111 protein-coding genes and 6 tRNA genes (2 of these 117 running past the window's edge) are annotated in these 111,305 nt (G+C 67.0%); 31 read left to right on the top strand and 86 right to left on the bottom strand.

Annotated features, from left to right (window positions below; genetic code table 11):
• A protein-coding gene (gene cls, locus HWX07_RS19150) for a cardiolipin synthase (RefSeq protein ID WP_175877342.1) crosses the window boundary here: on the top strand, positions 1-133 show its end. The gene continues 1,307 nt to the left of window position 1, outside the view; 133 of the gene's 1,440 nt are visible here — the last part of the coding sequence; its start codon lies beyond the left edge, outside the window; its stop codon occupies positions 131-133.
• Between the two features lie 54 nt (positions 134-187).
• Here the strand turns inward: cls and HWX07_RS19145 are convergent, their stop codons facing one another.
• Positions 188-667, bottom strand: coding sequence for a glutathione peroxidase (locus HWX07_RS19145; protein WP_011549528.1), 480 nt, complete (start codon positions 665-667; stop codon positions 188-190).
• 135 nt (positions 668-802) lie between these two features.
• Here HWX07_RS19145 and HWX07_RS19140 point away from each other — a divergent pair, with 135 nt between their 5' ends.
• Entirely contained in the window at positions 803-2,734 is a 1,932-nt protein-coding gene (locus HWX07_RS19140; protein WP_175877341.1) for an ATP-binding cassette domain-containing protein, read from the top strand.
• A 193-nt stretch (positions 2,735-2,927) separates the two neighbouring features.
• Here HWX07_RS19140 and HWX07_RS19135 read toward each other — a convergent pair whose 3' ends face one another.
• From HWX07_RS19135 to alr, 3 genes are all read right to left on the bottom strand, one after another.
• Positions 2,928-3,194 carry a DUF2866 domain-containing protein gene (locus tag HWX07_RS19135; RefSeq protein WP_006488228.1) on the bottom strand — a complete coding sequence of 89 codons (267 nt, stop codon included), beginning with the start codon at positions 3,192-3,194 and terminating at the stop codon, positions 2,928-2,930.
• 155 nt (positions 3,195-3,349) lie between these two features.
• The gene (gene radA, locus HWX07_RS19130) at positions 3,350-4,726 is read right to left on the bottom strand and encodes a DNA repair protein RadA (RefSeq protein ID WP_011694314.1); all 1,377 of its coding nucleotides are present in this window, start codon (positions 4,724-4,726) and stop codon (positions 3,350-3,352) included.
• Between the two features lie 11 nt (positions 4,727-4,737).
• On the bottom strand, positions 4,738-5,808 hold the full coding sequence (gene alr / locus HWX07_RS19125; RefSeq protein WP_175877340.1) for an alanine racemase: 1,071 nt from the start codon (positions 5,806-5,808) through the stop codon (positions 4,738-4,740).
• Between the two features lie 218 nt (positions 5,809-6,026).
• Between alr and lplT the strand changes: the two genes are divergently transcribed.
• Entirely contained in the window at positions 6,027-7,334 is a 1,308-nt protein-coding gene (lplT, locus tag HWX07_RS19120) for a lysophospholipid transporter LplT (protein ID WP_175877339.1), read from the top strand.
• Positions 7,335-7,392: 58 nt separating this feature from the next.
• Positions 7,393-8,202, top strand: coding sequence for a bifunctional hydroxymethylpyrimidine kinase/phosphomethylpyrimidine kinase (thiD, locus tag HWX07_RS19115; RefSeq protein WP_175877338.1), 810 nt, complete (start codon positions 7,393-7,395; stop codon positions 8,200-8,202).
• Between the two features lie 18 nt (positions 8,203-8,220).
• On the opposite strand, the gene HWX07_RS19110 is transcribed toward thiD, so the two are convergent.
• Genes HWX07_RS19110 through tsaB form a run of 4 tightly spaced genes read right to left on the bottom strand, consistent with a single transcriptional unit; the run spans position 8,221 to position 11,474 of the window.
• A complete protein-coding gene (locus HWX07_RS19110; RefSeq protein WP_175877337.1) occupies positions 8,221-9,186 on the bottom strand; it encodes a DUF1853 family protein in 966 nt (321 codons plus the stop codon).
• Positions 9,183-10,223, bottom strand: coding sequence for a uracil-DNA glycosylase (locus HWX07_RS19105; RefSeq protein ID WP_175877336.1), 1,041 nt, complete (start codon positions 10,221-10,223; stop codon positions 9,183-9,185). Before HWX07_RS19105 ends, HWX07_RS19110 begins: the two co-directional genes overlap by 4 nt.
• Complete coding sequence (rimI, locus tag HWX07_RS19100) at positions 10,210-10,710, bottom strand: ribosomal protein S18-alanine N-acetyltransferase (protein ID WP_006478464.1); 501 nt, start codon at positions 10,708-10,710, stop codon at positions 10,210-10,212. Before rimI ends, HWX07_RS19105 begins: the two co-directional genes overlap by 14 nt.
• Complete coding sequence (gene tsaB, locus HWX07_RS19095) at positions 10,707-11,474, bottom strand: tRNA (adenosine(37)-N6)-threonylcarbamoyltransferase complex dimerization subunit type 1 TsaB (protein ID WP_175877335.1); 768 nt, start codon at positions 11,472-11,474, stop codon at positions 10,707-10,709. Before tsaB ends, rimI begins: the two co-directional genes overlap by 4 nt.
• Before the next feature lie 146 nt (positions 11,475-11,620).
• Here tsaB and HWX07_RS19090 point away from each other — a divergent pair, with 146 nt between their 5' ends.
• The 3 genes from HWX07_RS19090 (at position 11,621) to aceA (ending at position 15,489) form a co-directional block, all read left to right on the top strand.
• Positions 11,621-11,890 carry an acyl-CoA-binding protein gene (locus HWX07_RS19090; RefSeq protein ID WP_006478462.1) on the top strand — a complete coding sequence of 90 codons (270 nt, stop codon included), beginning with the start codon at positions 11,621-11,623 and terminating at the stop codon, positions 11,888-11,890.
• Between the two features lie 356 nt (positions 11,891-12,246).
• Positions 12,247-13,791 carry a DEAD/DEAH box helicase gene (locus HWX07_RS19085; protein ID WP_175877334.1) on the top strand — a complete coding sequence of 515 codons (1,545 nt, stop codon included), beginning with the start codon at positions 12,247-12,249 and terminating at the stop codon, positions 13,789-13,791.
• A gap of 390 nt (positions 13,792-14,181) precedes the next feature.
• Positions 14,182-15,489, top strand: a complete 1,308-nt coding sequence (gene aceA, locus HWX07_RS19080; RefSeq protein ID WP_175877333.1) for an isocitrate lyase — start codon at positions 14,182-14,184, stop codon at positions 15,487-15,489.
• Between the two features lie 211 nt (positions 15,490-15,700).
• On the opposite strand, the gene HWX07_RS19075 is transcribed toward aceA, so the two are convergent.
• The gene (locus tag HWX07_RS19075; protein ID WP_175877464.1) at positions 15,701-16,135 is read right to left on the bottom strand and encodes a universal stress protein; all 435 of its coding nucleotides are present in this window, start codon (positions 16,133-16,135) and stop codon (positions 15,701-15,703) included.
• Positions 16,136-16,294: 159 nt separating this feature from the next.
• A complete protein-coding gene (locus tag HWX07_RS19070; protein ID WP_059464231.1) occupies positions 16,295-17,200 on the bottom strand; it encodes a LysR family transcriptional regulator in 906 nt (301 codons plus the stop codon).
• A gap of 157 nt (positions 17,201-17,357) precedes the next feature.
• On the opposite strand from HWX07_RS19070, the gene HWX07_RS19065 reads away from it, so the two are divergent.
• Positions 17,358-18,125: a haloacid dehalogenase type II gene (locus HWX07_RS19065; protein ID WP_175877332.1), complete on the top strand. Its 768-nt coding sequence runs from the start codon at positions 17,358-17,360 to the stop codon at positions 18,123-18,125.
• 65 nt (positions 18,126-18,190) lie between these two features.
• Complete coding sequence (gene aceB / locus HWX07_RS19060; RefSeq protein WP_175877331.1) at positions 18,191-19,783, top strand: malate synthase A; 1,593 nt, start codon at positions 18,191-18,193, stop codon at positions 19,781-19,783.
• A 149-nt stretch (positions 19,784-19,932) separates the two neighbouring features.
• Here aceB and HWX07_RS19055 read toward each other — a convergent pair whose 3' ends face one another.
• The gene (locus HWX07_RS19055) at positions 19,933-20,346 is read right to left on the bottom strand and encodes a gamma-glutamylcyclotransferase family protein (RefSeq protein ID WP_175877330.1); all 414 of its coding nucleotides are present in this window, start codon (positions 20,344-20,346) and stop codon (positions 19,933-19,935) included.
• 266 nt (positions 20,347-20,612) lie between these two features.
• On the opposite strand from HWX07_RS19055, the gene HWX07_RS19050 reads away from it, so the two are divergent.
• Positions 20,613-21,497 carry a helix-turn-helix transcriptional regulator gene (locus HWX07_RS19050; protein ID WP_175877329.1) on the top strand — a complete coding sequence of 295 codons (885 nt, stop codon included), beginning with the start codon at positions 20,613-20,615 and terminating at the stop codon, positions 21,495-21,497.
• Positions 21,498-21,522: 25 nt separating this feature from the next.
• Here HWX07_RS19050 and HWX07_RS19045 read toward each other — a convergent pair whose 3' ends face one another.
• From HWX07_RS19045 to gltX, 7 genes are all read right to left on the bottom strand, one after another.
• Positions 21,523-21,987, bottom strand: coding sequence for a GNAT family N-acetyltransferase (locus HWX07_RS19045; protein ID WP_011549510.1), 465 nt, complete (start codon positions 21,985-21,987; stop codon positions 21,523-21,525).
• A gap of 370 nt (positions 21,988-22,357) precedes the next feature.
• Positions 22,358-22,434: transfer RNA gene (locus HWX07_RS19040), tRNA-Asp, on the bottom strand.
• 73 nt (positions 22,435-22,507) lie between these two features.
• Positions 22,508-22,583, bottom strand: a tRNA-Glu gene (locus HWX07_RS19035).
• Positions 22,584-22,646: 63 nt separating this feature from the next.
• Positions 22,647-22,723 (bottom strand) — tRNA-Asp (locus HWX07_RS19030).
• A 78-nt stretch (positions 22,724-22,801) separates the two neighbouring features.
• Positions 22,802-22,877, bottom strand: a tRNA-Glu gene (locus HWX07_RS19025).
• A 136-nt stretch (positions 22,878-23,013) separates the two neighbouring features.
• Positions 23,014-23,089, bottom strand: a tRNA-Ala gene (locus HWX07_RS19020).
• Between the two features lie 129 nt (positions 23,090-23,218).
• Positions 23,219-24,628 (bottom strand): glutamate--tRNA ligase, encoded by a 1,410-nt coding sequence (gene gltX, locus HWX07_RS19015; RefSeq protein WP_175877328.1) that lies wholly within the window; start codon positions 24,626-24,628, stop codon positions 23,219-23,221.
• Between the two features lie 279 nt (positions 24,629-24,907).
• Here gltX and HWX07_RS19010 point away from each other — a divergent pair, with 279 nt between their 5' ends.
• Positions 24,908-25,825 (top strand): patatin-like phospholipase family protein, encoded by a 918-nt coding sequence (locus HWX07_RS19010; protein ID WP_175877327.1) that lies wholly within the window; start codon positions 24,908-24,910, stop codon positions 25,823-25,825.
• Positions 25,826-25,979: 154 nt separating this feature from the next.
• Here the strand turns inward: HWX07_RS19010 and HWX07_RS19005 are convergent, their stop codons facing one another.
• From HWX07_RS19005 to HWX07_RS18965, 9 genes are all read right to left on the bottom strand, one after another.
• Positions 25,980-26,654, bottom strand: a complete 675-nt coding sequence (locus tag HWX07_RS19005; protein WP_175877326.1) for a C40 family peptidase — start codon at positions 26,652-26,654, stop codon at positions 25,980-25,982.
• Positions 26,655-26,782: 128 nt separating this feature from the next.
• The gene (locus HWX07_RS19000) at positions 26,783-28,405 is read right to left on the bottom strand and encodes a dipeptide ABC transporter ATP-binding protein (protein WP_175877325.1); all 1,623 of its coding nucleotides are present in this window, start codon (positions 28,403-28,405) and stop codon (positions 26,783-26,785) included.
• Positions 28,402-29,499, bottom strand: coding sequence for an ABC transporter permease (locus tag HWX07_RS18995; RefSeq protein WP_011549505.1), 1,098 nt, complete (start codon positions 29,497-29,499; stop codon positions 28,402-28,404). The genes HWX07_RS19000 and HWX07_RS18995 overlap by 4 nt, the downstream gene beginning before the upstream one ends.
• A gap of 48 nt (positions 29,500-29,547) precedes the next feature.
• Positions 29,548-30,591: an ABC transporter permease subunit gene (locus tag HWX07_RS18990; RefSeq protein ID WP_175877324.1), complete on the bottom strand. Its 1,044-nt coding sequence runs from the start codon at positions 30,589-30,591 to the stop codon at positions 29,548-29,550.
• A 52-nt stretch (positions 30,592-30,643) separates the two neighbouring features.
• The gene (locus HWX07_RS18985) at positions 30,644-32,518 is read right to left on the bottom strand and encodes an extracellular solute-binding protein (protein WP_175877323.1); all 1,875 of its coding nucleotides are present in this window, start codon (positions 32,516-32,518) and stop codon (positions 30,644-30,646) included.
• Between the two features lie 137 nt (positions 32,519-32,655).
• Entirely contained in the window at positions 32,656-33,012 is a 357-nt protein-coding gene (locus tag HWX07_RS18980) for a hypothetical protein (protein ID WP_027808916.1), read from the bottom strand.
• 240 nt (positions 33,013-33,252) lie between these two features.
• On the bottom strand, positions 33,253-33,918 hold the full coding sequence (locus tag HWX07_RS18975) for a winged helix-turn-helix domain-containing protein (RefSeq protein WP_175877322.1): 666 nt from the start codon (positions 33,916-33,918) through the stop codon (positions 33,253-33,255).
• Positions 33,919-33,937: 19 nt separating this feature from the next.
• Positions 33,938-35,329 (bottom strand): HAMP domain-containing sensor histidine kinase, encoded by a 1,392-nt coding sequence (locus HWX07_RS18970; RefSeq protein WP_175877321.1) that lies wholly within the window; start codon positions 35,327-35,329, stop codon positions 33,938-33,940.
• A gap of 11 nt (positions 35,330-35,340) precedes the next feature.
• Entirely contained in the window at positions 35,341-36,015 is a 675-nt protein-coding gene (locus HWX07_RS18965; protein WP_175877320.1) for a response regulator transcription factor, read from the bottom strand.
• 217 nt (positions 36,016-36,232) lie between these two features.
• Here HWX07_RS18965 and HWX07_RS18960 point away from each other — a divergent pair, with 217 nt between their 5' ends.
• Positions 36,233-36,532: a DUF4148 domain-containing protein gene (locus HWX07_RS18960; protein WP_175877319.1), complete on the top strand. Its 300-nt coding sequence runs from the start codon at positions 36,233-36,235 to the stop codon at positions 36,530-36,532.
• A 111-nt stretch (positions 36,533-36,643) separates the two neighbouring features.
• On the opposite strand, the gene cyoD is transcribed toward HWX07_RS18960, so the two are convergent.
• From cyoD to cysS, 12 genes are all read right to left on the bottom strand, one after another.
• On the bottom strand, positions 36,644-36,976 hold the full coding sequence (gene cyoD, locus HWX07_RS18955; RefSeq protein WP_006478441.1) for a cytochrome o ubiquinol oxidase subunit IV: 333 nt from the start codon (positions 36,974-36,976) through the stop codon (positions 36,644-36,646).
• On the bottom strand, positions 36,977-37,585 hold the full coding sequence (gene cyoC, locus HWX07_RS18950) for a cytochrome o ubiquinol oxidase subunit III (RefSeq protein WP_175877318.1): 609 nt from the start codon (positions 37,583-37,585) through the stop codon (positions 36,977-36,979). It abuts the gene before it with no gap.
• Positions 37,585-39,591: a cytochrome o ubiquinol oxidase subunit I gene (gene cyoB, locus HWX07_RS18945; RefSeq protein ID WP_175877317.1), complete on the bottom strand. Its 2,007-nt coding sequence runs from the start codon at positions 39,589-39,591 to the stop codon at positions 37,585-37,587. The genes cyoC and cyoB overlap by 1 nt, the downstream gene beginning before the upstream one ends.
• A 3-nt stretch (positions 39,592-39,594) precedes the next feature.
• A complete protein-coding gene (gene cyoA, locus HWX07_RS18940) occupies positions 39,595-40,482 on the bottom strand; it encodes a ubiquinol oxidase subunit II (protein WP_175877316.1) in 888 nt (295 codons plus the stop codon).
• 275 nt (positions 40,483-40,757) lie between these two features.
• Positions 40,758-42,287, bottom strand: a complete 1,530-nt coding sequence (locus HWX07_RS18935; RefSeq protein ID WP_175877315.1) for an NADH-quinone oxidoreductase subunit M — start codon at positions 42,285-42,287, stop codon at positions 40,758-40,760.
• A gap of 478 nt (positions 42,288-42,765) precedes the next feature.
• Positions 42,766-44,154, bottom strand: coding sequence for a hypothetical protein (locus HWX07_RS18930; RefSeq protein WP_175877314.1), 1,389 nt, complete (start codon positions 44,152-44,154; stop codon positions 42,766-42,768).
• Between the two features lie 206 nt (positions 44,155-44,360).
• Positions 44,361-44,454, bottom strand: a tRNA-Ser gene (locus tag HWX07_RS18925).
• A 110-nt stretch (positions 44,455-44,564) separates the two neighbouring features.
• The gene (locus HWX07_RS18920; RefSeq protein WP_011549493.1) at positions 44,565-45,818 is read right to left on the bottom strand and encodes an aspartate kinase; all 1,254 of its coding nucleotides are present in this window, start codon (positions 45,816-45,818) and stop codon (positions 44,565-44,567) included.
• Positions 45,819-46,160: 342 nt separating this feature from the next.
• Complete coding sequence (tilS, locus tag HWX07_RS18915; RefSeq protein WP_175877313.1) at positions 46,161-47,582, bottom strand: tRNA lysidine(34) synthetase TilS; 1,422 nt, start codon at positions 47,580-47,582, stop codon at positions 46,161-46,163.
• Between the two features lie 46 nt (positions 47,583-47,628).
• The gene (locus tag HWX07_RS18910) at positions 47,629-48,600 is read right to left on the bottom strand and encodes an acetyl-CoA carboxylase carboxyltransferase subunit alpha (RefSeq protein ID WP_006478433.1); all 972 of its coding nucleotides are present in this window, start codon (positions 48,598-48,600) and stop codon (positions 47,629-47,631) included.
• Positions 48,601-48,703: 103 nt separating this feature from the next.
• Positions 48,704-49,531 (bottom strand): DNA-3-methyladenine glycosylase, encoded by an 828-nt coding sequence (locus HWX07_RS18905; RefSeq protein WP_175877312.1) that lies wholly within the window; start codon positions 49,529-49,531, stop codon positions 48,704-48,706.
• Between the two features lie 43 nt (positions 49,532-49,574).
• The gene (gene cysS, locus HWX07_RS18900) at positions 49,575-50,972 is read right to left on the bottom strand and encodes a cysteine--tRNA ligase (RefSeq protein ID WP_175877311.1); all 1,398 of its coding nucleotides are present in this window, start codon (positions 50,970-50,972) and stop codon (positions 49,575-49,577) included.
• 234 nt (positions 50,973-51,206) lie between these two features.
• On the opposite strand from cysS, the gene HWX07_RS18895 reads away from it, so the two are divergent.
• The 4 genes from HWX07_RS18895 (at position 51,207) to HWX07_RS18880 (ending at position 53,951) form a co-directional block, all read left to right on the top strand.
• Positions 51,207-51,929, top strand: a complete 723-nt coding sequence (locus tag HWX07_RS18895) for a tetratricopeptide repeat protein (RefSeq protein WP_175877310.1) — start codon at positions 51,207-51,209, stop codon at positions 51,927-51,929.
• Between the two features lie 39 nt (positions 51,930-51,968).
• Positions 51,969-52,544, top strand: a complete 576-nt coding sequence (locus tag HWX07_RS18890) for a peptidylprolyl isomerase (protein ID WP_006478429.1) — start codon at positions 51,969-51,971, stop codon at positions 52,542-52,544.
• 88 nt (positions 52,545-52,632) lie between these two features.
• The gene (locus HWX07_RS18885) at positions 52,633-53,124 is read left to right on the top strand and encodes a peptidylprolyl isomerase (RefSeq protein ID WP_006478428.1); all 492 of its coding nucleotides are present in this window, start codon (positions 52,633-52,635) and stop codon (positions 53,122-53,124) included.
• Positions 53,125-53,150: 26 nt separating this feature from the next.
• Positions 53,151-53,951: a UDP-2,3-diacylglucosamine diphosphatase gene (locus HWX07_RS18880; protein WP_175877309.1), complete on the top strand. Its 801-nt coding sequence runs from the start codon at positions 53,151-53,153 to the stop codon at positions 53,949-53,951.
• 52 nt (positions 53,952-54,003) lie between these two features.
• Here the strand turns inward: HWX07_RS18880 and cysE are convergent, their stop codons facing one another.
• Both cysE and HWX07_RS18870 read right to left on the bottom strand, forming a co-directional pair.
• Positions 54,004-54,777 carry a serine O-acetyltransferase gene (gene cysE, locus HWX07_RS18875; RefSeq protein ID WP_226210758.1) on the bottom strand — a complete coding sequence of 258 codons (774 nt, stop codon included), beginning with the start codon at positions 54,775-54,777 and terminating at the stop codon, positions 54,004-54,006.
• A gap of 282 nt (positions 54,778-55,059) precedes the next feature.
• A complete protein-coding gene (locus HWX07_RS18870; protein WP_175877307.1) occupies positions 55,060-55,884 on the bottom strand; it encodes an RNA methyltransferase in 825 nt (274 codons plus the stop codon).
• A gap of 281 nt (positions 55,885-56,165) precedes the next feature.
• On the opposite strand from HWX07_RS18870, the gene HWX07_RS18865 reads away from it, so the two are divergent.
• Positions 56,166-56,969 (top strand): inositol monophosphatase family protein, encoded by an 804-nt coding sequence (locus HWX07_RS18865; RefSeq protein WP_011549489.1) that lies wholly within the window; start codon positions 56,166-56,168, stop codon positions 56,967-56,969.
• 306 nt (positions 56,970-57,275) lie between these two features.
• Positions 57,276-58,898 (top strand): NAD(P)/FAD-dependent oxidoreductase, encoded by a 1,623-nt coding sequence (locus HWX07_RS18860; RefSeq protein WP_124701712.1) that lies wholly within the window; start codon positions 57,276-57,278, stop codon positions 58,896-58,898.
• A gap of 227 nt (positions 58,899-59,125) precedes the next feature.
• Here HWX07_RS18860 and HWX07_RS18855 read toward each other — a convergent pair whose 3' ends face one another.
• Positions 59,126-59,452, bottom strand: coding sequence for an EthD family reductase (locus tag HWX07_RS18855; RefSeq protein ID WP_175877306.1), 327 nt, complete (start codon positions 59,450-59,452; stop codon positions 59,126-59,128).
• Between the two features lie 707 nt (positions 59,453-60,159).
• Here HWX07_RS18855 and HWX07_RS18850 point away from each other — a divergent pair.
• From HWX07_RS18850 to HWX07_RS18825, 6 genes are all read left to right on the top strand, one after another.
• Complete coding sequence (locus HWX07_RS18850) at positions 60,160-60,672, top strand: hypothetical protein (protein WP_208457110.1); 513 nt, start codon at positions 60,160-60,162, stop codon at positions 60,670-60,672.
• A 357-nt stretch (positions 60,673-61,029) separates the two neighbouring features.
• Positions 61,030-61,407 (top strand): helix-turn-helix transcriptional regulator, encoded by a 378-nt coding sequence (locus HWX07_RS18845; RefSeq protein WP_105839801.1) that lies wholly within the window; start codon positions 61,030-61,032, stop codon positions 61,405-61,407.
• Between the two features lie 72 nt (positions 61,408-61,479).
• A complete protein-coding gene (locus HWX07_RS18840) occupies positions 61,480-62,175 on the top strand; it encodes an SOS response-associated peptidase (protein WP_175877305.1) in 696 nt (231 codons plus the stop codon).
• Between the two features lie 178 nt (positions 62,176-62,353).
• The gene (locus tag HWX07_RS18835) at positions 62,354-62,875 is read left to right on the top strand and encodes a PAAR domain-containing protein (RefSeq protein ID WP_069745010.1); all 522 of its coding nucleotides are present in this window, start codon (positions 62,354-62,356) and stop codon (positions 62,873-62,875) included.
• Positions 62,872-63,609 carry a VRR-NUC domain-containing protein gene (locus HWX07_RS18830; protein ID WP_105819784.1) on the top strand — a complete coding sequence of 246 codons (738 nt, stop codon included), beginning with the start codon at positions 62,872-62,874 and terminating at the stop codon, positions 63,607-63,609. The genes HWX07_RS18835 and HWX07_RS18830 overlap by 4 nt, the downstream gene beginning before the upstream one ends.
• A gap of 9 nt (positions 63,610-63,618) precedes the next feature.
• The gene (locus tag HWX07_RS18825) at positions 63,619-64,794 is read left to right on the top strand and encodes a DUF3396 domain-containing protein (protein WP_175877304.1); all 1,176 of its coding nucleotides are present in this window, start codon (positions 63,619-63,621) and stop codon (positions 64,792-64,794) included.
• A gap of 153 nt (positions 64,795-64,947) precedes the next feature.
• Here the strand turns inward: HWX07_RS18825 and HWX07_RS18820 are convergent, their stop codons facing one another.
• The 10 genes from HWX07_RS18820 to HWX07_RS18775 all read right to left on the bottom strand — a co-directional run bounded on the left by HWX07_RS18820 (position 64,948) and on the right by HWX07_RS18775 (position 70,345).
• Positions 64,948-65,184, bottom strand: a complete 237-nt coding sequence (locus HWX07_RS18820; protein WP_105819782.1) for a hypothetical protein — start codon at positions 65,182-65,184, stop codon at positions 64,948-64,950.
• Between the two features lie 63 nt (positions 65,185-65,247).
• A complete protein-coding gene (locus HWX07_RS18815; protein ID WP_105839798.1) occupies positions 65,248-65,586 on the bottom strand; it encodes a hypothetical protein in 339 nt (112 codons plus the stop codon).
• 57 nt (positions 65,587-65,643) lie between these two features.
• Positions 65,644-65,973: a hypothetical protein gene (locus HWX07_RS18810; protein ID WP_105839797.1), complete on the bottom strand. Its 330-nt coding sequence runs from the start codon at positions 65,971-65,973 to the stop codon at positions 65,644-65,646.
• A gap of 660 nt (positions 65,974-66,633) precedes the next feature.
• Positions 66,634-66,954 (bottom strand): hypothetical protein, encoded by a 321-nt coding sequence (locus tag HWX07_RS18805; RefSeq protein WP_175877303.1) that lies wholly within the window; start codon positions 66,952-66,954, stop codon positions 66,634-66,636.
• A gap of 76 nt (positions 66,955-67,030) precedes the next feature.
• Positions 67,031-67,483: a hypothetical protein gene (locus HWX07_RS18800; protein ID WP_105839795.1), complete on the bottom strand. Its 453-nt coding sequence runs from the start codon at positions 67,481-67,483 to the stop codon at positions 67,031-67,033.
• Positions 67,484-67,539: 56 nt separating this feature from the next.
• The gene (locus tag HWX07_RS18795; RefSeq protein WP_175877302.1) at positions 67,540-67,719 is read right to left on the bottom strand and encodes a hypothetical protein; all 180 of its coding nucleotides are present in this window, start codon (positions 67,717-67,719) and stop codon (positions 67,540-67,542) included.
• Positions 67,720-67,780: 61 nt separating this feature from the next.
• The gene (locus HWX07_RS18790; RefSeq protein ID WP_146121764.1) at positions 67,781-68,293 is read right to left on the bottom strand and encodes a hypothetical protein; all 513 of its coding nucleotides are present in this window, start codon (positions 68,291-68,293) and stop codon (positions 67,781-67,783) included.
• A 575-nt stretch (positions 68,294-68,868) separates the two neighbouring features.
• Entirely contained in the window at positions 68,869-69,123 is a 255-nt protein-coding gene (locus tag HWX07_RS18785) for a hypothetical protein (protein WP_175877301.1), read from the bottom strand.
• Between the two features lie 55 nt (positions 69,124-69,178).
• Positions 69,179-69,931 (bottom strand): hypothetical protein, encoded by a 753-nt coding sequence (locus HWX07_RS18780; protein WP_069744999.1) that lies wholly within the window; start codon positions 69,929-69,931, stop codon positions 69,179-69,181.
• A gap of 21 nt (positions 69,932-69,952) precedes the next feature.
• Positions 69,953-70,345 carry a hypothetical protein gene (locus tag HWX07_RS18775; RefSeq protein ID WP_069744998.1) on the bottom strand — a complete coding sequence of 131 codons (393 nt, stop codon included), beginning with the start codon at positions 70,343-70,345 and terminating at the stop codon, positions 69,953-69,955.
• Positions 70,346-70,847: 502 nt separating this feature from the next.
• Between HWX07_RS18775 and HWX07_RS18770 the strand changes: the two genes are divergently transcribed.
• A complete protein-coding gene (locus HWX07_RS18770) occupies positions 70,848-71,279 on the top strand; it encodes a hypothetical protein (protein WP_175877300.1) in 432 nt (143 codons plus the stop codon).
• A 57-nt stretch (positions 71,280-71,336) separates the two neighbouring features.
• On the opposite strand, the gene HWX07_RS18765 is transcribed toward HWX07_RS18770, so the two are convergent.
• Positions 71,337-71,858 (bottom strand): hypothetical protein, encoded by a 522-nt coding sequence (locus HWX07_RS18765; RefSeq protein ID WP_175877299.1) that lies wholly within the window; start codon positions 71,856-71,858, stop codon positions 71,337-71,339.
• A 374-nt stretch (positions 71,859-72,232) separates the two neighbouring features.
• Between HWX07_RS18765 and parA the strand changes: the two genes are divergently transcribed.
• Together parA and HWX07_RS18755 are read left to right on the top strand one after the other, a co-directional pair.
• Positions 72,233-72,940 carry a ParA family partition ATPase gene (gene parA / locus HWX07_RS18760; protein ID WP_008647854.1) on the top strand — a complete coding sequence of 236 codons (708 nt, stop codon included), beginning with the start codon at positions 72,233-72,235 and terminating at the stop codon, positions 72,938-72,940.
• The gene (locus HWX07_RS18755; RefSeq protein ID WP_175877124.1) at positions 72,906-73,391 is read left to right on the top strand and encodes a hypothetical protein; all 486 of its coding nucleotides are present in this window, start codon (positions 72,906-72,908) and stop codon (positions 73,389-73,391) included. Before parA ends, HWX07_RS18755 begins: the two co-directional genes overlap by 35 nt.
• A gap of 61 nt (positions 73,392-73,452) precedes the next feature.
• On the opposite strand, the gene mobF is transcribed toward HWX07_RS18755, so the two are convergent.
• The 6 genes from mobF to HWX07_RS18725 all read right to left on the bottom strand — a co-directional run bounded on the left by mobF (position 73,453) and on the right by HWX07_RS18725 (position 83,871).
• Positions 73,453-76,851 carry a MobF family relaxase gene (mobF, locus tag HWX07_RS18750; RefSeq protein WP_175877298.1) on the bottom strand — a complete coding sequence of 1,133 codons (3,399 nt, stop codon included), beginning with the start codon at positions 76,849-76,851 and terminating at the stop codon, positions 73,453-73,455.
• 133 nt (positions 76,852-76,984) lie between these two features.
• Positions 76,985-77,353, bottom strand: a complete 369-nt coding sequence (locus HWX07_RS18745) for a hypothetical protein (RefSeq protein WP_069744993.1) — start codon at positions 77,351-77,353, stop codon at positions 76,985-76,987.
• A gap of 89 nt (positions 77,354-77,442) precedes the next feature.
• A complete protein-coding gene (locus tag HWX07_RS18740) occupies positions 77,443-79,980 on the bottom strand; it encodes a type IV secretion system DNA-binding domain-containing protein (protein WP_069744992.1) in 2,538 nt (845 codons plus the stop codon).
• Positions 79,981-80,238: 258 nt separating this feature from the next.
• Positions 80,239-80,688 carry a hypothetical protein gene (locus tag HWX07_RS18735; RefSeq protein WP_175877297.1) on the bottom strand — a complete coding sequence of 150 codons (450 nt, stop codon included), beginning with the start codon at positions 80,686-80,688 and terminating at the stop codon, positions 80,239-80,241.
• Positions 80,689-80,764: 76 nt separating this feature from the next.
• Positions 80,765-83,359 (bottom strand): TraM recognition domain-containing protein, encoded by a 2,595-nt coding sequence (locus HWX07_RS18730; RefSeq protein ID WP_175877296.1) that lies wholly within the window; start codon positions 83,357-83,359, stop codon positions 80,765-80,767.
• A 26-nt stretch (positions 83,360-83,385) separates the two neighbouring features.
• The gene (locus HWX07_RS18725) at positions 83,386-83,871 is read right to left on the bottom strand and encodes a hypothetical protein (protein ID WP_175877295.1); all 486 of its coding nucleotides are present in this window, start codon (positions 83,869-83,871) and stop codon (positions 83,386-83,388) included.
• 1,893 nt (positions 83,872-85,764) lie between these two features.
• Between HWX07_RS18725 and HWX07_RS18720 the strand changes: the two genes are divergently transcribed.
• The 3 genes from HWX07_RS18720 to HWX07_RS18710 are packed head-to-tail and all read left to right on the top strand — an operon-like array spanning position 85,765 to position 88,267.
• Positions 85,765-85,998, top strand: a complete 234-nt coding sequence (locus tag HWX07_RS18720) for a hypothetical protein (protein ID WP_175877294.1) — start codon at positions 85,765-85,767, stop codon at positions 85,996-85,998.
• A gap of 2 nt (positions 85,999-86,000) precedes the next feature.
• Positions 86,001-87,539 (top strand): HNH endonuclease, encoded by a 1,539-nt coding sequence (locus tag HWX07_RS18715; RefSeq protein ID WP_175877293.1) that lies wholly within the window; start codon positions 86,001-86,003, stop codon positions 87,537-87,539.
• Positions 87,536-88,267: a hypothetical protein gene (locus HWX07_RS18710; RefSeq protein ID WP_175877292.1), complete on the top strand. Its 732-nt coding sequence runs from the start codon at positions 87,536-87,538 to the stop codon at positions 88,265-88,267. Before HWX07_RS18715 ends, HWX07_RS18710 begins: the two co-directional genes overlap by 4 nt.
• 165 nt (positions 88,268-88,432) lie before the next feature.
• Here the strand turns inward: HWX07_RS18710 and HWX07_RS18705 are convergent, their stop codons facing one another.
• The 3 genes from HWX07_RS18705 to HWX07_RS18695 form a co-directional block, all read right to left on the bottom strand.
• Positions 88,433-88,867: a hypothetical protein gene (locus HWX07_RS18705; RefSeq protein ID WP_175877291.1), complete on the bottom strand. Its 435-nt coding sequence runs from the start codon at positions 88,865-88,867 to the stop codon at positions 88,433-88,435.
• A 645-nt stretch (positions 88,868-89,512) separates the two neighbouring features.
• Positions 89,513-90,910, bottom strand: a complete 1,398-nt coding sequence (locus tag HWX07_RS18700) for an ankyrin repeat domain-containing protein (protein WP_175877290.1) — start codon at positions 90,908-90,910, stop codon at positions 89,513-89,515.
• 266 nt (positions 90,911-91,176) lie between these two features.
• Positions 91,177-91,440: a hypothetical protein gene (locus HWX07_RS18695; protein WP_156814726.1), complete on the bottom strand. Its 264-nt coding sequence runs from the start codon at positions 91,438-91,440 to the stop codon at positions 91,177-91,179.
• Between the two features lie 644 nt (positions 91,441-92,084).
• Here HWX07_RS18695 and HWX07_RS18690 point away from each other — a divergent pair.
• Positions 92,085-92,846 (top strand): lecithin retinol acyltransferase family protein, encoded by a 762-nt coding sequence (locus HWX07_RS18690; RefSeq protein WP_175877289.1) that lies wholly within the window; start codon positions 92,085-92,087, stop codon positions 92,844-92,846.
• Between the two features lie 398 nt (positions 92,847-93,244).
• Here HWX07_RS18690 and HWX07_RS18685 read toward each other — a convergent pair whose 3' ends face one another.
• The 24 genes from HWX07_RS18685 to HWX07_RS18570 form a co-directional block, all read right to left on the bottom strand.
• A complete protein-coding gene (locus HWX07_RS18685; RefSeq protein WP_175877288.1) occupies positions 93,245-93,463 on the bottom strand; it encodes a hypothetical protein in 219 nt (72 codons plus the stop codon).
• Between the two features lie 357 nt (positions 93,464-93,820).
• The gene (locus HWX07_RS18680) at positions 93,821-94,642 is read right to left on the bottom strand and encodes a helix-turn-helix domain-containing protein (protein WP_175877287.1); all 822 of its coding nucleotides are present in this window, start codon (positions 94,640-94,642) and stop codon (positions 93,821-93,823) included.
• Positions 94,643-94,737: 95 nt separating this feature from the next.
• Entirely contained in the window at positions 94,738-95,460 is a 723-nt protein-coding gene (locus tag HWX07_RS18675; protein ID WP_175877286.1) for a hypothetical protein, read from the bottom strand.
• A gap of 84 nt (positions 95,461-95,544) precedes the next feature.
• Positions 95,545-95,970, bottom strand: a complete 426-nt coding sequence (locus HWX07_RS18670) for a hypothetical protein (protein ID WP_175877285.1) — start codon at positions 95,968-95,970, stop codon at positions 95,545-95,547.
• Between the two features lie 459 nt (positions 95,971-96,429).
• Positions 96,430-96,693: a hypothetical protein gene (locus tag HWX07_RS18665; protein WP_175877284.1), complete on the bottom strand. Its 264-nt coding sequence runs from the start codon at positions 96,691-96,693 to the stop codon at positions 96,430-96,432.
• 382 nt (positions 96,694-97,075) lie between these two features.
• Positions 97,076-97,843: a helix-turn-helix domain-containing protein gene (locus HWX07_RS18660; protein WP_175877283.1), complete on the bottom strand. Its 768-nt coding sequence runs from the start codon at positions 97,841-97,843 to the stop codon at positions 97,076-97,078.
• Between the two features lie 103 nt (positions 97,844-97,946).
• Complete coding sequence (locus HWX07_RS18655) at positions 97,947-98,741, bottom strand: hypothetical protein (protein ID WP_175877282.1); 795 nt, start codon at positions 98,739-98,741, stop codon at positions 97,947-97,949.
• 99 nt (positions 98,742-98,840) lie between these two features.
• Complete coding sequence (locus HWX07_RS18650; RefSeq protein ID WP_175877281.1) at positions 98,841-99,530, bottom strand: hypothetical protein; 690 nt, start codon at positions 99,528-99,530, stop codon at positions 98,841-98,843.
• A gap of 387 nt (positions 99,531-99,917) precedes the next feature.
• Positions 99,918-100,322, bottom strand: a complete 405-nt coding sequence (locus tag HWX07_RS18645) for a hypothetical protein (RefSeq protein ID WP_175877280.1) — start codon at positions 100,320-100,322, stop codon at positions 99,918-99,920.
• A 92-nt stretch (positions 100,323-100,414) separates the two neighbouring features.
• Positions 100,415-100,633 (bottom strand): hypothetical protein, encoded by a 219-nt coding sequence (locus HWX07_RS18640; protein ID WP_175877279.1) that lies wholly within the window; start codon positions 100,631-100,633, stop codon positions 100,415-100,417.
• 420 nt (positions 100,634-101,053) lie between these two features.
• The gene (locus HWX07_RS18635) at positions 101,054-102,304 is read right to left on the bottom strand and encodes an ankyrin repeat domain-containing protein (RefSeq protein ID WP_175877278.1); all 1,251 of its coding nucleotides are present in this window, start codon (positions 102,302-102,304) and stop codon (positions 101,054-101,056) included.
• 83 nt (positions 102,305-102,387) lie between these two features.
• Complete coding sequence (locus tag HWX07_RS18630; RefSeq protein ID WP_175877277.1) at positions 102,388-102,852, bottom strand: helix-turn-helix domain-containing protein; 465 nt, start codon at positions 102,850-102,852, stop codon at positions 102,388-102,390.
• A gap of 91 nt (positions 102,853-102,943) precedes the next feature.
• Positions 102,944-103,669, bottom strand: a complete 726-nt coding sequence (locus HWX07_RS18625) for a hypothetical protein (RefSeq protein ID WP_175877276.1) — start codon at positions 103,667-103,669, stop codon at positions 102,944-102,946.
• Positions 103,670-104,289: 620 nt separating this feature from the next.
• Positions 104,290-104,940 carry a hypothetical protein gene (locus tag HWX07_RS18620; protein ID WP_175877275.1) on the bottom strand — a complete coding sequence of 217 codons (651 nt, stop codon included), beginning with the start codon at positions 104,938-104,940 and terminating at the stop codon, positions 104,290-104,292.
• Between the two features lie 94 nt (positions 104,941-105,034).
• The gene (locus HWX07_RS18615) at positions 105,035-105,433 is read right to left on the bottom strand and encodes a hypothetical protein (RefSeq protein ID WP_175877274.1); all 399 of its coding nucleotides are present in this window, start codon (positions 105,431-105,433) and stop codon (positions 105,035-105,037) included.
• 510 nt (positions 105,434-105,943) lie between these two features.
• A complete protein-coding gene (locus HWX07_RS18610) occupies positions 105,944-106,174 on the bottom strand; it encodes a hypothetical protein (RefSeq protein ID WP_175877273.1) in 231 nt (76 codons plus the stop codon).
• 65 nt (positions 106,175-106,239) lie between these two features.
• Complete coding sequence (locus HWX07_RS18605; protein WP_175877272.1) at positions 106,240-106,428, bottom strand: hypothetical protein; 189 nt, start codon at positions 106,426-106,428, stop codon at positions 106,240-106,242.
• A 420-nt stretch (positions 106,429-106,848) separates the two neighbouring features.
• On the bottom strand, positions 106,849-108,462 hold the full coding sequence (locus tag HWX07_RS36980; RefSeq protein ID WP_105839685.1) for an ankyrin repeat domain-containing protein: 1,614 nt from the start codon (positions 108,460-108,462) through the stop codon (positions 106,849-106,851).
• 202 nt (positions 108,463-108,664) lie between these two features.
• Entirely contained in the window at positions 108,665-109,483 is an 819-nt protein-coding gene (locus HWX07_RS18595; protein WP_105839686.1) for an ankyrin repeat domain-containing protein, read from the bottom strand.
• Between the two features lie 66 nt (positions 109,484-109,549).
• Positions 109,550-109,786 carry a hypothetical protein gene (locus tag HWX07_RS18590; RefSeq protein WP_105839687.1) on the bottom strand — a complete coding sequence of 79 codons (237 nt, stop codon included), beginning with the start codon at positions 109,784-109,786 and terminating at the stop codon, positions 109,550-109,552.
• A 135-nt stretch (positions 109,787-109,921) separates the two neighbouring features.
• Positions 109,922-110,071, bottom strand: coding sequence for a hypothetical protein (locus tag HWX07_RS18585; protein WP_175877271.1), 150 nt, complete (start codon positions 110,069-110,071; stop codon positions 109,922-109,924).
• A 94-nt stretch (positions 110,072-110,165) separates the two neighbouring features.
• On the bottom strand, positions 110,166-110,486 hold the full coding sequence (locus HWX07_RS18580; protein ID WP_175877270.1) for a hypothetical protein: 321 nt from the start codon (positions 110,484-110,486) through the stop codon (positions 110,166-110,168).
• Between the two features lie 42 nt (positions 110,487-110,528).
• On the bottom strand, positions 110,529-111,068 hold the full coding sequence (locus HWX07_RS18575) for a hypothetical protein (protein WP_175877269.1): 540 nt from the start codon (positions 111,066-111,068) through the stop codon (positions 110,529-110,531).
• A 58-nt stretch (positions 111,069-111,126) separates the two neighbouring features.
• Positions 111,127-111,305, bottom strand: partial view of a hypothetical protein gene (locus tag HWX07_RS18570; protein WP_175877268.1) — the 3' end only. Its footprint extends 397 nt past the window's final position; the window shows 179 of its 576 coding nt (coding positions 398-576); its start codon lies off the right edge, out of view; the stop codon is at positions 111,127-111,129.

Raw genomic sequence — 111,305 nt, 5'->3', positions numbered from 1 at the left:
CGACGAGGTCCAGACGATGCTCGACGCCGACTTCGCGCAGGCGTACGAGGTGGACGCCGACGAATACCGGAAGTCGCCCGCCTGGCGGCGCATCGCGATGCACGTCGCGCGGCTGTTCGCGCCGATCCTGTAACCGCTGCGACGACCGACTCGCCCGCACGATCCGCACCGATGCCGCGCTGCCCCGTCACAGCAGCTTGTCGATGTCTGCGGCGATTTCGTCGGGCTTGGTGGACGGCGCATAGCGCTTGACGATGCGCCCTTCGCGGTCGATCAGGAATTTCGTGAAATTCCACTTGATCGCCTTGAGGCCGAGAATGCCGGGCGCCTCGTCGGTCAGGTAGCGATACAGCGGATGCGCATGGTCGCCCTTCACGTCGATCTTCGCGAACATCGGGAACGTGACGCCGTAGTTGCGCTCGCAGAATGCACCGATCTGCGCGGCGTCGCCCGGCTCCTGCTTGCCGAACTGGTTGCACGGGAAGCCGAGCACGAAGAAGCCGCGCGCCGCGTACTGGTCGTACAGCTTCTGCAGACCCGCGTACTGCGGCGTGAAACCGCACTCGCTCGCGGTATTGACGATCAGCAGCACCTTGCCGCGATACGCGTCGAGCGATACCGGCGCACCGGCGAGCGTCTCCGCGCTGAACGAATACAGGGTGGACATCGGGCACTCCTTTTACGAAACCGATCGACGTGGAGTCTAGGCGAAATTGCGCCGTTGCGGCATCCGCCGAACGGCCGATGCCCGGCGCGACCGGTGCGCGGTCTAGAATAGCGGTTTTGGCCAGTCATTTCCGCCGTGATCCGTTTCAATCAGTTCAGCCTTGCGCGCGGCACCAAGCCGCTGTTCGAGTCGACCTCGTTCGTGCTCAATCCCGGCGAGAAAGCCGGCCTGATCGGCGCGAACGGCGCCGGCAAGTCGACGCTGTTTTCCGTCCTGCGCGGCGAGCTGCATTCCGACGGAGGCGATTTCTCGATGCCGCCGTCGTGGCGGATCGCCCACGTGTCGCAGGAAACGCCCGCGGTCGACCGCTCGGCGCTCGACTACACGCTCGACGGCGATACCGCGCTGCGCGAGATCGAGGCCCGCATCGCCGCCGCGTCGGCCGCGCATGACGGCGCCGCCGAAGCCGACGCGCACGCGGCATTCGCCGATGCCGACGGCTACACCGCGCCGGCCCGCGCCGAAGCGCTGCTGCTCGGCCTGGGCTTCACGCTCGCGCAAACGCGCGAATCCGTCGCGAGCTTCTCCGGCGGCTGGCGCATGCGCCTGAACCTCGCGCAGGCGCTGATGTGCCGCTCCGACCTGCTGCTGCTCGACGAACCGACGAACCACCTCGACCTCGACGCGATCGTCTGGCTCGAGGACTGGCTGCATCGCTACCCCGGCACGCTCGTCGTGATTTCGCACGACCGCGAATTCCTCGATTCGATCTGCAACGTCACGCTGCATCTGGAAAACCGCCAGGTGAAGCGCTACGGCGGCAACTACTCGCAGTTCGAAGTGCTACGCGCGCAGCAACTGGCGCTGCAGCAAAGCGCGTACGAGAAGCAGCAGAAGACGATCGAGCACCTGCAGAGCTTCGTCGACCGCTTCAAGGCCAAGGCGACCAAGGCCAAGCAGGCGCAAAGCCGGATGAAGGCGCTCGAGAAGATGGAGTTGATCGCGCCCGCGCACATCGCGTCGCCGTTCACGTTCGAATTCCGCACGCCTGATGCCGCGCCGAACCCGATGATGGTGATGGAAGACGTCCGCTGCGGCTACCACGCCGACGACGGAACGGACATCCCGATCGTCGAGCGCGTCGCGCTGTCGATCCAGAACGGCCAGCGTATCGGCCTGTTGGGTGCCAATGGCCAGGGCAAGTCGACACTGATCAAGACGCTGGCCGGCACGCTCGCACCGCTGTCGGGGCACGTGCGCGACGGCAAGGGGCTCACGATCGGCTATTTCGCGCAGCACCAGCTCGAAACGCTGCGCGAAGACGATTCGCCGCTCGCGCATCTGGCACGGCTTGCGCCCGACACGCGCGAGCAGGAATTGCGCGACTTCCTCGGCGGCTTCAATTTCTCGGGCGACATGGCGACCAGCCCGGTCGGGCCGTTCTCGGGCGGCGAAAAAGCCCGCCTGGCGCTCGCGCTGATCATCTGGCAGAAGCCGAACCTGCTGCTGCTCGACGAACCGACGAACCACCTCGACCTCGAAACGCGCCACGCGCTGACGATGGCGCTCGCGCAGTTCGAAGGCACGCTGATCCTCGTGTCGCACGATCGTCACCTGCTGCGCGCGACGACCGACCAGTTCATGCTGGTCGCGAAGCACCGGCTGCAGCCGTTCGACGGCGACCTCGACGACTACCGCGACTGGCTGCTGCAGCACGCGGCCGAGCAGCGCGCGGCCGCGAAGGCCGACAGCGCGGCAGCCGCGGGCGCCGATCCGGGCGTCAACCGCAAGGACCAGAAGCGTCAGGCGGCCGAGGAACGCCAGCGGCTGTCGCAGTTGAAGAAGCCGCTGCAGAACCGCATCACGAAGCTCGAAAAGGAAATGGAAGCGCTGCACGCGGAGAAGGCGCGCCTCGACGCGTTCATCGCCGATCCGGCGAGCTACGAAGCGGCGCGCAAGACGGAACTGACCGAAGCGATCCGCAAGCTCGGCGAGGTCACGACCCGGCTCGAGACGGTCGAGGCGGATTGGCTCGCCGTGCAGGAAGAACTCGAGCAGATCGGCTGAACGCGGCCATCGACGCCGAGCGCGTCATCGGCGGCATAGCGCGTGGGGTGTCGACGCCCCGCGAAGCTGCCCGGCCGCATCGGCCCCGGAAACGACGAGGCCGGGCGCGCTGGCCCGGCCTCTTTGCACGGTGTCACGGCTGCGTTCGACGTGGCTGCGTCGGCCGGCCCGTATGCCCCGCCGCACCATCCACTCAGCGGCGCGGCAGCGTGTCGCGCGGCATCTGTTCGTCGTCGCCCATCAAGTGCCGGCGCCCCTTGATCGGCCGGCGGATCGCAGCGGCCACTTCGGCTTCCGTCACGTCCTCGGACACGACCTTGCGCGCCAGCCGCCCTTCTTCGTCGATCCACTCGACGATCCGGCATCCGCCACCCCACGGCTGGCGAATCGGCTCCGACACGCGGCAGCCGCGCAGGTTGTAAAGGCGTCCGCCAGGCGCTTCCCCGTACGATTTCAACATAGGTTCAAGTTCCCTTCGCATTGCGCGGTTCGACAATCCGGCAAAGGATAGGGAAAAGCGATGTCCGGCGGGTTACATCAGCCTACATATTCTTTACAGCGAATTACGCGACAGATCGCCCGGCCCGATACGGCCCGTGCCAGGGGCCGGCCCGCTCATTCAAGATCGCGCACTCGGTCGATCGCCTGCTCGAGCCGCTCGACGGCCATCACGTTCAGCCCTTCGATCGGCTGTTTCGGCGCATTCGCCTTCGGGATCAGCGCGGACGTGAAGCCGAGCTTCGCCGCCTCGCGCAGCCGTTCCTGCCCGCGCGGCGACGGCCGGATCTCGCCCGCCAGCCCCACCTCGCCAAACACGATCAGCCCCTTCGGCAGCGCCTTGTTGCGCATCGACGAGTGAATCGCGAGCAGCACCGCGAGATCGGCGGCCGGCTCGGTGATCTTCACCCCGCCCACCGCATTCAGGAACACGTCCTGGTCGAAGGCCGCGATGCCCGCGTGGCGGTGCAGCACCGCGAGCAGCATCGCGAGCCGGTTCTGCTCGAGGCCGACCGCGAGCCGGCGCGGGTTCGGCACGTGCGCCGTATCGACGAGCGCCTGGATTTCGACGAGCAGCGGGCGCGTGCCTTCCTGCGTGACGAGCACGCACGAACCGGGCACGACCTGCTCGTGCTGCGACAGGAACAGCGCGGACGGATTGGCTACGCCGCGCAGCCCGCGCTCGGTCATCGCGAACACGCCGAGCTCGTTGACCGCGCCGAAACGGTTCTTGAACGCGCGCACGAGCCGGAACGACGAATGCGTGTCGCCTTCGAAGTACAGCACCGTGTCGACGATGTGCTCGAGCACGCGCGGGCCGGCCAGATTGCCCTCCTTCGTCACGTGCCCGACCATGATGATCGCGGTGCCCGACTGTTTCGCGATGCGCGTGAGCTGCGCCGCGCACTCGCGCACCTGCGCGACCGAGCCCGGCGCCGACGTCAGCGCCTCGGAATAGACGGTCTGGATCGAGTCGATGACGGCCACGTCCGGCCGCTCCGAATCGATCGCGGCCTGGATCTTCTCGAGCTGGATCTCGGCGAGCAGCTTCAGTTCGGCCGCCGGCGCGCCGCCGTCGAGCAACGCGAGCCGTTGCGCGCGCAACGCGATCTGCGCGGCCGATTCCTCGCCACTGATATAGAGGGCGCGCCGCTCGTTCGCGATATCCGCGAGCGACTGCAGCAGCAGCGTCGACTTGCCGATGCCCGGATCGCCGCCGATCAGCACGACACCGCCGGGCACCAGCCCGCCGCCCAGCACGCGGTCGAATTCGCCGATGCCGGTGGAGAAGCGCGGGACGTCGGCGGCCTCGATGTCGGCGAGCCGCTGCACCGGCGCCCGCTTCGCGAGCGACTGGAACCGATGGGCGGCCGGCGACTCGGCGACCGATTCGACGAGGGTATTCCAGGCCTGGCACGACGGGCACTGGCCCTGCCACTTCGGGGTCTGTCCGCCGCACTCGCTGCAGACGTAAACGGTTTTCTGTTTGGCCACGCGCGACGCCCTTATTCCGCTCGCACGGGCACGCGGCCGGCAATCGCGCACATCAGCTCGTAGCCGATCGTGCCGCAATGACGCGCGACGTCGTCGATCGGCAGCGCGTTGCCCCACAGCTCGACGCGCGCGCCGACGCCGGCCTGCGGGCACGGCGTCAGGTCGACGGTGATCATGTCCATCGACACGCGGCCGACGATCCGCGTGCGGATGCCGTCGACGATCACCGGCGTGCCTTCCGGCGCCACGCGCGGATAGCCGTCCGCGTAGCCGCACGCGACGACGCCGATCCGCATCGGCGCCTGCGCGGAGAACGTCGAACCATAGCCGATCGCCTGGCCCTTCCCGATCGTCTGCACCGCGATCAGCTCGGACGAGAGCGTCATCGCGGGCTTCAGCCCGGTGTCCGCGATATCGGACGACAGCCCGGACGGCGACGCGCCATACAGCACGATCCCCGGCCGCACCCAGTCGAAGTGCGTATCCGGATGCCACAGCACGGCCGCCGAATTCGCGAGACTGCGTGCGCCGGCGATGTTTTCCGCGCCGCGCTCGAACGTCGCGAGCTGCTCGGCGACGCCGCGCTCGTTGTCCGCGTCCGAAAAATGGGTCATCAACGTGATCTGACCGATGCCGGGGCACGCGCGGGCGCGCTCCCACGCGGCACGGTATTTTTCCGGCACGTAACCGAGCCGGTTCATCCCGCTGTTCATCTTGAGCTGCACGTTGACGGGCTTCGACAGCCGCGCCGTTTCCAGCATCCGCATCTGCTCGTCGTTGTGGACGGTCGTGGTCAGGCTGTAGCGGTCGATCACGTCGATGTCGGTCGAGCGGAAGAAGCCTTCAAGCAGCAGGATCGGGCCGGCCCAGCCGAGCTCGCGCAGCTTCACCGCCTCGTCGAGGTCGAGCAGGCCGAAGCCGTCGGTGCCGCGCAGGCCCGGAAACGCGCGGGCGAGACCGTGGCCGTACGCGTTGGCCTTGACGACCGCCCAAACCTTGGACGGGCCGGCAAAGCGGCGGACGACGGAGAGATTGTTCGCGAGAGCGGCGGTGTGGATGGTGGCGGAGATCGGGCGCGGCATGGGAAATTTACGTAAAGACGCTTGCGAATCATCAGCTTACCGCGCCTTTTGAGCACCGAAGCCGACAATTTGCGGAACGATCGGGGAATCTTGCTAGTCCGAATTCGCGTATTTTGATGTTATAAAGCCGTGCGCACAACCCATTTCGAACGGAATAAGCCGATCGCATACCTGGCGGCCTACGCGGCCCTGCCGCAGCGACGAAAGCATCGCATCAGATGAAAAAAGGTTTTTACACCATCATGGCCGCGCAGTTTTTCTCGTCGCTGGCCGACAATGCGCTTCTCATCGCCGCCATCGCCCTGCTGAAAGACCTCCACGCCCCCAACTGGATGACACCGCTGCTGAAGCTGTTCTTCGTGTTGTCGTATGTGGTGTTGGCGGCGTATGTCGGTGCGTTCGCGGATTCGCGCCCGAAGGGCCGCGTGATGTTCATCACCAACTCGATCAAGGTGGTCGGCTGCCTGGTCATGCTGTTCGGCGCCCACCCGCTGATCGCGTACGGGATCGTCGGCTTCGGCGCGGCGGCCTACTCGCCCGCCAAATACGGGATTCTCACCGAGCTGCTGCCGGCCGACCGGCTGGTCGCCGCGAACGGCTGGATCGAAGGCACGACCGTCAGCTCGATCATCCTCGGCACCGTGCTCGGCGGCGCGCTGATCAGCCCGCACATCGCATCGCACGTGATCGCGCACACGCCTGCCTGGATCGGCACGCCCGCCGAAGCGGCGATGGCGATCATCATGGCGATCTACGTGGTCGCCGCGCTGTTCAACTTGCGCATTCCCGACACGGGCGCCCGCTACCCGAAGCAGGAACGCGGCCCGGTCAAGCTGCTCACCGATTTCGCCGACTGCTTCATGGTGCTCTGGCGCGACAAGCTCGGCCAGATCTCGCTGGCGGTCACGACGCTGTTCTGGGGGGCGGGCGCGACGCTGCAGTTCATCGTGCTGAAGTGGGCCGAGGTGTCGCTCAACATGTCGCTGTCCGAAGGCGCGATCCTGCAGGCCGTGGTCGCGGTCGGCGTCGCGGGGGGCGCGATCGCCGCCGCCGCCCGGATTCCGCTGAAGAAGTCGCTGAGCGTGCTGCCCGTCGGCATCATCATGGGCATCGCGGTAATGCTGATGGCGTTCTACACGCGCGACCTGTTCCCGGCGCACTGGGCCGTGCACATCGGCCATCTGCGCCTGCCGTTCTACCTGATCGTCGCCTACATCTTCCTGATCGGCGTCGGCGCGCTGTCCGGCTACTTCGTCGTGCCGATGAACGCGCTGCTGCAGCATCGCGGCCACGTGCTGCTGTCGGCCGGCCATTCGATCGCGGTGCAGAACTTCAACGAAAACCTGTCGGTGCTCGTGATGCTGTGCCTGTATGCGGTGCTCGTGTGGCTCGACGTGCCGGTCGGCGTCGTGATCGTGCTGTTCGGCACGTTCGTCTGCCTGACGATGTGGCTCGTGATGCGCCGCCACCAGGCGAACCAGCGTCAGTTCGACTCGGTCGCGCTGATCGGCGAATCGCGGCACTGACGCTACACTTGCCGTTTCCGTCCGCCGTCGCCGGTTCTCACACCGGCGCGTTGCCCTCATGACGCACCCGATACCCAACCTCCTGACGATCGCCGGCTCCGATTCGGGCGGCGGCGCAGGCATCCAGGCCGACCTGAAGACGTTTTCCGCGCTCGGCGCGTATGGCGCGAGCGTGATCACCGCGCTGACCGCCCAGAACACACGCGGCGTGACGGGCGTGCATGCACCGGACGCCGCCTTCGTGACCGCGCAGCTCGACGCGGTGTTCGGCGACATCCGCATCGACGCGGTCAAGATCGGGATGCTCGCGAACGCGACGATCGTGCGGGCGGTGGCCGACGCGCTGCGCCGTTACGCGCCGCGCTTCGTCGTGCTCGACACGGTGATGATCTCGAAGAGCTCGCATGCGCTGCTCACGCCCGATGCCGTCGACGCGCTGCGCGACACGCTGCTGCCGCTCGCGACGGTCGTCACGCCGAACCTGCCCGAAGCGGCCGCGCTGCTGAACGATGCGCCCGCCACCACCGAAGACGACATGGTCCGGCAAGGCCAGGCCCTGTTGCAGACGGGCGCGCGCGCGGTCCTGATGAAAGGCGGCCACCTGCCCGACGCGTCCGCGAGCCCCGACTGGCTCGTCGAGGCAACCCGCACCGTGCGGCTCGACGGCGCACGCGTGCCGGTCAGCAACACGCACGGCACCGGCTGTACGCTGTCGTCGGCGATCGCCGCGCTGCTGCCGCAGCAGCCCGACCTCGAAAGCGCGGTACGCGAAGCCAAGACCTACCTGACCGGCGCGATCGCCGCGAGCGGCCACCTCGACGTCGGCCACGGCGTCGGCCCGGTCCATCACTTTCATCGCTGGTGGTGAGCGGCCGCTGACGCGGCGTCAGTGATCCTGCGCCGCGAACGCCTGCGCGCGCGCCGGCCAGTCGTCGGGCACGACGAAACCGCGCGCCGTCTCGCGCCACGTGCCGTCAGCCCCCTTTTCATGGATCGCGATCAGGTCGGGCGTCTGGCGTGCCGCCAGCACGGCCGGCAGCGCCGGTGCGCTCGCCAGCGGCTCGGGCTCGAAACCCGCGCCGGCGACGGCACGCCGCGGCGCCAGCCACGCCAGTCTCGGTAATACGCTCCATGCCGCGTCGTCACGCTGCGCGGCCACCCACGCCGGCCACTGCCCGTGCGTCAGCCAGAAACCGCGCGGATGATCCGGCGCGATTTCGAAGGACACCGGCGGCACCGGCGCGCCGTACGGATGGAACAGCCAGCCCTTGATGAACATCTGCGCGTCGGCCGGGGCGCCGTAGCCGAGCCGGGCAAAGCCGTCGTGTTCGCCGAGCCGCAACTGGTGGTCGAGCAGCCGGCTGCGCTTGCGGTCGAACCGGTCGACGAGATTGGGGCCGACGAAGTCGGCGAGCGATGCGCCGTCGCGGACCGGCGCGCACAGATAGCACTTCACCGCGAGTTCCCAGTGCAGGCGCCGGCCGTCCGGCGTATCGACGAGAAAATCGACTTCGCCGAGCGTGCGGCCGTTGCTGCGCAGCGGCAGATTGGCCGCGACGAGCCGCAACGATGGCCCGTGCGTCAGAAAGTACTCGAGCAGGCATTCGGCGTAGCGGCCGAGCCGGGTGGGCCGAAACCCGTCGAGCGCACGATGCAGCGGCCCGGGCTGCGCATCGAGCGCGGCGAGCCACGCTTCGACGGCCGTTTGGCCCGCCGCATCCGGCCATGGGCGCGCGAGCGGCGCGCCCGGTACCGCGGTGAGCAGGCTCGGGCTGGCGAGCAGCCAGCCCAGATCGCGCACCGCGGCGTCATGCAGCGTATCGACGAACGCGACCGCCGCGCCAGTCGTCATGGCCCGGCCGGGCCGTTCGTGTCGGCGCTTTCCGCACGCTTGAACGTGTCGCGCGCGAGGCACAGGTCGGCCCACGCCTTCGACTTGTCCTGCAGGCTGCGCAACAGGTACGCCGGGTGATAGGTGACGATCACCGGCACGCCCTCGTACGCATGGACGCGGCCGCGCAGCGACGCGATGCTCGCGTCCGTCTTCAGCAGCGTCTGCGCGGCAAAACGGCCGAGCGCGACGATCAGCTTCGGCTTCACGAGCGCGACCTGGCGCTGCAGATACGGCTCGCAGCTCGCGACCTCGTCCGGCTCCGGATTACGGTTGCCGGGCGGCCGGCACTTGATCACGTTCGCGATGTACACGTTGTCGCCGCGCTTGAGCGCGAGCGACTGCAGCATGTTGTCGAGCAGCTTGCCGGCCTGGCCGACGAACGGCTCGCCCTGCTTGTCCTCGTTCTCGCCCGGCGCTTCGCCGATCAGCATCCAGTCCGCTTCGCGATCGCCGACGCCGAACACGGTGTTGGTCCGCTTCTCGCACAGACGGCACAGCGTGCAGTCGGCCACGCGCGCGGCCAGCGCATCCCAGTCGAGCACGGCGACCGGTGTGCCCGCGGGGCGCGATTCGGCGAGCGGCACGGGCACGGATTCGCCCGGCGGCGCCGCGTCGAACCAGGCGAAATCGTCGTCTTCCGCCGGCGGCGCCTCATCCTTCGGCGGCATCGTATCGGTCGATGCGGGCGATGTGATCGATGCAGCCTGCGCGGACGGGCGATCGCCGTCGACTACACCGTGCGCCGGCGCCCGCGACTCGCGAGCCGGCAAACCATCGGCAGCGCCACGCGCGACGGCCGTCGGCCTGTCGCCCTGCGCCGGCGCATGCCCTGCACGCACCGGCCGCTCGGCCGCGACGGCGGAGCCGTCGTCGGGCGCCGCGGTTTGCGCGCCGCCAGGCGCGTCGGCTGCCGCGCCTTCATCCGCGCGCTGCCCGCGCCGCACCCAGATCTGCGCGAGGCCCAGTTCCTCGAGCGCCGCTTCACCCCACGCCATGCGCGTCCCCCTCGTCCTTGTTCAGCGTCAGACGCATCACGATCGCGTCCTCCCGGCTGCGATGCTTCGCCGGATAGTAGTTCTTGCGCCGGCCGATCGTCACGAAGCCGAAGCGCTCGTACAGATGAATCGCGCGCGGATTGGACGGCCGCACTTCGAGCAGCACGCCGTCGAGCCCCTCCGCGCGAGAAATGCGCACCGCCTCGCGCAGCAGCGCGAGGCCGGCGCCCGCATGCTGCGCGGCCGGCGCGACGCACAGGTTCAGCAGATGCATCTCGTCGACCACGGGCATCAGCACGCAATAGCCGACCAGCGACCCCGTCACGTGCCGCAGGCACACGCCCAGATAGCCGTTGCGCAACGAATCCTCGAAGTTGCCGCGGCTCCACGGGAATTCGTACGCGACGTGCTCGATCGCGACGACCTCGTCGAGGTCGGCGTCCGTCATCGGCGCCAGATAGCGGTCGCTCAGCAGGACACCCGTCATCCCTTCGCTCCGCCCGTCTGCGCGGCCCGTGCCGCGATGCGCTCGGCGGTGGTCTGCGCGACCTTGTCGCGCACGTATTCGGGCGCGGCCTGGTCGGCCGGCACCACCCGCCCGGCGCGGAACGCGCGCAGCGCGGCATGCGCGACCGCCAGCGCATGCGGCAGTGCATCGCCGTCGATCACGGCCGCCCGCGCGGCGGCCGGCAACTGCGCGCCGAACGCCGCGGCCGCATTGCCCGCAAGCGTGAACGGCGCATCGGGTACGCCGACTGCGCCCGGCGCGTCGAGCGACGCCGGATGCAGCGTGCGCCAGTCACCGGCGCCGTCGTCCCATTCGAAATCCGCCCAGTAGGCTTCGTCCATCCGCGCGTCGAGCGCGGCGAGCACGCGGGTCGTGCCGGGCGCGCGCAGCCGCGCATGCTCGGCGCACGCGAGCAGCGTGCCGATCGGCACGACCGGCAGCCCGCCCCCGAAAGCGAGGCCCTGGGTGATGCCCGTCGCGGTACGCAGACCCGTGAACGAGCCGGGGCCCGCGCCGAACGCGATCGCGTCGCAGTCGGCGAGCGTCAGCCCGGATTCGGCGAAGAGTTCCTGGATCGCCGGCAGCACGCGCGTGCTCGACACGGCGCCCGTCGGCTCGTGGCGGACCCAGGTTTGCGGGGTGGAAACGGCGTCATCGGCCGGAGCCGAGCGCAGCAGCGCGACCGAGCAGTATTCGGTCGACGTATCGATGGCGAGGAGCACTGTTTGCGTCATGGCCGACATTGTAATGCGCCGCCCCGCTCCCACGGGCGATCGGGCCCGATCTATGCGCGCGTGCGGCGCGGGCGCCGGTTTGGAAGGATCGCTCGACCCCGCGCCACGGCCCGCTTGATAAGATCGGCCGATCTGAAACCCTACGGAGACACACGATGAGCGAACTCACCGCCCAATTTGACCAGGCCCAGATCGACGTCAAGCAACTGACGGAACGGCCGGGCAACCTGACCCTGCTGCGCCTGTACGCGCTCTTCAAGCAGGCGACCGACGGCGATGCGCACGGCGACAAGCCGGGCTTCACCGACATCGTCGGCAAATACAAGTACGACGCATGGGAAGCCCTGAAGGGCACGTCGCAGGATGCGGCGAAGCAGCAGTACATCGAACTCGTCGAATCGCTTAAAAACGGCACGGCGTCCTGACCGAACCGTCCCCGCCGCAATAGGCAATCAAATCAGTGGCGCAGCGCAGCAAATATCTTTATAATGCAGCCTGCGTCACCTCCCGCGCTCGGCTCGAAGCCGTTCCGGCCCGACGCCTCGTAGCGTTAAGCTCCAATCCGGTTTAGAACCTGTCCCCTCCTGCTTCGACCCTTGCGGTCGTCAACTAGGCTGGCGGCCCCGCTCCTGAAGCGCGCCGCACCCAAAACAGCTTCTAATGCCTCATCCGCCGAAGGTTCGGCGGATTGCACCCGTTTCCCGATTTGCTCGCTGAATCCGACGACTTGGGTATGCGCGATTGGCGCCGACGTTTCACCCACTGTGTTTCAAGGATTGTTATGACTTCGAGCATCAACTCCAGCCCGCTCAACGCGATCGCCGACCAGGCGCTCGGTCTCGACGACGCCGCCGCACCGGCCGCGGTCGAACCGGCGTCGGACGAGCCGAGCTTCGCGTCGCTCGGGTTGTCGCCGGAGATCGTCTCCGCGCTGCAGGCCGCCGGCTACGTGAAGCCGACGCCGGTCCAGCAGCGCGCGATTCCGGCCGGCATCGCCGGCCGCGACCTGCTGGTGTCGAGCCCGACCGGTTCGGGCAAGACGGCCGCATTCATGCTGCCCGCGATCGAACGTTTCGCGCAGCTCCAGAAGACGCAGGCGCAGCAACCGCGCGCGCCGCGTGAACCGAACCAGGGCGACCGCCGCGTGCGCCGCCCGCAACCCGTCGCGCGCCCGGGCCTGCTCGTGCTGACCCCGACCCGTGAGCTCGCGATGCAGGTCACGACGGCCGCATCGACGTACGGCAAGCACTTGAAGCGCCTGCGCACGGTCAGCATCCTGGGTGGCGTCGCCTACGGCCAGCAGCTGATGCTGCTCGCGAAGAACCCGGAAATCCTGGTTGCCACGCCGGGCCGCCTGCTCGATCACCTCGAACGCGGCCGTATCGACCTGTCCGAACTGAAGATGCTCGTGCTCGACGAAGCCGACCGCATGCTCGACATGGGCTTCATCGAAGACATCGAAACGATCGTCGCCGCCACGCCGGAATCGCGCCAGACGATGCTGTTCTCGGCCACGCTCGACGGCAAGATCGGTTCGCTGACGGGCCGCCTGCTGAAGGATCCGGAACGCATCGAGATCCAGCAGCGCCTCGAGTCGCGCGCGAACATCGCGCAGACCGTCCATTACGTCGACGACCGCGATCACAAGGATCGCCTGCTCGATCACCTGCTGCGCGACGATGCGCTCGACCAGGCGATCATCTTCACGGCGACCAAGATCGACGCCGACCAGCTCGCCGGCCGTCTCGCCGACGCAGGCTTCGAATCGGCCGCGCTGCACGGCGACCTGCCGCAGGGCGCGCGCAACCGCACGATCCGTGCGCTGCGCGAGCGCCGCGTGCGCGTGCTGGTTGCGACCGACGTCGCGGCACGCGGCATCGACATCCCGGGCATCACGCACGTGTTCAACTACGACCTGCCGAAGTTCGCGGAAGATTACGTGCACCGTATCGGCCGTACCGGCCGCGCGGGCCGTTCGGGCACCGCGGTGAGCCTCGTGCACCACGCCGAGCAAGGCGCGCTCAAGCGCATCGAACGCTTCGTGCGCTCGCCGCTGCCGGTCAACGTGGTCGAAGGTTTCGAGCCGCGCAAGTCGCCCCCGCGTAACGGCGGCACCGGCGGCCGCGGCCGTCCGGGCGGCGGTAACGGCGGTCGTCGTTTCGGCGGCAAGCCGGGCGGCGGTTATGCCGGCAACGGTAACGGCAATGGCAATGGCGGCGGCAACGGCGGCGGCTGGAGCGGCAAGCCGGGCGGCAGCCGTGACGGCGGCCCGCGTCGCGACGGCCAACGCAGCGGCGGTCCGCGCCGAAGCAATTCGGCATCGTAAACACACACGGGCGGCCTTGGCCGCCCTGCGGATCGGCTACACGCCCATCCCAGCCAACCGGCGCATCCGCGCCGGTTTTTTTTCGCCTCACCGCCAATTTCACGATGCGGAAAATTTTTTTGCGTCGTAAAAAATCATGCTGCACGGCACAACCTACACGATTGCGGGATAGGAAAATGCGTTTCTTATCCCGAAATTAAACGACCAAGCTATTGATTCAAAACAACTAAAAAATTCCAAACTTCCAGATCCAGCCCCTGTTTCGCTCCCGCCGATTTGCCTAGACTCTTATACAAGACTTCGCGAAACGGGACGTACCGCTTCCCCGCCTCGCGAACAGCATCATCCCCGTCAGATTCGGCAGGCATACATCGCATCAAGGAGCTCATCATGTCGCGTCAGCAACAGGCACAGGAACTGCAGCAGCAATGGGAAACCGATCCGCGCTGGAAGGGTATCAAGCGCAGCTACTTGGCTGAGGACGTGGTCCGTCTGCGCGGATCGATCCCGATCGAGCACACGCTGGCCAAGCGCGGCGCGGAAAAACTGTGGAGCCTCATCAACAACGAGCCGTTCGTCAACGCACTCGGCGCGCTGACCGGCAACCAGGCGATGCAGCAGGTGAAGGCCGGCCTGAAGGCCATCTACCTGTCCGGCTGGCAAGTCGCCGGCGACGCGAACGTCGCGGGCGAAATGTACCCGGACCAGTCGCTGTATCCGGCCAACTCGGTGCCGCTCGTCGTGAAGCGCATCAACAACACGCTGACGCGCGCCGACCAGATCCAGTGGTCGGAAGGCAAGAACCCGGGCGACGAAGGCTACGTCGACTTCTTCGCGCCGATCGTCGCCGATGCGGAAGCCGGTTTCGGCGGCGTGCTCAACGCGTTCGAGCTGATGAAGGCAATGATCGAGGCCGGCGCATCAGGCGTTCACTTCGAGGACCAGCTCGCATCGGTGAAGAAGTGCGGCCACATGGGCGGCAAGGTGCTCGTGCCGACGCGCGAAGCCGTCGCGAAACTGTCGGCCGCGCGGCTCGCGGCCGACGTGATGGGCACGCCGACCGTGCTGGTGGCCCGCACCGACGCGGAAGCGGCCGACCTGATCACGTCCGACGTCGACGACAACGACAAGCGGTTCCTGACCGGCGAGCGCACGGTGGAAGGCTTCTTCCGCACGAAGCCGGGCCTCGAACAGGCGGTTTCGCGCGGCCTCGCGTACGCACCGTACGCCGACCTGATCTGGTGCGAAACCGGCAAGCCCGATCTCGAGTACGCGAAGAAGTTCGCGGAAGCGATCCACAAGCAGTTCCCGGGCAAGCTGCTGTCGTACAACTGCTCGCCGTCGTTCAACTGGAAGAAGAACCTTGACGACGCGACGATCGCGAAGTTCCAGAAGGAACTCGGCGCGATGGGCTACAAGTTCCAGTTCATCACGCTGGCCGGCTTCCATGCGCTGAACTACTCGATGTTCAACCTCGCGCACGGCTATGCCCGCACGCAGATGAGCGCGTTCGTCGAACTGCAGCAGGCCGAGTTCGCGGCGGCCGACAAGGGCTTCACGGCAGTCAAGCACCAGCGTGAGGTCGGCACCGGCTACTTCGACGCGGTGACGCAGACGGTCGAGCGCGAAGCATCGACGACCGCGCTGCACGGCTCGACCGAGGACGAACAGTTCTTCGACGGCAAGAAGGTCGCGTAACAGGCGCAGGCGTGATGCCGATGGCCGCCGCGTCTCGCGACGCCGCGGCATCGGCCACCGGAATAACAATCAGGGAGGAGACGGCAGGCGCGCGAGTCCCATCGCGCGACCGGCCAAGCGGCCTGCGGGCCGCCAGCAACGATGCGCGCCGGCTTCGTCCGGCGCGCCCTTTTCCTGCGGTGCAGCCCGCCCGGCCACGGCCGGCGCTGCCCTACCGATAGACGATCACCGGAATTTTCGTATGGGTCAGCACGCGCTGCGTCTCGCTGCCGATCAGCAGGCTGCCGAGCCCGCGGCGTCCGTGGGACGCCATGAAGATCACGTCGCACCCGCCGCGTTCGGCCGCCTCGATGATGCCGAGATACGGCGACGGATGCACGCTCGTCCACGTATCGCACGCGACCCCGACCGCCTTCGCGGCCGCCTCCACTTCGTCGAGATGCGCCCGCGCCTCGCGCTCGCTGCGCGCACGGAAATCGGCCGGCGGCTCGATGATCACTTCGGAAAACGGCGAGTACGGATATTGCGGCAGACACGCGTAGGCCGTGACCTGCGCGCCGACTGCACGAGCCAGGTCGATCGCACCGTCGATCGCCTTTTGCGACAGTTCGGAACCGTCGGTTGGAACGAGGATGTGCCGGAACATCGCGCCCTCCTTCGTCAGTCGCACGCCGCGCGCTCCGGCTCCGGCCGAGCCGGCCGCGACACGGCGTGCATGCATCTTCCGATTGTAGTGTGCGAAACCGAGCAAGCCGCCCCGCCAGCGGGTTCGCCCTCATATCGGAAACACGCGGGCGCGCGTCGCCTACTCGCCCCAATAGCCGGGCCGCTCGTACGTGTGCTTCAGGTAATCGAGAAACAGGCGCACGCGCAGCGGCAGATGCCGGCGCTGCGGAAACACCGCGTGAATGCCGATCGGCGGCGCGGCGAACGCGTCGAGCACGCTGACGAGCCGCCCGGCCGCGATGTCGTCGCCCACTTCCCACCACGAGCGCCACGCAAGGCCATGGCCTGCGAGGCACCACTCGTGCAGCACCGCGCCGTCCGAGCATTCCATCGTGCCGTTCACGCGAATCGACACGACCTTGTCGTCCTCCTGGAACGCCCAGCCGCGCTGCTGGTTCGCGTTCGCCGCGAGCGCGAGGCAGTTGTGCCGCGCCAGTTCCGCGAGCGTGGCCGGCGTGCCGCGCCGCGCGAGATACGCGGGCGACGCGACGCACACGCGGCGGTTCTCGCCGAGCTTCAGCGACACCAGCGACGAGTCGGGCAGCTCGCCGAGCCGCACCGCGCAATCGAACCCCTCGTTGACGAGGTCGACCATCCGGTCGGACAGGTCGAGCGTGACCGACACGTCCGGATGCGCGCCGCTGAATTCGGGCACGAGCGGCGCGACGTGGCGTCGGCCGAAGCCGGCCGGCGCGGAAATCCGCAGGTGCCCGCTCGCCTTGACGCCGCCGGCGGACACGCTCGCTTCCGCGTTCTGCATGTCGTTGATGATGCGCTGGCAATCCTCGAGGAACGCCGACCCCTCGAACGTCAGCGTGAGCTTGCGCGTCGTGCGCACCAACAGCTTCACGCCGAGCCGCTCCTCGAGCGCGTCGAGGCGGCGGCCGATGATCGCCGGCGCGACGCCTTCCGCATGCGCAGCCGCCGACAGGCTGCCTTTCGCCGCGACCGCGGCGAACGTTTCGATCTGCTTGAAGCGGTCCATGACTCTCTCGAAAGGACGGCATCGCCGCCTTTCAAATAACTTGAGTCGCTCAGATTAGGCATATGAAAGTAAAAGATCAAGTGATGTTTAGCGTCTTTTTTAGCACCTTAGATCACGAATAGAATCGACCCGACCTCTGAAACTGGAGCGCAAGGCTATGTCGGCCACAACGACACTCTCCTCTCCCGACGCCATCCTCTTCGACGCATTCGGCACGTTGTTCGACGTGCGTGCCGTGCTGGCCGCGGCTGAGCAGATGTTTCCCGGACACGGGGAACGGTTGTCGCAGCTGTGGCGACGCAAGCAGATCGAATACTCGCAGCTGCGCACGCTCGCCGATCCGGCCGGCGCGCACTATCGCCCGTTCCGGGACATCACGCTGGATGCGTTGCGGTTCGCCGCGCGCCGGCTCGGGCTCGCGCTGAACGGCGCGGCCGAGAAACGCTTGATGGACGAATACGCGTGCCTGTCGACCTATCCCGATACGGTGCCCGCGTTGCGCCAGCTGCGTGCGCTGAACCCGCGCCCGCCGCTCGCGATCCTGTCGAACGGCACCCCGCAGATGCTCGACATCGCGATCAAGAGCGCCGGCATGTCCGGCCTGTTCGATCGCGTGCTGTCGGCCGACACCGTGCGCGCGTACAAACCGAGCCCGGCCGCCTATGCGCTCGGCACCGCCGCGTTCGGGGCGAACCCGCGCGACATCGTGTTCGTGTCGTCGAACGCGTGGGACGTCGCCGGCGCCACCTGGTTCGGCTACACGACGTTCTGGCTCAATCGCACGGGCGCGCCCGCCGAGGAGCTCGGCGCACCACCCGACGGCACGGGCACCGGCATGGCCGACCTGCTCGCCTTCCTCGCCACACCCACCCCGGCTCCGTCCGGCAGACCCGCGAACCGCACGCGCCCCGGCCCGGGTGCATGACGCTCGCAGCTGCCGCCTTCCCCCTTCACCGAAACCGCAACTGACCGACCAAGGAGATGAGACTCATGAGCACCCCGATCACGCTGCCGCAAGGCATGACGATCACCGGCGAAATCAAGCCGGGTTACGAAGCGATCCTGACGCCCGACGCGCTGGAACTCGTCGCGGCGCTGCACCGCACGTTCGAATCGCGCCGCCAGGCGCTGCTGCAGGCGCGCGTCGAGCGCACGAAACGCCTCGACGCGGGCGAGCGCCCCGATTTCCTCGCCGAGACGAAGGCGATCCGCGAAGGCGACTGGAAGGTCGCGCCGCTGCCGGCCGACCTGCAATGCCGCCGCGTCGAGATCACGGGCCCCGTCGAGCGCAAGATGATCATCAACGCGCTGAACTCGGGCGCCGATTCGTACATGACGGACTTCGAGGATTCGAACGCGCCGAGCTGGACGAACCAGATCGACGGCCAGATCAATCTGAAGGACGCGGTGCGCCGCACGATCTCGCTCGAGCAGAACGGCAAGTCGTACCGGCTGAACGACAAGGTCGCGACGCTGATCGTGCGTCCGCGCGGCTGGCACCTCGACGAGAAGCACGTGACGGTCGACGGCCAGCGCGTGTCCGGCGGCATCTTCGATTTCGCGCTGTTCCTGTTCCACAACGCCAAGGAACTGATCGCGCGCGGCTCGGGCCCGTACTTCTACCTGCCGAAGATGGAAAGCCATCTCGAGGCGCGCCTGTGGAACGACATCTTCGTCGCCGCGCAGGAAGCGGTCGGCGTGCCGCGCGGCACGATCCGCGCGACGGTGCTGATCGAGACGATCCTCGCCGCGTTCGAGATGGACGAGATCCTGTACGAACTGCGCGAACACAGCTCGGGCCTGAACGCCGGCCGCTGGGACTACATCTTCTCGGCGATCAAGAAGTTCAAGAACGACCGCGACTTCTGCCTGGCCGACCGTTCGAAGATCACGATGACGGTGCCGTTCATGCGGGCGTACGCGCTGCTGCTGCTGAAGACCTGCCACAAGCGCAACGCGCCGGCGATCGGCGGGATGAGCGCGCTGATCCCGATCAAGAATGATCCTGAAGCAAACGACAAGGCGATGGGCGGCGTGCGCTCGGACAAGCAGCGCGACGCGACCGATGGCTACGACGGCGGCTGGGTCGCGCACCCGGGCCTCGTGCCGATCGCGATGGAAGAGTTCGTCAAGGTGCTCGGCGACAAGCCGAACCAGATCGCGAAGCAGCGCGACGACGTGCAGGTCGAAGGCAGGAACCTGCTCGACTTCCAGCCGGAGGCGCCGATCACCGAGGCTGGCCTGCGCAACAACATCAACGTCGGGATCCACTATCTCGGCGCGTGGCTCGACGGCAACGGCTGCGTGCCGATCCACAACCTGATGGAAGATGCGGCGACGGCCGAGATTTCCCGCTCGCAGGTGTGGCAATGGATCCGCTCGCCGAAGGGCGTGCTCGACGACGGCCGCAAGGTCACGGCCGAACTCGTGCGCGAATTCGCGAAGATCGAGCTCGACAACGTGAAGCGCGCGGTCGGCGGCAACACGCAACCGTACGAGCGCGCCGCTGCGATCTTCGAGCAGATGTCGACGTCGGAAGGCTTCACCGAATTCCTGACGCTGCCGCTGTACGAGGAAATCTGACGACCTGTCCGCTGCGATCGTCGGCCGGCTCCACGTCGTGCCGCCGGTCGCGTGCGACGACGGATCAACGGCATGAAAAAGCGCCCCGCGGGGCGCTTTTTCCTTTTGGATTCGACAGCGGCAGATCCAGCCGCCGCCAGTGGGCACGCTCAGGCGGCTTCCTGCTCGCGCCGGTGCTGGACCCAGTCGCCCGATGCGATGCGCGGACGCCCGGCTGCCGCGTGCGCGGCGACCGGATAATACAGGCAGGCGTATTGCCGGCCGCCGAGTTCGACCGTCGCCTCTTCCGGCTTGAACAGCGAGTCGACGCCCGGATAGACGCGCTCGATCTCGTCGAGCACCGGCACGAGTTGCTCGTCGACCTCGTAGACGTCGCCCCAGACGAGCGACTTGCCGGCCGGCCCGGGAATCATGCCCGGATACGTGCCGAAATCGACCAGTTCGCCCGGCAGCGCGGCCGCGCCGAGCAGCGTCGGCGCGGCGATGCCGTGGCGGGCGGCCGCATGGCCGATATCGTTGGCCTGTCCGGCTCTCAAGGTGCCATAGACGAATACGTGGCGCATCGTGGTTCTCCTCTTCGATTCGTGTGTTGCCGTGTTTGCATGCGCTCGGCGCGCGATGGGCGCGACATGGCGCACGCATCGATAGACCCCGATACCGGCCCGATGGTTCGAACTGTCGACGCGCGGCAGCGGGCAGCCGCCCCGGATTCGCCGGCGCCCACACAAAGTTCATTTGAACCCGGCATGATGGCCGGAAAAACCGCCGCATGCGCAAGCGCTGCGCCTTCTAAAATAACGGCATCGCCGCCGCGCTGCCCGAACCGTTCATGAATCCGCCCGCTCCCGCCGACGTATCGACACCGTACGACGTCATCGACATCCCGCCGGAATTCGCGCCGACCGCCGTCCATCCGATGCGCGTGCGCGCGCGGCAGGTCGATGCCGGCCGCCGCATTCCGCTGCACACGCATGCCTGGGCTCAGCTCGCGTACGCGTCGCGCGGCGTGCTGCGCGTCGCGACGACCGGCACGACCTGGATGGTGCCGCCGTCCCGCGCGATCTGGGTGCCGCCGCACGTGACGCACGAGGTCACGATCGTCGAAGAGGCCTATTTGCGCACGCTGTATATCGACGAGTCGATCGTGCCGGGCGGGCTCGATGCATGCCGCGTCGTCGAGGTGACGGGGCTGCTGCGCGAGCTGATCGTCGCACTCGACGCGCGCGATCTGAGCTCCGCGCGGGAACGCCTGCTGTGCGGGCTCGTGCTCGACGAACTGAGTCAGGCCGAGCCGCTACCGCTCGCGGTGCCGATGCCCGACGAGAAACGGCTGCGCCTGCTGTGCGAATCGGTACTCGCGCACCCCGCGCATGCGGAGTCGCTCGAACACTGGGCGAGCGAGGTCGGCGCGAGCACGCGCACGATATCGCGGCTCTTCAAGCAGGAGCTGGGGGTGAGCTTTTCGCAGTGGCGCCAGCAGGCGCTGCTCGCCCGGGCGATCCCGCTGCTGAACCAGGGGCGCCCGCTGTCGCATATCGCGCGCGAACTCGGCTACCAGAGCCAGAGCGCGTTCTCGGCCATGTTCCGCCGCGCATTCGGCGAAAGCCCTCGCGCGTTCATGCTCCGTGGCTACGAACATCGCGGCCCGGAAGGCGGCGTCGCAGACAGCGAAACGCCGGACGACGACGACGGCTTGATCGACGCGGTGCGCTGATGCGCGCTCCGGCGCGCCGGCCCCCTCAGACCGGCCGCACCATGTGGCGAATCGAGCCGAGTTGCGCGAGCCGCGGGCCGGTGACGTGGTAGCCCATGCGCAGGTACAAGCGCGCGGCAGGATTGTCGACGAACACGCGCAACTGCAGTTCGTGCAGCCCGCGCGCACGTGCCCAGCGATGCGACATCTCGAGCATATAAGTGCCGGCGCCCTGCCCGCGATGGCCGGCCGCGATCTGCACGTCGCGGATATGCAGCGAATCGCCCTCCTCGGTCACGCGCAGCACGCCGATGCGCTCGCCGTCGGCCTCGAGGATGAAGTTCTCGGATTCGCGCCAGCTCGCATAGAACAGGTCGCTGCGCCACACGAGCCCATGGCGTTTGTAGTAGCCGCCCATGTTGCCGTGCGTCAGCGCTTCGGCATACGGAAAATCGCCGGGCTCCGCAGGCCGGAGCTGATACAGGAGTCGCAGGTCGGTCGGATCGAGCATCGCGCAGGAGTCGGAAACGCATCCCGTCACGATAGCGCAGTCGCGCGCGGATGCAATCGCGAATTTCTCGTAGGAGCGCGGCGCTCGATGCGGCACGCGGGGTGAGAGGTGAGCGAAAGGCGGGACGAGCGATACCAACGACACAAATGAACAAACCCGCACGAGGCGGGCTTCTTCATTTTCTGGCGGAGCGGACGAGACTCGCCTACCTCCCGCAGGCCGCGGCTGCGCTTGCAAGCGCAGCCCTTCGAGCCCCGCCGAAAGCCGCGCAGGCCACTTCCTCCGCTCCGCAGCCACGTGTCCGCAAGCGGGCACGACGACCGAACGCACAAACAACAATGCCCGCACAAGGCGGGCATTGTTGTTTGTTTGGCGGAGCGGACGGGACTCGAACCCGCGACCCCCGGCGTGACAGGCCGGTATTCTAACCGACTGAACTACCGCTCCAGTCTTGCTGCTTGCCTGGCAGGCGTCGGTTACTTCCTGCCGGCGCGTCGTTTGTTCGAACGACGCCGAAATCTGGCGTCCCCTAGGGGATTCGAACCCCTGTACTCACCGTGAAAGGGTGATGTCCTAGGCCTCTAGACGAAGGGGACAACGTACTGCTTACATCTTTAATACAAAAGCCCGCTCAAAGACGTCTTGAACGGGCTTCGTTCTGGCGGAGCGGACGGGACTCGAACCCGCGACCCCCGGCGTGACAGGCCGGTATTCTAACCGACTGAACTACCGCTCCAGCTTTCTTACCCAACCTGCAAGACGTCGGTTACGTTCCTGCAAGCCTTGCGACACTTCCACGAAACGCCGCTGAATCTGGCGTCCCCTAGGGGATTCGAACCCCTGTACTCACCGTGAAAGGGTGATGTCCTAGGCCTCTAGACGAAGGGGACATAATCTTTTCAGATTTGTCTGACTTTCGCTATTTACTTCCGTCAACAGCGAAGGCCGAAATTCTAACTGCTTTGAATCATTTTGTGAAGCATTTATTACTACCGCTGCTTCGCAAATCAATTCATCTTGTTCTGTTGGTGGAGGTAAGCGGGATCGAACCGCTGACCTCTTGCATGCCATGCAAGCGCTCTCCCAGCTGAGCTATACCCCCTTGCAGAACAGAAATGAGATTATATGGACCGATTCCGAACTTGTAAATACCCTTTTTACGATTCGCACGAATTTTTTTGCGAAGCCGCCGCGTACCTCATGCACGGACAGCTTCGCGCGCGCTCGAACGTCAAGCCAGCGCGGCCTCGATGCGCGACACCACGACGTCGCGACCGAACAGCACGAGCACCGCGTCGATCGACGGCGTATGCGTCGTGCCCGCCACCAGCAGACGCACCGGCATCGCGAGCTGCGGCATCTTGAGCTTGTGCGTGGCGAGCGTCGCCTTCAGCGCCGCGGACACCGCTTCCTTCGTCCAGTCGGCCGCCTTCAGCGCGGCAGCGAGATCGGCCAGCGCCGGGCGCACCGCATCGGTCACGTGCTGCCCGAGCGCGTCGGCGTCGGGCGCCGGCACGCGATAGAACATCGCCGCGCCTTCCGCGATTTCCTTGACCGTCGTCGCACGATCCTTCATCAGGCCGACCACCGCGTCGAGCGCCGGGCCCGTCGCGATCGCCGCGTCGTCGATGCCGAGTGCGTCGAGGAACGGCTTCGCGAGTTCGGCAAGGCGCGCGTTGTCGGCTTCCTTGATGTAATGCGCGTTCAGCCAGCTCAGCTTGCTGTGGTCGTACTGCGCGGGCGACTTGCCGAGATGCTCGAGATCGAACCATTCGACGAACTGCTCGCGCGAGAAGATCTCGGCGTCGCCGTGCGACCAGCCGAGACGCGCCAGATAGTTGACGACGGCTTCCGGCAGGAAGCCCGCGTCGCGGTACGCCATCACGCTCATCGCGCCATGGCGCTTGCTCATCTTCTCGCCCTGCTCGTTCAGCACGGTCGGCAAGTGCGCATAGACGGGCGGCTCGCCGCCGAGTGCGTTCAGGATGTTGATCTGGCGCGGCGTGTTGTTCACGTGGTCGTCGCCGCGGATCACGTGCGTGATGCCCATGTCCATGTCGTCCACCACCACGCAGAAGTTGTAGATCGGCGTGCCGTCCGGGCGCGCGATCACGAGGTCGTCGAGCTCCTCGTTCGAGATCTCGACACGCCCCTTCACCGCGTCGTCCCACACGACCGTGCCCGTCAGCGGATTGCGAAAGCGCAGCACCGGCTTCACGCCCGCAGGCGGCTCCGGCAGCACCTTGCCGGGCTCCGGACGCCACGTGCCGTCGTAGCGCGGCTTCAGGCCGGCTTCGCGCTGGCGTTCGCGCAACGCGTCGAGCTCTTCGGCCGACATGTAGCACGGGTATGCGAGGCCCTTATCGAGCATCTGCGCAAGCACCTCGCGATAGCGGTCCATCCGCTGCATCTGGTAGATCGGGCCTTCGTCGAAATCCAGCCCGAGCCACTGCATCCCCTCGAGGATCGCATCGACCGCTTCCTGCGACGAGCGCTCGACGTCGGTGTCCTCGATGCGCAGCACGAACGTGCCCTTCATCTTGCGGGCGAACGCCCACGGATAAAGCGCGGAGCGAATGTTGCCGAGGTGGATGAAGCCGGTGGGACTCGGCGCGAAGCGGGTACGGACAGGACGGGTCATAAACGGTAACTCGAACGCCTGGGGCGCATGAATGATTCGACGCGGGACGACGACGGCAGCCCGGACAGCAACGGAGCCGGCAACGCCCGGAACGGGAAAGAAGCCGGAATTATACTCGCGCCGGACATCGCGCCAAGCGCACCGCTTGCTTTATGATGTGCGCGCCGCGGCCGCCAGCCGGCGCGGCGCCGGCCGCGCGCAACCCGCTGCGCGGCCGCTCGGAACCTATCGCCGCCGCGGGCCGTGCAGCCCGCCGCCAAGCCGCCGGAGAACCATTCGATGTCGTCCCCTCGCCTGTCGCGCCGTCACTTCACGATCGCGTGCGCGTCCGCCAGCCTCGCCGCCTGTACGTCCCTCGGCGACAAGTCCCGCCCCGGCACGGCACTGCCGCAGGAGAAGCCCGTCAAGATCGGCATCGCGCTCGGCGGCGGCGCCGCGCGCGGGTTCTCGCACATCGGCGTGCTGAAGGCGCTCGAGGCGCGCGGCATTCCGATCGAGATCGTCGCCGGAACGAGCGCGGGCTCGGTGGTCGGCGCGCTCTACGCGTCGGGCATGAACGCGCTGCAGATCAACAAGATCGCCCTCGACATGGACCAGGCATCGATCAGCGACTGGGCGCTGCCGTTTCGCTCGCGAGGCCTGCTGCAAGGCGTCGCGCTGCAGAATTTCCTGAACAAGACGCTCAACAACCGGCCGATCGAGAAGATGGCGAAGCCGCTCGGCATCGTCGCGACGGACCTGCAAAGCGGCCAGCCGATCCTGTTCCAGCAAGGCAACACGGGGCTCGCGGTGCGCGCGTCGTGCAGCGTGCCGTCGGTGTTCGAGCCGGTGAAGATCGGCAATCGCGAATACGTGGACGGCGGGCTGGTGAGCCCGGTGCCGGCGTCGTTCGCGCGCAAGATGGGCGCGAGCTTCGTGATCGCGGTCGACATCTCGGCCCGGCCGGACGGCGCGGCGACCAACAACCCGATCGAGATGCTGCTGCAGACCTTCACGATCATGGGCCAGACGATCAAGACTTACGAGCTCGACAAGTACGCGGACGTCGTGATTCGCCCGAACCTGGCGGCGATGGGCGGCAGCGACTTCAACCAGCGCAACGCGGCGATCCTCGCGGGCGAGGAAGCGGTCGCGCGCATCATGCCGGAACTGCAGCGCAAGCTCGCGGCGGCGCGTGGCGTGACTGCCGCCGCGTAAGCCGCGATGGGGCGGGAGGCCGCGGCACACGCCGCCTCCCGGAGGCCGACGGAACGACCTCCGCTTCGTCGCCACCGTCAGCCCCAAAACAAAAAACCCTGCCGCCTTTCGGTGACAGGGTTTTTTATCGTCCGGCCTGACCGACCGGCAAACGTCAGTTGTTGCCGTTCGCCGAATCGTCGCCGATCGTCGCGCGCACGCGGCGCAGGTCTTCCGGCTTCATCGGCGGGAATTCCGATTCGATCCGGCGCGCGCCGGTAAAACGCTTTTCCCAGTAGCCGCTGTCGAGATCGTCGACGCGGACGGTGCTGCCCGTCGACGGCGAATGCACGAACTTGTTGTCGCCGATATAGATGCCGACGTGCGAGAACGTGCGGCGCATCGTGTTGAAGAACACGAGATCGCCCGGCTTCAGGTTGCTCATGCTCACCTTCTCGCCGACGCGGCTCATTTCTTCCGCGCGACGCGGCAGCGACATGCCGAGCGTGTCCTGGAACACGTAGCGCACGAAGCCGCTGCAGTCGAGGCCCGAATCCGGCGAGTTCCCGCCCCAGCGATACCGCACGCCGATCATGTTCAGCGCGCCGACGACCACGTCGCCGGCCTTGCCCGCCATGCCGGCAAAGAACGACTTCGCGCCACCGCTCGACGGCTGCGCGCTGGTCTGCTGGAGGGAGGAACCCGACCCGATCTGAGTCGAATTGGTGACATTCTGGTTAAAACTGCTGACTTCGTCGGCGAATGCGCCGGGTGCTGCTGCGAACAGGGCGCCGATGAACAGCCCGGCGATGGTGCGCGCGCATGCCTGGGTCAGGGATCGATGCTGCATTGGTCGATGGAATGTGCTTAAAAATCAGCTGATTGGCGGAAAATTTCGGTCGATACTAGCCAGCGCGTAATCGTTTGTCAAAACAAATTAATAAATACAATCGAGATGGTCAGACCATTGGACGCCTATCACGCTTTCCAGACCGCTTTCAACAGCTTTTGTGTGTAAGGATGTGACGGTCGGGTGAAGATGTCGGACACCTCCCCCGACTCGACGACGGCGCCGTCCTGCATCACCGCGACGCGGTGCGCCATCGCGCCGATCACCTCCAGGTCGTGGCTGATGAACACATAGCCGAGGTTGTATTTCTGTTGCAAATTCGCGAGCAGCTTCAGCACCTGCTGCTGGATCGACACGTCGAGCGCCGACGTCGGTTCGTCGAGGATCAGGATGCGCGGCTCCAGCACCAGCGCGCGCGCAATCGCGATCCGCTGGCGCTGCCCGCCCGAAAATTCATGCGGGTAACGGTGCAGCACCGTACGGTCGAGCCCGACTTCGCGCAGCACCGCGAGCGACTTCGCGCGGCGCGCGTCGGGCGTCATGTCCGGGCGATGCAGCTCGAGCCCCTCGCCGACGATCCGCTCGATCGTGTGACGCGGCGAAAGCGAGCTGAATGGATCCTGAAAGACCACCTGCATGTTCGAGCGCAGCGCGGTCTGTTCGCGGCCGCGATAGGTCGACAGCGCACGGCCCTGGAATTCGATCTCGCCGGCGGCCGTCTTCTGCAGCCCGAGCAGCGCCATCGCGAGCGTCGACTTGCCCGATCCCGATTCGCCGACGATGCCGAGCGTCTCGCCCTGCCTCACCGACACCGACACGTCGGCGACGGCCGTCACCGGCACCGTGCCGAACCAGCCCGCGAAGCCCGGCCGCTTGCGCGCGAACTGCACGCTCACGTGGCGCGCATCGAGCACGACGGGCGCGATCGGCATCACGGGCGTGACCGTGCGTTGCGGCCGGCTGTTCAGCAGCCGCTGCGTATACGGATGCTCGGGTGCCGCGAAAATCTGCTCGACCGGCCCGCTCTCGACGAGCCGGCCGTGCTCCATCACCGCCACCCGCTGCGCGAAGTGCCGCACGAGATTCAGGTCGTGCGTGATCAGCAGGATCGCCATTCCGCGCTTTTCCGCTTCGTCGCGCTGCAGCTCGAGCAACAGGTCGACGATCTGCGCGCGGATCGTCACGTCGAGCGCGGTGGTCGGCTCGTCGGCCAGCAGCAGGCGCGGCCGGCACGCGAGCGCCATCGCGATCATCGCGCGCTGACGCTGCCCGCCCGACAACTGGTGCGGGTAGCTGTCGACGCGCCTCTCGGGCTCCGCGATCCCGGTGCGCGCGAGCAACGCGATCGCCCGCTTGCGCGCCTCGACGGCCGAGACGCCGTCGTGCAGCACGATCGTCTCGCCGATCTGCACGCCGATCGTATACAGCGGGTTGAGCGCCGTCATCGGCTCCTGGAAGATCATCGCGATGTCCGAGCCGCGCAGCCCGCGCATCTCGCGTTCGCTCTTGGCCGCCAGATCCTGCCCGGCGAAACAGATCGCGCCACCGACTTCGGCGTCGCGCAGCAACCTCAGAATCGACAGCGCGGTCACGCTCTTGCCGGACCCCGATTCGCCGACGAGCGCGACCCGCTCGCCCCGCCCGATCGCGAGCGTCACGTCGTCCACCGCCACCGTGTCGCCGAAACGGACGTGCAGATGCTCGAGCGACAGCAGCGGTTCGTGCTGCGTCGATACGGTCGACTCGCTCATCGCTGCCCTCCCGCCGCGCGCACCGAATCGGCGATCCGCGTGTCGAGGGCGTTGCGCAGCGCATCGCCCATGAAGGTCAGCAGCAGCAGCGTCGCGACCAGCACGCCGAACGTCGACAGCGAGATCCACCATGCGTCGAGGTTGCCCTTGCCCTGCGCCAGCAGCTCGCCGAGGCTCGGCGTCGGCGGCGGCACGCCCAGCCCGAGGAAATCGAGGCTGGTGAGCGCGAGGATCGAGCCGCTCATCCGGAACGGCAGGAACGTGATCACCGGCGTGAGGCTGTTGGGCAGCACGTGGCGCCAGATGATCTGCCAGTTCGTCAGCCCCATCGCGCGGGCCGCGCGCACGTAATCCTGGGTGCGGTTGCGCAGGAATTCCGCGCGCACGTAGTCGGCGAGGCCGATCCAGCCGAACAGCGACAACAGCACGATCAGCAGCAGGAAGCTCGGCTCGAAGATCGACGCGAAGATGATCAGCAGGTACAACTCCGGCAGCGAGCTCCAGATCTCGATCAGCCGCTGCCCGACGATGTCGATGCGCCCGCCGAAGAAGCCCTGCACCGCGCCCGCGGCGATCCCGAGCAGCGTGCCGATCACGGTCAGGATCAGCCCGAACTCGACCGATACGCGGAACCCGTACACGAGCCGCGCGAGCAGGTCGCGGCCCTGTGCGTCGGTGCCGAGCCAGTTCTCGCGCGACGGCGGCGCCGGGTTCGGCACGTTCGAGAAGTAGTTCAGCGTGTCGTAGTAGTAGCGGTTCGGCGGATAGACCACGAAGTTGCCGGGCGCCTCGAGCCGCTTGCGCACGTACGGATCGAGATAGTCGGCCGGCGTCGGGAAATCGCCGCCGAAGGTCGTCTCCGGGTACGCATGGAACATCGGGAAATAGGTCTGGCCGTCGTAGCGCACCACGAGCGGCTTGTCGTTCGACCACAGCGGCGCCGCGAGACTCGCGGCGAAGGCCACGACGAAGATCACGAAGCTCCAGTAGCCGAGGCGCTGCTGCCTGAAGCGCTGCCACACGCGGCGAGTGGGCGACGGCGACACGCGCGCACGTGCGGCGTCGATACGGGAAGAGGCGACGGCCCGGTTCATCGCGCGCCCCGCCCGCTGGCGCCGGGCATGCGAATGGCTCGTTTCATGTCAGCGCTCCAGGTTGTCGAATTGAATGCGCGGATCGACCCACACATAGCAAAGATCGGAGATCAGCTTGGTCGCGAGCCCGATCAGCGTGAACAGGTACAGCGTGCCGAGCACGACCGGGTAATCGCGCCGCACGACCGACTCGTACGACAGCAGCCCGAGGCCGTCGAGCGAGAACAGCGTCTCGATCAGCAGGCTGCCGGTGAAGAACGCACCGATGAACGCGGCCGGGAAGCCGACGATCAACGGCAGCATCGCATTGCGGAACACGTGCTTCCACAGCACGCGGCGCTCGGAGAGCCCCTTCGCGCGCGCGGTCAGCACGTATTGCCGGCGGATCTGGTCGAGGAACGCGTTCTTCGTGAGCATCGTGACGACCGCGAAGCTGCCGACGACCGACGCTGTGATCGGCAGCGCGATGTGCCACAGGTAGTCGAGCACCTTGCCGACGAGCGACAGCTGCGCGAAGTTGTCCGACGTGAGGCCGCGCAGCGGAAAGAGCTGCCAGAACGAGCCGCCGCCGAACAGCACGAGCAGCAGCACGCCGAGCACGAAGCCCGGAATCGCATAGCCGACCAGCACGACGAGGCTCGTCGCGACGTCGAACGGCGAACCGTTGCGCACGGCCTTCGCGATGCCGAGCGGCACCGAGATCAGGTACGTGAGGAAGAACGTCCACAGCCCGATGCTGATCGACACCGGCAGCTTCTGCACGACCAGCGACCACACGCTCTGGTGGCGGAAATAGCTGTCGCCGAGATCGAAGCGCGCGAAGCGCTTCAGCATCAGCCAGTAGCGCTCGAGCGGCGGCTTGTCGAAACCGTACAGCGCCTTCAGTTGCGCGAGCTGCTGCGCGTCGACGCCGGTGTGTGCGCGCATCCCGAACGGCACTGCGCCCTGCTCCGTCGCGCCCTTGCGCAACTCCTGCACGGCCTGCTCGACGGGGCCGCCCGGCACGAACTGGATCACCGCGAACGTGAGCGTCAGCACGCCGACGAGCGTCGGGATCATCAGCAGCAGGCGTTTGAGGATGTAGCTCCACATAGGGCGTCGACTCGTGATCGGATGGCGGGGTTGGACGGAGGGCCGGCGCGGGTCAGTGATCGGGCTTCGCCCACCAGGTCGACACGACCCAGCCCTCGGCCGAATAGTACAGCGGCAGCGTCTGCGGATAGGCGAGCGTGCGCTTGTACGCGACGCGGTGCGTCGTGCTGTACCACTGCGGGACCGCGTAGTAGCCGTGCATCAGCACGCGGTCGAGCGCATGCGTCGCGTCGAGCAGTTCCTCGCGCGTCTGCGCGGCGCCAAGCGCATGCAGCAACGCGTCGACGGCCGGCGATTTCAATCCGATGAAGTTGTCGGAGCCCGGCTCGTCGGCGAACTTGCTCGCGTAGCGCGAGTATTGCTCGGCGCCCGGCACCTGCACGCCCGGCAGGCGGATCGTCGTCATGTCGTAGTCGAATGCATCGAGGCGCTTTTGCAGCAGCGCGTAATCGGCCGTGCGAAACCGCACGTCGATGCCGAGCTTCGCCAGGTTGCGCTGGTAGGCGGTCACGACGCCTTCCATCGCGCCGCCCGCATCATCGAGGATCTCGAACGCGAACGGCTCGCCCTTCGCGTTGCGCAGCGCGCCGTCGCGATAGGTCCAGCCGGCCTGCGCGAGCAGTGCGCGCGCCTTCAGCAGGTTCGCGCGCAGCGAGCCCGGCGGATTCGTGTCCGGCTGCGTGACCGTCGGGCCGAACACGGCCGGATCGAGCTGCGCGCGCAGCGGCGCCAGCAGCTTCAGCTCGCCTTCGCTTGGCGTACCGGTCGCCTGCAGGTCGGTGTCGGCGAAATAACTGTTGAGGCGCGTGTACGCGCTGTAGAACAACTGGCGGTTCAGCCATTCGAAGTCGAACGCCAGGTCGAGCGCCTGGCGCACGCGCACGTCGCGGAAGAGCGGCCGGCGCAGGTTCATGAAGAAGCCCTGCATGCCGGCGCCGTTATGTTGGCGAAATTCGCGCTTGACGAGCTCGCCGCTGTCGAAACGCTTGCCGACGTCGCGCCGCGTCCAGTTGCGCGCGACGTACTCGACGAGCACATCGTATTCGCCGGCCTTGAACGCTTCGAGCCGCGCGACGCCATCGCCGTACAGCTTGTACACGATCCGCTCGAAGTTGTTGGTGCCGACCCGTACCGGCAGGTCGGCACCCCAGTACGCCGGGTTGCGCCGGTAGGTGATCGTGCGGCCGTTGTCGTAGCGCTCGATCACGTACGGGCCGCTGCCGATCGGCTGCTCGAACGCAAGCTGGTCGAACGGGATGCGCGAGCCGTCCGCGCGCAATCCCCACTTGCGCGAAAACACGGGAACGCCACCGGCGATCAGCGGCAGTTCGCGGTTCGCGCTGCGGAACTCGAAGCGCACGGTCGCCGGATCGACGACCACGGCCTTCGCAATTTCCGCGAAATACGCGCCGAACTGCGGTGCGGCCTGCTTGCTCTTCAACGTGTCGAACGAAAACTTGACGTCGTCGGCCGTGACGCGATCGCCGTTCGAGAAGCGTGCGCGCGGGTTCAGATGGAACGTGACCGAACGGCGGTCCGGGGCAACGTCGATGTCGTCGGCCAGCAGCCCGTAGGCGGACGCCGGTTCGTCGGAGCTGCCGGTCGCGAGGCTCTCGAACAGCATGTCGATGCCGGGCGCGGTGTTGCCGCGCATCGTGAACGGATTGAACTTGTCGAACGACGTCAGTCGGCTCGGATTCGCGAGCACGAGCGTGCCGCCCTTCGGCGCGTCGGGGTTCACGTAGTCGAAATGCTTGAAGCCCGGCGGATACTTCGGCTCGCCGTACTGCGCAATGGCGTAGGCCGCGTGCGCGGCCGGCGCGGCCAGCACCGCTTGCAGCGCCACCACCGCGGCCACGCGGCCGGCGGCCCGCAGCGCGGCAAGGCAGGCACGCGCGGCGGCGGCCCGGGGCGAACCCTTCGTCATAGAGGCCCTGTCGGTCGAATGAGGGTAGTAACGTGGAGCGATTCTACCCATTCAATCCGCCGGGCCAAAAGAAAACCGCCACGCGGGCGGTTTCCTCGCGAGCAGATCGCGCGCGGCGAGCACGCGCGGCCGGTCGATCAGCGCCAGCCGTTGTGGCGGCCGTGATCCCAGTGACCGCGATCGCCGCCCCAGCCACGGCCATGGTGGCGATACCACTCGTCGCGGCCCCAGTAGCGACGGCCGTCCCAGTAGCGGTCGCCGTGCCAGCCGATCACGATCGCCGGCGCCGGGGCGTACACGGGCGCCGGTGCATAGACAGGCGCCGGCTGGTAGACGACCGGCGGAGGCGGCGGCGCATACACGGGCGCGGGCGCGACGTAGACCGGTGCCGGCACGCCGACGTTGATCCCGACATTGACTCCCGCCATTGCTGCGCCCGACACGAGCAAGGCCGTCATACCGGTCAGGAGCGAGGCAACACGCAAAGTCTTCATGGATTCCTCTTCTGGTTGTGTCATGTGTGATTCGACTATAGCGGCAAGCGCCGGCTCCGCATATTTCAAGTTTGTAAGAACTGATGCGCGGCATCGCAACAGGACACGCGCGCTAACGTCTTGTAACAATCGACGCCCGGCTGCCGTCGTCAGGCCGGGCCGGGGCCGGGCCGCGCGGCGTGGCGCTGCGCACGCCGACCGTCGAGATCTTCTTTCAGCCGGCGTCGATATCCGCCCCCGTCACCCGCCCGTGTCGAACCGGAAGCCGAATCGCGCAACCGTTTCGATCCGTGCGGAAAACGCATGCGCGACCAGCTTGCGCCGCAACCGGACGACCAGCGCATTGACCGTTTCGGGTTCGATGTCGGCATCGTCCCACGCATAACGCAGCACGGCGTCGCGCCCGACCGGCCGCCCCGCTTCGCGCAGCAGGCATTCGACCACGCGAAACTCCCGTGCGCTGAGCGCGAGCCGCCGGCCCTGCTCCTCGAGTGCGCGCGTCGCCGTGTCGAGCCGGATCGATTCACGCATCGCGATGACGCCCGCGCGGCGCCACAGCGCGCTCAACCGTTCGTGCAATTCGACGAACGAACACGGGTGAGCCAGGCATACGTCGCAGCCCGCGTTCAGCATCCGCGCGCGCTGGGCGGACGTGGTGCCGGCGACGATCGCGGCAATCGTCGCACCGCCGGCCGACGCGGCGAGCCGCGGCAATTCGTCGAGAATCGCCGCCGCGGCCCCGCCATCGGTCGCGACGATCACGATCGCGTCGAACCGGTCCTGCGTCGCCGCGAACCAGCCATCGCGCCATGCGTCGACGCGCTCGACGCCGTGCATGCTTTCTCGAAACGCCTTGTCGAGCCGCGACGCGTGCGGATTCGGCGGCGCAATCAGCAGGATGCGCATCGCTCGGTCTCCCGCGCCGTCATGCGAGCGAACGCGGCCAGCATTCGACCGTGATCGCCGTACCGGCCGGCTGCGCATCGCCGATCCGCAGCGCGAAACCATGCACGCGCATCACCGCCGACACGATGCTCAATCCGAGCCCCGAACCGTTCACGTGGCGCGTGCGCTCGCCGCGATAGAAGCGTTCGAGCACCGCATTGCGCTCGCCGGGCGGGATGCCCGGCCCGGTGTCCTCGAACCGGACGAGCGGGCCGTGCGGCGTCGTCTGGAGCACGACGCGCACGCGGCCGCCCGGTGGCGTGAACTTGATCGCGTTGTCCGCGAGATTGCTGAACGCCTCGAACAGCAACGCACGATCGCCGTGGATGCCGTCGACCGTGGCCGCCTCGAGCGCGAACGACACGTCGACGTCCTCGGCCAGCGGCTCGTAAAGCTCGCACACGTCGCGCAGCAGGGACGCGACGTCGACCGCGGCAAAACCGCCGCGCCGGCTCAGCGTGCCGATCTCGGAGATGCGCAGCATCGCGCGAAACCGTTCGAGCAGCCGGTCGGTTTCGTCGCGCGCCGAAGCCAGCAGCGCCGCCGACGCGGGATCATGCGCGCAGAACGGCTGGTCGGCGAGCCGCGCGAGCATCGTATGCACGCGTGCGAGCGGCGTGCGCAGGTCGTGCGCGATCCCGTCGCAGGTATGGCGCACCTCGCCCATCAGCCGCTCGACTTCGTCGAGCATGTGGTTCACGAGATGCGCGAGCAGATCGAGTTCGTCGTAGCCGCCGACCGGCAGTCGCTTGCCGAGATCGCCTTCGGCGATCTGTCGCGTGACGCGCCGGATCGCGGCGACGCGGCGCATCTGCCGCATGCCGAGCATGCTGCCGCCCGCGATGCCGGCGATCAGGATCACCACGCCGCCGATCACGAGCCCGCGGATCGCGACGTCGCGGATCTGGATGAAATGCGACAGGTCGCGCGCGACCACCAGCGTCATGCCGTTGTCGCGGCGCTCGGCCATCGCGCGCGCGATCGGCGACGGTTGGCCGTCGAGCAACGCGAGCGTGCGGTTCAGCGTCCGGCCGTGGCGATCGGTCTGCAGCGCGGGCGGCTTAGTGATGTCGCCGGCCACGCGGCGCCCGCTCGCATCGAACAGCCCGTAGAAATTCGTGTGCATGTGCTCGTGCTCGAGCCGCCGGTGGATCGCGAGCGGCAGATCGGCATCCGGAATCGAATCGAAATAGATCAGTTGCCACGCGAGCACTTCGTCGGTGTCGCGCGTCATCGTATGCGTCGCGGCCACGCTGATCACGCCCGCGAGCAGCAGCAGCGACACCGAGAAGATCGCCGCGTACGCGCATAGCCAGCGAAACGTCGTCGTATGCCAGCGGCGCGTGAAGTGCGCCGCGCGGGCTGCGTCCATTCGCGCCTCCGTCAAGCGAGCATGTAGCCCGATCCGCGCACCGTCTGGATCATCGGGTTCGCGCCGGGCGGATCGATCTTCTTGCGCAGCCGCCCCATATGGACGTCGATCAGGTTGGTGCCGGGATCGAAGTGATAGCCCCACACGGCCTCGAACAGCATGGTGCGCGTGATCGTCTGGCCTGCGTTGCGCATCATGAATTCGAGCACGCGGAACTCAGTGGGCAGCAGCGGAATCTCGTCGGCGCCGCGGCGCGCGCAGCGCGAAATGAGGTCGAGCTCGAGCGGGCCGACCTTCAGCAGCGTCTGCTGCGGCACGCCCGATGCCTGCCGGCGGCGCAGCAGCACTTCGATGCGCGCGCTCAGCTCGCAGGAATCGAACGGCTTCGTCAGGTAATCGTCGCCGCCCGCGCGCAGCCCGCGGATGCGCTCGTCGACGTCGCCGAGCGCGCTCAGCATCAGCACCGGCGTGTCGATGCCGACCGTGCGCATCGCGGTCACGATCGCGAGGCCGTCCGCGCCCGGCAGCATCCGGTCGAGCGTGATCGCGTCGTACGATGCGCTCATCGCGCGCATCATCCCGTCGCGGCCGTTATCGGTCCAGTCGACCTCGAACCCGCGTGCGGTCAGTTCGCCGACGATTTCGTTCGCGGTCACCGCGTCGTCCTCGACCGTCAGTACTCGCATGGTTGCCCTCGCAATGAACTTCAACACGGGCGCGCACGATGCGCCCGTCACTATCGTAAGCGCCGCGATCGCCGGGCGGCGCCAGATGAAAATAACTTCATTCGGATCGCAACGGGCGTACGTGAAACATGTTTCATCCGCGCGTCGCCGGCCCCGCGACGGGTGCCGCCTACGCTGACGTCATGCGGCATCGGGCCGCGCAACCAGGAGCTACCGGATGAAACTGTCGACCACCGTCGCCTGCATGCTGCTCGCATGCGCCAGCACCGCCGCGTTGGCGGGGCCGCACCTCAACCCGCAGGAATGCAACGCGTACCCGTTCGTGCACACGGGCAGTGGCGTCTCGCGTGCGGACCTCGTACGTGAGCTGACCGAGCTCGAACAGGTCGGCTACAAGCCGGCGCCCTCGAGTCCCTACTATCCCGACGATATCAATGGCGCGGAAGATCGGCTCGCCGCCGAGTACCGCGCCGACTGCACGCACGCGCTGACGGCCGACGCGGGCACGCACCACTGACCGCACACTGCGACGCAACACACCGGCCGGAAACAACAAAAGGCGGCACGCATGTGCCGCCTTTTCTTCACGAACGCGCAGGGATGCGAATCCGATGCGCCATGCTGCCGCTCAACGCGACATCATGTTCATGCTGACGTTGTGCATCACCCACAGCGTGCCGACGATCACGATCGCGGCGGTCAGCACCGTATAGCTGAACGCCATCACGTTCCAGCGCTGGCCCGACGAGCCGTTCATGTGCAGGAAGTACACGAGGTGCACGACGATCTGCACGAAGGCGAGCACGGCCAGCCCGATCAGCGACGCATGCGGCGACAGCACGCCGCCCATCACGAGGCCGAACGACGCGGCCGTGAGCAGCACCGACAGGATGAAACCGGCGACGTAGCCGCCAACACTGCCGTGCCCTTCTTCGAGTTGAGACGAATGCGAATGGGCCATTTAGATCACGCTCGCGAGATAGACAAAGGAAAACACGCAGATCCACACGATGTCGAGGAAGTGCCAGAACAGGCTCAGGCACGTCAGGCGTCGCAGGTCGCGATCGGTCAGGTCGCCGCCGCGCAACACGATCTGCGCGGCCAGCACGATCATCCACAAGAGGCCGGCCGTCACGTGCAGCCCGTGCGTGCCGACCAGCGTGAAGAACGCCGACAGGAACGCACTGCGCTGCGGGCCCGCGCCTTCCGCGATCAGGTGCGAGAACTCGCGCAGTTCCATCGCGAGAAACGCCGCGCCGAGCACGAACGTCACCGCGAGCCATGCGAGCAGCGCGCCGCGTCGCTGCTGGTACGCGGCGAGCATCGCGAAGCCGTACGTGATGCTCGACAGCAGCAGCGCGGCGGTCTCGACCGCGACGCCCGGAATGTCGAACAGCTCTTTCGCCGTCTGCCCGCCCGCGTACTGGTGGCCGAGCACCGCGAACGTCGCGAACAGCGCCGCGAAGATCACGCAGTCGGTCATCAGGTACAACCAGAACCCGAACACCGAATGCGACGGCGGATGGTCGTCGTGCTCGAGCAGGGTTGCGCTCATGGTTTTCTGCAACATCAGTTGGCCTCCAGTTCCACGTCGTCGACGCGCGCGGCCGCGCGCCGCGTCGGCTGCTTGTCTTCGGTCTTGCGCACCGTCGACGCAGGGATGTAATAGCCGTCGTTATCGCGCGAGCTGTAGATCACGAGCGTCGCGATGATCCCGACGAGCCCGCCGATCGCCATCCACCAGATGTGCCACACCAGCGCGAAGCCGAGCACCAGGCTGAAGACCGCGATCACGAAGCCCGCACAGGTATTCGACGGCATGTGGATGTCGCGGAACGTCGCCGGGTTCGGCCGGCCTTCACCGCGTGCCTTCATGTCTGCATACGCGTCGAGCGTGCGCACCTGCGGGATCGCCGCGAAGTTGTAGTCGGCCGGCGGCGACGAGGTCGCCCACTCCAGCGTGCGGCCGCCCCACGGGTCGCCCGTCGTGTCGCGGTACTCGGGCAGATGGCGGTTGCGGATGCTGACCACCAGCTGCAGCAACTGGCACGCGATGCCGATCGCGATCAGCACGGCGCCGAACGCGGCGACCAGCAGCCATGGATGCCAGGCCGGGTTGTCGTAGTGGTTCAGGCGGCGCGTCATGCCCATGAAGCCGAGCACGTAGAGCGGCACGAACGCGACGTAGAAGCCGACCTGCCAGAACCAGAACGCGGCCTTGCCGAGCTTCTCGTTCAGCTTGAAGCCGAACGCCTTCGGGAACCAGTAGTTGAAGCCCGCCAGATAGCCGAACAGCACGCCGCCGATGATCACGTTGTGGAAGTGCGCGATCAGGAACAGGCTGTTGTGCAGCACGAAGTCCGCGCCGGGAATCGCCATCATCACGCCGGTCATGCCGCCGAGCGTGAACGTGACCATGAAGCCGATCGTCCACAGCACGGGCGTCGTGAATTCGATCCGGCCGCGGTACATCGTGAACAGCCAGTTGAACACCTTCACGCCGGTCGGAATCGCGATGATCATCGTCATGATCCCGAAGAACGCATTCACGTTCGCGCCCGAGCCCATCGTGAAGAAGTGATGCAGCCACACGAGGAACGACAGCACCATGATCGCGCAGGTCGCGTACACCATCGTCTTGTAGCCGAACAGCGGCTTCTTCGCGAACGTCGCGATGACTTCCGAGAAGATCCCGAACGCCGGCAGGATCAGGATGTACACCTCCGGGTGGCCCCACGCCCAGATCAGGTTCAGGTACAGCATCGCGTTGCCGCCGGCGTCGTTCGTGAAGAAATGCATGCCGAGGTAACGGTCGAGGCCGAGCAGCGCGAGCGTCGCGGTCAGGATCGGGAACGACGCCATGATCAGCACGTTCGTGCACAGGGCCGTCCACGTGAACACGGGCATTTTCATCAGCGTCATGCCCGGCGCGCGCATCTTGATGATCGTCACGAAGAAGTTCACGCCGGTCAGCAGCGTGCCGACACCCGAGATCTGCAGCGCCCACAGGTAGTAGTCGACCCCTACCCCCGGACTGAACTGCAGTTCCGACAGCGGCGGGTACGCGAGCCAGCCCGTCTGCGCGAATTCGCCGATCACGAGCGACAGGTTGATCAGGATCGCGCTGACCGCCGTCATCCAGAACGACAGCGAGTTGATGAACGGGAACGCGACGTCGCGCGCGCCGATCTGCAGCGGCACGACCAGGTTCATCAGGCCGACCATGAACACCATCGCCATGAAGAAGATCATGATCACGCCGTGCGCCGTGAAGATCTGGTCATAGTGGTGCGGCGGCAGGTAGCCGGGCGCGTTGTACGCGAGCGCGAGCTGCATGCGCATCATGATCGCGTCGGCGAAGCCGCGCAGCAGCATGATCAGCGCGACGATGATGTACATCACGCCGAGTCTCTTGTGGTCGACCGTGGTCAGCCATTCCGTCCACAGCCATTTCCAGCGGCCGGTGATCGTCAGCGCGGCGAGAATGCCCAGCACGACCAGACCCATGAAGGCGCCGGCCCCCATGATGATGGGCTGATCGAACGGGATCGCCGAGAGTGTGAGTTTGCCGAACATGCGTTACCCCTTCGTGCCGCAGGCGGCGTCCTTCAGGTCGAGGACGTGGCCATCGTTGTATTTCGCGATGATGTTGTGGAAGAGCCGCGGATCGACCGACGAGAAATAGCGCACCGGCGCCTTCTCGCTCGGCTGCGCGACGCCGCCGTACATAGTCGCGTCGAGCCGGTCCGGCGATGCCTTCACCTTCTGCACCCACGCATCGAACTGCTCGCGCGGCTCGGCGAGCGTGCGGAACTTCATGTCGGAGAAACCGCGGCCGCTGAAGTTGGCGGACGTGCCCGCGTAGTTGCCGGGCTCGTCGGCGATCAGGTGCAGGCGCGTCTGCATGCCGGCCATCGCATAGACCTGGCCGCCGAGCTGCGGGATGAAGAACGAGTTCATCACCGAATCCGACGTGATGCGGAAGTTCACCGGCGTGCCGACCGGAATCGCGAGCTGGTTCACCGACGCGATGCCGAGCTCCGGATAGATGAACAGCCACTTCCAGTCGAGCGCGACCACTTCGACGTCGATCGGCTTCACCGCCGATTCGAGCGGCTTGTATGGATCGAGCTCGTGCGTGGTCTTCCACGTGAGCACGCCGAGGAACAGGATGATCAGCGTCGGCACCGTCCAGATCACGACCTCGATCGCGGTCGAGTGCGACCAGTTCGGCGCGTAGGCGGCGTTGCGGTTCGACGCGCGGTAACGCCATGCGAACCATAGCGTGAGCAGGATCACCGGCACGACGACGATCAGCATCGCCCAGGTGGACGTCGCGATCAGCGACTTTTCTGCCGCACCCACGCTTCCTTTCGGATTTAGTACATCTAAATTACAACCTGACAGGCTCAGTGCCGCGCCCATGGCCATCAGCGCCGACCAGCCTCTTGAAGCTCTTCTTTTCATCACACAGCCCCGCGGGTCATTGAATCCGTTTGCGTATGCCCGATGCGCATTCGATTCACGAAATTGGCCGAATCATACGTCGCGCGAGTGCGATGAAAAACCGGTGCAGGCGGCAAATCATCATTGCAAAATCTGCCGTGAGTCACATTGTCGCGGGGCAATTTCACGCAGCAGGAAGCGGGCCCGACACTCCCCGTGCCGGGCCTCGATCGATGCGCGCGCAACGATACCTGCCGCGCGTATGCGGCTCGCCTGCGCGGCGCGGTGTGCCGGGATCAGTCGTGCGTCGATGCCATGTACGACGGCAGCGCCGGCGCGGGGCCATCCCCTGCCGGCACCTTCGAATGGCTCGCTTCCTCGATCAGCTTGCCGACGGTCGGATCGATCGCATCGGTGAACGGCTTCGGATCGATGCCGACCGCCAGCACGATCAGCGCGAGCGACGCGAACATCACGATCTCGCGACGATTCAGGTCGGCGAGCTTCGCGATCCGCTGGCTCGCGACCTTGCCGAACACGACGCGCTTGAGCATCCACAGCGTGTACGACGCGCTGAGGATCAGCGTGAGCGCCGCGATCGCACCGATCCAGAAGTTGAAGCGGATCGCGCCCATGATCACCATGAACTCGCCGACGAACCCCGACGTGCCCGGCAGACCGACGTTGGCCATCGCGAACAGCAGCGTGAAGGTCGCGAAACGCGGCATCACGCCCGCCACGCCGCCGTACGCGGCGATCTCGCGCTGCCTGGTGCGATCCACCAGCACGTTCACGCACAACAGCATCGCGCCCGCCACGAAGCCGTACGACACGAGTTGCACGATCGCGCCTTCGACGCCGATCCGGTTGAACAGGAACAGCCCCAGCGTGACGATCCCCATGTGCGCGACCGTCGAATACGCGAGCAGCTTGCCGAGATCGGTCTGCGCGAGCGCGATCAGGCTCGCGTAGACGATCGCGAACAGCGACAGCGCGATCACGGCCGGCGCGAAGAAGTGGCTCGCATCCGGCGTGATCGGCAGCGCGAAGCGCAGGAACCCGTAACCGCCGAGCTTGAGCATCGCGAGCATCAACGCGGCGCCCGTCGGACCGTCCGTGTACACGTCGCTCAGCCACGTGTGGACCGGCCACATCGGCACCTTGACCGCGAACGCCGCGAAGAAGCCGAGGAATACCAGCAACTGTGGCGCGAAGCCGAGCTGCAGCGTGCGCCACACGGCCATGTCGAACGTATGCGACTGCGCGTACAGGTACAGCATCGCCATCAGCAGCAACAGCGAGCCGGCGAACGAGATGAAGAAGAACTTCACGGCCGCATACACGCGTCGCTCGCGCCCCCACGTACCGATCAGCAGGTACAGCGGGATCAGCGTCGCCTCGAAGAAGATGAAGAACAGCAGCCCGTCCTGCGCGACGAACACGCCGACCATCAGCCCCGACAGGATCAGGAACGACGCGTAGTACTGCGCGACGCGCACCGTGACCGACTCCCACGACGCCACCACCACCACGAGCGTCGTGAATGCGGTCAGCACGACGAGCCACAGCGACGCGCCGTCAATGCCGACCCGCCAGCCGGCATTGAATGCCGCCAGCCAGTCGCGTCTTTCGACGAACTGCATCGCCGCCGAATGCGCGTCGAAACCGGCAATCAGCGGGACGACGGCCGCCAGCCCGGCGATGGCGCCGAACAGCGCGATCAGTCGTATCCGGCGGGAATGCTGGTCGGAACCGGCGCGCAGCAGCACCGCGCCGAACAGTATCGGAACCCAGATGGCCAGGCTCAGGAAGGGGAAATCATGCATGTCAACAACGCCTTGAGGAGGTCGCGCCCTGCATCGGGGACAGGCGCGACGAAAGGAACGAAATCAAATCGACAGGTAGATTTCGTGAATCGCCAATGTTGGCAAAATGTAAAGCGGCATCACCGGAAAAGTTGATGCCGCTCAAATGCGATCGGGTTAACCAGCATAAAACGATTGAATATTTTCTGCAGCGCAGCAGAACATCAATTTTTTGAGGCCGCGTAGTCCGCTGATTTTTATGAGTAATTTTTCGTATTGCTCGATGCTGCGTGCGATGGAAATCGACGCAGCGCCGCATTTTTGATGTCAACCGAGCATTTCGGAGGGCCGGAACGACATGCTCAGCGTTCCACAGTGCTGCGGTCGCGTGGCGTCTCCTGCCTTACATAAATACTTTCATTTTTATTTCATTCTATTTCATGCCACGCATCCCGGAGATCGAGTTACTCTTGCGCACCACTTCTCACGCGAGCGGCCGTTAACGCAGGTAACTCAAGCGATCCCATACGCGCATCGTCACCGCACGATAGTGGTCGTGCTGGGCGGGGAAATGGACGAAGCGGCTGTCGCGCGTCGCATAGACCGGCGATGACGCGAGCGTCGTCGCATCGACGATATGGCGCGCGTCGATCATGCCGGACTCAAGCAACTCCACATAGATCGCCTGCTGGTCGCCACCACTCGCATAGACCGACGAACGATCGTCGAACCGCTCGATGCGCGCGCAGATGCGTTCGACCAGCTCGCGCATCGGCCCCACGTTGCGCACGCCAATCATGCACGAGTTGATCGCCCACGCCGTGTGATCGGTCCCGATCACGAAGTCGCGCCCCTCGATCGTGCCATCGATGCGCTGGCGCTGGTCGATCGCGAGGATGTCCGCATCGACCCAGAACACGAACGTGTGATGCGGCAGATGTTCGCGAATCAGATGCAGCTTCGCCCAGTTCGCGTCGATGCCGTCCGGCAGGAAGGCGGGCGCGGCGCGATACGTGTGGTACGCATAGCCATGTCGCGTGCAGTACCGGACGAAATTCTCCTCGTGCAGGTCGCCGTAGCCTGCGATGTGCGACGTATGCAGGCTCACGAACGCGATCGGCGCATGCGGATTCACATGCCGCTCAGCTTCGCGCGGTCGCTGCTGCGCGGCGCACCAGTCGTCCATCGCGCGCGGACAGTCGCCGCGCTGGTACCGTTCGGCATCGTCGACGAGCGCCGTCACGTAGCGGAAGTCGTAATCGGGCACCGGCGCCCAGCAGCCGTTCACGTCTCGCCACTCCGGAGCCTGGTGCGCCACGAGCGGTCGCGCGCCGGCGATCGAATCGATCGAGACGCCGTCGCTCCAGACCGTCTGGGCCGACGCGAAATGGCCGTTTGCAAGTGGTACATCGAACGGCAGCGGTGGAAAGTGCGCTGCCAGCAGCGTCGCCTCGCACCCGTGCTGCCGCTCCGGAAGATGCATCGCCCACTTGCCCAGTTCGAGCACCAGCCGGCGCAACTGCTCGCGTACGTCGGGCACGTTGCGGAAGATCATGCCGCTCGCGGCGGGCAAGGCCGATTTCGACGTCTGCGTCGTGACGATCGCATCGTAACCGTGCGCGACATCCGTCAGCGCGTGCGGATCGAACACGACGGAGAAGGGATCGAGCACGAGCAGCAACGCACCGTGCTCCATCGCAACCAGTTGCGCGATGATCGCGTGGTACTTGTACAGCACCTGCTGGCGCTCGCCATACACGTGCATGCCGTCGACCATTGCATGCCGGTAGCCGTGCAGACGCGCGTAACGTGCGTGGTTGTCGATCAATCCGTCGACAGGTCGATGAGACAGGACGGTCAGAACGGAATGCGGGGTTGCCACGAGCATCACCTCGAGTCGCGCGGAACGATACGCGATATGTAGCGCATGACCGCCCCTCCCGTCGAGCACTCATTGCCCGAGTGCCGTATCGACGATGCGCGCCCGAGGACGAGACTCGACGGCATCGATGCTCGGCGCACGACACCACACGGTGGGCCGGAAAAGAAAAAGCCCCGCAAGTCCGAGAACTTGCGGGGCTTTGTCACCGCTTTTGGCGGAGACGGAGGGATTCGAACCCTCGATCCAGGTTTTGGCCCAGATGCTCCCTTAGCAGGGGAGTGCCTTCGACCTCTCGGCCACGTCTCCCAAACTTTCGCTCGCACCAGGGAGGCAGTGCGACGAGAACGAGATAATATAGGGTTTCGAACCGTGCGTCAATTTCCGTGATGCATTTTCTTCAATGCATCACGAAAAATTCACGACGCCTGGTCGAGTTCGAATACCTTGTGCAGCGCGCGGACGGCCAGCTCCATGTATTTCTCGTCGATCAGTACCGAAATCTTGATTTCGGACGTCGAGATCATCTGGATGTTGATGCCCTCTTCCGACAGCGTGCGGAACATCTTGCTCGCGACGCCCACGTGCGAACGCATGCCGACGCCGACGACCGACACCTTCGACACCTTCGGGTCGCCCTGCACGCGCTCGGCGCTCACATGGCCCTGCACCTGGTTGGTGAGGATGTCCATCGCCTTCTGGTAGTCGCCGCGGCCGACCGTGAACGTGAAGTCGGTCTTGCCTTCGACGCTCTGGTTCTGGATGATCATGTCGACGTCGACGTTCGCATCGGCCACCGGGCCGAGGATCTGATATGCGATGCCCGGCTTGTCGGGCACGCCCATCACCGCAATGCGTGCTTCGTCGCGCTGGAACGCGATGCCGGAAATGACTGCCTTTTCCATGGTCTCGTCTTCTTCAAAAGTAATCAGGGTGCCCGAGCGCATTTCTTCGTCGAGCGCAATCAGCGGATCGGTCAGGCTCGACAGCACACGCGTCTTCACCTGGTATTTGCCGGCGAATTCGACCGAGCGGATCTGCAGGACCTTCGAGCCGAGGCTCGCCATTTCCAGCATCTCCTCGAACGTCACGCGGTCGAGGCGGCGCGCCTCTTCGACGACTCGCGGATCGGTCGTGTAGACGCCGTCGACGTCGGTATAGATCAGGCACTCTTCGGCACCCAGCGCAGCCGCCACCGCCACCGCCGACGTGTCCGAGCCGCCCCGGCCCAGCGTCGTGATGTGGCCGTCCGGATCGACGCCCTGGAAGCCCGTGATGATCACGACCTTGCCTGCGTTCAGATCGTCCTTCACGCGCTCGTCGTCGATCGAGTGAATGCGTGCTTTCGTAAACGCGCTGTCCGTCTTGATCGGCACTTGCCAGCCGGCATAGCTCACGGCCTCGACGCCGATTTCCTGCAGCGCGATCGACAGCAGGCCGACGCTGACCTGCTCGCCGGTCGACGCGATCATGTCGAGCTCACGCGGGCTCGGCTGGCTCGAAATCTCTTTCGCGAGACCGAGCAGACGGTTGGTTTCGCCGGACATCGCCGAAGGCACGACCACCATCTGGTGCCCGGCCTGATGCCATTTTGCGACGCGTTTCGCGACGTTCTTGATGCGCTCGACCGAGCCCATCGAAGTGCCGCCGTATTTGTGTACGATGAGTGCCATTGTCGTTCTGAACTGGAGGAGAAACCGCACGGGCGCGCTGGGCAGGCCGCGTAGCCGTTCGGTCACGCGGCTTGTGGCTGTGGACGGACGACGAGGGGGACGGCTGGGACGCAACACGCAAGCGTGGCGGATTTTGCCCGGAAGGCCGATCAGGCCGCGCAAACCGGGTACGTCACGCGGAAAACCTGCACAAAACGCTCAAAAATCGAGCCGAGCAAACGACCGAGCGTACCCGATAGAAGCCCGCTTGACAAGCCGCGCGCCGTGTCGGCGGCCGTTCCGGCGCTGTTTACCAAATGGTGAAAATGGGCACGCCATCGCGCCGCCGGCAGCCTGCCACCGCTATGCGATCAGCAGGTCGGGACGCCATTCGATCCGGCGCCATGCGGCGTCACCGCGCGCCGCGTCGGCAGGCTCGCCGATGTCGCGATTGACGCCCAGCCGCGGCACGTAGATCAGCCGGTCACCCGCGAACAGCAGCGGCACGTCGCGTTGCCAGGCCGGCACGCCGCGCTCCTGGAACAGGTTCTTCAGCGTCCGGCCCGGCCCGCCCGGCGACGTGCGCATCCGTTCGCCGCCGGCACGGGCGCGCGCCGCCAGCCGTGTACCGCGCAGCAGCGCCTCGGGCACCGCGTCGGCGCTGTCCGCGTCGGCGGGCGCGAACACGAACGTGCCGCGCCATCCCTGCAGATGCCACACTTCCTGCCCATCCCACGCGAGTACCGCCTCCGGCTGCGGCGTCCCCGTGCCGTCGTCGACCGGCTCGCTGCTGTCGCCCGCCTCCCAGTACACGACATCGCGATAGAGCCGCAGGCACTGCCCCGCGTGATCGACACGCAGCGCATGCGCGTCGTGCGCCGCGCGCAGTTGCCGCATCATGTTGGCCAGACGGGCAGCCGACGCGCCCGGCAAACCGAGCCGGCGCATCCAGAAGCGCAGCAGGTTCGCGCCGCGCGTGTCGTCGAATCCGACCAGCGCGTCGCGCGACAGCGCCTGACCGTCATCGCGCGCGGCGACGGCGAAATCGAGCTCGGCCAGATCGTCGAGCAGCCGCTGAGCGGCCGCCGCATGCTGGGCCGCGCGACCGAGCGCATCGCGAAAGCCCGGGAAATGCGCGGCCAGCGCCGGCAGCACGTCGATGCGCAGCGCATTGCGCGCATAGCGCGTATCGCCGTTCGATTCGTCGTCGATCCACGCGAGCGCGTGCTGCTCCGCATAGCGCTCGAGTTGTGCGCGCAACAGTCGCAGCAATGGACGTACACGCTCGATGCTCACGCCGTCGGGGCGATAACGCGGCGCCATCGCCGCGAGCCCCGCGATTCCCGCGCCGCGCAACAGTTGCAGCAACACCGTCTCCGCCTGGTCGTCCGCATGTTGCGCGAGCCACAACACATTCGCGCCATGGCGCTCGCCCATCGCGTCGAGTGCCGCGTAGCGACGCTCGCGCGCGGTCGCCTCGATACCAAGCCCGCTGTCGCGCGGCACGTCGACGCGCATCGATTCGAATGCGACACCGAGCCGCGCCGCTTGCCCTTCGGCATGCGCGACCCATGCGTCGGCGTTCGCGCTCAGGCCGTGATGCACGTGCAGCGCGACGCAGCGCGATGCGCCCGCGACGCGCACGGCCGCATCGAGCAGCACGGTCGAATCGAGGCCGCCGCTGTAGGCGATCGCGATGCGTGCATCGGGGGGGACGCTGGAAAGCGCAACGCCGACCGCGTCGAGTACGACGCGGTCGGCGGAGAATTCGGTGGGCGGGATCACGAGCGAGACGCGCGTGCAGCGGCACGCGCCTTGAATACGCGGCCGGTCATGCGCCGGGCGTGGTTTCCTTGAATTTGCCGTAGGCCATCAGGCGCTCGAAGCGGCGCTCGCGCAGCGCATCGATGCTCATGCCCTGGAACTGGCGCAGCGAATCGGCCAGCGCGCGACGCAGCAACGCGGCCATGCCCTTCGGATCGCGATGCGCGCCGCCAAGCGGCTCGTTGATGATCTTGTCGATCAGGCCGAGCGCCTTCAGGCGGTGCGCGGTCAGGCCCAGCGCTTCCGCGGCTTCCGGCGCCTTCGCGGCGCTCTTCCACAGGATCGACGCGCAGCCTTCCGGCGAGATCACCGAATAGGTCGAGAACTGCAGCATCATCACGGTGTCGGCCACGGCGATCGCCAGCGCACCGCCCGAACCGCCCTCGCCGATCACCGTCGTGATGATCGGCGTCTTCAGCTCGGCCATCACGTACAGGTTGCGGCCGATCGCCTCCGACTGGCCGCGCTCCTCCGCGCCGATGCCCGGGTACGCGCCCGGTGTGTCGACGAACGTGAAGATCGGCAGCCCGAACTTCTCGGCCAGACGCATCAGGCGTTCGGCCTTGCGATAGCCTTCCGGACGCGGCATCCCGAAGTTGCGCGCGGCGCGTTCCTTCGTGTCGCGGCCCTTCTGGTGGCCGATCACCATGCACGGATGGCCGCCGAAGCGCGCGAGACCACCGACGATCGACAGGTCGTCCGCGAACGCGCGGTCGCCATGCAGCTCATGAAAATCGGTAAACAATTCCGCGACGTAATCGAGCGTGTACGGTCGCTGCGGATGCCGCGCGATCTGCGACACCTGCCACGGCGACAGGTTCGCGTAGAGGTCTTTCGTCAGTTGCTGGCTTTTCTTCGACAGCCGCTCGATTTCTTCCGAAATATCGACAGCCGAGTCGTCCTGCACGAATCGCAGCTCTTCGATCTTGGCCTCGAGTTCGGCGATCGGCTGTTCGAAATCCAGAAACGTGGTCTTCATGTGTTCGAATCCTTGGGTCTTGCGGCAGCGCGTATTCTACCCGCGCGGGCGACGCTCAAAACCGACTCTCAACTATTGATGTTTAAAACCCGATAGCCAACGCTCAGGCGTCGGCGTCGGGCGCATCGAGGCTGCGCCACATGTACCAGGTCGCGACAGTGCGCCACGGCTCCCAGTTGGCCGCGACCTCGCGCGCCTCGCTGCGCGTGACGGGTTCGCCGCTGAAGTAATTGACGCTGATCGCACGGATCAGGCCCGGGTCGTCGAGCGGCAGCACGTCCGGCCGCGACAGGTTGAAGATCAGGAACATCTCGGCCGTCCAGCGGCTGATGCCGCGGATCTGCGTGAGTTCCGCGATCACGTCCTCGTCGTCCATCGACGTCCATTTGTCGACGTGCAGCGCCCCGGACACGAAATGCTGCGCGAGATCGAGGATGTATTCCGTCTTGCGCTTCGACAACCCGCATGCGATCAGCTTGTCCGCGCCGAGCCGGATCACCGGTTGCGGCGCGAGTTTCGGGCAGGCGTCCTCGATGCGCGCCCACAGCGACTGGGCGGACGGCACCGAAATCTGCTGGCCGACGACCGAGCGCGCGAGCGTGACGAACGGGTCGCCGCGCTTCACGAGATGCGCGGGACCGAACTTCGGAATCAGCTTCTTCAGGATCCGGTCGCGCTTGACGAGGTCCGCGCACGCCTTGTCCCAATAGGCGGGACGCACGACGACCTCCTCGCCGTCCGCTTCGGACGCACGTGTCTTGCGGGCCACGTCGGCGGCCGGCTGCGCGGCTGCCGGCTGCGCATGACCGTTCAGCGCGCCGTTCGGCACGGCGCGCGTCGCGTCCGCCTTCGCCGCCGGTACGCGCTTGGCTGCCGGACGCGCGGCGACCGGGGTCGCGCGCCTGACCGGCGCTTTTCTGGCCGTTGCCATCTTGCCTCCTACCTGACGGATCGGTCAGTGGAACGCGCTGCGCTCATACGCGACGCCATTCGGTCGATCCGCCCGGTTTGTCTTCAAGTGCGACGCCGGCTTCGAGCAATTCCGCCCGGATCCGGTCCGCTTCGGCATAGTCCTTCGCTTGCTTCGCCGCGACGCGCGCGGCGATCTTCGCTTCGATCTCGTCGGCCGCGGGCCCGCCCGCCTGCGCGGCGCCGGACGCCTGCTGCAGGAACGCGCGCGGTTCGCGGCCCAGCAGGCCGAGCAGGCCCGCCAGTTGTTTCAGTTGCCGTGCGAGCGATGCGTCGCGCGTGCGGTTGACTTCACCCGCCAGCTCGAACAGCGTCGCCACCGCGACCGGCGTGTTGAAATCGTCGTTCATCGCGGCCGCGAAACGCTGCGCGTGCGGCTCGTTCCAGTCGAGCGCGAGCGTGTCGGGCTCGACGTCCTTCAGCGCGGTGTACAGGCGCGTGAGCGACGCGCGCGCATCGTCGAGATGCACGTCGCTGTAATTGAGCGGCGAACGGTAGTGCGTGCGCACGATGAAGAAGCGCACGACTTCCGCGTCGTAACGCTCGAGCACCTCGCGGATCGTGAAGAAGTTGCCGAGCGATTTCGACATCTTCTCGTTGTCGACCTGCACGAAGCCGTTGTGCATCCAGTAATTGACGAACGTCTCGCCGGTCGCGCCTTCGCTCTGCGCGATCTCGTTTTCGTGGTGCGGGAATTGCAGATCCTGCCCGCCGCCATGGATGTCGAAATGATTGCCGAGCAGCGAGCAGCCCATCGCCGAGCACTCGATGTGCCAGCCCGGGCGCCCCATCCCGTACTTCGACGCCCACGACGCGCCTTCCGGCTCGTCCGCCTTCGCGCGCTTCCACAGCACGAAGTCGAGCGGATCCTGCTTCGCGTCGTTCGCGGCGACGCGCTCGCCCGCGCGGAGATCGTCGAGCGACTTGCCCGACAGCTTCCCGTAGTCTGCGAACTTGCGCACCGAGTAATTGACGTCGCCGTCGGCCGCCTGATACGCGTAGCCGTTGGTCTCGAGCGTCTCGATCATGCCGAGCATCTGCGGGATGAACTGCGTCGCGCGCGGCTCGATATCGGGCCGCTGGATGCCGAGCGCGGTTTCATCCTCGTGCATCGCGCCGATGAAGCGGTCGGTCAGCGACTTGATCGTCTCGCCGTTCTCGACCGCGCGGCGGATGATCTTGTCGTCGACGTCGGTGATGTTGCGCACGTACGTGACCCGATAGCCGATCGCACGCAGCCAGCGCTGGACGAGGTCGAACACGACCAGCATGCGCGCGTGGCCCACGTGACAATAGTCGTAGACGGTGATCCCGCATACGTACATCCGCACTTCGCCGGGCTGGCGCGGCACGAAAACTTGCTTGTCACGCGCGAGCGTGTTGTAGATGCGCAGTGATTCCATAGAGATGAACCGTGAGCCGAAGGAAACCGCCCTGGCGAAGCTCGCCCAGCATGTGAAACGGACGGACCATCTGCCGCGGCGCCAGGCCGCGCGTCCTCGATATCACATGGGGCGGTCAGGCTGCAAGCACAGCGGTGACGGCCACGAGAGGCTAAGAAAGACTGTCTGCCGCTCGCCGGAACGCGCAGACGTTTTGTTAGAATGGCTCGGAGTATAACATTCCGATTTACGCCTATGAAACCTCATCGCGGCCGCGCGCCGAGCGCTGCGACCCTCGTTGCGACCACCGTCATGGGCGTCGCGCTGACGCTTTTCGCGGCTCCCGCGGCGCATGCGCAGAAGGCCCCGGCGGTCGCCGACGGCACCCCCGAAATCGACGCGTCGATCGCCGGCAAGCAGTGGCAGCAGGCGCTCGCGCAGCTCGACGCGCGCATCGCGTCGAACCCGCACGACGTGCAGGCGCAGTTCAAGCGCGGCACCGTGCTGGCCCGCCTGAACCGCGACGACGACGCGATCCAGCAGTTCGTCGCGATCACGCAGGCGTACCCCGAACTGCCCGAGCCGTACAACAACCTCGCGGCGCTCTACGCGAAGCACGGCCGCTATGACGAAGCGCGCACCGCGCTCGTCACCGCGACGCAATCGAACCCGGGCTACTCGCTCGCGTACGAGAACCTCGGCGATCTCTACCTGCGCCTCGCGGCCGAATCGTACAAGCGCGCGCAATCGCTCGGCCGCACGAGCGGCGCGACCGCGCAGCGCCTCGCCGATCTGCAGAAGATCGTGTCGCCGTCGAAAGCCGCGCCGAACGCCCGCGCGACGACGCCGGCCACGCGCGACTACACCGACCGCGCCGCCGCGAACGTGAGCACCACCACGCTGCCGATGTCGCCGACGTTCCAGTTCAGCGGTCCGTCGGGCGCACTGGCGGCGCCGTACGTCGCGCCGTCGCACTGAGCGGCGCGGCTTTCCTTCCCTCCCAACCTGAGGATCGCAATGAAACGTCTGTTGCTGGCGCTTGGCGGCGCCGCCCTTCTCGCGACCGCGCCCGCGTTCGCGCAAACGGCCACCGCGCACCCCGTCGTGCAGCTGAAGACCTCGCAGGGCGACATCCGCGTCGAGCTCTATCCGGAGAAGGCGCCGAAATCCGTCGCCAACTTCCTCGATTACGTGAAGGCCGGCCAGTACAACGGCACGATCTTCCATCGCGTGATCAAGGGCTTCATGATCCAGGGCGGCGGCTACAAGACCAATTTCGAGGAAAAGCCGACCCGCGCGCCGATCCCGCTGGAAAGCCGCAATGGTCTGAAGAACCTGACCGGCACGATCGCGATGGCGCGCACGAGCGATCCGAATTCGGCCACCGCGCAGTTCTTCATCAATACGGTCGACAACGGCGGCCTCGACTACCCTAACCCGGACGGCAACGGCTATGCGGTGTTCGGCAAGGTCGTGTCGGGCCTCGACGTCGTGAAGAAGATCGAAGGCGTGGCGACGACCTCGCGCGGCCCGATGCAGGACGTACCGGCGCAACCGGTCGTGATCGAATCGGCGAGCATCGTCTCGAAGTAAGCACCTGCCGGCACGTCCGGCGCCACACGCGGCCGCGTCGCACGACCGGCCGCGTGCCATTTAAACCGCCTCACCGAAGGAATTCATCATGGTTGAACTGCATACGAACCACGGCGTGATCAAGCTCGAACTCGACGCCGCGAAGGCACCGAAGACGGTCGAGAACTTCCTGAACTACGTGAAGAAGGGCCATTACGACGGCACCGTGTTCCATCGCGTGATCAACGGCTTCATGATCCAGGGCGGCGGCTTCGAGCCGGGCCTGAAGCAGAAGCCGACCGACGCGCCGATCGACAACGAAGCGAACAACGGCCTGAAGAACGACAACTACACGGTCGCGATGGCGCGCACGAACGATCCGCACTCGGCGACCGCCCAGTTCTTCATCAACGTGAACGACAACGACTTCCTGAACCACTCGTCGCCGACGCCGCAGGGCTGGGGCTACGCAGTGTTCGGCAAGGTCGTCGAAGGCCAGGACGTGGTCGACAAGATCAAGGGCGTCAAGACGGGCAACGCCGGCTTCCATCAGGACGTGCCGACCGACGACGTCGTGATCGAAAAGGCCGTGGTGGTCTGACGCATAGTCGTTACGGAGGCACTTCGATGTTGCAGGAGAGTCCGCCGCGAAGCGTCTCCGCGGGCGTGCCGGGCGAGCGCGAGTACGCGCAAGCCGCACGCCCGTTCCTGTTTCTCTCCGATCTGCACCTGAGCGAGGCGATTCCGAAGACGGTCGCCGCGTTCGAGCATTTCGTGAAATATACCGCCGACAGCGCCGACTCGGTGTTCATCCTCGGCGACCTATTCGAATACTGGATCGGCGACGATATCCTCGACGACGATCCGTTCGCCGCGCGCATGGCCGCGCTGATGCACACGTTCTCGGAACGCGGCATCGCGCTCTACGTGATGCACGGCAACCGCGATTTCCTGCTCGGCCGGCGCTTCATGAAGGCGGCCGGCGCGATGCTGCTGCCCGACCCGTCGCTGATCATGGCGTTCGGCCAGCGCATCGTGCTCGCGCACGGCGACGCGCAATGCACGGCCGACCGCGGCTATCAGGTGTTCCGGCGCTTCGCGCGCAATCGCATCGCGCAATGGCTGTTTCTCGCCTGGCCGTTCCGCTGGCGCCGCGCGCTCGCGCAGCGCATGCGCTCGAACAGCGAAGCGGGCCGGATGCGCCCGGCTTCGGCGATCTACGACGTCACGCGGGACGGCGTGGCCGCGCTGTTCCGGAAAAGCCGCGCGAGCGTGATCATTCACGGCCACACGCACCGCCCCGCGCGCCACGCGGAACCGGGCGGGATCCGCTGGGTGCTGCCCGACTGGGATCTCGATCACGGCACGCCGCGCGGCGGCTATCTGCGCGTCGACGCGGAAGGCATCCACGCGATGCCGCTCGACTGAGGCAACCGCTGCCGGCGCGCAGACCGGCAGCGATCAGCGCCCGTCGCGTGGGTTACATCTGGCGTTCGACCGTCTTGCCTTCCAGCACCGCCGATAGCCTGCGCAGGTCCAGGCGCGCCGCGTCGGCGCCCTGCAGCGTTTCCAGATGCGTACCGAGCCGCTCGAGCGCCGCGACGATCTCGTCGACGCGGCGGCTTTCCTTCGCCGCGTGATCGATCAGCCCGTGAATCGCGAGCGACATCGGATCGTCGGCGTTCGGCGTGATCCCGTACGCGCAGAATGCCGCGCGCTCGGGCTGCGGCTTCGGCTGCGCCGGCATCACGATGCGCGCCGGGTTGCCGACCGCCGTGCCGCCGGGCGGCACCGGCTTGACGACCACCGCGTTCGACCCGATCTTCGCGCCCGCGCCCACCGTGAAACCGCCGAGCACCTTCGCGCCGGCGCCGACGATCACGCCGGCCTCGAGCGTCGGGTGGCGCTTCGCGCCGCGCGTGAGCGACGTGCCGCCCAGCGTCACGCCCTGATAGATCGTGCAGTCGTCGCCGATGATCGCCGTCTCGCCGATCACGACACCCATGCCGTGATCGATGAACACGCGCCGGCCGATCGTCGCGCCGGGGTGGATCTCGATGCCGGTCAGGAACCGGCCGGCCTGCGACACGAACCGCGCGAGCCAGTAGCGCTTCGCGCGCCAGCATGCGTGCGCGAAACGGTGCAGCACGAGCGCATGCAGCCCCGGATAACAGGTCAGCACTTCCCACGCACTGCGAGCGGCGGGATCCCGCTCGCGAATCGTTGCGACGTCTTCGCGCAGTCTCGTGAACATGATGTGATCTGGGAAAAGGCCGGCGCGCATCGCCGGCAATGCCGGCCGTTATCGCACCGGGTAATTTGCTTATGACGTCCGGCGATTGTAGGGCCAGTCGTGGCCGGCCGCACGCGGCCGCGCGTTCACCCCGCCGTCGGCACGGGTATTCGGCCGGCATGCTTGCCGTGACAGGGCTTCCGGGGACCGTCGATCAGGTGAAAGCCGATCCGGCGCCTACCACCGAGCAACGCATGATCAGCCGACCAAACGATGCATCCGTCGGACTGGAGCGCCGGCCGCTTACGCGTCGCCGCCCGGTTTGCCCGACTTCAGCAGGATGTGCTTCGCGATGCCGCGCAGAATGTTGACCTCCTCGCGCTCGAGGCCCGTGCGTGCGAACAGGCGCCGAAGCCGCGGCATCAACTTCTTCGGATTGCGTGGATCGAGGAAGTCGAGCGCGATCAACGCGTTCTCGAGGTGCACGTACATTCGCTCGATCTCGTCGCTTTGCGCGAGCGTGCCGGCTTCGCCCTGCGGCTGCGCCGACGGCTCGCTCGCCTGCTCGAGAAACGCGACGCGCAACTCGTATGCGAGCACCTGCACGGCCTGCGCGAGATTCAGCGAACTGTAGGCCGGGTTGGCCGGAATGTGCGCGAGCGCGCTGCACTGCTCGACATGCTCGTTCGCGAGACCGGTGCGCTCGTTGCCGAACACGAGCGCGATGTCGCCCGTGCCGACCTGCGCGCTCGCCTGTGTGGCAGCCGCGCGCGGCGCGAGGCGCGGCGGCCCGTATTCGCGCGTGCGCGCGGTCAGCGCGATCGACCAGTGCACGCCGGACAGCGCTTCGCCGAGCGTCGGCACGACATGCGCGGACGCGAGGACGTCGTCCGCGCCGCTGGCCATCGCGATCGCCTCGGGGTCGCTCTGCACGTGCGGCACGCGCGGCGCAACCAGCACGAGGCGCGAGAAACCCATCGTCTTCAGCGCACGGGCGGCCGCCCCGACGTTGCCGGGATGGCTCGGCTCGACGAGCACGAAGCGGGTGGACGTGAAGCCGCCGGACGGCGGCGGGGACGAGGCCGCGCCCGATTCGGACGGCGCGGCGGGGTTCTGCGGAGTTTCCACTACGATACGACTCGGTTCATCAGAATGGCCGTATGGTATCGCCATCGCCCCGGCAAACCCACTCGTCCGGACGGCCAGTGGGGGTTTCCCCGCATGCCGGTCGCCTGAAACCGCCGAAAATCGGGTAAAATCATGCCTTTACGCGTTGCGCCCGGCGCAGCGCGGGTCGTACCCCGCTCTTTGTCAATTCGCGTCTCACCTCGCCCCGGCACGCTTGCGCCGTTCCGGGCGGTTGTCCCACTTCGTGGCGGCCCGTGCCGCCGGCTACAGGATCCAGGCTCATGCATCCCATGCTCAACATTGCTGTCAAGGCTGCGCGCCGCGCCGGACAGATCATCAATCGCGCGTCCCTCGATCTCGACCTGATCGAGATCCGCAAGAAGCAGCAGAACGACTTCGTCACCGAAGTGGACAAGGCCGCCGAAGACGCGATCATCGAGACGCTGAAGACCGCCTACCCCGACCACGCGATCCTCGCGGAGGAATCGGGCGAATCCGAGAACGAATCCGAATTCAAGTGGATCATCGATCCGCTCGACGGCACGACCAACTTCATCCACGGCTTCCCGTACTACTGCGTATCGATCGCGCTCGAGCACAAGGGCGTCGTCACGCAGGCCGTCGTCTACGATCCGAACAAGAACGACCTGTTCACGGCCACCCGCGGCCGCGGCGCGTACCTGAACGATCGCCGCATCCGCGTCGGCCGCCGCGACCGCCTGGCAGATGCACTCGTCGGCACGGGCTTCCCGTTCCGCGAAAAGGACGGCCTCGACGCCTACGCGCGCCTCTTCACCGAAATGACGCAGGCCTGCACGGGCCTGCGCCGCCCGGGCGCGGCGGCACTCGATCTCGCCAACGTCGCGGCCGGCCGCCTCGACGCGTTCTTCGAGCAAGGCATCAACGTGTGGGACATGGCGGCGGGCAGTCTGCTGATCACCGAGGCCGGCGGCCTCGTCGGCAACTACACGGGCGACGCCGATTTCCTGCATCGCCACGAGATCGTCGCCGCGAACCCGAAGATCTACGCGCAAATGATCCCGATCCTGAACCGCTACAGCCGCGTGCATCCGGCAGCGGAGTAAGCCCGGGCCGCGCCCGCGTGGCGCGGCTTTCACGCAAACCGCTCGCGCGGCATCGTCATGATGGCGCACCGATCGCCCGACACGCGGGACAATCTTCCGTGCACACGGGCCGCTTCGTGCGCCTATCCTGAAGTTGCTCGAGTTGCCGTACGGGTCGGCGTACTGCCGCCCGCACCGCTCGTCCCGCAACGACAGCGAAGGGTTTGCGTCCGGCATGCCCGCGCGGCGAACAATGCCGCCGCCGGGGTGCCGGCCCCGCCTGTATCAACACCGCCACGGCGCCGTGGCAATCGCATCCGAGTCCCCATGTTACGGCTAAGCGAAATTAAACTCCCCCTCGACCACCCCGAGAGCGCGCTCGAGGCCGCGATTCGCGCGCGCCTCGCGGAACTCGGCGTGGCGCCAGACGAACTGCTCCGTTACACCGTGTTCCGCCGCGCGCACGACGCGCGCAAGCGTGCCGACATCAAGCTCACGTATATCGTCGATATCGAAGTCAAGGACGAAGCGGCCGCGCTCGAGCGCATCGCGGGCAAGCCGCATTGCGGCGTGACGCCCGACATGGCGTACCACTTCGTCACGAAGGCGCCCGAACACGCCGACTTCCTGCGCCCGGTCGTCATCGGCATGGGGCCGTGCGGGCTGTTCGCGGGGCTGATCCTCGCGCAGATGGGGTTCCGTCCCATCATCCTCGAACGCGGCAAGGCCGTGCGCGAGCGCACCAAGGACACCTTCGGCCTGTGGCGCAAGAGCGTGCTCAATCCCGAATCCAACGTGCAGTTCGGCGAAGGCGGCGCGGGGACGTTTTCCGACGGCAAGCTGTACAGCCAGATCAAGGATCCGCACCACTATGGCCGCAAGGTGCTGGACGAATTCGTCAAGGCCGGCGCGCCCGAGGACATCCTGTACCTGAGCCGCCCGCACATCGGCACGTTCCGCCTCGTCAGCATGGTGGAAAAAATGCGCGCGTCGATCCACGAACTCGGTGGCGAAGTGCGTTTCGAAACCCGCGTCGACGACATCGAAATCGACCAGGGCAAGGTGCGCGCGCTCAAGCTGTCGAACGGCGAAACGCTGCGGTGCGACCGCGTGGTGCTGGCCGTGGGCCATAGCGCGCGCGACACGTTCCAGATGCTGCACGACCGCGGCGTCTATATCGAAGCGAAACCATTCTCGCTCGGTTTCCGCATCGAGCATCCGCAGGGGCTGATCGATCGCAGCCGCTTCGGCAAGTTCGCGGGCCACAAGCAGCTCGGCGCGGCCGACTACAAGGTGGTCCACCACTGCAGCAACGGGCGCGCGGTCTACAGCTTCTGCATGTGCCCGGGCGGCACGGTGGTCGCCGCGACCTCGGAGCCGGGCCGCGTCGTCACCAACGGGATGAGCCAGTATTCCCGCGCGGAGCGCAACGCGAATGCGGGCATCGTCGTCGGCATCACGCCGGACGATTATCCGGGCGGCCCGCTCGCCGGCATCGCGTTCCAGCGCAAATGGGAAGAGCGCGCATTCGAGCTCGGCGGCGGCGACTACCGCGCGCCGGGTCAGCTGGTCGGCGATTTCATCGCGGGCCGGCCGTCGACGTCGCTGGGCTCGGTGGAGCCGTCGTACAAGCCCGGCGTGAATCCGACCGACCTCAGTACCGCACTGCCGGACTACGTGATCGAAGCGATCCGCGAAGCGCTGCCCGAGATCGACAAGAAGATCGCCGGCTTCGCGATGCACGACGCCGTGCTCACCGGCGTGGAGACGCGCACGTCGTCGCCGATCCGGATTCGACGCAAGGACGACTACCAGAGCATGAACGTCGAAGGCCTGTATCCGGCCGGCGAAGGCGCAGGCTATGCGGGCGGCATCTATTCGGCAGCGATCGACGGCATCGAAGTCGCACAAGCGGTGGCGCTCAGTCTGACGTCGGGGCACGCGTCCTGAACTGCGGTGGCGGGTCGGGGCGCGCAGGTTCGTGACCTGAGCGCCGCCGGCCTGCCCCGCCGTGGCTTCATGGACGCTTCACTCACGGCTCGACGCACGGAATTTCGTGCCGCTCTTTCCGCGGCGGCAAGCGTACCCGATCAGGCCGAGCGAGCGCGACCCGCGCCACGATAGCGCGAGCGCTGCGCCATACGCGAACGCGGTGTCCGGCGATATCCGGACCCTGGTTAGCCTTCCGAACGCTCCACGACCACCTCACTGATTTGCAGCACGGGGCGTATATCCGTGTAATTGGCGATGTCGGCCATGATCTCCTGCGCGTGCGGGTCGCGGGCTGCCTGGAAAGCTTCGACGGAAGTGCAGACGAAGTCGCACTTGGCGACGTAAACAGGGTCCGCGCCGGGGGCACCGCCTGCGATACCCTTGTCCACCGTGTAGTACAGGCATGCCGTACCGAGCCGCTGTTTCACCATTGGCATGTGCTTATCGCGGTAGTAAGCATGGTCGAAGCGCGCGCCTGCGGCGTACGGGTACATGACACTGACTTTGATCATCGAGGTTCTCCTGTTGCCGCACGGTAATCGAGGCGCCGTCGCACGCGAGACGACATCGAGGTCGCCGATACAGGCGTGGCCAAGGTTGCTCCCGGAAACGACAAGCGCATTCTGCTGATTGTAAGTGAACCCGTCTTGCCAGTTTGGTGGCGCCGGGCACTCGACGCCGCGGGAGCGGCCCGGTGATCCTGGACGCTTCGTGGGTGGGCAGTCGGGCGAGTACATCCGACAAATCGCAACGACGCGGCATCGCCGCCCATCGGCCAAACGGCGAACTTCGCGCGTGGACGTCGAAGCCACTGGTAAACTCGGGCAACCCAAGCAACAACTTCATGCCTGACCTATGACCACGCTGTCGCCCGAGGCCTTTGCCGGCCACACCCCGATGATGCAGCATTATCAGGGTGTAAAACACTGAACCCTTGTACGACAAGGGTTTCAGCCAGTATGCCCAAGCCAAAAAATCAATCCTGATACTCCGGGCATACTACCAACTGCGGGCTATTGGCGTTGTTTCGACGCGACTGTAAGGTTCGGCGAAACCGACCGCGCCACCGCCGCCCGCGGCCCTACGGAACGGTATGCCCAAGGGGCTGGGCATACTTTAGAGCCGCCAAACGGCTCACCGCGGGGCTTGGGCCGTGTATGCCCAGTATGCCCAGACCGCCGGTTATGATCCCCAGGTTCCCCCTTCCGTCCCTCACTGTATGCCCATCGACAACTGCACCCACACCTTCGACGAGCTGGCTTCGACCGTTCTTCCGGCGTACCTGGAACGGTTGAAGGAGGCCCTGCGGTCGCCCATGCCCGCCAGCACGTTTGTGGGGTTCAAGACCGCCACCCCCGAGGTCTTGGCCAAGGTCCAGCGCACCACCGACTTCCCCGGTTGCTACGTGTTCCTCGACGTGTACCGCCCGGTGTACGTCGGAATCTCGCGCACGGTGGTCAAGCGCCTGCTGCAGCATCTGAACTTCGAGACCCACTCCGCCGCCAGCCTGGTCTACAAAATGGCCAAGGGGGATTTCCCGCACGAAATGAAGCGGGACCAGGCGATGAAGGACGATCAGTTCCGCGAGGTCTTCCTCACCGCCCAAGGCCGCCTGCGGGACATGTCGGTCGCGTTCGTGCAGATCGACAACGACCTTGAGCTGTACCTGTTCGAGGTGATGGCCTCCATGCACCTCGACACCGACACCTGGAACACCTTCCGGACCCACTGACCGGTGGTCAGGGCCTGCCTCGCACACGCTGATGGTTCATCGGTGTCTGCGCATCAAGGCAGGCCCACGTCCTCGTCCTGGCGCTGCACGCCGCCGGCAACCTGTGCCAGGGCACCTTCGCCCCATCGGGTGACCACCTCGCCCGCGTGGACCGGATCCGACCCGTCTGGCCGATTCACCGCCCCACCTCCGCCTGATACGGCCGCCCGTGCCAGGGGACGGGTTTCTGCACCTTTTTTTCGTGCAAATCGCTCCTAAAATGCAAACCGTGTCATCAGTTACAGTTTGAGTCATCTACAAACGCCCTGCCTGACGCCACACTTCACGTCATCCGATGACGTGTTGGGAGATTTTGGTTTGGCTAAGGCGGTCGACGAGCGGAGTACCAAGGAAATGGTCCAGGGGATCGGTCAGCGGCTGGCCGCTGTTCGTCGCGCCCGCGGCTGGACCCAAGCGGTGCTCGCCGACAAGCTCGGTCTGGAAAAGGAGAGCGTCTCGCGACTCGAGGGCGGGAAGGTCGCCATTTCGATCGAACGGCTGGTCATGTTCTGCGACGTCCTCGACGTCCCGATCGAGGAAATCCTGACCTCTGCCTCGGTGCACCCCACCGACGAGGCCCGCACCCTCATCGCCTCGCTGAAAGGGCTGGCCCCGGCCCAGCGCGCGATCGTCCTGAAATCCGCCCACCACCTGGCGGCGCTCCTGAAAAAAGAGACGGACCCCGCGCGGGACTGAGCCCGACCCGCGCATCACCAGCGAGGGCGCGTTACCCTGTCGGCTGAACCGGCGCCCCCAGGAGGTCGTGCGATGTGCGGACGGTACAGCCGAGGTCAGGGCGACCTCTTCTACGTGGTGCCCCTCGCGACGGACGAGAACGATCCACGCCTGCGCGGGCACGCGGACATCTTCCGGCCGAGCTGGAACGTGTCCCCGGGGAGCCAGCAGCCGGTCATCACCCCCGACGGTCCCCGTCTGCAAACGTGGGGCTACCGCCCCGCCTGGGCGGTCGAGCGCAAGCAGAAAATGCTGATCAACGCACGCCTGGACAAGGCGTCCAGTTCCGCCTGGAAGTGGATGTGGAAGGCCCACCGCGTGCTCGTGCCCTGCGACGGCTACTACGAGTGGACCGGCGACCCGGGCCGCAAGCAGCCGTGGTTCATCCAGACGGCGGACGGCCCGCCCACGTATTTCGCCGGTCTGTCCAGCGTGCGCGAAGGTACCCCACCGCCCAGCACGCCGGGCGTGGTCGACGGGTTCGTGATCGTCACCGACGCCGCCTCGGGCCTGCTGGGCGACATCCACGATCGCCGCCCCCTGGTCCTCACGTTGGAGGAGGCGAAGGTGTGGCTCGACCCCGCCACCACCTACGACGAAGCCGTACACCTGGCGAACAACGCCGTGAAGCCCTCGGAAGCGTTCCGCTGGCACAAGGTGACGCCCGGGATGAATCGCAGCGGTGGCGGGAACGACAGTCCGACGTTCAACGACCCGATCGACGATTGACGGACAAAGGCCGGCGCAAGGCCGGCCTTCATCACGCTGCAGCAGCCCTCACGGGCCCGTTCGCGCTGCGGTCCGGACCTTCCCACACCGCCCCGACACCTGTCAACGTTGACAGGCTGGCTCGGGGAAAACCCGCTGTGCTACATTCCTCCGACCAAACGGAAGGGAGGTATGCGGCATGGGTTTTGCGTTCATCCGCGAGGGGGACACCACCTCGCACGGCGGGCGTGTTCTCGCCTGCACGCCCACCAACAAGGTCGACGGGCGGCCCCTCGCCCTGCTCGGCGACAAGGTGTCGTGCCCGAAGTGCGGCGGGATCTACCCGATCGTCGGGGTGAAAAACCTGGGCATGACGTTCGACGGTCGCCCCGTCGCCTCCGAAGGCGACACCACCGCCTGCGGGGCGTCGCTCATCGCCAGCCAGAGCACCGCCACCGCGGATCCGACCAGCGGCCCGGGCGGGTCCATCGGCGGGGGCAAGAGCGTACTGTCGCAGGCCAGCCAGGACGCCACCCAGCGCGGACGCTTCCAGGTGATCGACGACGCCACCCGCCAGCCGCTCGCCGGCCATCCCTACACCGTCACCGCCTCCGACGGTCGGGTCGTCCAAGGTACGACCGACGCCAACGGGTTCACCGACTGGCTCGAAGGGCACCAGGCCTCGTCCCTGTCGTTCCACCAGCCGGGGACCGAGGCATGACCGGGTACGCCCCGGGGTCGGCGCCCGGGGGAATGAGCCCGGAAGGCCAGACCACGCAGGTCGGGGCCAGCGCGTCCCGGCTCTCGCCGAAGGACCGCGAGGTCCTCTGCCGCACGTTCTGCAAGTGCCGGCAGATCGGCGTCGCCACCAAGTCGGGACGGGTCCAGCGCCAGCGGTGCGTCGAGCAGCGCCTGGGCCTGGCGAACGAGGTCTCGAAAATGGAGACGGGCGCCCCGACGGAATACCGCCCGGAGCAGCCGTACGACATGACCACGGACCCGCCGTCCCCGATCATGGACGACAGCGCCCCGCTCGAGCCGCACCCGAGCGTGCGCCAGTGGATCCGGGACGTGTGGCCCAGCAAGGGCAAGGCCTACCAGTCCGGGGACGTGCGCCGTCCGGACGTGGTGATCGTCAACGACCCGACCCAGCCGCCCGTACAATCGAACATCAAGACGGTCGTCGAAATGAAGTTCCCCGGGGACCGGTACGGGCCGGACCAGGAGGCGGACTACGTTGAAATCGCGGGCGGCCATTCGAAGTTCGCCCACCTCGGTGCCACCGAGTGCGGGTGCGGCGACGACGATGGGGAAAAGCAAACGTCCTCGTCGAAGCAACGCGCCCCGCAGTCCGACCTCGACGAGCTGTACGGTGGTGGCAGCAGCGCGCCCGGAGGCCCACCGCTTCCGCCGGTCGCGCCAGGCCCTGCCCCGTTCCCCGCTCCCCTCTGGTAAGTTGACGCCATGACGAACGATCAAATCGAAGCTTGGGCCAAGGATCCGCGCCGCGCGGACACCATGCCCTACGGGCTCTACGAGCCCCCGCACCGCAAGGGGATCACCGGCGCCGCGCTGGTGGTCCGGGGCGTCCTGTATTTCCGCAACGGTTCCAGCCCCGAGGTACGCAAGGCCCTGGTGAACTGCTTCGAGCAGTACAGCGCCATGATCGAGGAGTACCACCACGCCAGCGAAGTGGCCGCCGGCCAGGAACCGTCGAAGACCGGCCCCCTGCGCTGGCTCTACGCGGAAGGTGAGGACCCGACCGCTTACGACCCGTCGGGATTCGAGCGCCTGGCCAAGTCGGTGCCCCCGAACGAGACCCTGGCCGTGGCCATGACCAGCGCGGACCACAAGCTGGCCACCGGGTTCTACGACTTCACAGTGTTCGCACTGAGCGATTGGAAGGCCGAGCGCAAGCGCGGTCTGGACGGGGTCTCCTTCACGGTGCCCCGCGCGTTCCTCGTGCACCGTCCCGCCCGGTTCCAGGCGATGTTCAACGCGTTCGCCCAGGCCCTGCCCACCGTGCACGGTCACGCCGGGTTCGCGGTGAACGTGCCGCCGATGGGTCGCCGCCCCAACGAAGCCAGCGAGTATTTCTACGCGCGACGCTTCGGGCCCGGGATCGACGTGGGCGACCCCATGCGCTCGAACGTCCGCAAGCTCTACACCAGGATCAAAACCGTGGACTGGCTGAACGCGCTCGACGCGGAGCTGGTCCGCGAGGTCGGCGGTGCGTCGTCGCTCGCGCTGCCGCCGGACTGGTTCATCCGCGAGCCCCTGGGCGATGGCGGCCTGATCATCCAGGCGGGTGCCGCACCGGAGACCGGGATCTCGGACGGCCCGGGCAAGCCGGTCCTGCCCCCGGCCGCGTACGTGATCCTGAACCAGGCGTTGCGCCCGATCGTCGCCGACACGATCGACACGTTGCAGGACGGGACGCTCGACAGCACCGCCCCGCTCCTGAGCACCGTGGTGGCCACCGAAGGATGGCTGCGCCGGTTCGACGTGCCCGAGGACCAGATCAACGCCTGGTGGGTCGAGCTGCACAAGACCCCCAAGGTGACGGCCGAGCGCGCCGTGATCGAGGAGCTGACCAACAAGCTCCGCGAGCGGATGGGGCTGCCGGGACGTTCCGCGTAGCGCCCATGGGAAGGGCCAGCGCTTCGCTGGCCCTTCGAGCAACGAACCGGAGGGAGGAGAGTCCCCGGTCCACTGCTGTACGACCAGGCTCTCATGGGCGCAGGTCCTCGTCAAGCCGTGCCCAGGCACGGCTCCGCCGCCCCTCATCCACGCCTACCCGTACCGCCGCTCCAGGTAGCCCACCTGCTCGGGCGTCACGCGCACGACCATCTGCGCCAGTTGCACCTCCAGCCCGCAGCGCCGCAGCCGTCGGGCGATGCGTCGCGCGATCCGCAGCGGGACCAGCCGGCATTTGTGCCCGACGGTGGTGCCGATGGCCTGGCCGGTGCGGTAGTAGCGGACCGAGTACAGGGTCCGGGTCTTGGGGGTGCGGGTCGTCTTGGTGGTCATGGTCGTGGTCCTCGAATGAATCCCGGGGAGCACGCCCCCGGGTGGATGGTTGGGTGCCGGCGATCAGCCCGCCGCCCGGCGTTGACGGTCCAGCGCCTTGGCCGGGCTTTCGAGCAGGTAGTCCCGCGCCAGCTTCGCCATCACCGCACGGGGTTCCGTGTCGGACGCGCCCACGCCGTCCAGGCGGTCGGCGACCTTCTCCCATTGCTCCAACGCGTAGCGGTGCGCGTCGATGATCGACACCGGGTGCAGGCCCGCCATCAGGCCCCAGGCTTGGGTCAATGCTTCACCGGCCGCCGTGCTGAGCGTGCGCGCCGCCTCGTCGCGGCCCGGGTTGTCGTAGAGGTCCCATGCGTCGGCGTTCAGCTCGACGGTGATGCGGGGGAGGAACTGGATGGTCATGGTCGTGGGTCCGTCAGGGGTCAGGATGGACCGGACGCCGCAGCGCCCGGCCGGGCATCAGTTCTTCCAGATGTAGAGGAAAAACGCGTCACGATTCGAGGCGTGCGGGTCGAAGCCGAAGAGGCATTCCAGGCCCGGGGCGACGACCACCGTCATGCCGGTCTCGATGCTGTCTGGGCAGTCGGTGAACCACGCCAGCCCCTGCTCGATGTAAGGGCTTGAAGCAGCCTCGCGCGTCACATACACCGGACCGCCCGTCAGGTCGTAGCGCAGGCAGGTGTCGCGGTCGAGCTTCACCACATCTGCTTTTTGTTGAGCCGGGATCGAAAAGGGAACGTCCTGGGCCAGGACGTTCGTGGTCGCGATGCGTTGCTGGGTGCGGGTCATGTCTGCTCTCCTGTTGAGTGGGTTCTGCTTCCCGTTTTCGCCGTGACGTGGAAAAAGCCCAGCCCGGGACCCGGGGCCAGGCCGTCGCCGGATGCCGCATGCCCGAAGGGAACGGGAGAGGACGACGAGCGCCAGCGGTGCCTTGCCCCGACAGGGGAACGGGCTAGGCTACACGTCGGTCGGGAGGCGAAAAGGGAGCGGTCGCGCAACAGGGGAATGGACCCGCACCCAGCGTGGGAACGCGTCGCGATGCCGTAACGCCGTGGTCATGCGTCCGTGCGGGGTCACGGTGGAAAGCTGGTCGGGGTGGTGGTGCCAAGCCGTGCCCAGGCACGGCGCAACGCCTTGCGACGCGCTCCAGCGCGACGCCTGGCTGGGCATGCCGTCATGCTGGGCGAGCCGAACGAGGACCCGTCCGAGGGTGGTGCCGGACCCGAGGGGAACACCCGGGGCCGGAGGCCCCTGCAGCTCGCTCACGCGCCCTCGCCCAGGGGATGACGTCGTGCCCGCGATCGAGGCCGAAGGCCTGCCGTTCCGTGCCCGGTTCCCCGGGCGGTGTTGACGTTGGCGGGACGCCCCGCGTTCCGCTCCCCCGCTGCCAGGGCCCACCCGCACCGGGACCTGGTAGCGGCCGGTCGCCCGGCCGCCGGATGCTTCGGATCAGGTGGACCAGACCGCGTCCACGTAGAGGCTGGGGTCCAGCAAAGGGCCACCGGCCATCTGCTGGTGCCGCGCCAGCACCGCAAGCTGTGCCGCGGCCGGCTCGTTCTGGTCGAACACCACGAACGTGCCCGTCAGGCCCGCCTCGTGCGCGCTCTGCACCGCCCGCAGATGGTGCTTCTCGGCGATCAGGTCCTCCTCCGGGACGCCCCGCAGGCACGTCAGGTGGAACTGCATCTTGCCCTCGGCGTTCGTCGCGAGCACGTACATCTGGATCGCGTACGTGCCGTCCGGCAGGCGTTTGGCGCTGTTGGTCGTCATCGGTTTCTCCTGGTGGTGGTCGTCCCCGTCAAACCGTAGCGTGCGGGGACGGGCCGTGCCTGGGCACGGCCTGGGGTTAGCTGTTGAGCCACTCGTCGTAGGACTTCACCCGCCAGCCCAGCGACTCGGCGTTCGTTCTGTAGATCTCGTATTCCGCGTCGTTGCTGCCGCGCGACTGGGTCTGCCAGTCGGCCCGGGGCATCAGCCGGGGATCGTCGCCCGTGCGCGCCGCCGCGTCCGTCGTTTCGGACTCGCCGTCCGGCTGGTCCTGCGGCACGTCCCACGCCTCGACGGTGCACTCCTCGATGTTCAGCCCCGCCGGCGACACGCCCGGGTCCAGCAGCTCCTGGATGCACGCCCCGAAGTTCGGCGTGCCGTCCTCCTCGGTCAGTTCTTCGCGCGCCGCCTCCGGGCTCGCGTAGAACACCTGCCCCGTCGGGCCCGGGCGCATCGCGCTGGCGATGGCGGCCTCGAGCAGGGCTTTCGGATCCGTCACCTTGACGGTCATGGTGATGTCGAACGTCTTCATGGTCTTGTCCTGGTTGGGGGACCCGGCAAACCGTAGCGTGCGGGTCCCGGTGTCGTTCAGCCCGCCAGCCGGCGGTCGTAGTCCTGCACGAACGCCCGGTCCGCCAGCGGATCGTTGGTCTTCGTGAACATCAGGCGGTCCATCACCGCCGCCACGTCGGCCGGGAGCCAGCGCAGCGCGTACCGCCCGTTGTCCCGGAGGAGACGCCGTACGGCGCGGTAGGTCGGCTTGTTCATCGCGGGGGTCCTCGTCGGGGTGAATCGGTCCAGCGGGGTGTCGCCACCCCGCCGGGAAGCCTTACGCGCGGTTCATCGCATCGCGTTGGCGGCCGGCCATGACTTCGAGCTGACGTGCCGCCGTGCTGTTCTCGTCGAACACGGTCATGGGCCACTTGTAGCCTTCGTTCGCGGCCTTGCGGGCGGCCTTGCCGTGGTGCTTCTTCGCCGCGATCTCGTCGGCGGTCGTGCCGACCATCGCCGTGAAGAACTCGGGGGTGCCGTCCTGCGTCGTCGCCAGGACGAACACGCGGACCTTGACGTAGCCGTCGGTGGTGCTCGCCTTCGGTGCTGCCGGTGCTGCCGCCGGTTGCGCTTCGGGAGCGCTCGTACCCGGGGTGCCGGTCGTGCCTGCGGTGGCGTCCGCCACGTCGGCGAAGGTCGTGTCTGCTGCCGGTGCTGCTGCGGTGCTGGTCGTCATGGTCTGCTCCTGGGTGTTGACGTTGGAAACTTGCTCTTTGGAAGCCTTGGGGCGCGAGGAACGGCGCGGGGTGGCTTGTGCGTTGGTAGCGGTGGTGTCGGTAAGGTGAGCCATGGTGTTTCTCCTTCTCAGGGTGGGTTGAGTTCGTTTGCTCTTCGGAGCCGCCTTGACGCATAACCAGGACGGCCAGGCCACCAGGGCCAGGGCACGACCGGATGCCGCACGCGCCGCACGACCGGAGGGAGAAAGGGGAACGGGAGAGGACGTGGCAACGCTGCGCAGCACCCTTGCCCTATCGGGTGGACAGGCTGGCCTATGCGTCGGAGAAAGGCGGACCGGGGAGCAACGAACGTTTTCAACACCCCTGAGCCCAGGGATCACCGCGCCACGTTTGACACCACCGCCGACGTGCCCTGGCACGGCGCTGCTGGGCGCTGCATGGCCCAGCGGTTGGTCGTTGACGTTGGTGAAGCACCTGCTGGATGCTTCGCCCCACCGCTCGGAGCGGCCCCCCGCGCTGGACGGTTCGAGCGCCGCCGTTCCGCTTCACCAGGCCGTCCCGGCCGCCCCTGGGTTACGCGGGCTCCGGCGGTTGAGCGTATGCAGCACCGGAGTGGCGTCGATAGCGACCCGTGGCCGAATCGCCTGCCCGCGCCGTTCAGCAGCCCCGCACCGCGGGGCGCCCGTCGTCAGGCCTTCTGCCCGGCCTGCTTCATCGCGTCCAGCTCGGCGAGCATGCGGGCCCGGGCCTCGTTGTTGATCTCGTCCATTCGCTGCGCGATCAGCGCGCTGTCGATCAGCGTGCCCAGCCGCTGGGTGTCGGGGTAGCTCCAGCCGTGGGCCATGCAAAGCACGCCCTTGAGCATCGAAAACTCGTTGTCGTTGCCCCGGAAGCCCTCGATCAGGGCTTGGGTCCGGGTGGTGCGTGCGTTCTTGCGTGCCATCGTGTTCTCCGTTGTTGGTGGGGTGGACCCGTGCCGTGGCACGGATCCGGGTGAATCAGTGGGTCTGCACGTCGCGCGATGCCCAGTGCGCCGCTTCCAGGGTCTCGCGGTGCGCCTCGGTGGCGGCCTCGGTCATCAGCTCGATGGCCACGCCCTCGAGGTACGCGTCGCCGTCGCTTTCGATGCCCCACAACGCGTGCCCGTAGTCGTTCGCCACGAGGCCGTCCAGGTCCTCGTCGTCGCCCAGCAACGTCACGACCACGCCCACCCAGTTCCACTGGTCTGCAGCCCAGCGGCGCAGGTGCTCGAAGTCCAGACGCACCGCCTCGGCGCGCACCTCGCCCTCGGTGAGGGGTTTGCTCGGGTCACGCCCGGGGACCGTCACGGTCTCCGTCGCGCGGCGGTGCTCCTGCATCAACCCGCCGAAACGGTGGGACACGGTCGCCTTGCCAACGGGGCGGCGCACCACGCGGTCCTTCGCCAGCCGGGCGATCAACGCCTGACGCTGCGCCTCGGACAAGCCCCAGCCCTCACGCTTCGCGATCCGGTTGGCCTCGGCCACGTCGTAGAACCGCTTGCTGCCGTGGTCGCTCGAAAGGACCCACTCGCCCGGGCGCTTGTCGCGCGTGGTCCAGTCGCTCACGGGGCCGTGGCCGTCCTCCTCGTCCCACGGGGCGCCCTTGTCGTCGTCGTTCTCGACGTTGACCCGGAAACGGTAGGTGTGGCCGTCGATCGTCAGCTCGCGTACCTCGCCGTCGAAAACCCAGCCACGGGTCGGGGAGATGGCGGAGATGGTGGTGGTCGTCATGGTCGTGGTCCTCGAATGTGGTCAGTGGGTCAGGTGGTAGTCGTAGATCGCCCAGTCGTAGCGGCCGGCCAGTTGCTCGGCGTAGGCCACGGCCAGCTCGTGGGTCGCAAGGTCCGCCACGCACGCCACGCCGCCCTCCACCTCGTGCAGGTAGACGGAGAAAAACTGCGGGTTCTGGTTGTCCACCTCGCAGCAGCTCTTCGCCGGGTCGATCAGGTCGATCTCCTCGCGGACGCCCTGAATCTCGATGGCGTCGAAACGCTCGGGGGTACCGTCGATCACCTCGGTGGCGTAGCACTCGTTCTTGAACGGTTGCGCCGTTGCCGTGACACCTGCTGTTTGGTGAGCCTGGGAGGCGAAGGAACCGTCGCGGTTTGCGCTGTTCGTGCCGGTCTGTGGGTTCGTCGTGGTCATGGCTGTTCGTCCTTTCCGTGGGTTTCTGCTGTCTGGAGCCGCCTGACGTCGAACAAGCCCTGCCGGGACCCGGGGCCAGGCCGTCGCCGGATGCCGCACGCCTGACCGACCATCAGGAGGGAAGGACCGGGAGAGGACGACGAGCGCAGCGGTGCCTTGCCCCACCAGGGGCACGGTGTTGGGCTAGACGTCGGTTCAAGGCGGACCGGGCAGCGACCACGGAAAGGTGTGGACCACGCGCCCACGGGGGAGACCGGCACGGCGCGGCGAGTAACGCCGCGGGACGTTGAGCCGTTCGGGGGTCAGCCGTTCGGGGTAGGGTCTGCCCGTGCTGTGGCACGGATCCAGGCCACCGGGAACCCACCAGGGGCCCGGCTGGTCCCGCCGTGCTGTTGCCGGTGCTTGCGCGTGCCCAAGGGGTGCCACGGCACGTAAGAAGTGCTTGCGTCGCCCCGCGAATCTTGAGAAGCTCGGGCTTTCAGCACCAACGGGATGTCAAGGGATGGCGACGACAACGGAAGCGATGGACCTAGCCGACGAGGGGGCTGTGAAGCGGACCCGTGCACCGCGGGGTCAGCCCATCCCCGTGAAGCGCGTCCACGGCTACATGTGGAAAAAGGACAAGGACACGTTCGCGCACCTGACGGCGCAGAACGGTCTGCAGATGACCGAGACGTTCACCCGGGAGGTCGAGCGGTGGCTGTCCGGGGCGTTCGAGCTGGAAGTGGTCGAGCTGCCGGACTTCAAGACGCCGCGCGACGACTGGCCGGGCCGTCAGCCCAAGCCGAACAACGCCAAGGTGGGCGTGCGGTTCGTGGCGGACCTGCCGGAAAAGGTGTACAAGCGCTTCAAGCTCCAATGCGTGAAGCTCGATTGCAGCATGATCGAGGTCACGTCCGCGCTGATCCAGCGCTGGAACGCCGAGCACCAGTAACGACAAAGCGGGCCGCGGCCCGCTTTGTTCTTGGTGCGCCCTCCTCCCGACGCGCTGTCATGCCGGGACCGCCTCACGCGGTGCCGGTTCCACCAGGGCGTGGGCCAGCAGCCATGCCTCGTCCAGGGGATGCGGAGCCGCGTACGGCTGGAACGACGCGTCCTCCTCGTGGAACGAGCGGATCAGGTCGTCCGCTGCCTCCCGGGCGTTCTCCGCCACCGGGTGCCGGTCGAAGTAGGTGTCCCGATCCTGGGCCAGGCGCTCGGCCATGCCCGGCTTGAACGCGAACCAGCCCGCGTCCACGCCCGCCTGGTCGACGTTGAACAGCACCCGCAGGACCTGTTGCAGGACCCAGGGCGACCCGAACTCCGCCGCCCGATCGCCGAACGACCAGGCCGGCATGTCCCGGTTTCTCGGGTGCAGGGTCAGGAAGTACGACGCGCAGCCGTCGTCCCAGCCGGTGAATCCGTACCGGTCCCACTGGTCGAGGGTCCAGCCGTTCAGGTCTATGAGCCCCTTGTCCGGGGGGAGAACAAACACACGCGACAACGAAAGACGCGACATTTCAAAGACCTCCATCAGGTGGTTTGGGTAGGTGGTTGAGCTGGCCCAGGGGCCTACTGTTTTTCCAGGATTGCACACAAATCCGTTTTTGCAAACGTAACGATGACGGTCTCACCGTCGCGTGGCGTCAAAACCTCGGACACCACCCGATCCCTCCGCCTTCGGCCATCATCGCGTACCCACGGGTTCCCGCTCACGTACACGCGACGCGGACCCGCCGTTTCCGGCAACCCCTTGTCTCTCAAGGGTTCCGGAACATGTTAAGCCGTGCCACGGCACATGTTGACATCATATCCGTACCCGTGGTTACATGCGACTCATCCGTGCCACTGCACGGTTCCGTTTCGGTTAAGCCGTGCCACGGCACACCCAAAAACAAGGACACCCTCATGAAACCGATGACCATCGTTGCATGCAGCACCAAGGGCGGTACGAGCAAGACCACCACGTGCGTGAACCTGCCGGACGCCATCGCCCAGGAGCTGGGCGTGGAGCTGGGCACCGGATTCGACGCGCAGCTTTTCGACCTGGACCCGCAGATGTCCGCGAGCGAATGGCACGAGGCCGCCGGCGACGGTGCCCGTCCGTTCCCGGTGCTGGCCTGCCCGCGCCCCACGCTCGACCAGTTCCTGGCGACCGTGCGCGAGCCGCGCGATCTGCGGGTGTTCGACTGCCCGGGGATCGAGGCCTCGAACCCGGCGACGATCGCCGCCGTGCGTGCCGCCGATTTCGTGCTGCTGCCCATCCAGCCGTCGGCGTTCGACATGTGGGCCAACGCCAAGCTGGTCGACCTGGTGCGCACCCGCATGGACATCACGGACGGGCGCACGAAAGCCGCGTTCCTGATCACCCAAGCGTCGCCGCGCTCGCGCCTGGCCCGCCTGACCCGGGAAGCGTTGCAGGAAACGGGGATCCCGGTGCTGGACACGGTGATGCACGCCCGCAAAAGCTACGTCGAAGCGGCGGCCAACGGCGTCACGGTCTTCCAGCACTCGGACGCGCAGGCCCAGGCCGAAATGCGCGGTGTGGCGCGCGAGGTCCTGGCGATGCTGGCGACGTGCCATGGCACCGACCGCGCCGGCCTGGCCGCGGCGTGAGGGGGTGCTTGTGAAAACGACGCTTTCGTTTCAACGCCCCAGCGCCCGCAAGGCCCAGGACGAGAAGCCGGCCGTGGTGGTGCCCCCGCCCGCGCTGCGCCTGGTCCGCACCCCCGAGGCAGAACGCAAGGGGAACAACGCCGCGGGGAGCACCCGGTTCCACGTGCGCCTGCCGATCGCGCACAAACGGTTCGTCGAAGCCCGGGCCGAGGCGTCGGGGTCCACGCTCACGACGCTGTTCCGTGGGCTGCTGGAGGACTGGCTCGCCGGGACGGTGACCGTCACCGTGCCCTCGGTCGCGCCCACCGAGGACCGGGAACGGTTGAGCCTGGACCTGCCCACGCCGCTGTACCGCCAGGTGAAGGCCAAGGTCAGCGCCGACGGGCACCGCCTCACCGACGTGACCGTGGGGCTGATCGAGCGGCTGATGGCCAGCGCGCGTCGACGCTGACGCGCACCGCCCCTGTACGACAAAGGCCCGGGTAACCGGGCCTTTTGCATGGGGCGGACGATCAGCGGGAACGCCCGTAGTCGTACTCGTAATCGCGCTCCCGGCGCAGGCTGCGTTCCGCTTCCAGCTTGCGCTGCTGCTCCTGCGCCGGCGTCGGCGGGAGCGCGCGGGTCGCCGCCTGCTGCGCCGCCTGCTCCGCTGCGCGCTTCGCCACCGCCTGGGCCTCCGCCTTCTGCCGTGCCTCGTACGCGGCCCGTGCCGCCGCCTTGCGGGCGTTGAGCTGGGTCATGGACGCCACGAACCCGCTCTGCGCCTGCGTTGCCGTCGCCTCGCGCTCGTTCACCGCAGCACGGGCGCGCAGGTCCGCCGCGTGCTGCGGGTCGCCGGCCAGCCGACGGCGCGACGCTTCCTCGCTCTCCGCCGCCTGGGCGATGCCACGGGCCTTCAGCGCCTCGCGTTCCTCGGTTCGGGACGTGGCCAGCTCGGCCTCCAGGTGAGCGGGGATCTTGATCGGTTCGAGACGACGGGACGCCCCGCGCTGCTGCGGGCGGATCTCCTTCGCCTCCTCGCGGGTGATCTGCTTCACGTCCATGGTGGTGACGTTCAGCGCCTGCTCAGTGAGGGCTTGGGCGATCCCGCCGCGGCGGGTGCCGTCCTCGTCGATGGTGCCCAGCAGATCCTCATCGACGCCATACATGCCGTACTCGTCCTTCATCCGGGTCATCGCCACCAGCGCCGACTGGTTGTTGACCATGTGCAAACCGCCCGGACCCACGTAGTGCATGGTCTTCGGAATCGACTGGCCCTGGGATTTGTGAACGGTGCCAGCGTACGCCAGCTCCAGGTCCGGCATGTCCTTGGTGTCGAACGAGACGTACCGGCCGTTCTGCTCAGCGATTTCGCTGACCAGACGAACGGTGATGAGGTGGCTGGCCCCATCGTCGGACTTGCGGAGCTGCGTGATGATCCCGCCCTCGCCGTTCGACACGCCCAGGTCGTCGTGCTTTTCGCTGAACACCACCTTGTCCCCGGTGGCCAGCATCACCTGACGCCACTCGTCGTTGACGATCAGCCGTACGCGATGGTCCTCGCCCAGGAGCCCCCGCTCCTTGAATCCCTGCCGGATGTCTTCATTCACCTGCTGTACCTCACGGTTGGTCCCGCAGATCACCAACGTCTGCGCGTAGTCCCGGTTGAACTCGTTGAACTGGGTGGTGTCGACCCACACCGTGTGCTTCTTCTGGTTCAGGTCGGCGGGGGTGACCTCCACCTCGATCAGGAACCCCTCACCGTTCTCGTTCAGCTCCATGGCCTTCACCACGCCGGTGTCGTTGGCGTGGATGCCCAGGGTCTTGTCCCCCGCCATGAACACCAGCTTGTCGCGCACGGACATGTCCACGTCGCGCAGCTCACCGCCCACCATGAGCTTGACGGTTTCGGGCTCGCCCAGGCCCTCGGTCTTGAAGTAGTCGCGCACCAGCAGGGCCCGCGCCTCGGGCTCGGTCTCCGCCGTGCGGATGTGGCCGTTGGCCAGGTAGCGATCGAAAATCTTCTGGCCGTCGCGCTCGTCGTACAGCATGTTGGCCGTTACCCGGTCGCGCTCCTCGCGCTGCCGGCGGATCTCCTTGAGCGCGTGGTCCTGAATCCGCGCCTGCATGATCCGGAAGCCCGACCCGGCGCCCACCGGCTGCAACTGCAGGTGATCGCCCATGAGCACCAGCTTGGCCCCGGCCTTGTCGCACAAGTCCTGCATTTCCGCGATGCTCTGGGAGGTCTGCATGCCGGCCTCGTCGATGATCAGCATGGTCTTGCTGTCCAGCGGGAGCTTGCCGTTCTTGATCCGGTGCAGGGTCGTGCGGGTCGAGTAGCTCTCCACCCCGCTCTCGCTCTGCAGCTTCTTGGCCGCCTTCCAGGATTCGGACACGCCGATGAGCTTGCCCCCGGCCTCCTCCCACGTGATCTTGGTCGCGATGAAGGACGTGGTCTTGCCCGTGCCCGCGCGGCCCGAGATGATCGCGTTGCCACCGGTGTCCGAGCAGATGTAGCGAACGCTGCCCTCCTGCTCGGCGTTCAGTTTCAGGTGCGGGTTCTTCTGCTGGAACTTGGCCAGGCCGGCGTCGACCTGCTCCTTGGTCAGGCGGATCGACTGCTCGTCCGCACGCGCCGCGGCCTTCTTGATGATCCCAGCCTCCAGGTCCACCATGGCCTGGGAGGCGTACCGCGCCACGCCGGTCTTCGGGTCGTGCTCGAACGCCAGGACGCGCTTCGCGTCGTCCAGGATGGCGTTGGTCTTCTCGAGCACGCCGCGCATGTCCATCCGGCCCACGTATTCGAACGCGACCTGCTTCATCAGCTCGTAGCGGGTGAACAGGGACGACGCCACGTGGACGGTCTTGAGGATCTCGTCGTCCGACTTCGGGGTCATGTCCTGCTGCTTCTCCTGGCCCTTCACCGGCTCCATGTCCTTGTGGCCCAGGTTCGACACGACCTCCGGGTTCTTCAACGCAGCCACGGACTGGTAGGCGTTCGGGTTCCGCTGCCGGCGCTCCTCAAACTCCCGCTTCCAGATTTCCCGCAGCTCCTGGATGGACGGCTCGTCCTTGTCCTTGCGGGTGCGCTCGGCGGCCTGGTCCTCGGTGACCTCGGGATGGGCCTCCATGTACGCCAGGATGTCCATGCGGCGCTTGCTGTGCGCGTTGCGGCTTTCCTCGTCGATCCCCGCCACACGGAAGAATACGTCACCGGTCTCGCGACCTTTCGCGTTGAGCTGGATGTGCTTGTTGACCTGGTAGCCCAGCTCCTGGATCTCGTGCGCGAGCTGGTTGCGGTAGATGGCGCCGGCCGCGTGCTTGATCGCCATCAGGGTGCTGTTCTCGAACGTGGTCACCCGTTCCTTCCCGTCGGGGCCGATCGAGTGCACCATGTTCATGACAATGTAGTGCGAGTGAAGGTTCGGGTCGAGGTCGCGGTTCGAGTAATGCGTGACCTCGGCCGCGATCATGCCGACGTTGCGGACGATCTCATTGCCCTGCGCCCCAACCCGTGCGTACAGCTCGGATTCCACGAACTTGATCATCATCCGTGCTGCGTGCTTGTGCGCCTGGATGATCGCTTCCCGCTCCTCCGGCGTGTTCGTCGGGTCCGCCATCAGCATGGAGACCGTCTTCTCCGCGGTGGCGCACATGTCGAACGCCGCACGACGGCCGCCACGGCCCACGTTCTGCACGCCCTTCGCCCCGTCCGGGAGCTTGCCGTTCAGCAGGTTCAGCAGCACCTCCTCACTCACCTCGCCCTTCAGCCCCAGCGCCTCCGCCCCCTTGCCCATCCAGGTCGTCTGGTTCTCGATCTTCCCCGTCACCTCGTTGACGTAATACCGGGCTTCCTTGGCCAGGAAATAGTTAATGATGTTGTTCCCGTTCTTATCGTGCCCTTTCGGGCTGAGCGCCATCATCGTGACCATGGTCCCCTCCTATATAGTATGTCTGTGCCCTGGCACGGATGGATCGAGCACCCGAGCCGTTGGGTTCGGATCCAGGTTACTGACGAAAATGAGGGCGTCAAGCGCCACCACGGGCGGGCCCGCGCCCACTGGTTCAGTCGGTCTCGGACGCCTCATCCCGGTGTTGCGCAGCGCGTTCGCGAATTTTCCGATCGGCGCGGATCGTGGCCCACGCCTCGGCCACGCGCTTCTTCCGGTCCCGCAACGCCCGAACGTCGCTCTCCAGAAATGCGTAGGTGAAGAATGCGATGACCAGGAGGGCCACGGACACCGGGGCTTGCCACCACCCGTGGCTGAGCCAGGCCATGATCACGCTCCACGCCGCAATGCTGACGATGCGCTGCACGTCGTCGGTATCGACCCCGTACTCCTGGTTCGGGTTGAACTCGACCACAAGGCTCGCCACGCTGAGAAGCAAGACGACGCCCAGAAGGAACAGGTTGATGAGATGCCAGGTGGCCATGGTCGCCTCCGTCGGTGGTTGGGATGTACCCAAACCTAGCGGGTCCCCCAGGCGCGTCAACCCCGCCCCCGGGGATTTTTCGACCCGCCTCAGAGCGAGCGCTCGGGCTCGTTCTCCGGGGCCTGCGTGCGCACCGACACCTGCCGGACGGTGGTGATCTGCTTCTTCGGCGCGACCACCGTCACCGTGCGGACCTCGCCGGTCTGGTTGTCGATCACGTTCTCCACGTTCTTCGCCGGGCCCTGCGCGCCCTCGGCGAGCTTCAAGCCTTCCAGGACCAGGTGCCCACCGGGGATCACCGCCTCCGCCACCTGGCCCGCGACCGCTTCGAGCAGGAGGGAGGCCGACTCGTCCATCTCGCCCGGGTCGTGCCAGTCGCCGCGGCGTTCCTGCTCCCGCTGCAGGTTCGCGGCGTCGACCATGGCGTGCTGGTACTCCTCGCTGTCGCGTTCGACGTCCACCTCCACGGTCTGCACCACCGTCTCCTTCTTCCGCTGCATTTCCAGCTCGTACAGCTCCATCGCGGACAGTGGGCGGTCGGCCAGAGTGGTGGTCGGGGGTTCTGCCACCGCCTCGGGTCCGTGCTTCGCCTCGTCCGCCGGCGCACCGTCCATCAGGCCGAACGATTCGAGCAGGTCCGCACCGCCAGACCCGCCAACGGGCGCGGGCACTTCCGCCGGAACCGGCTGCTTCTCGGTGACCTCGGGCCACCCCGCTTTCGGCGCGTAGTCCGTGAATGGGGCCACCTTCCCGCCGGTGAGCCAGGACGACAGTTTCAGGTCGAGCTTCACCGGAGCGCGGGGCACCACGTCGGACGGGGCGAACGGCCAGAGCAGGTGGTACAGGCCGTCCCCCAGCCGGACGATCGCACGCACGCCCTTGCGCCCCTGGGGGCCCATGCGTCGCTGCGAGGACAGGATGTCCGCCGACATCACGACGGCGTCGGCCTCTTCGTAGACGTCCTCCGTCGCCGGCTGCCCCTTCTTCGCCGCGGTGCCACGGATCAACCTCTGCACCCGCCGCTTCGGGAAGGTGTTGGTGATGTCCGCCGCCTGCGCGGGGTCTGCCGCCAGGCCGTAGATCTTCAACGCGGTGTTGCCCTGGATCCGCTTGAGCCCGTGCTCCCCGTAGATCTCGATCAGGGCACTCTCGGTCTGCGCGGCCAGAATGTGCTTCAGCCCGTAACTGCGGCCCATCTCCAACGCCTTGTAGATGCTCTCGACCTTGCCCATCGCCGCGAACTCGTCGAGGAACACGATCAGGTTGCGGGCCGCCTTACCGCCCTGGCCAGTGCCCAGGTCCATCACCGCGTCGGTGACGAACGCGTGCATCGCCCGGATGTAGCCCTGGGCCATGTCGCTGTACCGCTGGTTGTTCCGCAGGACGATGGTCCGAACACCGTTGTAGCCCGGCTTGTCCATCCCCTTCACGTAGCGCAGCAGGGACACGCGTCGACGCTTCGGTTCGCCCGGCAGCTCGTCGCCCCAGGCCTGACCCATTGCGATGATGGGCTGCGCGAAGTTGCGCATGGTGATTTCAAACGACTTGATGGTGGCCGAGCGCTCGAAGTCTTCGATGATGGCCGCCACCATGGGGTCGTACTTCAATGCCCACTCGTAGATCTGCTTCATCGGGGCCTGCACGCGTTGCGCCAAGTGGCCCCAGTGCCATGCCGGCGGCGCCTCCAGCCCGCGCGCCCGCGCTTCACGCCGCGCCTGACGGTACTCGTGGATCAGGGACAGCACCACCACCCGCAGAACGCCGCGCGCACCGTTCGACCACATCGGGTCCTTCGACTCCGGGATCTGCGCGATGGCGAACGACACGGCGTCCTGGTCGGTGCGCAGGTCATCGCCGATGGCCCAGGCCGCGTCGCCCTTGTTGAACATGCCGATGATCGCGATCTCGCGCGACCGCCCGCCGAGCATCTTGTTCAGTTGCTCGAACACGAACGACAGGTCGCCCTTGACGTCCACCACCAGCAGGTGATGGCGGCCCTCCATCGCTGCCCGGAACAACCAGGTGAGCATCGCCGTCTTACCGGCACCCGCCGAGCCCAGCACCATCATGGATTTGGCCCAGATCGACTCCGATAAGGCGGGCAGTCCCGGGTGAACCGGGAGGAACCCCTCCGCGCCCTCGCCGTTCAACTCATGGACGGCCAGCGTCGCCTTCGCCATGGCATCCTTGCCGCCGTGGTACTCCATGCCGGACAGGTGCTTGGTGTCGCAATGGAGCACCGCCATCTTGTTCACCAGCGCGGCGAACACGCCAGCGGCCGGCAAGGTGGCGAGCAGCATCTTCCCTTTGATGAGCCACCAGTTCAGTTGGTCGAGCGCTGCCTGGTAGGCGGCAACGTCCGCCGCGAACGGGCGACGCTTCCACATGAACGCGTGGGCGGCGGTTTTCAGCCAGTAGACCGCGTGCTCCCCGAGCCCCATGTGGGAGACACCGCCCAGCAGGCCGGTGTGCCCCGCTACCGCCCACTCGAGCGCGACGGTGCCGCTCCAGGTTGCCGCGGCTGCGAGAGCGCCCAGCGTGAACGCGGGACCCAGCAGGCGGTACGGTTGGTCCGATGGCAACCAGCGCGGCACGTGGTTCCAAGCGTAGTGGACTGGCATGGCCATGCGGGCCTCCCCCGTGATCGATCGACCAACCCAGGGTATCGAGCGCGCCGCGTTACGCAAGTTACGCCCGGAGGCGGTGAAACCCCACCCGGTCGGGACCGGGCGATCCCGCTGACGCCCATGGGCCCGGGCCGAGCATCGGTCGCCGGAAACGGGCGTCAGCAGGGTTTTGAAACCGGCCCCCGCGCCGGGATGGGGTTGGGGGTGTCACGTGAGGGAGGTGTGCCCTGGCACGGATTCAGCCGTACCAAGGCGGGATCAGCGGAGTGCGAGGTAGCCGAGGGTCGCCACCAGCACGATCACCCCCATCGGGAGCGCGTAGCACCGCACCAGCAGGTGCGCCCAGCTCTCCTCCGCCTTGCGATCGGACGGTTCGGACACGTCCTGAACGGTCATCGGTTCGTCGTGGCGCCCCACCACGTCGCGCGGCAACGACCAGTAGCGCCACCGGGCCCGCCTGATCCGCACGTGGTCGTCGTGGCCCATCCAGTGCTCCTTGCCCATCGCGACGAACGCCCGGATCCGCACGACCGTCGACCGGGTCCGAATCGCGTTCAGCAGCAACGACGCGGTGGCCTTCCGGTTCCCCTCCGGCAAGGTGCCCAGTTGCACCGCCAGGTTGTGCTCCAGCTCAACCACCGACGGGCTCTCCCCCTCCGTCGGAACCTCGGACAGCCCCTCCTGCTCGCTGCTCTTCCACATGCCCATCGCAACACCTCTTGTACAGGTACGCTCCCGGGTCAAACCGGCAGGACGCGGGAGCGGGCGCCCTGCCGGTGGGTGGTCAGTCGTTGCCGTCGACCGGGTCGTCCAGCTCGGAAATGATCCGCTGAATGTCCTGGTCGTCCCGCGAGCCCACCCCGGCGTACCAGCTCGGCTTCTTCACCTTAGCAGGTGCCAGGGCACGGGGCGATTCCGCCGAAGCGGACGGTGCTGCTGCCGCACGGGCCGCCAGGGGACTGGCCACGGACGGGGTGCCGGGTTCGTCGAACGGATCGGGCTGGACCGCCGGCCGGACGTTCTGCACCGCCCCGACGCGCGGGAGCGGGTCCCAAGGCGGGTCGATCAGTTCCTCGACCGCTGCGGTGGCCGGCCCGCTTTCCGTCGAAGCGTCCGCCTGGTCGTCCGCCACCGGCTTCACCAGCGGCTTGGGTTGCGGTTCCGGCGTGTCGCTGGCGACGCCCTTGGTCAGCGTGATGCCGCCCACTCGGGCGAGCACCACGTCCGCCTCGTTCGACGCCGACCGCAGGTTGTCGAGCAGGTGCGCCACCACCTCGCCGGCGTGGTAGGGCACGTCGCACACGTGGTCGCACGCCCGGTGAATCGCCCAGTCGTCGTTCGCGCTGTGCCCGACGCCCACCACCACGAAGACCCCGCGCTCGCGCAGGGCTTCCAGGGCCGCCACGCTTTCCGGCGCGTTGTAGGTGTCGAACTGCCCGTTCTTCACGTCCCCACCTCCGCGCACGACCGCCACGATGTCGCCCTTGTTCGGGTACAGCGCGTCCAGCCGGTCCAGCGCCTCCGCCAGGTGGCCGCTGGCGTCGATGCCTTCCTTCGCCGCCTTCATCCGGACGGTGTCCGTGATCGTGTGGCCGCCCCGGGTCAACCGCTTCTTGAAGTCCAAGAACCCGTCCGAGTTGATCGCCGCCGTGGTCACGCAGAACACCCGGCCGGTGATTTCGTCCGTCGATTGGGGAACCCGGGTCTCCTCGATCGGCGCAACCGGAGCGGCGCTCGCCGCACGCATCAGCGTCGGCCGGGCCATGATCTCCTGCATGACGGTGTACCGCATGTGCGGGAACCGGGAGGTGCCGATCTCCACCAGGCCCGACCAGGTGTCGCCGCCGTTCATGGACGCGCTGGCGAAGTAGACGAACGCCTCGCGGCCCGTGCGGGTCACCAGGTGCTCGCGCACGGTGGTCGCCGCGCGCCCGGCCAGGGTCTCGACGTAGTGCAGCGTGCGCTCGTCGATCGTCGGCAGGCACACAACGTTGCAGCAGTTCTGGACGAACGCCTCGACCGCGAAGTGGTTCTTGGCCTTGCCGTGCAGCGAGGTGATGCTCTGGGTCAGGACGATGTTGATGTGGCCGTAGCCCCGGGAAATGTCGATCCAGTTGGAGTCGTCCATGCTGGACCCGTCCGCCGTCAGGATCTTCTGGAACTCGTCGTGCAGCTCGCCGGTGAAACGGTCCACGCCGTAGACCAGGCGTTTGCCGTCCACCACCAGGGCGTCCCGGAAGTCCTGTGAGGCGCGGATGACGTCGTGGTATTGCATCCGCAGGATCTCGGCGACGAACAGGGCGGCCTCGCCGTAGGTGTGGGTGGGCATTTCCAGGACGATGAACTGCTGCTGTACGTACACCAGGTCGAACCAGTCGATCCCGGTGGCCACGTCCGCGCAGAAGGCCCGGCGAAGTTTCGGGTTCTCGTAGAACGGACGGGTGATGGTCAGCAGGCTGGCCACGTGCCAGGCGTACTGCTCGAAAATCTTGGCGTCGTCCGTCGTCACCATCGAAACCTTGGTCGGGGGCGCGCTGCCCACCTGCGTGATGATGTCGGTGGTCTTGCCCTTCTTCGCCGACGGGTCCTTGGCGAAGTGCAGCATGGAGAACACGTAGGCCCCGGTCTCCCGGGAGCGCAGCGCCGCCAGCGTGTCCTCCGCCGCGTCCCGCTGCTCCTGCGTGGTGTAGAGCGCCTGGAACCGGTGGGCCAGCTTGTAGCGCGCCACGAACTTCAACGGCTCGTTGAGGTAGTGGAACAGGTCCGCCAGGGTGGGCTCCCGTCGTTCAACGTGGCGGATGAACCGTGCGATCAGCACCGCGTCGGTCACGCCCTCGCTCCCCCAGTAAGCCTCGCCGCCCTTCACCTTCGAGCTGTACAACGTCAGAAAATCCCGCAGCTTCTGATCGGACCAGCCCGCCAGCAGGTTGCACGGCATGGTGTCGCTGGCCGGACCCAGGATCACGGTGCGGTCCAGGCGCCGGCAGACGTTCGCGTAGTCGCCCTTCACCACGTCGGTCACGAGCATCGCCACGCGTGCGTCGTGCAGCCGCTTGAGCAACGGGATGCCCGCGCCCGTGGTCTTGCCCGTCCCGGTTCCGCCCAAGACCGCGACCGAGGTGGTCGCGTCGCGGAACGTCAGGAGGAGTTCGACCGGCGGGGCCTTCCCGTCCGCCGATCCCGGCTTGGTGTACGCCAGGAGCACCTGACCCGCCAGCGGCTTGGTCAGGTCGATCTCGGTGGGAACGACAAAGGGTGCCAGGGCACGGTCTTCCGCCAACGGAGCGGCGGGCTGGACGGGTTGGGGTTCTACTGCCTTCGGGGGCTGGGCTCTGGGAACGCCCAGCATCTTGAGTACCGCCAGTGCGATCGTCTTCACGTGTCTCCTCCGTGATGTCGCTGGGGTTAGGCCTTGGCGGCCAGGGCCTTCTGGATCGCAACCAACGTGTCGTTGATCGCCTTGAACTTCGCGTCGATCTTCTCGATCTCCGCCACGACGGTGTTGGACAGGTTTTCGACTTTGAGCTGCAGCTTGGCCCGAGCGTCCCGTTCGGAACGGCCGGTGTCGCTCAACGCCGCGCGGACGCTTTCCTCGGTCTTCGAGGAAACGGCATCGGACATCAGCGGGACCGCCCCCTCGATCGTGTGGGTCACAACGTCCAGCAGCTCTCCGCGCAACCCTTCGAGTTGGTCGCGACCGTCGAGGTAGCCGAAGAGCAGGTCGCGCAACAGACGGTTTGTGCTGTCGAATCCGGCCGCCTGGCGCTCCTCCTCGACACGTGCGGCCTCCGCGTTGGAGACGTAGATGCCGAGGGTCTTGCCGTTGCGCGTCGCGCTGCGATCGCTCTGGCTGTTTTCAGCGAGGCTTCGGACGGTGCGGGTGCGAGGCATGTTGGGCGCTCCTGTTGGAAGTGGTGATGACCCAACATGGCAGGTCCCAGCCGTTTGTCCAGCGTTTGGCGAAACCAGCCGACGAACGGTCGACTTGCATAAGCACCTTATGCAGATTGAGCCTTGCTGGACGGGGCTTGACGGGGTGCTGTGCGCATTTTGCTTATGCGTTGCATAAGCAGCCGAGCCAAGCCCAGCAAGGCGATGGCGGTGGTTTTGGGGGTAGGTTCTTAAACACCAACGGTGCGAAGGGTGTGTCGTTGCAGGATTTGCGCAGTCTCTCCCCCGAGTACGTCTTCACGTTTTTCCACTCGAGGAGGAGTGACGTCGCAATCCCCGCAACCAGAGTGCTCCGCACGACGCTTCACCGCTTTTCCGCTCTCGCAGTACCACCTCGCTTTCCCCCCCAGCGCACGTCCTCGCCCTACCTGTGCGCTCCGCTGTCCCTGTGCCCGTCCTTTCCTCTCGCACCAGGGACAGCCTCCTTCCCGAGGTGTTCGCCGTTCGGTGTCGCCTTCAGCGTTCGGACCCGCCCCTGCCTCTCGGACGAACGCCCGCCGTTGGGGTGCGCCGTTGCTGTACCGGGGAGCGTTGCTTCGCTGCCCGGTGGGGGTGCCCGTCGCCGTGCGGTACGGAACGCCCCGCGTGACGCCGACGCGGTACGACGGTGGGGGTCCGGTGTTGCCGTGCGCCGTTGCCTGGACGTACCGGTGCGCGCGCAGCGTGCAGCGCGACCCTGCCTCACCGGGTCGTGGCGACGCGTCGCCGGGTCCAGGCGGACGTTACGGTGTTGGGGTTGCTCGCGTCAGCGAGGGGGTCCGCCTTCGCCTGTCCGGGGTTCGGGTGCGTCGCTCCGCGTGTACGTACACCGGACGCTCGCGCCCCGCAGCGCCCCCGGGTCATGCCCCTGTGCCCGGTATGACGCTGGCATTCGCACCAACGCAACGCGTGGTCGGGTCGTGCGGTGAGACCTGGGGTTGGTCGAACCGCGAGCGCGCGCAGCGCACCCGGTCACGCCCCGTTGACCGGTATGACATGTGCATTGGCACGGGTAAGCCTGCACCCCGTCCGCCGCCCGACCCTCGCCTTGCGTCACCCTGTCCAGGCGTGCGCACGCACGACCGGGACGCGCCCTCGGTGCGGTACGACGGTGCGGGTTCCGTGGGTCGCCGTACCCCGGGGAGCCTCGCCGTCGCCTTGGGGTCGAACGTCTGCCCGGTGGTGGTGGTCGAGCGTGCGTGGTCGCGGAGCGGCACCGTCAGCGCGGACATGAGGCGTCAACCCGACCGGTACCCGAGCCCCGCCAGGGGCCGGGAACCGGGAGGAGTTGCGCCGTCCGCGCAGGTGCCGCGAAGCGAACGCACGTCCCCCGCCCGCGCAGCGGTGCCGGTGATGCTGGACCAGGGACGGCGTGGGTCCTGTGCCGTCCCGCTGAGGCAGTCCCGGTCGTGCGTGCGCGGGGTGCCCTCCTTCCCTTCCTTGCGCTCAACCGATCGCGCCCGGCGCGTCGAGCAGCGCCCGCCTGAGCTACCCCTCCACCCCCGATCCCTGGTACGACGCCACGGGCCAACCGCACGTCCGACCGTTCCCCCGGATGGAAGACCTTCACCTGGCCCGAGCCGTCGTGCCCCTGTACCTGTACAGCACCGTCCAACCGATCCGGGGTTCACCTTCCCCCCACGGTCGGAACCTTCAGCCCGCGCGGCGAGCGCGAACGTACGACCGATAGCCCGGCCGGCGAGGCCGGAGCGAAGCTCCAGGTGCCGTCCGGCGAACCCCGTGGAGGGGTGCCAGGGCACGTCCGTAGGACTTGCGCAAATCCTCGGCGCTGCTAGGTTGGGGTCATGCCGACGCCGCAGGCGTTGAGCCTCGACAACGAACCGGAGGAGACCCATGCCGTCGAAAAACCCTGAACGCCGAGCCGCCGTGTACGCCGATTGGGCCAAACGTGCGAAAGCCACCCATAAACGGCGTGGCCTCATGATCCCCCTGGACCTGGACGCGCTGCTGGTGACGTACGCGAAGCTGAACGGCATCAGCGTGCCGGACGCCATCGTCGAGGCATGCGAGCGTGTCCACGGTGCGGCCCTGCGCCGCGCTGCTCCTGTTGAATCCAGCGAGGCGTGACCATGGCGAGCTTGTTCAAGCGTCCCGCCACCCTGACCGCGTTCGACCACGACGACGGGTTCGACGAGCTGTACGACGTCGAGGACGGCCTGGGCCAAGAGGTCGACGTTCCGCCGGTCCAGGTGGTGCCCGGGTCGTTGCAAGACCTCCTGTTCTCCCAGCTTGTTGACGGCGTGCGCGCGTCCATGCGTCACACCGAGCCGTGGATGGTGCGGTACCTCGCGGACCAGCAGGACGGAGTGTGTGCCTATTGCGGCCTTACCCTGTCGGTCACGGGAAAGCGGATCGACGGTGCGCCGCGCGCCATGGCGGACCTGCTGGTGCCGCTGGCCCTGGGCGGGTCCGCGCTGGAGGAGAACCGGGTGCTCTGTTGCGCGGAATGCCAGAACGCCAAGGGCGGCATGGACTGGCTGGGGTTCGGTCGCGCGACCGCCCCGGCCAAACTGCTGGCCCGCCGTCGCGAAGCCCTGCTGGACGCGGCCAACCACGTGCTGCCCCTGTCGGTGAAGGGGAAGGTTGCCGCGATGGACGTGCTGGAGCGGCGTTGGGCCTTCCCTCGGTTCCGTGTCCTGGCCCAGGTGTTCGGGGAGGTCGGGTACTTCGGCTGGGACCTGCGCGGTCTGCCGAACGAGCGGAGCGGTGAGGTCCGGGCCCGCCTGCGATTCCAGTTCGGCGGGCGCGACCTGTCGCAAGGTCGGTTCGCGCTGTACGAGGTGCCCGTCGCCCGGTGGTTCGAGGCGGCCTGGTCGTTGGTGGAGGAAAACGCGGTGCTGGTCCGTCCGTCCATGACCGATCGTGAGCGGGCCGCCTTCCCTCCCTTCAGCCCCTTGCATCTCGACCCCGAGGCCCGGGCCAGCCTGGCGGACGACGGGTGGGCGGAGCACTACGAGCGGTGGCACGTGCTGCTCACGGGCGACCGGTGGGTGCAGGAGGCGCGACGCGTCGCCCGGTGGTCGGTGCAGGCGAAGCCTGGTCAGCGGGTGGCCCAGGCGAAGCAACGCCAGGTGCTGCGCGAGAAGCCGCTTGCCGATGCCCTCGCCCGCCTCGCCGCCAACCTGGACGATCTGCGCACCGGCAAGCGTTCGATGGCCCCGGTCCCTGGCGAGCGTACGGGGCTGGCCCCCGGTGCGGACCTGATGGGTGCCGGTTCGTCGGTCGTCATGGGGTCGCCCGATGGTTCGACCGTCTTGGGTCCCCGCCCGTCGAATCCGGCCCGGGCCCAGCGTCACGACCGGATGGTGGCGCGGCACGCCGCGTTCCGTGATGCCCTGCGTGCGGGGAAGCCTGTGCCCCCGCGCGAGGTCAAACCGGTGGCCCCGGTCGAGGTGGAGCCCCCGCGCGCTCCGTTGCCCCGGGACGTGCAGGACCGCCTGGTGGCGATGCGGGAGCGGTTGACCGCCCGGTTGAGCACGACCACCCCGACGACGAGCACCGCGGCCACGGGCCGGACGGGCGATGCGCGAGCGGGTGGTGCTCCCTGGGGTGCGGTCGAACCGGGTGTGCGTGTTGAGGGTGTTGCCGACCATGGAGGTACTGCATGAGCACGACGAGCACGAAAGCGAAACGCCGTCCGATTCACCTGCTTGAACGGACTCTGGACCCCCACTTCTACATTTTCCGCTGGCTCGATGACCTGGCTGGCCGCCGTCTGCCGCACAACGATGTGTTCGTGCCGGAATGGGTCGAGGACGTGTCGTGGCTCCAGCCGTCGACGTTTCCCGGTGGTGGTTCGAACCGTGGCCCGGGCGATGGGGAACCGGCGGAGCCGTTCCGGGTGGCGTTCTACTTCACGGTGCCCAGCGAGCGTTGGTCCGCCCTGTTGGTCCGGGGTTCCGCCGACGGGATGGACGTGGTGGAAGCGATGGAGGCGGACATCGCCGAGCATGCGGCCGACCCGGAGTACGACCGGCGGACGTTGGCCCGGGAGCGCCTGCAGGTCCGCACCATGCGCAAGCACGGCCTGGTGACGCACGAGGAGCTGCACGCCCAGCGGACCTGCCTGCTCGATGGGACGTTCGCGCAGCGGTCCCAGCTCGGGAAGTACCGGGTGTTCCGGTCGAACCGTGTTGAGGTCGAGGCGTTCGCAGACATGCTCGCCTCGGAGGCGGACTGGCTCATCGTCCCGGTCCTGCCCGCGTTCTCCTGGAAGCGGGACGGGGTGGAGTTCCCGGTGGACGATCCGCGCTACGCGGCCCCCATGGTGCACGCGGTGACCCGAACGCCGTGCCCGTGGCAACCGGTTCAGCAGGAGCGGTGCGTGTTCGTGTGATCAGGGCAGCAGTTCCATGTGAAAAGCGGCGCCATCAGGCGCCGCTTTACCTCCTCCCTCCCCTTTTTCCCTTCGATGTTGTCAGGGCCCCGCCTCCCCCGAGGCCCTGCTCCTCCTGCTGTTGTCGGTCCAGGGTTGTAGCCCTGAGCTTGTGCGGCTCGCTGATCAGGCGGCCAGGGCCATGGTCCGGTTGCGCGCCAGGGCGTCGTTCACCGCCTTGCTGTTCAGCTTCACCAGGCGGTCGAGCGTCGAGACGTTCTTGCTGTTCGTGTGGCCCAGGTTCAGCTTATCGCTCGCGCTCAGGAGCATGACCATGAACTTCTCGCTCACCACCCCCACGGCCTTGTCCAGCACGGTGTCACCGTTGGCGTCCACGGTGTTCAGGAGCTTGGTCTTGCTGCCGCTGAGCATGATGATCGCCGCGGCGGCCTTCATGCAGTTGCGGGCCACCGCCACGTCGAGCCAGGTGTCCCCGTTCAGGTTGAGGCCGGTCACGTCCAGCCCGTCCTTTGCCAGGCGGCGGATGTCGCGTGCGTCGTCGAGGATGACGGCGGCCATCATGCGGCTGTTCAGCTTCGAGGTGAGGGTCAGGGTGTTCATGGTGTTGCTCCTGCAGGTGGTGGGTCGGCGGTTTGTTCGCGTTCCCTATACTTCCAATATACAAAATGGCTCAGACTGGTCAACTGTTTGAGACGCCCGTTTGCAAGTATTTTCTGACTTTCGGACGAACGGTCGACCCTCGGCGACGAGCGGTCGAACTGAGGTGCCATGGCATGGATTGCGATGGCGCGGGGTGAGGTCTGGTGGTGATGCTGGTGCTGGTGTGGTGATGCTGGCCCATGCGTGGATGGACCCTGTCCCGTGAACACCTCCACCCGGTCGCATCCGCTCACTCGACCCTTCGGGCCCTGGCCACGGGCCGACGCATCGCCTGCTGTCCCAACGTCGACCTGCTCCATCCCTGGCCCCGGTGTTCCCGCCACCCGTGAACGAGCCCCGCTGTTCCATCTGCATGCGGTGTCGGGGGTGAGTGGGCCTTGTGCCCAGAGGTGTTGGCGCGGGTGCGGGGTTGGTGTTGGAGTGCGGGGGCCACCGGCCCCCGCGGGTTTCCATGGGACCTGATCGACCATACCCAGCAGCCAGGGGGTGCCGGGCGCCAGCCCGGCGAGCAGCAGCGAAACATGCCCGCTTGCAGCCCGGGCAGGCGAGGCCCGGGGTGTCGCGGTGGTCGTGCGGCCGGTGCGGTCAGCCCTTCGTGTTGGTCCCCGCTTGACCGTCAGCCAAGGCCTTGGCAGCGCGCTCAGCCTGTCGAGCGGCCTGCTTTTCCATACGACGCTGAGCCCACCGCCCGATGAACGTGGCCGGTGCCCATTCGCCCGCGTCTCGGGACTGTTCGGTGGCGAGCGGTGCAACGTTGGAGCTGGTGGTCACCAGGTCGTTGACCATCGGTGCGGGTGCCGGCGCGGGTGCCACGTCGGCCTCGCTAACCGGCGCGGCCGGTGCCGATGCCGGTTCGGCCGCCTGGGTGGACACGGTCTGCGCCGCTGCCTGGGCCTGAGCCTGCGCTTTCTGCTGAGCGTGGCGCGCGACCGCCTGCTCTGCCAGGCGCTCCGCCACCGTGCCGTCGATCGCCTGCCGGGTGTACTTGTTCAGCACCCGGACGTGCAACGTCCCGTCCGGTCCTTCTGTGGCGACCATGCTGCGGTGCTCGCCGTACTGCACGCCCTGCTCTTCGCACGCGCGCTCCAGCACCGCCACCGCGTCGGGGTGGTCGAGCACCCGGGCCAGGTCCAGCGGGGTATGGGGACCTTCCGGACGGTGGTGCGCCTCGGCTTCGAGGTCCGCCCCGTGGTCGACCAGGTGCTGCACGACCGGACCGTGGCCGCCGGCCGCGGCGAAGTGCAGCGCGTCCCGCCCGTCGTCCAGTTGCAGCTTGAGCAGGTCGTCCTCGTGGTTCACCACCAGGGCCTGGACCTGCACGAGGTCACCGTTTGCGCACGCGTCGAGCAGGCGGGAGAACCGTGCCTCGAGGTCGTCGCTCAGCTCGAGCCCGGTTTCTCCGTCGCCGGCCTGGTGCTGGTCCACCTCATGGTGTTCGGTCTGGCTCTGTGCGCCCACACCGCTGGCGATGCTCGTCAACGACCCGGTGAGCAGTTCGAGCGCCAGGTCCAGCTCGGCCGGGGTCGACGTGTTGCCGTCCTTCCGTTCGACGAGGGCGCTGCCGAGCAGTGCTGCCAGCAGCGGATCGCCTTTTGACTCCACCAGCTTCAACGGCGTGTTGCCCGCACGGTCGGGCGTGGACGGGTTGGCCCCATGGTCCAGCAGCAGCTTGGTGACCTCGAAGCTCCCTCCGTTCAGCGCGAACAGCAACGGGGTACGGTCGGAACCGGAGGCGCGCTCGGGTTGGTTGACGTCGGCCTGGGCCTGCACCAACGCATGCACGAACGGGACGCACCGGCCTTCCAGGTGGTGCATCGCCAAAGTGAGCGGGGTCCAGCCGGAATAGGCGGCGTTGGGATTCGCACCAGCTCCCATGGCGCTGGTGAAAGCGTTGAGATCGCCGTTGGCGATGGCCTGGTACAGCTCGACGTCCACCGCCGTGAAAGCGGTGGTTGAAGCGGTGGTTGAAGCGGTGGTGCTCATGCGGGGTCCCCGTGGTTCTGGCCTTTCGGTCTGCGGTTGCGGTCGTGCCGGTTATGCGTTTTGAATCGCCCCAGTGTCGGAGCAGTGGTCGTCCAGTGTGTTGACGGCCGACCAGCGCAAAACTGTACACCCGCGGCGTGGCCCAGGCGTGAAAACGCCCACCGTGGGGTGGGCGCTGCGCCTGGCTGGTCCGTGCATTGGCACGGGTCAACCGGTCGGGGTCAGCGGTGCTGAAACCCGCGGGGTGGCGCTCGCGCGTTCAGCGGTCACGCCTCCTTGAATCGGTCGAACCGAAAGTCAGGCCCCAGGGGGAGTTCGTCGCCGAACGTGTGGCGAGCGGGCCCGATCGAACCGAAATCCCAATCCCGCCGCCATTCCCCGGTCACACCGTCCCACTCGTACGCCACCCGTTCCCCGGAAGCGTTGACCCCGTGCACGCGGTTCTTGCGCGCGATCACGTTGGTCAGGCGGGCCACCTTCGGGTCGTCATGGTTGGGTTCTTTCAACTGCAACGCCGTACGCTTGCTCATCGTCCGTCTCCTCTGGTCAGCGCGAGCCTCGACGTGGACCCGCTCAGGCCACCGTAGCGGGTCGTGCAGGTTCGTCAAGCGGTCGGCCAGGGCCCGGAGGAGACGTGCACGACCTGGGGCTGGCGACGTACACGACCCGAGGGTGGAGACACCCGCGCCTGGTGGGGTGAGGCCGGATCCGCCCATGGGCCTGCGGTCGTGCGCGACCGGTGGTGGCCCCGGTGGACCGACGACCTGGTCCGATGGAGGGAGATGGTGCTGGTGGTCCTCGTGGTGCTGGTGCCGCTGGCGAGTTGGTGCCGCTGGCGAGCTGGAGTACGTCCACGCAGCGAGGAAACCCACCCGGAGGGTGGGCGGGGAACCCCGCCTCCGGCCCAGGGTGCGAAACGGAGCTGGCCCGCGCCGATCGGCGTCAGCACCGCCCTTGACCTGGGGCCACGGGCCCAGGGGTGTAGGGGTTGTCGATGGTCGCCGCGTTTTCCCCGGGTGCCCGCCTCTCCCCGCCTTTCCCCTCACCGCCCGGTCCGGTCGGCCACGCCTGGTGGTGCCCACCGCCCCGCGCGCCGTCGTGCTGTAAAGTTCAGCGGTGCGCTGCCGTAGAGCAGGGACCGACAACACGACCACGAACAAGCGAGAAGACCAGCATGAGCGACGACGAACGCCAGATTCGCGCCGGGGACCACCTGTGGGTGCAGCGCCTGGGCTACGAGCATCACGGCCTCGCCTCTGGGCGGGACACGGTCATCCATTATTCGGGAAAAGACGGGGTCTTCGACACGGGGGTGATCGAGGAGGTGCCGCTGTCGACCTTTGCCAAGGGCCGCAAGGTCCGTTTCGTCGACCACCCGGACCGTTTGCACGGGCGACTGGAAAGCGTTCGACGTGCCCGGCAACGCATCGGGGAGACCGAGTACAACCTGGTGTTCAACAACTGCGAGCACTTCGTGATGTGGTGCATCGAAGACAAGCACACGAGCGAGCAGGTCAACGACGCGGTCCGCACAACCGGGAACATCGCCGCTACTGCGATGATGTACCGCTGGTACCAGACCTGGGCGATGGAAGAGGCCATGGGCCCGACCGTCCGGGTCGCCACCCAGATGTTGAGCGCCGGGCGCACGGCGTCGACGGTGACCAGCGCGATGAACGCCGCGTCCGCCGCCCGTACCGCCGCCTCGCTGGCCCCCACGGTGAGCGCCGCCCTCACCTCGTCGGCCCCGGCCGCAACGACCGCGATCGCCAACGGTTTGACCGCGGCGGGCCTGACCGGCGTGGTCGGTGGTGCAGGTGCCGCTGCCGTGGGGATCGTGTCCGCCCCGGTGAGCATCCCGGTGGTGGCGGTGGCCGCCGGTGTCGGACTCGCCGTCACCGCCGTGAGCGCCATCTGGGACAGCATTTTCGATTGACCGAACAAGCGGGGCTCGTGCCAGGGCACCCGCTTACCCTGCCGCCTCACCACCCGGTCTCAATGGCACTTCCCCTTGCGTTTCCGTATCGGCCCCACTGGTAAAGCCTGCAGTCTTTCCACCTGGTGCACGTGGTTCTCGAATCCCCGCCGGTCCGATGGGCTCACCGGGACCGCCATCCGTCGTCCGTTGGGCGCCACGAGTTTTCCGTGTGTCTTGCCCTTCGTGTAGGTCCACCCCTGCTTAACCAGCCCTGCCACATGTCGGGCCAGGTCTTTGTCGTTCGAGTAGTGCGGTTTGCCCATGTTCGTGGTCCGTCCAGCGGAGCGGGACGCTCCGGTACGGACGAACCCACCGTTTTGCGGTGGGCCCTGGGCCTACGGTGGTGCTGGTGGTGGTCAGGCCATCGCCGCGCTGTACTCCGGACGGGTGTCGAGCACCGCACGGATGACGTAACCCTCCGCGAAGCTGTCGGACGTCAGCATCGCCGCGTCCAGCTCATCGACCGAGAGGCCCAGGCCCCGGACGATGGCTTCGAGCTTGCTGGGAGCCTCGGTGTAGCGATCGTCGTTGCTGGGGTAGAAGCGGAACATGTTCCAGGCGGGGATGGTGCTCATGGTGGGGTCCTCGGGGTGGTGGCGGTGCGTCGATCGCGCTGCCTATAAATCCAGTTTAGAGAAACGCTCTGACCCGTCAACGGTTTGACCCAGCGATTCACGGGGCCAGCCATTTGTATTTTTCAATGGTCTCGCCACCGCTATAGCAGCCGATCAGCCCGTGCCAGGGCACGGCCCAGAGGGTTGCGGTCGTGCCCCGCCCTGTGCCTTCGGCGAGGTTCGGGGTGGCCCGGGTCCGGTGTTGGAGTGCCGGGCGGAGCCCCGGCGGGGTTGGGGTCATGGGGCCCGGTTGTGCCCATTGCGACGCACCAACGACAAGCCCACCGTGAAGGTGGGCCCTGGGTGCAGCGGTTGCGCTCAGCAGGTCTGCTCGATGCGCTCTTTGGGATTGGGTCCCGGCCGCCTCGGCTTCTGCTTGAACGCGTCGAGATCCTCGGGCCGGACCAGTGCTCGCCCACCGACCTTCACCGTGGCCAGGCGTCGAGCTTTCACAAGCTGGCTTACCCATTGTTGCGACACGCCCAGCTCACGGGCAACGTCCGAGCCTGTCAGCAGGCCCGTCTCCAGCGCCGCACGCACCTCGGGCCCATTTACCATCGTGATACGTGACCTGAACTCGTCGAGGTCCACGCGCCGCACCAGACGGCGGCCACCGACCTTGACCGTGAGCAGTTCCCCTCTGTAAGCGTTGTCGTACACGATGCTTGCATTCACCCCCAACTCACGGGCCGCGTCCGCCATGGTCAACATGCCGGCCTTGGCCGCTTTGAACGCCTCCAGGTCCTCCCGCCGCACAAGCCGGTGCCCGTCGACCAACACCACCGGAAGGTTTCCGCGATTGACGTGATCCGCCACCGTTTGCGCCGCCACGCCTAGCTGTCGCGCGGCGTCCGCTTGGGTCAGCATCCCCTCGGCCAGGGCCCGGCGAACGTCCTCCCCCTGCGCCCGGGCCCTGGCCCTGTCGACGTCCCGGTTCCGTTTCCATTCGGATTCGAACGCGTTGAGATCGTCCCGACGCACCCAGTTACGTCCGTCCACCGTCACGGTCGCCAAGCGCCCCTTGGCGATGTAGCGATTCAGGCACGCGGGGGACATGCCCAACTTCCTGGCCGCTGCTGCCTTCGTCATCAGCTCGCTGCTGAAGGCGGCGTCCGGTTCTGCTCGGTTCGGTCTCGACATGCTGCTTCTCCAACGTTGCAGGGCTCGGGGCCCCGGTACCCCGAAACCCACCGTTTTTGCGGTGGGCCCTGGGGCAACGTTGGTGCAGCGGGTGGTCAGAGCCGCGACCGGGCACGGGCCCGCACGGGCTCCTCCACCTGAGCGGCGTCGAGCGCCTGGCGAAGGAGCCGCGCCTCGATGTCCGACACCATGGCCTGCAGGAAGGGTTTGCTCCGATGCCAGGTGACCGTCTTGGCGAGCCCGAGGTCAGCGCCATGCTTCGCCGCCAGGCTCGCGGCCTCGTCGATCCACGCGAGGTCGTCCTGCGTGAAGGTACGTTTGTGAGCCAGCACGCCGATCGACCTGGCCTGGTTCGGTCGGCACACGCACAGCAGCAGGACAAGCCACAACGGACCCTGCATAAAATCCGAGCCGTTGTCGTTGAGCCCCGGGGTAACGTAGAGGGAGGCCTCGCGATTCAGGTCGGTACCTAGGAGCGCCACCAGCTCCGGATAGACGTCAGGCTGGACGCCGTAGGTGTTCGCGACCCGCCAGACGGCGGCCACGGGGTCCTCGTCGCTCAGCGCCATGAGTTCACGGATGAACGCCGCACGACCGACCGGCGCCCGCACCATCCCGACCACTTGGTTCAGCCAGGTTTCCAGGTAGAACGGGAACCGCTCGGGCACCGCCGTCTGGTCATCGCCGGAAAAGCGCTCGATGATGGCGGCCAGGGCGTCGCCGTAGCGTCCCGCGTAGATCAGCGCCTGCACCAGGTTTTCAGCCTGTTCATAGCGCTCCCGACGGTCTTGCACAGCTTTCAGTTCATCGTTGGTCATGTCGTACTCCAAGGGGCCGGGAGGGATGGTACCCAGAATGCCGCGTTCCCGCGGCCCCTGGATCAACGTGGGTGGTGGTGCCGATCAGGCGGCCAGCTCCAGGCCCTCCTGCGCTTCGCGCTCGCCCGGAAGGTAGCCGTCCGCATCATACGGGCACGGGCCAACCGGCGCACCGCTCTGGAACGCGTCGAGCACGTCCAACAGGGTCCGGCGCACCGCTTGCCATTCCGGGGTGTCCGGCCACACGCGGGTGCGCTGCACCTTGGGTTCGAGCCACTTGCCGGACCGGCTGCGGACCAACGTCACGCGTTCCAGGCGGCCGTGCTCGTCCATGCCGTAGTCCAGCGACACGCCCAGGCCATCCTCGGCGCGCTCGACCACCTCCTCCAGGCTGGTCGCTTCGAACACGTCGCCGGTTTTTGCGATGAAACGGTAGAGGGCCTTCGTGGCCTGGCCCTTCTGAAACGTGAAGAGCTTTTGCGGGTTGCTGTGCGGGGTGGCGGTGGTCATGAAGAACTCCGTGGGTGGGGTGGTGGCGGTGCGTCGATCGCGCTGCCTATACTTCCAGTTTACGAAAACGCTCAACTCAAGCAACACCGGTAAGCGGGATTTATGCGGTAAGAACGCAGAAACTTTGTGCTATCGGACGAACGGTCGACCCTCGCCGATGAACGGTTGATCCACCTGGTGGAGCCGTGCCGTGGCCCATGCGAAAAACGGGGCTCGCGCCCCACCCGCCCCTCCGGGCCATCACCTCGCGGTCACCGCCTTCCTCCACCTCCTGGCCTGGGCCCGCCACCTCCGCGTGCGGTGCGGTGTTCGGGCTATCTCCCTGGAGCCCCGCGCCCATCCGCTTCGCGGGTCCGGGGTCGAGTGGGCCTTGTGCCCAGGGTTTGGTTTTCCGATCGCGGCGCTGGTACGCCAAATCCGGCGCAAAAATGCACCGGATTACATTCAAGATGGGGACGATCACACGGTTACGGGTCGGGCGGGGTATTCCTTGGCGAGAACCTTTTGGCGAGCAGCCCCGACTTTTTCATGCCAGGCGTCCATGGCTCGAGCCTGATCGCGAAGGCGTTTGGTCTCTGCTTTGCACTGCTCGGCGCGCATACCCAAGGCCGTCGAAAGATTGATCAGCTCCTCCCCGGTGCGAGTCGTGAGGTCGTCGTTCAGCGCAAGGGCGCCAAGCTCCCGCCAATCCAAGGTGGCGAGGTAGTCTTCGGTGAAGGTCATAAGGGGTCTCCGGGGGTCGGGTTGTGGCGATGCGTCGTTGCGCGCTGCCTATAAATCCAGTCTACAAGACCACACACCTTTAGCAACGGTTTGGCGAGCGACGAAGGCAGAAACTTCGTGCTATCGGACGAACGGTCGACCCTCATCTGGCAATGGCCTCTCCGATTGGCGGAGCCGTGCCTTGGCACATCGGGAAGCCGTTCCCGTTCCCCGCCTTCCTCCACCACCTGGCCTGGGCCCGCCACCTCCGCGTGCGGTGCGGTGTTCGGGCGATCGCCCTGATGCCCCGCTCCCGTCCGCTCCGCGGGTCCGGGGTCGAGTGGGCCCTGTGCCCAGGGTTTTGGTGTTCGCGCTGGTTCTAGTGGTCCCCGCCCCCCCAGGTTCAGCCCTTGGCCTGGGCCGCCTTGTCGCGCTTGCGCTTCAGCGCCTGGACCGACTTGGCGGGGTAACGCCAGTACCGCCCGATGCGGACCCGGTCGAGCTGGCCCCGCTCGGCGAACCACGCGATGGTGCTGCGGTCGGCAACGCCCAAGACCTCGGCCGCCTCCTTCGCGCTCAGGGTGCCCGGAACGTGGCGGTCCTGCTTCGCGCGCTCCGCGAGAAAACGGTCCAGCTCGACCTGGTGGAACCGGCGCCGGCCGTTGGCGTCGACGAACGCCGTCAGCTCGCCCCGCTTCACCGCGTCGTTCAACGTGTTGAGGTGACGGAGCGGGGAGTTGACCTGCCCCAGCGAACAGTACCGCGCGGCCTGGGACGCGGTCAGCCCCTCGCGCTGCACCGCCAAGGTCTTGGCATGCGCCGCAATGCTCTTGCGCGCGAACGACCACCGCCCCCCGTCGTCCAGGGCCCCGGCCAGCACACCACGCTGGGCCCAGTCGCGGACCGTGGTGGTCGCCACCTCGAGCAGCGCCGCCGCCTCGCGGGCCCCGACGCGGGCCGTGTCGGCGGCTCGGGCCTTGTGGCGGTCCAGCTCCGCCACCGGGACGAACCATGCGCCCCGGGCGTCCTGCAGCCCGTGCAGGTGGCCCACCTGAATCTTGCGCCAGACCGCCGCCTTGCTCGACGCGGCGAGGCCCAGGTGTACGGTGGCGTCGGCCAGCCCGAGGCAGGGCTTACCGTTGACGGTGGTGGGGGTCGCGCGTGCGGTCATGGTCGGTCTGTCTCCTGCGTGAAGCGTAAAGGGTAAGGCATGGGCCTCGTTACGCCAAAACCCGCGTTGCCGCGGGCCCTGGGCTGAACGTGTTGGCGACGTTTCACGCGTACCGGATGCGGGTGGGCCGGTGGGTGATCCCCACCTCGGTCGTCCAGAAGTCGTCGATCCCCTGTTTCGAGAACCACATGCGTTCGCCGGTCGGCTCCCGGACCATGAGGCAGGCCAGTGCGCCCTGGTCCATCGCCTGACGGACGAACTCCACCGATACCGACATGTAAGCCGCCGCTTCCACCAGCGTCCAGACGTCCGGCAGGGGCCGGGGCAGCGCCGCGTTCAGCTCGAACGCGACAATCCCGTCGGTGGCGGTCGCGATCATCCGCTCGATCAGGTCCTTCTTGAAACTGGCGATCTGCGCGATCGGCTCCAGCCGGTCGCTGTCGTCCTCCTCGGTGTTCGTGTCCATGAAGTCCTTGTGCTCCTGAACCATGGTCAGCGCCAGCTCGGACAGCGCGTCGCCGAGGGTGAAGCGACAGTCCAGGGCTTCCGTCATCGAGCCGCTGGGCTGGTACGGGGCCACGTCACCCTGCTCGTTCCGCTGGAACCAGACGTCGAAGTTATGCCCGCCGGCGGAAGCGACAACCACCGCGATGGGCTGCTCCACCGCGTCGCCGCTCTCGTCGATGGTCGACAACAGCTTGAACGAAACGCTTTTCAGGATCGATGCCCCGGTACGGCCGTAAGCGCGGAGGTCCTGGTAGATGCCACCGAACGCGAGGAAGGTGAAATGCGTGTCACCGCTGGACGTCGCCGCTTCGCCGAAATGATCAGCGCGGATGGCGGAAGAATAAATGTTGCGCATTGCGCCTTTGCGCGTGCGGTCTGGTCGGTCGAACATGGTGGTTGCCCCTCCTGGCACTGGGCCGCACCGTGCGAGCCCTCGTACGCCAGAACCCGCGTTGCCGCGGGCCCTGGGCTGAACGTTGAGGGTCGGTCCTTACGGGAGAACCACGTCGGTGTAAAGGGTGTCCAGCGTGCCGGCGACCTCGACCACGGGGACCTCTGCCGCCTTGCGGAGCGCTTCCAGGCCGACGCCCGTTCTGGACTTGATCCGCTTGTAAGCCTTGGTCATGTCGGTGAGCAGGCCGTCGAGCATCTCCTGCGGGACCCGCTTGATCGCCACCAAGTGGGCGATGGCGCGGACCTTGTTGAGGTGGTTCACCACCTGCGTGTGAGTTTCGAGCAGGGCCCGGGCCAGGGTGTCGGCCACCATGTCGCGTGCTGCCTTGTCGCCGGTGGCTTCGACCGCGCGGACCACGTTCACCAGGCGCTCGGCGCGCTCCTTGCGGGCCTCCACGTCGTCCTTGAACGCTTCCCCGGCTTTGTCGTTGATTCGCCAGTCGATGTCGTGGCGGGGGCCGGTGCCCAGAACCTTGTCGAGTGCGGCGTTCAGCGCGGCGTAGCCGCTCTTCTCGTCCTCCTCGATCGCCGGGCAACCGTTGCCGGCTTGCCGCTTGACCATGACCAGGTGGTCCACACCGTCGACCGTGACGGTGACGAACGCCGTGGCGTCGAACTCCATGCGCATCGTTTCGCTGTAGCTGTGGTCGTGGGCGATGGCAACGCAGTAGACGCTGCTGCGGATAGCGCTTTCGAGTTTTTCGAGGGGGTTGGTCGTGATGGTCATGGCGGAACTCCGGGGGTGGGGTGATGGCGTTGCGTCGTTGCGCTCTGCCTATAAATCCAGTCTACAAAACCACACGACTTTAGCAACGGTCCAGCAACGGTAAGAACGCAGAAACTTCGTGCTATCCGACGAACGGTCGACCCTCGCTGCTGGTGTGGGTTGGACCGTGCCATGGCACACGCGGAGCGCCACACCATCAGGTGATCGGGGCCCCGCTTCGTTCCGCGGACGGTGTCCGGGGTGGCGCTGTTCCGCCGTTGAAGTGCCCTGGGCCGCAAGGCCCTCCGGGTTGGTGGTCGCGGGTCCCGGGTGCGACGTGATGGCCCGGACCCGGTACACCAAAAGCCCCGTTGCCGGGGCCCCTGTGGTGGATGGTGACGGCCGGGGTCAGGCCGCTCGTTGCAGGCGAGCTGCCATTGCCTCGCGTGCCGCGTCGTGCAGAAAACCTTCCAGGATTTCGATGGCCCAGCCCACCTTCAGATCCACGCAGGTCAGCAGGACGCGACGGAGACGGCGGAAGAACGGGGCGTCCCATTCGGCCTCGATGCGGGTGTTACCAGCGGGCGAGCAATGCACGGGAACGCTGAACGTGCGATCGCGAATCGGCACGTTGAAGGTGACCACGTTGGCCTTGATGCTCACCACCATAACGGAGTTCAAGACGGCGTTGAGGAGGGGGTGGTAGATGTAGTTCGATTCCGCGTACTGGTTCTCACCGCCCACCGTCCAGGTGCCATGGCGGGGAAGGTAGTAAGCGCTGCGGGATTTGTAACTCTCGTCGACGACACGCATGTTGAACTCCAGGGGTGGGGGTGTTGGGCGCTAGGCCCGGTACCCCAAAAGCCCCGTTGCCGGGGCCCCTGGTTCAACATTTTGAGGTTTGGTCAGGCGGCTCCGGACTGGACATCCACCCATTCGCCGTGCGGTTGCAGCTCTTGATCGACAGCCAGGAGGTAGCCGTTTGCGTACACGGCGTCGAGCGTGGGCATCGGTTCGCCCAAGGTGGCTTCAGCGTCGTTGATCGCCTCAACGCGGGTAACGCCTTGACCGTACACAACGTCGTTGAGTCCGTGGAAGCGATAGAGGGTGCGGGTCTTGGTCATGATGAACTCCTTGGGGTGGGGTTTGGCGGTGCGTCGATTGCGCTGCCTACACTTCCATTCTACAAAAACCATTACCTCAAGCAACGCCGGTAAGCGGGATTTATGCGGTAAGAACGCAGAAACTTTGTGCTATCGGACGAACGGTCGACCCTCGCTGCCGGCTGGTGTTGGCCCGTGCCAGGGCACATAAAAAACGGGGCTCACGCCCCGTCGCAACCCCGGTCCTCCGGCCACCCTCACCACGCACCGCTGCACCCTGCCCCTCGGGCCTGGGCCCCGCTTCGTCCGCTGCGCGGTGACGGGGCGGAGTGGGCCTTGTGCCCAGTGCTTTTGACGTTGCCGTTTCGCCGGTTCCGTTTTTTTCACCGCACCAGGGGCCGCCCGCTCCTCCACGGTCAGCCCCTGGCCCCTGCCCCCGGTTCAACCCAGCGCTCGCGCGGCCTTGAGCACGTCCCGGGTCCCGGCGTCCTTCGCGAGGTCGGACGCGGTCTGCCCGTCGTAGCTTTTGCGGTCCGGCCGTGCCCCGAACGCGATGAGCTGCAGGACCACGTCCCGGTGGCCCTGCTCGGCCGCGTGGTGCAGCGGGGTGAGGCCGAACTCGTCGACCGCGTGCACGTCCGCCCCGTGCGCGAGGAGCAGCGCCGCGCCATGCAGGTGGCCCCGGCGGGCCGCGTGGTGCAACGGGGTCTCGCCGTTCGGGGCCCGCCCGTCGATCGTCTCGAGGGGTGCGTAACGCAGTCGGTCGGCCAGGGCGCCCCGGCTCTTCTTGAAGACGAGCACGTGCAGGTCGGACAGGTCGTCGCGGCACACCGGCGTGCCGCGCCGCACCGCGAATCCGGTCGGCGAGACCGGGTCGGGCACTGTGCGCGTCGCCTGAATGTAGCTCTCGCCGTTCTTCCTCGGTCGGTTCGGCCCGGCGTACACGGGGCGCTCTGGGTGCGCCACGGGCGCGAGGTCCACCGCCGGAGCCTGGGCCTCGACCGTGGGGGCCTGTGCCGGAGTTCGTGTCTGGACCGTGGGCGCCACGATGGGCGCAGGTGCCGTGGGAGCGATCGTCGGCGTGCTGGTGTCGGCCAGGGCCGGAGCGATGCTGGCCTCGGGTTCCGTCGAGTGCCCCTGGCCCTTGCCCTTGCGTGCCCGCTGGACGGTGTCAAGCTCGGCCCGGGTCAGGTAAATCTGCAGGCCGAACTTGGTGGGCTTGATGCCGTTCTCACGAAGCAACCGGTAGACGGAATGCTCGGTGGTGAGGCCCAGCACCCGCATCGCCTGCTTAACGGTCATGACCTCCTGCGGGTTCGCCGGGAAGCGGATCGCACGGAACGCCTCGAGCGTCGCGCGGAGGATGAACCGCCGCCCGCCACGTTTCACCGTCGTCAGGCGGCCTTTCTTGACCAGGTTGCAGACCGACGCGGGCGTGAACCCCAGCTCGTGCGCCACCTGGGCCTGCGTGAGCAGCTCGTCATCGCCCGCGGGCGCCGGGTGATACCGGGCCAGGAACGGGTGCCGGTGCTTCGTCTGGGTCGGCTTAGGCAGCGACGCCGTCCCGCCCATCGTTCCACCAGAGCCACCCAGCAAGGGCTCACGGCCGCCGTACAGGCGGTGGTTGACCTCGACCTCTGGAAGGCCCAGCGCTTCGGAAAGGCCTCGGTAATCAAGTTCACCGGAAAACATGGGGTACCTCATGGGGTTGGTTGTGGTACCCAAAAACCAGCCCTGGTCGGACTGGCCCTGGCCCCCAGAGGTGGTGGTCCCGATCAGTGCCCGTCGCGGCGCTGCTTGAACGCGTCGAGGTCGGACCGTTGCACCAGGCGGCGGCCGGCGACGGTCACCGTGACCAGGTTGCCCCGATGGACGTGGAAATGGAGCAACTGGCGGGACATGCCCAGCTCACGTGCCGCGTCCGCCGGGGTCAGCAGGCCCTGGGCCTGGGCGTCACGAATCGTCTGCAGGCGCTGCCGTGCCGCGAGAAAGCTCTGCCGCCGTGCCTCCCGCGCGGCCTTGTCAACCTGTGCCTTGGCACGGGCCTGCCGCAACGCTTCGACCGAGGACGGGTCAACGTGGTGCTTCGAGCGCTGGGGGCCGCTGGACGGGTCCGGATCTGGGTTGGCGGCCAAGGTCAGCACGCCGGCGCGGAGAAACTGCATCACACGTCCGTCGCTGACGGCCAGGGCCTGGGCCGCTTCTTTGACGGTCAACGGGGTGGACGGTGCGGTGGTCATGGGACGGCTCCGGTTCGATGGAAGCCCAGGGGCTTGTACCGCAAAGCCCACCGGTGAGGGTGGGCCCTGGTCGAACGGTGGAGCCTGGTGGTCAGGCGTAGATCTCGCCGCTCTCGTAAGCCTCCCGTTCCGCGCGTTCTTCCTGGCGGATCGCCTGCCGCTCTGCGTAGCGCCGGTAGACCTCGGCCGGTTCGAGGTGGAAGTGGAACATGTCGGCCTGGCCGGCATCGCACCAGACACCATCGTTGTTCTTCGCTGACACGTCGAAACGGAGCAGGTTGGCGAACTTTTCGGTGCTGTGCTCGAACACCAGAACAGCCCGTTCGCTGTCCAGGCCCACCACGTTGCCGTTGGCGTCCACGCCGAACTCGGGGGTGATCACCAGCTCAGCCGCGCGCTTCGTGTCGTAATCGGCCTGCTCGGCCTCCGCCACCTGAGCGATCTTCTGGTCGATCGCGAGGCCCAAGTTGAACGCTTCGGTCGACAGACGGTAGTCTTCCGGGTTGCGCTCGAACATGTCCAGCACGTCGTCCGCACCTTCGTCGTTGAACTCGTCGTTGTACTCGCCGGTCAGCTTCATGACGGCAACGTAGACGGCGACGATACCGCAACCGTCGTCCGGTGCGCGTTCCACCTCACCGTCCGTGCCGCGCTCATGCACGACGGTGTAGGTCGTGCCGTCGATGGTCACGTCGACGTAGACGTTGGTGCTGTAGACCTCCGGATCGTGTTCGTCGTCGAACGTCTCGATGTCGTTCAGCTCGACGCTGGCGAGGATTGCGTCTTGCACGTCTTGGGTCAGGGTGGTGACGGTCATGATGAACTCCTTGGGGTGGTTTTGGCATTGCGTCGATCGCGCTGCCTACATAGTTATCCTCTCGTACCAACGACCTCTAGTCAAAGGTTTGGGGCATGACGAAACAAGGTATTCTGTTGTTTTTCCAATGGTATTTTTCTATGCCGTCGATCCCGCCTATAGCGTTTATTAACATGTGCCGTGGCACGGCTAAAAACCATACTCACGGTGCAGACCGGACTCGGTCCAGGATCACCGGATCACTGTCCAGGCCCGGGCCAGGTGATGACGCCGGAGCCTGGACAGGCCTCAGACGCCCTCCCCGTCTGGCTCCCGTTCATGGTTGTCCAGGTGTCCAACAGAAAGGGAGGTACGGGGCCCGTGTGTGCTGGTCGAGCCATGGCCCCGCCGTCGGACCTGCGGCTCCCGCTGCACCAGGTGGTTTTGACCCGGACACCTGGACAGCCCGGACCCGCGGGGAGCTGCCCCTTGCCCCGCAAGGCGTTTAGCTCTGCCCGTTGTCCAAGGTGTGCGCCACGGGCGCCCGGACAGCAACGCCCCGCTGCCCGGACAAGAGCCCGGCCGTGCCCCGCTGCGCGGTGCCGGGTGGGGTTGCCTTTGCCTTTGATCGGACCGGGCCGTTAGGCCCCCGGGTTGGTGTTGGCGCCGGTGCGGGGTTGACGCTTCGTGTACGGCTTGCGCGGTGGCTTGAGCCATGCGTTCAGCACCGCCTGCACCACCAGGGCGTCCGGTTTCCTGTCGTGTTTGTAGAGCCAGGCCTCGTGGAGCAGGTCGCGCAACGGCACCCCGTTCAGGACGCGGTCCCGGCACCCCACGCTTACGAGCAGGTGCGCGGTGAACAGCACGTGCTGCTCGTGAAAGTACCCGGTCGCCGGGTGCAGCGCGCCCAGGGCCTGCACCAGCTCGACCAGCAGGCCGTCCAGCTCGGGCCGCTGGACCATGGCCCGCGGGGTGATGCTGCGCCAGACGTCGACCACCTCGCGGTCGCTGGGTGTGTCGGGCATCAGCGCGAACACGTGCTCCGGCAGGCGGTACCCGAGGTCGAAGCGCTGCGTGGTGCCCGTGCCCGCTTCGAGCAGCCGGAGAACCGTGGGCGCGTCGAACGTGCGCACCGCCGCGACGATTCGGGCCCGGTGCCCCTGCGCCCGGTCGATCGCCGCTTCCAGCTCCGTGAGCGCGGCCCGCGTTTGCTCGGCGACGCGTTGCGTGTCGTGCACGGCCTCGGCCGGCGGAAGGACGGGGAAAGGACGTGGGACGTTGGTGGTGCGCATGGCGGGTCCTGGTTTGGTCGTGGTGGGCTCGAGCCCCGGTGGTACGCACGAACCCGCGTTGCCGCGGGCCCAGGTGAACGGTGGATGGGGTGGCTTACAGCTCGGAGCCCTCGAAGCCCCAACGAACCTCTCCGCCGTCGCGCTTGACCACCAGCGCGGTGTTTTCCCATTCGGCACGGTCGCCCAGGTCGTCCTCGGTCACCGGGTATTCCGCGTTGAAGGTCGACACGAAAAACGGTTCGTTGACGAACCCGTTTTCCATGGCGTGGATGACGCGGCGGACTTGCGAGGTCTTGAGGTCGCCTTCGTTGCTCTCGAGCGTGTTCTGCGTAACAGCGTGGATGACGCGCGGGTCGGTGTTGGGGAACAGCTCGCCGACGAGCGCGTAGAACTTGTTGTTCCACAGCAGGGTTTCCCGGTCGTAGGGATTGGCAGCTTCCGTGTTGGGGAACTCGCCTTCGATCTGGTCAATGGTCAGGGACGTGATGGTCATGATGAACTCCTTGGGGGTGGGGATTTGGCGTTGCGTCGATCGCGCTGCCTACATAGTTAGCTTCTCGTACCAACGACCTCTAGTCAAAGGTTTTGGGCATGACGAAACAAGGTATTCTGTTGTTTTTCCAATGGTATTTTTCTATGGCAAGCTAGGTCTCTATAGCAACGGTTAGGCCGTGCCCATGCACCCCTTAACACCGACACCCGGCTGCATCCGCGCCCGCACCAACCCCGGTCCCTCCGGGCCGTTTCTGCTCCGCAGCGGTGAGGTGGGCGCGATGACACGCTGACGTGGACGTGGTCCTCCTCCGCCACCTGCCCTGAGCCCCGCCCCTGCCCCTGGCGCCGTTCGGGGTGCGGTGATCCCGCCTTTGGAGTGCCGGGCCTCCGGCCCCGGCGGGGTTTCACCGGGCCCCAGCACCACCACGCGCCGGCGCACTGGACGTCCTCTGCGCCGTACAGCAAAAAGCCCGCCGATCGGCGGGCCCTTGTGCCAGGCGTCCAGCGGTTACGCGCGCTCGACCTTCACGCCGCCGCGGGGGCCACGCTCGAGCACGAAGTCGGGGTACTCAACCACCTCCTCCATGGTGTCGGCGATGTGGATGGAGGCGGTGATCGACTGGCCGTAGCGGTCCAGTTCGTCGGACGTTTCGCGGAACGCTGCGATGGCGTCGGCCTTGGTGCCGTGCTTCACGGCGTCCTCGAGGTAATCGGCGCCCATGCGAAGAAAGTAAGCCATCGTGAATCTCCTGTTGGTTCGGTTGGTGCAGGCCCTGGCCCCAGGGCGCTGCGGTTCGGGTTCGGTCAGGCGTTGCTCACGCGGACGTTCCACCACTGGCCGGCGGTGAAACTCATGAGGATTCGCGCGCCGTTGAGCACCACCTCCCGGGTGTCGCCTTCCCCTGCTGTTCGCTGGTGAGCCTCGGGGGTGCGGGGGAACGCCGCGGTCTGGCTGTTCGGGGTGGTGGTGCTGCGGGTGGTGGTCGTGCCCATGGTTTTGCCCTTCCTCGTCGTTGTTGCCGTGTTCGCTGGAGCCGCCTCGACGCGTGGTCAGCGAGGCCCAGGTCAACGTGCAGGGGCAGGACCGGAGGCCGCACGCCCGACCGGAGGGAGGGACCGGGTGAGGACCTGGCGAAGCGAACCCTTGCGCGGTGTACGGGCTGAGCTACGCGTCGAAGAAGAGGCGGACCGGGGAACACGCAACGGGGTGAACGACGGGCCCAGGACGGCACGGCCACGACGGTTCCCGCAGCATCAGCACCACGGCACGGGCGCGGTCGCCCGTGCGCTTCGGAGCCCGTGCGCTTCGGAGCCTGGCGACGCTGGACGTGGAATGAGGAAAGGCCCCGGGTGGGGCCTTGGAGGTGTGCCAGGGCACGGAGGTGCCTCGGATCCGGTGGATGGGTCGAGCGGTCAGAGCCGACGCCGCGCCGCGCGTGCAGGGGCGGCCGGAGCCTCGTCGGCCACTGCCCGGAGGATCCTGGCTTCGTACTCTCGGCAGTACGCCTCGACGGTCGGTGCGTACGTACCCCCTTCGACCCCGGCGAAGTCGCCGATGACCGTCATGGGGTCGAGCCCGGCCGCCACAAGCCGCTCGAACAGTTTGAAATGACCGTGCATGACCGCGTAGTGCCCTGCGTTCCATCCGCCGCCCAATCCGTCGTCGCTCTGGAGGTGCAGGTCGGCGCCCGCAGCGAGCAACACGTTGACCGTGGCCAGGTAGCCCGCGCGTGAAGCATTCATCAACACCGTCATACCGCTGGAGGCCATTTCGTTGACGTCCGCCCCGTGCGCGAGGAGGTACGCCACCAGCTTCGCGGTGTTCGTGTCGCTGAGGTACGGCTCGTCGGTGATGGTGGTCAGCAGCGGACCGGAGCCCAGGAAACTGGTGCTGAGGTTGGTGTGGGCCGGATTCGCGCCGGCCTCGATCAACCGTTCGATGTGCGGCTGGGAACGCCAGGTCCCGTCGAACAACCGGTTGAACGCCTCCTGCGTGCGCCCCGGTCGCCGCGGGTGCCGCGCACGGTACGCCTGGACGGCGTGGAGTTGCTGGGTGAACCGGTGCTCCGCCCAGGCCAACGCGACGGCGCGGTGAGCGGCCTTGCCCTGCTGCTTCCACCCGCGCTTGCCGTTGGGAAGCGCCAGGATCGAGTTGACCGTGACGCACCTGGGGAGGTGGTGAGCGAGGATGTCGAGCACGCGCCAGGCATGGGCCACGTCCAGCGGTTTCGCCAGTTCGTAGAAGCGCACGGTCTCGTCTCGTTTGACGTGGTTGAACGTCTGGCGCGGATCGCCGCCGGCCACCTGCCCGAAGATCTTCCACCAGAGGGGCGTGGCGTCCCGGGTGGTCCCGTCGATGCCGAACGTCACGTACGCGCCGGAACTAATGCCATCCCGAGCCACGGCGGCCCGGATCAGCGCGTCGAACATCGCCTCATGCCCCTGCTGGACCAACGGCGAGGCCTTCGCCAAAAAGTCCGCGAGGTCATCGCCCTTGCGGTACGTGGTGTCGACCGCCTCCACCATGCGGTCCACCTGGGCCCGGGCCTCGGGCGGGAGGTGGACCGCGAACCTTTTGCTCCGGGACGGCGGTGCCGGAGGAACGAAGGCCTGCAGGCGCGCGTTCCAGTCGTCCCACATCGCGTTGGCCTCGGCCAGGGTCACGTCGCGAGAGAGCCGCTGCTTCATGGCCGTGTACAGCCGGTCGCGCTCCGCGAAGGACAGCGTTACGGTGCCGCAGAACGGGAGAACGTCAGCCCCAGCCAGGAACGCTTCACCGTGGGCCGCCTCGCACGCGGCGCAGGTCCACACGTACTCCTGCTCTTGCTCGTAAGCCATGGCGGCGCCGCACGACGGGCATGGCGGGTTCAGGTGGGGCGACGCAACGTGGACATCGCCTTCGTGGTAGTCCTTTTCCTCCGTTCGTTCGGCCCGAGCGAAACGGATCATGTGGATGCGCTTCTCGCTGCCGGGCGGTTCGTTCCGGAAATCGGCGGACGTGCGAAGCTGTTGTGCGTTGACGCTCATGGGTGGCTCCCCTCCTGGGCTGCGGTCGATCGTTCTGATTTCGATCGTTCTGATTTAGCGGGTGCTGGCCCGCCGTCAAGTCGTGGTGGTGGAACGGTGAGTCAATCCGGGAGCCGTGCCAGGGCACGGACCGGGACGGGCCAGCCCAATGAAGCGGATGCGAGCCCGGTGCCTTTGACGTGGCCTCAGCCCCCGCTTTGCTTTACAGCCTTCGGCGTGCGGAGGTCGGCACCTCCCGTCCTGCGAGTTCGGCGTCCGCGACCGCGCACAGTAAGGCCCTGTCGCGGACGTTGAGTGCATGCAGCCGTTCCCACACAAGCTCCAGCGCCGGCGCGTACACGGGTCCCCAAAGCCGATCATCATCGACGACCTTACGCCCGGACTTGTCCGGATGTCGCGGATCCGCGCCAGCGTCGAGCAGCCAACGCACCACCTCGACGTCCTCGCTCCAGACCGCCCAGGCGAGTTGGTTGGCCCATTGCTCCTGATCCTGGTTCTTCCCCGCACCGCGGTCCAGCAGCAGCCGCGTGACCGACCTGGTCACATCTGCGGTGTGCCCGTACGCCTGGTGCCGGAGCAGCACGTGGTCCAACGGCGTTTGGCCGATGGGATCCCGTCCGTCCATCGGGAAGCCCACGTCAAGAAGCGTTCGGTAAATGGCCAGCGTATGCGGGCCCTCCTCGAACAGCGCCAACGCCAACAGATCCCCATAGCCGAACTTGTCGACACCCATCGAGGACTGGACGTTCAGTGCGGCCCCTGCTTCCGCAAGGACGCGCACGGTCCCGTCGTTGTCGCTATGCCCCTCCGACCAGGCCAGGACGGCCGACCAGATTGGGGGAAGCCCGACGGCGTTCTTTGCATCGACCGGGACCCCGCTGACCAAAAGCGCGCGGACCCGTTCGATGTCGCCGGTTCGGGCCGCTTTGTGGAGTTGGTTGGCGAGGCGGAATCGTGGGTGAATGTGTTCGGCAAGTGCGCGCCGACGGTCAAGCTCGTGGGGGTTCAGGGTGGTGGTCATCGTGGGAACCTCGTTGGGTGCCTCGCTTCAAAAGGCCCCCTCTCGTTAGCGTCCGCCGAAACTGAATCAGTTCGGGGTGGCGACGTACGCCGTCAAGGCGACCATGTAGCCCACGCCATCAGGGTGCTTGGGGAGGTACGCGAAGGCCGTGAGCACGTGGTCGTGGAAAACCGCCTGGCCCGCCACCGCGCCGTCGAACAGACCAACCGTGACCGCGAGCCATGCCGCGTAAAGGACGTTGAGCGCTTCGACGGGGAGCAGGGCCGCGAACTGGATGAAGTGGGACAGGACGAGAAGGGACATGGAAGGACTCCGTGGTGGGTGGTGGTGGCGCTCCTCCGCGCCACCTCATGGTTGAACGTAGCGGGATTCACGGGCTCGTCAAGCGTTCGGCCGGCCCTTTAGTCGATCGGTCGACCCGTGCCAGGGCACGGACCTTCAGAAGGTCACGACGGTGAGCTGCACCTGCCCGGGCCCCTGGCCCTGCGTGCGGTGCTCGACGGTGGGTGGTGCGCTCGCGCTGCAGGTGGGGTCCCGCTGGTCCGTCGACACGCTGCACGCGCTGAGCACGGTGACGGACACGGTCATGGTGGCCCGGGCCTCCTTCGCGTGAACCGGCCCCGCTGCGACGAGCAGCAGGGCCAGCAGCGCATGGGCCAGGGGGTGCCGCGCGGGTCCGCCGTTACGCGTGCGCACGGGAGGCCTTGCCCTCGCCCGGGTCCCAGAACAGCAGGGCCATCAGCGTGGCGAACACCGCTAGGCCCAGGGGGATGCCGACGCACCAGATGGGGCCGGCGTTGTTGGGCCAGCCCAGGGTATGGTCGCTCACCAGCGCGCGGACCACGATGCCCGGTCCGACCGCCAGGCTCAGACCCACGCCAGCCCCGACCATGTACGAGAGCACCGCCGAGGCGAGCACGGTCAGGCAGACGGGGCACAGGAACGCGACGAGCGTCAGCACGCACGCGCCCCCAAGAAACAACTGCATCGGATCGAACACCATGGGCTCCTCCTCCCGGTTCGGCTCTGGCCTGTGGCCTCCGCTTTACGGCTTCGGGTCGTAGACGATGCCGTACTCCGCCCCTTCCCCGTTCTGGTCCGGCGGGACCACGACGATGTAACTGTCTTTGAGCACGTCGTGCCACTCCTGGACGCCGTTGTGGTCCGTGAAATCCGGCAGGCCCACGGTCTCGCTCGTGCTGTCGCTGAACACCTTGGCGTACCGCGCCTCGGCAAACGAGAGGATCACCCCGTCGATCGTCCCGTTGTGCGTGGTGACGTCGGTTGCGCCGAACACCAGGCGGCCGGCCCCGTCCTTGACCGGCGGGAGCCCGTGGACCTCTGCGGTGCCGTACCCGTCGATCTCGGGGGCCGTCAGCACGCACGGCGCGGTGGCGGTCGACGGATCGCCCTTGCACTCGTGGAACGACGTGATGCGCACGCCCATGGGGACGCCGTTGAGCGTCAGGTGGCCGTGGGCGTCACGGTCCAGCAGGCGCAGGGACGGGTCCGAGGGAGCCGCGTGCGCCGTGCCGAGGGTCAGGCCGGCCAGGGCCAGGATGGTGGTGAGGATGCGCTTGCGCATGATGGTGGAGGTCTCCTGTGGTTGGGCGGTTGGAATCGAACGTCAAGCGTTTGGAGCGTCAGTCCCGGTAGAGGCTGATGGACGTGGTGTCCAAAAGAACGGTCTGGTCCTGGGCAACGTCCCAACTGGTGTAGTCATCCCTCACCCGGGTCGGGGCGCCGAGTACCTGGCTGGTCTGAAGGAACGTGGCATAGGCCGAGGCTCGGGTGGTGTAAGCGGTCACCTCCTTGATGACCG

The organism is Burkholderia sp. BCC0097, from assembly GCF_902832985.1.
Lineage (GTDB): Bacteria > Pseudomonadota > Gammaproteobacteria > Burkholderiales > Burkholderiaceae > Burkholderia > Burkholderia orbicola.
Note: the sequence above shows the minus strand (reverse complement) of the source record. Positions and strands in the feature narration are given on the sequence as shown.

Excerpts from the sequence above, each read along its gene's own strand:
- HWX07_RS19145 (WP_011549528.1), bottom strand. The coding sequence starts at position 667 with ATGTCCACCCTGTATTCGTTCAGCGCGGAGACGCTCGCCGGTGCGCCG.
- HWX07_RS19135 (WP_006488228.1), bottom strand. The coding sequence starts at position 3,194 with ATGTTGAAATCGTACGGGGAAGCGCCTGGCGGACGCCTTTACAACCTG.
- alr (WP_175877340.1), bottom strand. The coding sequence starts at position 5,808 with ATGCCGCGCCCGATCTCCGCCACCATCCACACCGCCGCTCTCGCGAAC.
- lplT (WP_175877339.1), top strand. The coding sequence starts at position 6,027 with ATGAAAAAAGGTTTTTACACCATCATGGCCGCGCAGTTTTTCTCGTCG.
- thiD (WP_175877338.1), top strand. The coding sequence starts at position 7,393 with ATGACGCACCCGATACCCAACCTCCTGACGATCGCCGGCTCCGATTCG.
- HWX07_RS19110 (WP_175877337.1), bottom strand. The coding sequence starts at position 9,186 with ATGACGACTGGCGCGGCGGTCGCGTTCGTCGATACGCTGCATGACGCC.
- HWX07_RS19105 (WP_175877336.1), bottom strand. The coding sequence starts at position 10,223 with ATGGCGTGGGGTGAAGCGGCGCTCGAGGAACTGGGCCTCGCGCAGATC.
- rimI (WP_006478464.1), bottom strand. The coding sequence starts at position 10,710 with ATGACGGGTGTCCTGCTGAGCGACCGCTATCTGGCGCCGATGACGGAC.
- tsaB (WP_175877335.1), bottom strand. The coding sequence starts at position 11,474 with ATGTCGGCCATGACGCAAACAGTGCTCCTCGCCATCGATACGTCGACC.
- HWX07_RS19090 (WP_006478462.1), top strand. The coding sequence starts at position 11,621 with ATGAGCGAACTCACCGCCCAATTTGACCAGGCCCAGATCGACGTCAAG.
- HWX07_RS19085 (WP_175877334.1), top strand. The coding sequence starts at position 12,247 with ATGACTTCGAGCATCAACTCCAGCCCGCTCAACGCGATCGCCGACCAG.
- aceA (WP_175877333.1), top strand. The coding sequence starts at position 14,182 with ATGTCGCGTCAGCAACAGGCACAGGAACTGCAGCAGCAATGGGAAACC.
- HWX07_RS19075 (WP_175877464.1), bottom strand. The coding sequence starts at position 16,135 with ATGTTCCGGCACATCCTCGTTCCAACCGACGGTTCCGAACTGTCGCAA.
- HWX07_RS19070 (WP_059464231.1), bottom strand. The coding sequence starts at position 17,200 with ATGGACCGCTTCAAGCAGATCGAAACGTTCGCCGCGGTCGCGGCGAAA.
- HWX07_RS19065 (WP_175877332.1), top strand. The coding sequence starts at position 17,358 with ATGTCGGCCACAACGACACTCTCCTCTCCCGACGCCATCCTCTTCGAC.
- aceB (WP_175877331.1), top strand. The coding sequence starts at position 18,191 with ATGAGCACCCCGATCACGCTGCCGCAAGGCATGACGATCACCGGCGAA.
- HWX07_RS19055 (WP_175877330.1), bottom strand. The coding sequence starts at position 20,346 with ATGCGCCACGTATTCGTCTATGGCACCTTGAGAGCCGGACAGGCCAAC.
- HWX07_RS19050 (WP_175877329.1), top strand. The coding sequence starts at position 20,613 with ATGAATCCGCCCGCTCCCGCCGACGTATCGACACCGTACGACGTCATC.
- HWX07_RS19045 (WP_011549510.1), bottom strand. The coding sequence starts at position 21,987 with ATGCTCGATCCGACCGACCTGCGACTCCTGTATCAGCTCCGGCCTGCG.
- gltX (WP_175877328.1), bottom strand. The coding sequence starts at position 24,628 with ATGACCCGTCCTGTCCGTACCCGCTTCGCGCCGAGTCCCACCGGCTTC.
- HWX07_RS19010 (WP_175877327.1), top strand. The coding sequence starts at position 24,908 with ATGTCGTCCCCTCGCCTGTCGCGCCGTCACTTCACGATCGCGTGCGCG.
- HWX07_RS19005 (WP_175877326.1), bottom strand. The coding sequence starts at position 26,654 with ATGCAGCATCGATCCCTGACCCAGGCATGCGCGCGCACCATCGCCGGG.
- HWX07_RS19000 (WP_175877325.1), bottom strand. The coding sequence starts at position 28,405 with ATGAGCGAGTCGACCGTATCGACGCAGCACGAACCGCTGCTGTCGCTC.
- HWX07_RS18995 (WP_011549505.1), bottom strand. The coding sequence starts at position 29,499 with ATGAACCGGGCCGTCGCCTCTTCCCGTATCGACGCCGCACGTGCGCGC.
- HWX07_RS18990 (WP_175877324.1), bottom strand. The coding sequence starts at position 30,591 with ATGTGGAGCTACATCCTCAAACGCCTGCTGCTGATGATCCCGACGCTC.
- HWX07_RS18985 (WP_175877323.1), bottom strand. The coding sequence starts at position 32,518 with ATGACGAAGGGTTCGCCCCGGGCCGCCGCCGCGCGTGCCTGCCTTGCC.
- HWX07_RS18980 (WP_027808916.1), bottom strand. The coding sequence starts at position 33,012 with ATGAAGACTTTGCGTGTTGCCTCGCTCCTGACCGGTATGACGGCCTTG.
- HWX07_RS18975 (WP_175877322.1), bottom strand. The coding sequence starts at position 33,918 with ATGCGCATCCTGCTGATTGCGCCGCCGAATCCGCACGCGTCGCGGCTC.
- HWX07_RS18970 (WP_175877321.1), bottom strand. The coding sequence starts at position 35,329 with ATGGACGCAGCCCGCGCGGCGCACTTCACGCGCCGCTGGCATACGACG.
- HWX07_RS18965 (WP_175877320.1), bottom strand. The coding sequence starts at position 36,015 with ATGCGAGTACTGACGGTCGAGGACGACGCGGTGACCGCGAACGAAATC.
- HWX07_RS18960 (WP_175877319.1), top strand. The coding sequence starts at position 36,233 with ATGAAACTGTCGACCACCGTCGCCTGCATGCTGCTCGCATGCGCCAGC.
- cyoD (WP_006478441.1), bottom strand. The coding sequence starts at position 36,976 with ATGGCCCATTCGCATTCGTCTCAACTCGAAGAAGGGCACGGCAGTGTT.
- cyoC (WP_175877318.1), bottom strand. The coding sequence starts at position 37,585 with ATGTTGCAGAAAACCATGAGCGCAACCCTGCTCGAGCACGACGACCAT.
- cyoB (WP_175877317.1), bottom strand. The coding sequence starts at position 39,591 with ATGTTCGGCAAACTCACACTCTCGGCGATCCCGTTCGATCAGCCCATC.
- cyoA (WP_175877316.1), bottom strand. The coding sequence starts at position 40,482 with ATGAAAAGAAGAGCTTCAAGAGGCTGGTCGGCGCTGATGGCCATGGGC.
- HWX07_RS18935 (WP_175877315.1), bottom strand. The coding sequence starts at position 42,287 with ATGCATGATTTCCCCTTCCTGAGCCTGGCCATCTGGGTTCCGATACTG.
- HWX07_RS18930 (WP_175877314.1), bottom strand. The coding sequence starts at position 44,154 with ATGCTCGTGGCAACCCCGCATTCCGTTCTGACCGTCCTGTCTCATCGA.
- HWX07_RS18920 (WP_011549493.1), bottom strand. The coding sequence starts at position 45,818 with ATGGCACTCATCGTACACAAATACGGCGGCACTTCGATGGGCTCGGTC.
- HWX07_RS18910 (WP_006478433.1), bottom strand. The coding sequence starts at position 48,600 with ATGAAGACCACGTTTCTGGATTTCGAACAGCCGATCGCCGAACTCGAG.
- HWX07_RS18905 (WP_175877312.1), bottom strand. The coding sequence starts at position 49,531 with ATGGCAACGGCCAGAAAAGCGCCGGTCAGGCGCGCGACCCCGGTCGCC.
- cysS (WP_175877311.1), bottom strand. The coding sequence starts at position 50,972 with ATGGAATCACTGCGCATCTACAACACGCTCGCGCGTGACAAGCAAGTT.
- HWX07_RS18895 (WP_175877310.1), top strand. The coding sequence starts at position 51,207 with ATGAAACCTCATCGCGGCCGCGCGCCGAGCGCTGCGACCCTCGTTGCG.
- HWX07_RS18890 (WP_006478429.1), top strand. The coding sequence starts at position 51,969 with ATGAAACGTCTGTTGCTGGCGCTTGGCGGCGCCGCCCTTCTCGCGACC.
- HWX07_RS18885 (WP_006478428.1), top strand. The coding sequence starts at position 52,633 with ATGGTTGAACTGCATACGAACCACGGCGTGATCAAGCTCGAACTCGAC.
- HWX07_RS18880 (WP_175877309.1), top strand. The coding sequence starts at position 53,151 with ATGTTGCAGGAGAGTCCGCCGCGAAGCGTCTCCGCGGGCGTGCCGGGC.
- cysE (WP_226210758.1), bottom strand. The coding sequence starts at position 54,777 with ATGTTCACGAGACTGCGCGAAGACGTCGCAACGATTCGCGAGCGGGAT.
- HWX07_RS18865 (WP_011549489.1), top strand. The coding sequence starts at position 56,166 with ATGCATCCCATGCTCAACATTGCTGTCAAGGCTGCGCGCCGCGCCGGA.
- HWX07_RS18860 (WP_124701712.1), top strand. The coding sequence starts at position 57,276 with ATGTTACGGCTAAGCGAAATTAAACTCCCCCTCGACCACCCCGAGAGC.
- HWX07_RS18855 (WP_175877306.1), bottom strand. The coding sequence starts at position 59,452 with ATGATCAAAGTCAGTGTCATGTACCCGTACGCCGCAGGCGCGCGCTTC.
- HWX07_RS18850 (WP_208457110.1), top strand. The coding sequence starts at position 60,160 with ATGCCCATCGACAACTGCACCCACACCTTCGACGAGCTGGCTTCGACC.
- HWX07_RS18840 (WP_175877305.1), top strand. The coding sequence starts at position 61,480 with ATGTGCGGACGGTACAGCCGAGGTCAGGGCGACCTCTTCTACGTGGTG.
- HWX07_RS18835 (WP_069745010.1), top strand. The coding sequence starts at position 62,354 with ATGGGTTTTGCGTTCATCCGCGAGGGGGACACCACCTCGCACGGCGGG.
- HWX07_RS18830 (WP_105819784.1), top strand. The coding sequence starts at position 62,872 with ATGACCGGGTACGCCCCGGGGTCGGCGCCCGGGGGAATGAGCCCGGAA.
- HWX07_RS18825 (WP_175877304.1), top strand. The coding sequence starts at position 63,619 with ATGACGAACGATCAAATCGAAGCTTGGGCCAAGGATCCGCGCCGCGCG.
- HWX07_RS18820 (WP_105819782.1), bottom strand. The coding sequence starts at position 65,184 with ATGACCACCAAGACGACCCGCACCCCCAAGACCCGGACCCTGTACTCG.
- HWX07_RS18815 (WP_105839798.1), bottom strand. The coding sequence starts at position 65,586 with ATGACCATCCAGTTCCTCCCCCGCATCACCGTCGAGCTGAACGCCGAC.
- HWX07_RS18810 (WP_105839797.1), bottom strand. The coding sequence starts at position 65,973 with ATGACCCGCACCCAGCAACGCATCGCGACCACGAACGTCCTGGCCCAG.
- HWX07_RS18805 (WP_175877303.1), bottom strand. The coding sequence starts at position 66,954 with ATGACGACCAACAGCGCCAAACGCCTGCCGGACGGCACGTACGCGATC.
- HWX07_RS18800 (WP_105839795.1), bottom strand. The coding sequence starts at position 67,483 with ATGAAGACGTTCGACATCACCATGACCGTCAAGGTGACGGATCCGAAA.
- HWX07_RS18795 (WP_175877302.1), bottom strand. The coding sequence starts at position 67,719 with ATGAACAAGCCGACCTACCGCGCCGTACGGCGTCTCCTCCGGGACAAC.
- HWX07_RS18790 (WP_146121764.1), bottom strand. The coding sequence starts at position 68,293 with ATGGCTCACCTTACCGACACCACCGCTACCAACGCACAAGCCACCCCG.
- HWX07_RS18785 (WP_175877301.1), bottom strand. The coding sequence starts at position 69,123 with ATGGCACGCAAGAACGCACGCACCACCCGGACCCAAGCCCTGATCGAG.
- HWX07_RS18780 (WP_069744999.1), bottom strand. The coding sequence starts at position 69,931 with ATGACGACCACCACCATCTCCGCCATCTCCCCGACCCGTGGCTGGGTT.
- HWX07_RS18775 (WP_069744998.1), bottom strand. The coding sequence starts at position 70,345 with ATGACCACGACGAACCCACAGACCGGCACGAACAGCGCAAACCGCGAC.
- HWX07_RS18770 (WP_175877300.1), top strand. The coding sequence starts at position 70,848 with ATGGCGACGACAACGGAAGCGATGGACCTAGCCGACGAGGGGGCTGTG.
- HWX07_RS18765 (WP_175877299.1), bottom strand. The coding sequence starts at position 71,858 with ATGGAGGTCTTTGAAATGTCGCGTCTTTCGTTGTCGCGTGTGTTTGTT.
- parA (WP_008647854.1), top strand. The coding sequence starts at position 72,233 with ATGAAACCGATGACCATCGTTGCATGCAGCACCAAGGGCGGTACGAGC.
- HWX07_RS18755 (WP_175877124.1), top strand. The coding sequence starts at position 72,906 with ATGGCACCGACCGCGCCGGCCTGGCCGCGGCGTGAGGGGGTGCTTGTG.
- mobF (WP_175877298.1), bottom strand. The coding sequence starts at position 76,851 with ATGGTCACGATGATGGCGCTCAGCCCGAAAGGGCACGATAAGAACGGG.
- HWX07_RS18745 (WP_069744993.1), bottom strand. The coding sequence starts at position 77,353 with ATGGCCACCTGGCATCTCATCAACCTGTTCCTTCTGGGCGTCGTCTTG.
- HWX07_RS18740 (WP_069744992.1), bottom strand. The coding sequence starts at position 79,980 with ATGGCCATGCCAGTCCACTACGCTTGGAACCACGTGCCGCGCTGGTTG.
- HWX07_RS18735 (WP_175877297.1), bottom strand. The coding sequence starts at position 80,688 with ATGGGCATGTGGAAGAGCAGCGAGCAGGAGGGGCTGTCCGAGGTTCCG.
- HWX07_RS18725 (WP_175877295.1), bottom strand. The coding sequence starts at position 83,871 with ATGCCTCGCACCCGCACCGTCCGAAGCCTCGCTGAAAACAGCCAGAGC.
- HWX07_RS18720 (WP_175877294.1), top strand. The coding sequence starts at position 85,765 with ATGCCGTCGAAAAACCCTGAACGCCGAGCCGCCGTGTACGCCGATTGG.
- HWX07_RS18715 (WP_175877293.1), top strand. The coding sequence starts at position 86,001 with ATGGCGAGCTTGTTCAAGCGTCCCGCCACCCTGACCGCGTTCGACCAC.
- HWX07_RS18710 (WP_175877292.1), top strand. The coding sequence starts at position 87,536 with ATGAGCACGACGAGCACGAAAGCGAAACGCCGTCCGATTCACCTGCTT.
- HWX07_RS18705 (WP_175877291.1), bottom strand. The coding sequence starts at position 88,867 with ATGAACACCCTGACCCTCACCTCGAAGCTGAACAGCCGCATGATGGCC.
- HWX07_RS18700 (WP_175877290.1), bottom strand. The coding sequence starts at position 90,910 with ATGAGCACCACCGCTTCAACCACCGCTTCAACCACCGCTTTCACGGCG.
- HWX07_RS18695 (WP_156814726.1), bottom strand. The coding sequence starts at position 91,440 with ATGAGCAAGCGTACGGCGTTGCAGTTGAAAGAACCCAACCATGACGAC.
- HWX07_RS18690 (WP_175877289.1), top strand. The coding sequence starts at position 92,085 with ATGAGCGACGACGAACGCCAGATTCGCGCCGGGGACCACCTGTGGGTG.
- HWX07_RS18685 (WP_175877288.1), bottom strand. The coding sequence starts at position 93,463 with ATGAGCACCATCCCCGCCTGGAACATGTTCCGCTTCTACCCCAGCAAC.
- HWX07_RS18680 (WP_175877287.1), bottom strand. The coding sequence starts at position 94,642 with ATGTCGAGACCGAACCGAGCAGAACCGGACGCCGCCTTCAGCAGCGAG.
- HWX07_RS18675 (WP_175877286.1), bottom strand. The coding sequence starts at position 95,460 with ATGACCAACGATGAACTGAAAGCTGTGCAAGACCGTCGGGAGCGCTAT.
- HWX07_RS18670 (WP_175877285.1), bottom strand. The coding sequence starts at position 95,970 with ATGACCACCGCCACCCCGCACAGCAACCCGCAAAAGCTCTTCACGTTT.
- HWX07_RS18665 (WP_175877284.1), bottom strand. The coding sequence starts at position 96,693 with ATGACCTTCACCGAAGACTACCTCGCCACCTTGGATTGGCGGGAGCTT.
- HWX07_RS18660 (WP_175877283.1), bottom strand. The coding sequence starts at position 97,843 with ATGACCGCACGCGCGACCCCCACCACCGTCAACGGTAAGCCCTGCCTC.
- HWX07_RS18655 (WP_175877282.1), bottom strand. The coding sequence starts at position 98,741 with ATGTTCGACCGACCAGACCGCACGCGCAAAGGCGCAATGCGCAACATT.
- HWX07_RS18650 (WP_175877281.1), bottom strand. The coding sequence starts at position 99,530 with ATGACCATCACGACCAACCCCCTCGAAAAACTCGAAAGCGCTATCCGC.
- HWX07_RS18645 (WP_175877280.1), bottom strand. The coding sequence starts at position 100,322 with ATGCGTGTCGTCGACGAGAGTTACAAATCCCGCAGCGCTTACTACCTT.
- HWX07_RS18640 (WP_175877279.1), bottom strand. The coding sequence starts at position 100,633 with ATGACCAAGACCCGCACCCTCTATCGCTTCCACGGACTCAACGACGTT.
- HWX07_RS18635 (WP_175877278.1), bottom strand. The coding sequence starts at position 102,304 with ATGTTTTCCGGTGAACTTGATTACCGAGGCCTTTCCGAAGCGCTGGGC.
- HWX07_RS18630 (WP_175877277.1), bottom strand. The coding sequence starts at position 102,852 with ATGACCACCGCACCGTCCACCCCGTTGACCGTCAAAGAAGCGGCCCAG.
- HWX07_RS18625 (WP_175877276.1), bottom strand. The coding sequence starts at position 103,669 with ATGACCGTCACCACCCTGACCCAAGACGTGCAAGACGCAATCCTCGCC.
- HWX07_RS18620 (WP_175877275.1), bottom strand. The coding sequence starts at position 104,940 with ATGCGCACCACCAACGTCCCACGTCCTTTCCCCGTCCTTCCGCCGGCC.
- HWX07_RS18615 (WP_175877274.1), bottom strand. The coding sequence starts at position 105,433 with ATGACCATCACGTCCCTGACCATTGACCAGATCGAAGGCGAGTTCCCC.
- HWX07_RS18610 (WP_175877273.1), bottom strand. The coding sequence starts at position 106,174 with ATGGCTTACTTTCTTCGCATGGGCGCCGATTACCTCGAGGACGCCGTG.
- HWX07_RS18605 (WP_175877272.1), bottom strand. The coding sequence starts at position 106,428 with ATGGGCACGACCACCACCCGCAGCACCACCACCCCGAACAGCCAGACC.
- HWX07_RS36980 (WP_105839685.1), bottom strand. The coding sequence starts at position 108,462 with ATGAGCGTCAACGCACAACAGCTTCGCACGTCCGCCGATTTCCGGAAC.
- HWX07_RS18595 (WP_105839686.1), bottom strand. The coding sequence starts at position 109,483 with ATGACCACCACCCTGAACCCCCACGAGCTTGACCGTCGGCGCGCACTT.
- HWX07_RS18590 (WP_105839687.1), bottom strand. The coding sequence starts at position 109,786 with ATGTCCCTTCTCGTCCTGTCCCACTTCATCCAGTTCGCGGCCCTGCTC.
- HWX07_RS18585 (WP_175877271.1), bottom strand. The coding sequence starts at position 110,071 with ATGACCGTGTCCGTCACCGTGCTCAGCGCGTGCAGCGTGTCGACGGAC.
- HWX07_RS18580 (WP_175877270.1), bottom strand. The coding sequence starts at position 110,486 with ATGGTGTTCGATCCGATGCAGTTGTTTCTTGGGGGCGCGTGCGTGCTG.
- HWX07_RS18575 (WP_175877269.1), bottom strand. The coding sequence starts at position 111,068 with ATGCGCAAGCGCATCCTCACCACCATCCTGGCCCTGGCCGGCCTGACC.